Below are 115,343 nucleotides of genomic sequence, written 5' to 3'. Positions count from 1 at the left end.
CTCTTTATAAAGAAGCATTTTCTACTTTTAATTTTAATCCTTATTATTTTGGGTTTCTTTACTACCACACCTCAAATAATTTATAAAAAATAATCGGTATCCTGCTGTATTTTTGGAGAAACATGTTGCTCAACCCACTCCAGCCATGTCCGCGTTTTGACATCGACAAAATCCCGTGACGGCAGCAAGGTATACACCCCAATATCGGGAGAGCGCCACGCTGGTAAAATACGGCGTAATCGACCTGTGCGAATTGCATCGATAGAGGAAAAGGTAGGCAACAAGGCAATACCCATATCCTGCTGCACCACATCCAGTAGCAATTCAGGCGTATCGGCAATGAGTGGGCCATTGATATCAATCTGATACGAACAGCTATTTTCACTGGTCAGATGCCACTGCGGTGTAATCGAAGGATTGACCAGACGTAAACAGGCATGTTGCTGCAAATCATCCAGTGTGTGCGGTTCACCATGCTTTTCCAGATAGGCAGGTGAAGCGCATAACACCGAAAAAATCGTACCAATACGACGCGCTACAAATCTCGAATCCGCCAGAGACTCAGTCAAGTAGAGACTGACATCAATGCCCTTACCCAATAGATCGGGTACATTTTGTGAGGTTCGATATTCAACTGTCAGGTCGGGATAGGTTTGACAGAACTCCGCCATCATCGGTGCCAGATAATGATGACCGAAACTCGCCATACTCAGCACCCGTAATCGGCCCTGCGGCTTGGTGGCCATACCCATTGCCTGTGCTTCAGCCTCCTCCACTATGGCAAGCACCTGACGGCACTGCTCGGCATAGCTTTCACCAATCTCGGTCAAGGCGTGCTGGCGGGTGGATCGTTGTAGTAGTTTTGTACCTAAACGCCCTTCTAATTCGCTAATTAATCGCGAAACTTGCGCAGTTGTCAGTTCCATCTGTTCAGCGGCAGCCGTGAAACTCCCGCTATCAATCACTTTCAGGAAGGCATTCATAGCATGCAAGAGTCCACCATCAAGATTTTTGCGCATAACGTAAATATCTTTTTCTAAATTACGCATTGTTGCACCAGTTTGGATCAACCACAATGACATTAATGTACATACATTGATCAGCTCTTTTTTTAACCCGAACTGTTCAATCTTTTTTCTTATGATGTACTTACTCCAAATATTCAACCGGATGTTGAAAAAACAAGTAGTCAAAACTACGAAGAATTCTAAGGAGATATAAATGAATATAGCGACAAAAGTTACTCCAAAAATGATCGCTACTAAAGATGTATCACTGGACGATAAATATATCAGTGATCACGGTTCAGCCTATATGACAGGCATTCAGGCACTCGTTCGCTTACCTCTAGCACAGACTCGCCGTGATGAATTGAACGGATTGCACACTGCCGGCTTTATTTCAGGTTATCGCGGATCCCCGGTCGGTAACTATGACAATTTCCTTTGGCAAATTGGAGGCATACTTAAAGATCATCATGTCGTCTTTCAACCCGGTATCAATGAAGATTTAGCAGCAACCGCAATCTGGGGCACCCAGCAAGCCAATCTTGCAGGTCAGGGAAAATATGATGGCGTTACCTCCTGGTGGTATGGCAAAGGTCCCGGTGTAGACCGTTCCGGCGATGTACTACGTCATGCCAATCTGGCAGGAACGGCTGAACATGGCGGTGTGGTCGCTTTATTTGGTGATGACCATTCCTGTAAATCATCTACCGTCCCCCATCAATCTGAACATGTCATGATCGGTTGTGGCATTCCTATTTTCTATCCAACCTCGGTGCAACATATTCTTGATCTGGGTGTACATGCGGTTGCAATGTCACGTTTTGCTGGCCTATGGACTTCAATGAAACTGGTCAGTGAAATTGTAGAAACCTCTGCTTCCGTCAATGTGGATTTAGATCGGGTCACCCCCGTGATTCCAGAAGATGTGGACTTCCCTGCAGACGGCGTCAATATCCGCTGGCCAGATCATGGTATCCAGCAAGAACAGCGCCTGTATCAACATCGCTTACCCGCCGTGCTGGCCTATGCCCGCGCCAATCAGCTGAATCAGACCACCTGGCCGTGCGAAAATGCCCGTATCGGGATTGTTGCTAGCGGTAAGGGCTATCTCGACACCATTGAAGCCTTACGCATTCTAGGGATTGAAAACGAAACAGCACAACAGCTTGGGTTACGGGTTTATCAGGTTGGATTGATCTGGCCACTAGAGCCGCAAGGAATTCGTGAATTTGCCAAAGGCTTGCAAGAGCTGATTGTGGTGGAAGAGAAACGCCCTATTCTTGAATCACAAATCAAGGATGAACTGTATTCCCTGCCTGATCAGCAACGCCCACACGTCTTCGGCAAAGCAATTCATGGTAAAGGTGAATGGAGCACCTCAATTGAAGAAGCGCCGCTGATTGGTCATTATGAGTTCCAGCCTGAACCGATTGCCAAAATGCTGGCGGCACGTTTTCTACAACTTGATTTACCACATAATTTAAGACAACAAATTCAGAACCGCATCGATTTATTGCAAAAAGCAGAACAGGAGTCCCGCCGTGTACTGGATCTTGCAGACCGCAAACCGTATTTCTGTAGCGGTTGTCCGCATAACACCTCCACGGTGGTTCCAGAAGGCAGTCGCGCCTTAGGCGGTATCGGTTGTCATTATATTGCGGTGTCACTGGATCGTGGGACAGAAACCTTCTCGCAAATGGGCGGTGAAGGCGTCAGTTGGGCTGGTGCCTCACATTTCACCAATGAAAAGCATATTTTTGCCAATCTCGGTGACGGCACCTATTTCCATTCAGGCTATCTGGCAATTCGACAAGCCATTGCAGCCAATATCAATATCACCTATAAAATCCTCTATAACGATGCGGTTGCGATGACCGGTGGTCAGCATGTCGATGGACATTTGAGTGTCGCCCAACTTACGCGTCAACTGGATGCCGAAGGCATTAAAAAACAGGTCATCGTAACGGATGAGCCAGCGTTGATTCATGCAGAAGAACACCTTGCCCCAAATGTAGAAATCCGCCACCGCAATGATCTGGACGCGGTGCAACGTGAATTGCGCGATATTTCAGGTGTTACCGCTTTGGTCTATGTGCAAACCTGTGCCAGCGAAAAACGTCGTCGCCGTAAACGTGATATGTATCCGGACCCCGCTGAACGCCTCTATATCAATAGCGATATCTGCGAAGGCTGCGGTGATTGCTCGAAAAAATCAAATTGCCTGTCGATTGAACCGGTCGAAACCGCGTTGGGCACCAAGCGTCAAATTAACCAGAGCAGTTGTAATAAGGATTTCACCTGTGTAGAAGGCTTCTGTCCAAGTTTTGTGACTGTGCATACCCGTGATATGAAACGTCCCGACAAGTTTGAAGGTTTTGCCCCAGGCTGGCCTGAACGACCGGTTCTTCCTCAACTCGATCGTACACCAAGCCGGATCATGGTCGGTGGTGTGGGTGGTACCGGTGTAGTCACTGTCGGGGCTTTACTCGGTATGGCAGCACATCTGGAAGGTAAAGCAGCACGCGTCATGGACATGGCTGGCCTGGCACAAAAAGGCGGTACGGTTTATTCCTACGTACAGCTGGCCTCAGATGATGAACAAATTTCTGCAACCAAAATTCCAGCCGGTCAATGTGATCTTCTGATTGGTGCCGATGCGGTGGTGGCAGGCAGTAATGCCGCCCTATCACGTTTAAAACCGGATGCGATGGTGATCGTCAATGAAGATGGTTCCCCAACCTCTGACTTTATCAATAAACGTGACTGGTTTGCGCCGATTACGGATTTGATCAATCGTCTGCGTGGTCGTGTTGATCAGGGCAAACTGGTGTCTTTACCGGCTGCACGTATTGCGACACAGGTCTTGGGCGATGCCATCTTTACCAACCAGCTCTTGCTGGGAATGGCATGGCAATCGGGTCAGATTCCATTACTGCGTGAGAGCATTGAAAAAGCCATTCAACTGAACGGTACGGCAGTCGAGAAGAATCTGGAAGCTTTCCGTGTAGGTTGCCATCTCGCCAGCGATCCGGATCTGGCCAAGCGATTACTGGATAGCTTACCTAAACAGCATGTGCCACAAACACTGCCAGAACTGATTGATGATCGTTCGGTCCGTTTGCAAGACTACTGGAATGATGCGTACGCCAATATATACCGAAATCTTGCAGAACAGGCCGCGAAGGTATTGCCGGAAGAACTGGCCAGCACGATTGCCACACAGCTTTATCGGGTCATGGCCTATAAAGATGAATATGAAGTAGCGCGCCTGCTCACAGGAGCCAGCTTTAAAAAATCAATCGAATCACAATTCGGACGTGGGGTACGTTTATCCTATCACCTTGCCCCACCGACACTGGGTACCAACGTGCGCAAACGCATTTTTGGTTACTGGATGCGCTTCCCGATGATGTTACTTGCCCGCTTACAATGGCTGCGCGAAACCTTCCTTGATCCATTTGCACGTCAGGAAGAACGCCAACATGAGCATGCCTGGCGTGATCGCTACATTGACTTTGTGAAAGCACTGGTTGCAGCACCACAACAGTATGATTTGACGGTGGCTGCACAGATTGCCGAGCTTCCAGCGGAAGTACGTGGCTTTGGCCATGTTAAAATGCAGGCGATGCAATCTGCGAAACAACGCTGGGATGAGCTATCAACTCAGCTGAATAACAACACTTAAAAAAATAAATCACTGGCTGAGTCAGTCCCATCAAAAGGGAGTGGCTCCGCCAGCCGATTCAAAATCAATTGCAATAAATGATCATCCACACAAATAGCCGTTTCCCCGATTTAATAGCCTTTTAAGGTATCCACCTGATTGAACAAAGCTTGGCCCTGCATCACCCGTTGATCATTTTCCAAAATCTGATTCACCACAATTGACCAGGGTGCATGTGAAGCAACATGCGGCGTGATCACCACTTTTTCATGTTGCCAAAGTGGATGATCTTCAGCCAAGGGCTCTTTGCTAAAAACATCCAGAATCGCGCCACGTAAACGTCCAGAATCCAGATAACTTAATAAATCCTGCTCAACCAGATGCTGACCACGACCACAATTGATGATACAGGCCTGTTCAGGAAGCTGGTCAAATAAAGATTTTGATAAAATCCCCTGATTACTTTCCGTAAGTGGCAATAAGTTAATCAGAATTTCAGCCTGTGCTAAAAACTGATGAAAATCTTCAGCGCCGGCATAGCATGTGACCTGTGCGATCTGTTTAGGACTACGAGACCAGCCAGCAACCTGATAACCCAGTGCGGCAAACTGTTTCGCCATATAGGCACCCATTTGCCCGAGGCCCATAATTCCGATTTTCACATCAGCATGCGCTCGTTGCGGGTATTGTCGCCAGCGTTGTTGCTGCTTTTGTGCAAAGGCCTGATCAAAGAACCGTTGATAATATAAAACACCCCATTGCAGATAATCGAACATCCCTTGTTGATGGAGCTGATCGACCACCCGACATACTTTATATTGTGAACCAATTCTTTGTAGATTCAGGTGCTCAACGCCAGCGGCCATTGAATGAATCAGTTTTAATTCAGGTAACTTCTCCAGATGATCCAGATCGGGAAACCATGAAACTGCCGTGGTAGCAAATTGAGCCTGCTCACTGTCTGCCAGACAGTACGAACCTGATGGAGCATATTGTAAAAATGCATCTTCAAGCCATTTTTGTACCTTGGGCACCGTGGTTGCAATTACAATCATGTACAGTATTCCTCACGCTGCTGTTCAATCAATGACAAGGCGGCGTTCCAAGCATTTAGAATAATTTTTTCAACACCGTTAGATTCGAACTGCTGGGTTGTATGTTCACACACCGCTTCGGAAGGAAAATGCAATTCCGCCCCACCCGCAAGCGCCTTGATCTGAGCCTGACATGCCCGTTCTAAAAAATAAATTTCATGAAAAGCACGCTGCACACTATCTCCTGTTGCCAGCAAGCCATGATTTCTTAAAATCATGACACAATGATTGCCCAGATCCTGAACCAGACGTACTCTTTCCTCAGTCGATAGTGCGACACCTTCATACTGGTGATAACTGACTTTTTTATAAAATTTCAGTGCATGTTGTGAGATGGGCAACAAACCCTGCTGCTGTGCTGAAACTGCAATCCCATCGGCAGTGTGGGTATGAATGACACAGTGAATATCTTCACGCGCGGCATGCAATGCGGAATGAATGACAAAACCGGCGACATTGACTGTTTTACCTTGATCATAATCTTCTACGATATTGCCTGCACCATCAATTTTCACCAGATCCGAGGCTTTCATTTTTTCAAATGGAATGCCATAGTGATTAATCAGAAAATGCCCCTTCTCATCAGGTACACGCAGACTAATATGGGTATCGATCAGATCCGTCATCCGATAATAGGCAATCAATCGATATAAAGCCGCTAACTGACAACGCGCGTCCCATTCGGTTGTCGAAACCATTTCTTTTAAACTCATGTTATATCCCTATTTAAGTGCTTCCGATAGCAAATACTCTTTTTCATTTTTAGATGTAAAGGCCATGCATAGTCAATGCATCTAGTTAAAGTCAGGTTTCCTCTTTTGCATAAATGCGGCCACACCTTCTTTATAATTGTCTGATTGTCCTGCGATACGCTGAAATTCGCGCTCCAGTTGCAACTGCTCAGCAAGCGTGTTGTCTGCAGCATGATTTAACGCTTTTTTTATCAATGCAATTGAACTACCGGGACGTTCGGCCAACTGTTCAGCCAATGCGGTGACATTTGCTTCGAACAGCTCATCTTCATAGACCTCCCAGATTAACCCCCAATCCAGGGCTTGCTGGGCAGAAAGCTTTTCTCCCAGCATGGTCAGCCCTTTGGCACGGGCCAAACCGACCAGTTGCGGTAAATTCCATGTTCCCCCCGCATCAGGGATCAGGCCAACCTTGCAAAAAGACTGTATAAAGGCAGCAGACTGTTTAGCCACCACCAAATCACAGGCCAATGCCAGATTGGCACCTGCGCCGGCAGCGACACCATTCACCGCAGCAATGACGGGTTTGGTCATGTCTGTAATTTTAAGTACCAGCGGATTGTAGAATTTCTCTAAAGCCGCGCCTGCATCATAATCCGGCGCAGCAATAACATCCATCCCCCGTGATCTTAGATCCTGTCCAGCGCAAAACCCTTTGCCTGCGCCAGAGATGACGATCACTTTGATTTCCTTCGAAACTGCCCACAGATCTAAAGCTGCTGCAATTTCACGATGCATGTGTTCATTAAAACTATTCAGCACTTCTGGACGATTCAGCGTCAAATAACCGACCCGATTATGTTGACGAAGCAAAATATGTTCAAATTCCATTTCTGTTTAGACTCCTAAATAAATCCAGACCGTTCCGCGCAGACTTAGAATGCAAAAGCCGCTGCATCCAGCTCCATCACAGCCTCAGCTCCAGATGCAATAGCAGCGGCATGTGCTTGGGTACGATGTAATAATTTCTGAAAGAAGAACTTGGCTGTCGTGAGTTTGGCCTGATAGAACTTTTCTTCTGTCGTTCCTGCAAGCAACTGTTCTTGTGCAACCTGAGCCATCCGTGCCCAAAGATAGGCAAAAACCACATAGCTGGAAAAATAGAGATAATCGACCGAAGCCGCACCAATTTCTTCAGGATTTTGCTTGGCTTTTTGTGCAATATCGCGGGTCAGCGATAACCATTGCTGCTTCAGTTCAGTGAGTTTTTCCCCGTAAGCTGACAGGGCTGTATTGGACTGATGCTCAATAACCCACTGCTCAATTAAATCGGTCATGTTTTTTAACAGTTTGCCTTCAGACTTCAATACTTTCCGTGCCAGTAAATCTAAAGACTGAATTTCAGTGGTGCCTTCATACAAGGTGGAAATCCTTGCGTCACGCACAATCTGTTCCATGCCATGCTCAACAATAAATCCATGCCCGCCAAAGACCTGCATGCCATGCTTGGCAGACTCATTTCCCGATTCAGTCAGGAAAGCCTTGGCAATAGGCGTTAACAAGGCCAGTAATTCATCCGACATTTTCCGTTGTTCGGAATCATCTGAATTTTCCACAATATCGACATGCTGCGCCAGAAAATAAGCCAATGCCCTTCCTCCTTCAGAGAAAGCTTTTTGGGTCATCAACATGCTGCGAACAGCAGGATGGACAATAATTGGATCTGCATTCTGCTCGGGGCATTTTGCACCCGCTAAAGAACGCATCGCTAAACGATCTTTGGCATAGGCTAAAGCACCCTGAAATGAAATCTCGGAGGCAGCCAGTCCTTGCACAGCAGTGCCAATGCGGGCGGTATTCATAAAGGTAAACATACAGTTGAGCCCACGGTTTTCAGGGCCAATCAGATAACCTTTTGCAGCATCAAAATTTAAAACGCAGGTGGCATTGCCATGAATTCCCATCTTGTGCTCAATCGCGCTACACAGCACATTGTTTCGGCCTTGAAGATTGCCCTGATCATCAACATTCAATTTAGGCACAATAAACAGCGAAATTCCTTTGGTACCCGCAGGAGCATCGGGTAAACGCGCCAACACAATATGGATAATATTTTCAGAAAGATCATGTTCCCCTGCAGAAATAAAAATCTTTTCCCCCGTGATGGCATAACTTTCATCTGGATTGGGTAGCGCTTTGGTCCGGATCAGCCCCAGGTCAGACCCTGCATGCGACTCTGTTAAACACATGGTGCCGGTCCAGACACCTGTGATTAACTTGGTTAAAAATAGCTGTTTCTGCTGTTCAGTGCCGTGATGCTCAATGGTACGCATCGCGCCATGGGATAAACCCGGATACATCGCCCACGCCCAGTTCGAGCCACACAACATTTCTGAAATCGCGATACGCAGCAGTGTCGGTAAACCTTGACCGCCATATTCAGGATCGGCTGTGAGGGAAGTAAAACCGAGTTCCACATATTTATCATAAGCTTCTTTAAAGCCTTTCGGGGTGGTGACTACACCTTGGTTTAAATGACAACCTTCCTGATCGCCATTTTGATTGATTGGAGCCAGTTCATTTTCACAAAAATCTGCTGCAGCCTCTAAATATTGATCCACCAGTTCACGACTGACGACATCCTGATATTTAGATAATTTTTGGTAATTTTGTTCGGTTTGAAGCAATTCATGCAGCACAAATTGCATATCGCGCTGCGGGGCTTTGTATAAAGGCATGGTTTTTTCCTTATCTATCTTTCACCAAGATGCAATCAAGCGATGTGCCTGAATGAACTTTTCTTATTCCTGACTTTAAAAATATCAAATAAATTTCTTATTGCAAAATTTATTTTCATTTTAATGGCCTAAATTTTGTAAAACCACTTCCAGATTCACATTAAAAAAAACCGTAAGACACTGTATACATATAAAAATATAAATCTAAAATGCATTTCCATAAAAAATAAAGCGGAAAATAAAATTTTGTTTTACGAAATTATATTCCGTAAAAAATTAAATTATAGTATGTTGATGAGATTGCTTAGACTTGCAAGGATGATTTATGGATAACCCGAAATACACTGGTCTTGAATTCTTAACGGCTTTAAAAAATGGTGAGGTCTCTGCTTCTCCCATGGCTCACACCATTCCCATGGAACTGATCGAAGTCTCAAAAGGAAAAGCGACTTATAAAGTGACCCCTGGACAGCAACATCGAAATATACAGGGGGGTGTGCATGGCGGCTTTTGTGCAACAGCGCTGGATACTGTCACAGGGAGTGCAGCACATACCTTACTTGAACATGGCGTTGGCTATGGAACCATTGATTTAAATGTAAAAATGATTCGTCCTATGCAAGTTGATAGTATTTATTACGCGCAGGCCGAATTGATTAATGCCGGACGAAATATCATTACGACTGAAGGTAGAATCGTAGATGAGAATGGAAAAGTGTATGCATTTGCTGCTGCGACTTTAATGATTATTCGCAAGGCCTAGAAAGAAAGCGCCTCTTTATGAGGCTTGCTTCTCCAGCTCAGCATTCTTTACTGCACGAAAATCCAGACGATCAATCATAAAACTGATCACAGCCATGCTAAGCCCCAAAGCTACACAGGCCGGCCATCCCCAATGTTTCCATGCATACACAGCAATGAAGGAACCTAATGCTGCGCCACCAAAATACAGGGTCATATAAATCGAGTTAATACGGGAACGTGCTTCTGCGGAAATCCGGTACACCAGATTTTGATTTAAAACATGAAAGGCAGACAAACCAAAGTAAGCCAGAATAACCCCGATGGCATAGGCAAATAATGACTGCTGAGCAAAATACAGCGGTATCCAGGCGATTATCAGTAACCACATACAGATCAGCGCAACCCGATTTTCCCCACCTGCTGCAATCTGCTTTCCCGCCCACGGCGTTGCAAAAACCCCTGCCAGTCCAACGATACCAAATAGACCAATCTGGAAGTCATTAAAGTGGTATGGCGCATTGGCGAGAATAAAGGTCATGGTGGTAAAAATAAGTGCCAAAATACCGAAGCCAATCCCGCCCGCCAGACCACGACGGAGTAAATGGGGTTGATGTGTCGCCAAAGAAAATAAAGAACGATAAATTTGTAGAACCGTTAATTGATGAGATTTTCGGGCATCGGGTAACTTTAACCACATCACTGCTGCAAACGCTAAAATCAACAAACCACTTAATAAATAGACGGCATGCCACGACCAGATTGTAGATAATAACCCTGCAACTGATCTGGCCAGTAAAATTCCAAGAAATAAACCGCTCATTAAGGTCCCTACAATTTGCGGGCTTTTTTCAGGTCTCGCCAATCCTGAGGCAAATGGGACCAACACCTGTGTTGCGATCGAAAAGAAAGTCGCTAAAAAGGTGAACCCATACAGTACCGGCAAGGACTGGCTAAACGACAAGCCTACTTGGGCAAATCCGGTGCAGCACATCAACACACAGATATAGCGCCGCTTTTCAAAAAAATCCCCAAGCGGAACCAAAATAAAAAGACCAACTGCATAAGACAGTTGGCCAATGACGATGGTAAAAGCCACCTGCTCTGCATTCACCTGCAAGGCTTGAGCAATTGAATAAATCAGAGGCTGGTTATAATAGTTCGACCCTGCACAAAGGCCACATGTCACTGCCATGATGAAAATAAAACTTTTTGACAATAGCGTGTCTGTGTCGGGCCGAATCATTTTTTCCATTTAGCCTGTCCTATTTTTAAAACTTGTACATCGATACAAAGTTAAGACGAGATACATCCGCTGTTCTGCCATCAAATACTTCACGTTTGCCCTGATGATATTCGAGCCCGATATCAATTTGCTCAGCTGGTGAATAAAAGATATTGGCAGCATAATCGGTTAAACGTTTATTCGCATCCTGATTCAGCTTGGCATATTCAGTATTGTAATCATATTCAAATAAAGAAGCAGATAGATTGCTACGCCACTGATCATTGAATTTATATGAATAACCAATATTAAAGCTATGCAGTTTATTCATCAGCAAATCGGTTTTATCCTGATTTAAAGAGAAATCACCTGCCGCATTCAATGCAGTTGCATTTGCCAAACCACTTTGCGTGGTATAAGGCATGAACTTCTGATCCCCTACAATATATTGATAATTCGCCTGAACAGACTGTTGCGGATCAAATTGGTATTTTAATCCTGTTCCAGCGCCCCAACTGACTTTCTTGACCGTATCTTTGGCTACATCGACTGATTTTTCGTTCACGAAACCTTGCGCCAATGCAGTCAGAGGGCCTTGCTTAAAGGTATATCGACCCGTCAATGAAGGAAAAGCGGAAACCCGTGACCCGGTATGCTCCAAAGCAACTTTCAGGTCGTGATTCTGATCAATTTTCCAGTCATAACGCACTTGCGGCGTACGGGTATATGACGTCCCCATAAACTGAGTATAGTCCACAGATTCGGTTCGGGTTTCCATATTGGACATTAATGACCAGGTTTGACCAAAGGTCCAGTCTTTATAGGTAAAATAGGCATGGCGAATACGGAACTTGCCATCTCCCGTTCCCATATTGGAACTGTCAAAGAAATCAGCTTCGACATTGCCTGTGACCGCCTTGTCCGGACTATTGAAATATACTCCGAGTCGGCTGGCATTAATACTTGCATCGGAACGGGAATGATTCGCGCGTTTATCATTTTCAAATGGAGTCCGATAAATACTGCTGGTGGTTCTTCCGCCTGAATCGGGTGAGGATTTAAAATCAACTGCGGCATCCAGCCGGGCGATTCCATACACCTTTACATTATCGGTCCAGGTCACCCATGACGGTGCAATCGGCTTTGCCGTCTCGGCAGTAATATTTTTTTCTACATTTTCTTCAATTTTTGCCTGTTTAACCTGCAAATTATTTTGCGTCTGCTTTTGTGTTTGCAGCTCTGCCTTTAATTTTTGCAATTCGGTTTCTAACAGATTGATCCTTTGTTCTGTCGTGGTTGCCGTATTGGCAAAAATAGTCCCTGAAGCCACAGCACATGCTGTCGCTAAAATGAGTTTTTTCATCTTTTAATCCTTTAAGATACTTGTTTCCGTGTGCTTCAGTTAAGCCACTCGCGCATCAATCAATGGACAGGCTGTCAGCGCCTGTAATTGTTCAAAACTTAAACCTGATACCATTTCCTTGACATAGGCTTGCTGATCTTTGAGCTCAATAATGCATAAATCGGTGTAAATACGGTCGACACATTGCTCGCCAGTAATGGGATATGTGAGTGCTTCAACAATTTTTGCCTCACCTTTTTTAGTCACATGTTCCATATACACATAAATACTTTTAGCGCCCCCCGCCAGATCCATTGCCCCGCCTACAGCAGGTACATCATCAGCTTTGCCGGTGTGCCAGTTGGCTAAATCCCCATTGACCGCAACCTGAAAGGCACCCATGACACAAATATCCAGATGCCCGCCACGCATGATGTCGAACGAATCACCATGATGCATAAAACAGCCTCCCTGCAGTAAGGTCACCAACTCCTTGCCAGCATTAACCAGATCCTCATCTTCTTCTCCAGGTTGTGGAGGTGGCCCAAAAGCCAGAACACCATTTTCAGAATGCAGGAATATCTCCTTATCCTTAGGCAGATACTTGGCGACATTGGTGGGAAGGCCAATGCCCAGATTGACATATGCACCTTCAGGAATATCCTGTGCAATCAGCATGGCAATCTCTTCACGAGAGCGTTTTTGAACTGACATTAGATATCTCCTACTTTCACAACATGTTGTACAAAGATTCCCGGAGTAATAATGCACTCGGGATCGAGTGTTCCTATCTCAACCGTATCGTTAACCTGAACAATGGTGGTTTTTGCAGCCTTGGCCATAATCGGGCCAAAGTTTCGTGCCGCCTTGCGATAGGTTAAATTGCCCCAGCGATCGGCTTTATCGGCATAAATCAGGGCAAAATCAGCATCAATCGGATATTCAAGCACATAGTTTTTCCCATTAATGCTGCGGGTTTCTTTGCCTTCAGCAATTTTGGTTCCATAACCTGTCGGGGTAAAAACTGCCCCTAAACCCGCACCTGCGGCCTGGATACGGCATGCCAGATTGCCTTGGGGTACCAGTTCCAACTCGATTTTTCCTGCGCGATACAAGTCCTGGAATACTGTTGAACCTGCTGACTTTGGAAATGAGCTGATCATCTTCTTTACACATCCGGCGATGATCAATTTTGTTAATCCCCGATCACCGGAAGCGGCATTGTTATTGACAATGGTCAGCTCTTTTTTTCCCAGATCAATTAAGGCTTCGATGAGCTCTGCAGGTTGACCTGTAACCCCAAAGCCACTGGTCATGATGGTCGCTCCATCAGGAATTGCCTTTAAAATCGGTTCAATATTGCTAGTGATTTTATTTATCATCTCACTTATCCCTTTTCATCCTTAAATTGAATTAACAGATCAAATCGTTATTCGGCTTTTTGCGGGTTAAATAACCGGTCTTTAATAAATAACAATGGAATTACGCCGCAGATAAAGTAAGCACCCGCCATCACTAATAGACCTAAACCAATCGAGCCATTTTGAGATAGAAAACCAATTGTTAATGGAGAGAAAATAGAAAGTACTTTACCAATGTTATAAGCGCCACCCACTGCCGAGCCCCGAATAGAGGTCGGGAAACTTTCTGTCATATAGGTGGCATTAATTGCGTAAGGAATACCGTAAAGGAAACCGAAGAACAGCATCATCCATAAAATATTCGTTGGTGTATTTAAGTAGACAATGACTGGAATAAATAAGGCTGTACCAATGGTTCCGAAAGCGAATACAGCACGGCGCCCTAATTTGTCGGCAACGATTCCTGCAATCACTTTGGCAAACATCATAATCAGGAAAGTACCGACCATATACATGGCCATTTCTTTAAACTTGATACCAAGATCAGACTCTAAATACGCCGGTAACCAGTTACTTACCCCGTAATAACCGAACTGCAATGCACCTGTACTAATAATCCAAAGTACAAACATGGTGCCGTGTTTCTTATCTCTCAAAATTTCAAGATATGGGTTTTGACGTTTTTTAGGTTGGTTACTTTGAGCGACTTCTAGCGCTTTTAATTGACGTGCTTTTTTCCAAGACTCAGGTTCAGGTACACAAAAGTGCATTAAAATTGATAACACCACAGGCGTAATTGCAATCCAATAAAGGAAACGCCAGCCATGTTCAGGAATAATATGACCTGCTAATAAAGTCGCTAACAAAGAACCTAAGGTATAACCTGTCATAAGTGTAGCCAAAACAGTCGAGCGATGTTTGGTTGGCACCATTTCTGACATTAAAATATTACAGGCAATATAGAGCGCACCTAAGCCCATCGCCCCAAAAGTTCTTAAAACTGCAAATTGCATATAAGAATCAGTAAAACCCAGCGCACTAGTTAAAACTGAAGAATAAGCAATAAAGAATACAATGATGCGGACCCGACCAAAGCGGTCACAGGCCCAACCACCAATCAGGCCACCAATTGCTGAACCTAAAAGTGTTAAACTACCTAATGTTCCCGCCTGTACACCTGTTAAATGAAATTCTGTTTTAAGACTGGTCAGGCTCAATGCCAAAAAACCCAAATCTGCCCCGTCACATAACAATGTTAAAAAAGCGAATATAAATGCGGTAATCCAAATCTTTTTAGGTGTTTGAATCGCTTCCCCGCGATCAATTTTTTGTGTAGCTGTATCTGTTGTCATGTCCATATCCTCAGCAAGAATATGAGGCATCCCCTGCCTCATGGCACTTGATTTTTATTAGGTCGTCGCTTCCCGAATCATGTTTTTTGCAATAATTAATTGTTGAACCTGCGTCGTTCCTTCATATAAACGGAACAGGCGTACATCGCGGTAAAAACGCTCAATTGCATATTCACTGATATAACCCGCACCTCCATGAATCTGCACACAGCGATCAGCCACGCGCCCACACATTTCAGTGGCGAACATTTTTGCGCAAGACGCTTCTGTACTAATGTTTTCGCCATTATCTCGGCGGCGAGCTGCATCCAGCACCATACATTTGGCTGCATAAATCTCGGCTTTTGAGTCGGCCAACATGGCTTGGATTAACTGGAAGTTTGCAATAGGTTGACCGAACTGCTTACGTTCGATGGCATATCGTAGTGCATCGTCTAGCATACGTTCTGCCACACCCACACTGTACGCGCCAATATGTAGTCGACCTTTGTCCAGAACTTTCATGGCGGTCTTAAAACCAACGCCTTCGACGCCACCAATCAGTGCAGTCGCAGGTACACGACAATTTTCAAAAATCACATCACAGGTATGAGAACCTTTTTGCCCCATTTTCTGATCGATTTTGCCCAGACTAATGCCTGGTGTATTTGCTTCAACCAAAAAAGCAGAAATACCACTGGCACCTTTAATGTCAGGATTGGTGCGGGCCATAACGGTAAACGTCGCCGCATGGGGTGCATTGGTAATAAAACGTTTGGTGCCATTTAGAATATAAAAGTCACCGTCTTTAACTGCACTGGTTTTTAAAGAGGCAGCATCTGAACCGGCTTCAGGTTCAGTCAGACAAAATGAACCAATAATTTCACCGCTGGCATAGCGTGGCAGATACTTTTGCTTCTGTTCTTCTGTACCATCAATCAGAATCGCGCTAGAACCAATGCCATTATTGGTCCCAATCAAGGAACGAAATGCAGGTGAGGTTTGTCCAAGTTCAAATGCAACATTGACCTCCTCTTCCATGGTGATTCCCAAACCACCATATTCCTCCGGAATCGTGAGTCCGAATAAACCCAGCTCACGCATTTGCTGCACAATGTCATCAGGAATCTTGTCCTGCTCAGCAACTTCATGCTCACGCGGAATCAATTCATTTTTTACAAAGTCGCGAATTGTTGTAAGCAACTGCTGCAACATCCCTTCATCACGGATCATCTGTGATCTCCCTTTTTATGTACTTGCATCGTATTCCTCAGAGCTACTTCCCATCTGATTGCAGAGACGATGTTTTAAATCTTGTTTACTGTGGATGTGTTTCATAGTACGAGAATAAAAACCCAAATTTCAAGTTTTTTTGAAAATTAATTTCGTTAAACGAAATTTAAAAACCAACCAATACTAAATATCAAATACTTACCTAAATAAAACCCTAAAACCCCGAGGAGACAAATAAAAAATGCTTGAAATAAATTTCAAAATAAGCATGATTAAAACAATATAGTTTTGATGTGCGAAACAAGGAATTCAAAAATGAGCGAAATAACAGGGAATAATTTCATTGAGCTTGATTATTCCACTCCGCAAGTGGCGATTGTCAAAATTAACCGTCCCGATGCCAAAAATGCACTGAATACAGAAGTCCGCAAGCAACTGGCTCAGGCATTCACCGAGTTAAGTTTCAATGATGATATTCATGCCATTGTGCTGACAGGGGGTGAAGAAGTGTTTGCTGCGGGAGCAGATCTCAAAGAAATGGCAACAGCCACATCAACTGAAATGTTACTTCGCCATACCGAGCGCTACTGGAATGCAATTGCCCAATGTCCGAAACCTGTCATTGCTGCAGTAAATGGTTATGCGCTTGGTGGTGGCTGTGAACTGGCGATGCACGCCGATATTATTATCGCGGGTAAAGGCGCAACCTTTGGTCAACCTGAAATTAAAGTCGGCTTAATGCCAGGTGCAGGTGGTACCCAACGTTTATTTCGCGCTGTAGGGAAATTTCATGCCATGCGCATGATTATGACAGGTGCCATGGTCAAGGCAGAAGAAGCATATAGCATTGGACTGGTGTCTCAAGTTACGGAGGATGACCAGACCATTGCAACTGCGATCCAGATGGCACAAAGTCTGGCAAAAATGCCCCCAATTGCCTTACAACAACTCAAGGAAGTCGCCTTGATGAGTGAAGATATTCCGCTGAATGCCGGACTGGCACTCGAACGTAAATCATTCCAGCTCTTGTTTTCGACTGAAGATAAAAACGAGGGTATTCAAGCCTTTATTGAAAAACGAAAACCGTCTTATCAAGGTAAATAATTTAAAGAGATAATCACAAAGGAATGAAAATGAGCAGAAAAGTATTGATTAGTGCAGGTGGTTCCGGGATTGGACGATGCATTGCCGAAGCATTTTTAAATAATCATGATGAAGTTTTTGTTTGTGATATTAGCACTAAAAGCCTAGAACAGTTTCAACAAGACTATCCAAAACTGCATATACATAGCTGTGATTTGGCTGATCAAAAACAAATTAAACTGATGTTTAGCCAAGCAGTTCAAAAACTTGGCGGAATTGATATTTTAGTCAACAACACGGGCATCTCAGGCCCGACTGTTGCCGCAGATGAACTAAGTTTTGAAGACTGGAACGCGGTGATTAATTTAAACCTGAATAGCACTTTTTTAATTACCCAGTTAGCCATTCCTTATTTAAAAAAAGCACAGGCAGGCGTAATTATTAATATGTCGTCAATTGCCGGCCGCTTAGGCTATCCATACCGATTGGCCTATTCCACTTCAAAATGGGGCCTGATCGGTTTTACCAAAACGCTCTCTATGGAACTTGGTGCAGACAATATTCGCGTTAACGCCATTCTTCCGGGTGCGGTTGATGGTGATCGGGTTCAGCGTGTATTACAGGCCCGTGCCGATGTAGCCCATACCTCACTTGAGGAAGTGACTCAAAACGCACTGAAAAATCAGTCACTCAAATACTTTGTCGATCCAAAACATATTGCAGATTTGTGTCTGTTTCTGGCCTCAGATAGCGGACGTTCAATTTCAGGCCAGATTTTACCGATTGATGGTGACAAGCAATGCCTAAGCTAACTCACCCAACCCTATTTTTCCGTTTAATTTCAAATATAGATTAATCATCAGGATGATCGACATGACTTATGATATTAAAAGCATGGCTGTGATTGGTGTCGGGATTATGGGCAGCGGAATTGCCCAAATTGCTGCCCAGTCAGGCCATATCACTTATCTATACGACACCAAAGCAGGTGCAGCTGAACAGGCAAAAGATAAACTGGCAGCAACCTTCCAGAAGCTGGTGGATAAGAATAAAATTACAACTGAACAAGCGGCAGCAGCAAACAAGAACTTAGTTGTTGCGCATCAACTGGAAGATTTAAAAGACTGTGACCTGATTGTAGAAGCGATTATTGAACGTCTGGATATCAAACAAAGTTTGATGCAGCAGCTTGAAGCAGTGGTTTCTGAACACACCATTTTAGCATCCAACACCTCCTCTCTTTCGATTACTGCAATTGCCGCGAACTGTAATAAACCTGAACGTGTGGCCGGTTTTCATTTCTTTAATCCCGTTCCGCTCATGAAAGTGGTTGAAGTCATTCAAGGCTTGAAAACCGATCCGGCGATTATTAAAGCATTAATTGAACTGTCTCGCGCATTTGGTCATCGTGCTGTCGTGGCCAAGGATACGCCTGGATTTATTATTAACCATGCTGGTCGCGCTTATGGCACCGAAGCACTTAAAATTTTAAATGAAAATGTTTGTGACATCAGTGAAATTGACCGTATTTTACGCGATGGTGTCGGTTTTAGAATGGGACCATTCGAACTGATGGATCTCACAGGACTGGATGTTTCCCATCCGGTCATGGAGTCGATTTATCATCAATATTATGAAGAAGCCCGCTACAAACCCAATCCACTGACCAAACAAATGCTGGAAGCAAAACAGCTTGGACGTAAGGTCAAGCAAGGTTTTTATAATTATGCAACGGGTGAAAAAACAGGTGAACAACCTGCCCAGTTTGTAGAGCGTTTAGCACAATACCCTAAAATTTGGATTGCAGCCGATTTTCCTGAAGATAAAAAACAGCTCGAAGATTATTTAACTCAACAAAATATCGACATAGACACTAACCCCGAACCTCAAACAGATAGCTTATGTTTACTCGCTTGTTATGGGGAAGATACAACTCAAGCGGCGACTCGCCTAGGAGTTAATCCTGCGCAAGCTGTTGCTATAGACATGCTTTATGGCATTGGTAAACACCGCACCCTAATGCCTTCACTTATTACCAAACCTGAATATCGTCAAGCAGCTCACTCTATTTTCAATTTAGATGGAAATCTGGTCAGTGTGATTAATGAAAGTATTGGCTTTGTTGCACAACGTGTTTTAGCAATGGTCATTAATTTAGGCTGCGATATTGCCCAGCAAAATATTGCGAGTGTGGATGATATCAATGCCGCAGTACGTCTTGGCTTAGGCTATCCATTTGGTCCAATTGAATGGGGCGATCAAGTCGGCAGTGAAAAAATCTTACTCATTCTGAACCGTATAACAGCACTTACGTATGACCCGCGCTATCGCCCTAGTCCGTGGTTACAGCGTCGTGTCGCACTTCATTTACCTCTTACTTTTATTTACGAGTCTTGAAAAGGAATTTCTCCATGTTAAATGCCTATATCTATGAGGGTTTACGTAGTCCCTTTGGCCGTCATGCCGGTGAACTTGCCTCCATTCGTCCTGATGATTTAGCTGCAACCGTTATTCAAAAGTTGCTAGAAAAAACTGCTGTACCCGGTGCTGATATTGAAGATGTGATTTTAGGTGATACCAATCAGGCGGGTGAAGATAGCCGTAATGTGGCGAGGAATGCGTTATTACTTGCGGGATTACCTGTCACTGTGCCGGGCCAGACAGTCAACCGCTTATGTGCCAGTGGTCTGGGTGCCGTAATCGACTCGGCACGTGCCATTACCTGTGGTGAAGGCGATCTGTATATCGCAGGGGGTGTGGAAAGTATGTCACGCGCACCTTTTGTCATGGGTAAAGCGGAAAGTGCTTATAGCCGTGATGCTAAACTTTATGACACTACCATTGGCTCACGCTTTCCCAATAAAAAGATTATTGCCCAGTACGGCGGACATTCAATGCCGGAAACCGGTGATAACGTTGCAGCCGAGTTTGGTATCAGTCGTGAACAAGCCGATCTATTTGCGGCCCAATCACAAGCCAAATATCAAAAAGCCAAACAAGAAGGTTTCTTTGCCGATGAAATTACGCCGATTGAGGTATTTCAGGGTAAAAAATTACCGCCTAAACTGGTTTCAGAAGATGAACATCCTCGCCCAAGCTCTACGGTTGAAGCCCTCACCAAACTAAAACCGCTGTTTGAAGGTGGCGTAGTGACTGCGGGTAATGCATCAGGGATTAATGATGGTGCAGCAGCTCTGTTGATTGGTTCAGAGGCGGCTGGCAAACAATATGGTTTGAAGCCAATGGCAAAAATCTTGTCTGCAGCAGCGGCCGGGATTGAACCGCGCATTATGGGTGCAGGCCCGATCGAAGCCATTAAAAAAGCAGTTGCGCGTGCTGGCCTTACTTTAGATGACATGGATATTATTGAAATCAATGAAGCTTTTGCTTCACAGGTTTTATCCTGCCTAAAAGGCTTGAATGTTGATTTTAATGATCCACGTGTCAATCCGAACGGAGGTGCGATTGCTGTTGGTCATCCACTCGGTGCTTCTGGTGCCCGTCTTGCCTTAACAGTTTCACGTGAACTGATACGCCGTAACAAGAAATATGCTGTGGTCAGCCTATGTATAGGTGTCGGACAAGGTCTAGCGATGGTGATTGAAAACGTTTTATAATCATGTCATTGACACTCCATTCATCACAACGACACAGTGATGAATGGATTTATTTTGCAGAGCGAAATATAATGGCAAGCTATTGCTTTATTATATTTGAGTATCGAATGTCTCAGAAATCAGAAACTGAACAACCCATAAATTTTGATGAGATACGCCTAGATCCGATTTCACATATTCATCGGGAAAATAACCCACAATTTATTGCTTCTTTGGCACGCGGTTTAGAACTGCTACGCTGTTTTTCGGTCAACAATCAAGTGCTGGGTAACCAGGAACTGGCCAAGATGACCGGTTTACCCAAACCAACCATTGCCCGGATTACCAATACTTTGGTGTCCTTGGGTTATTTGAAACAATTGCCGGGCTCAACCAAATATACACTGGATATTGGGGTTTTATCTCTCGGTTATGCCGCCCTGTCCAATATCTCCATCCGTAATATTGCGCATCAATATATGGAAGAGATGAGCCAGTATGTTCAGGCGCCTGTGGCCATGGCCACACGTGACCGCCTGAATATGGTGTATATCGATGTGGTCCAGACCGAAACCGCATTAAATATGCGTCGCCCGATCGGATCAACCTTACCCCTGCACAGTAGTTCGATGGGACGGGCTTGTTTAGCCGCAACTCCTGAACGTGAACGTAATTTTTTACTTGATGCGCTTAAACAGAAAAATCCTGAAAACTGGCCTGCTATCAAACGTTCTCTGGAACGGGCATTCCGTGATTATCAGGATTATGGCTACTGCCTGTCTCTAGGCGAATGGCATAAAGAAGTGAACTCGGTCGCCGTGCCTCTGGTCAGCTCGAAACATGGTCTTTATGTGTTTAACTGCGGCGCCCCAAGTTTCCACTTAAATCCGGAAAAACTCGAAGGTGAAATTGGACCACGTTTAATCCATATGGTGCATAACATTCAAGATGCCTTGAGTGAAACGCATTAACACAGCCAGATTGAGCGATGCCTGATCATGGTTGAGGATTAACATGCCAATTTCATTGTGACAATAGACATGATGAAAAATGCACTCTATACCCCGACCATCATCCTGATGGCAATTGCAGCAGGTATCTGTACCGGCGGCAATTATTTTAGCCAGCCCTTAATTCATTCGATTGGCCTGAGCATGAATCTGGATGAAACCACCACGGCCTGGGTGCCCACGCTGGCGCAGATTACCTATGCCTGTGGTTTGCTGTTCCTGATGCCTTTAGGCGATATTCTGGAAAAACGTAAACTGCTGTTTAGCTTTATGTTACTGGCAGCATTCGGACTGATTCTCAGTGGTTTTGCCACTAATATTTATCTTTTAATCTTGGGAACCATCATTACCGGCCTGTTCTCCAGCTCGGCACAGCTGTTATTACCTCTTGCCGCCAGTCTGGTTCCGATCCAGCAGAGCGGACGCGTAGTGGGCTTCCTGCTCAGTGGCCTGATGATGGGGGTTTTACTGGCGCGTTCCCTTTCCGGGCTGATGTCTACCCTGTTTGACTGGCATGTAATTTACCTGCTGAGTGGATTTCTATTACTGGCCATTGCGATTATCCTGTACCGTAATATCGGATTGTTTCCCCCAACCAAATCCGAGAACTATCTTTCCAGCATACGTTCACTGCCACAGATTTTTCTCAATAATCCTCGCCTTAGAACACGCACCTATATCGGGGGGTATACTTTTGCCTGTGTCAGCCTGATTTTTACCACCATGTCGCTGCTGTTAGCGCCTGCGCCCTATTTTTTTAGTGATTTTAGTATTGGTTTATTTGGGTTCGTCGGTATTCTGGGAACCTTTATTGCCAATTTTTCAGGCAAGTTTATTGATCAGGGCTATGTCCATAAAATTTCGGTTTATTGTGGCCTTGGGCTGATTTTAAGCTGGCTGTTCTTCCTCCTGCTTCCCTATCATTTTCTCTTTTATATCCTTGGCTTACTTCTGCTCTACGCTGCATTATCGGCAGTCCATGTCACCAACCAGAGTATTGTATTTAAACTTAATCAGGAATTACGTTCACGCTTTAATGCGCTGTATATGACAGGGTATTTTGCAGGTGGAGCGCTCGGTACTACGGCAGGAAGCTATGCCTGGAAACATTTTGGCTGGACAGGCGTTTGTATTCTGGGACTTGTTTTTGCGGTTTTATGTTTATTTTTCTGTATTCGGGATGCCAAAAGCCAGCATATTGAATGATGTTGGCTTTTTTAAAGCGATAAGATTTAACTAATCTCGGTACGGATATTATTCACCATATGTAATAAACGTGGTGCAATATCTTCCTCAAGTTTTTCACGGTTCATGATAAAGCTTGGTCCACCACAGTTAAACACCAGCAAACCATGCTGTTCATGAACCAAGGGCACAGCGACCGAGTTGACATCCTTATGCCATTCACCTACGGAAAAACAATAGCCAAAGTCCTGATAATCCTTAAAGGCCTTATCCAGATCGCGGTTAATCTTGATCCAGTCCTCTTTATGCTTGCTACGAATCGCATCCAGCAAAAACTCCCGCTCATCTTCAGGCATGGCAGCCAGACAGGCACGTCCCATGGAGCTCAGATGAATGGGTAAATAGGTCCCCACCTGACGGCGCATGGTCATATTGCCTTTGCCCTGTACCACATCCAGATAGATCATATTCAGGCGATCACGTGTAGCCATGGCAACTGCGGCACCGGCATAGTCCGCCAGATTTTTCATATAAGGATGTGCTATTGAGCGGATCGACACATTGGACAGCATGGAATAACCAAAAGCTAAGACCCCAACCGAGAGCTGGAATTTACTTGAATTTGGCACCTGCTTGATATAGCCCAAACGCGATAAGGTATGGGTCAAACGGGTAATGGTTGGCTTGGGTAAACCCGTCATCTGCGCCAGTTCCTGATTGCCCAGATGTTGATGCTTTGGAGTAAAGCAACGTAGCAACTCTAAACCGCGGGCTAAAGCCGTGATAAATTGACGGTCATTTTCATCCTGCATGTCTTCAATCGGATGCAATAGTTCATGCCTTAAAGGCGCTAATAATTTTTCTGTCTGTTCTGCATCTACGGCATCATTCATGATTCTACCAATCTACTTCTTTATTTCGCACTGCGAAAATTATAATCTATTTTTTCTATAATAAACAGTTAAAAGCATTTTCTGCTTTATCCGGGCAGGCAAAATAATGGTCATCCACAGCCCATGCCAAAATACAGATGCATTTTGACATAGGTGCATGCTTTATCCAACAATCCCTTTCAGCTTGAGTTGCTGCAGTTTTTCCGGTGAAAGTATCCGGCTGAGAATCGTATCGGTATGTTGCCCCAATAAAGGCGGTGCAGTTTTATACTCGACTGGCGTTCTTGAAAGTTTAATCGGCGATCCAATCACGGTCAGCTTTTCGCGTTGAGGATGCTGCATTTCAACCAGCATTTCCCTTGCCTGCACCTGTGGCTCCTGAAAAGCCTGCTCCAGATTATTGATCACACCCACCGGAACTTTGGCGGCATGAATGAGAGCAACCCAATCATCGGCACTCTTGCTTAAAAAATGTTTGGATAAAATTCCGATGATTTCCTCACGATAGCGGATACGGTCGGCATTGCGTCGAAATCGGGGATCATTCGGTAAATCAGCTAAACCGATACTGCTACATAACTGAATAAACTGGGTATCATTGCCACAGGCAATAATAAACTCCCGATCAGCAGCTTTAAACACTTGATAAGGCACGATATTGGCGTGTGCATTACCATAACGCTTCGGGATATTTCCGGATGAAAGATAATTCATGCCCTGATTGGCCATGGTGGCAATTTGTACGTCAAGCAGCGCCATATCAATATACTGTCCCAAACCTGTCTCATGGCGGTTAAGCAACGCAGCTTGAATGGCAATGGTTGAATAAAGCCCGGTCGCCAGATCCGAAAACGCCACCCCGACTTTTTGCGGACCGCCACCCGGTAAATCATCCTTTTCACCAGTGATGGACATTAATCCGCCCATGCCTTGGATAATAAAATCATAACCGGGCTCTTCTGCACGTGGGCCATTTTGTCCAAAACCGGTAATTGAACAGTAGACCAGACCAGGGTTAATAGCAGCTAAAGACTCATAGTCCAGACCATATTTTTTTAACGAACCCGCCTTATAGTTTTCAATGACAACATCGCTATCCTGAATTAAAGCCTTGATCAGCTCCTGCCCTTCAGGACTGGCAATATCAATCGCCACCGAGAGCTTGTTCCGGTTGGTCGACTGATAATAAGCTGCCTCTTGCGTGTCTTGTCCTGAATTATCCTTCATCCAGGGTGGTCCCCAAGATCGGGTATCATCTCCAAGCCTTGGCCGTTCTACCTTGATCACTTCTGCACCCAGATCAGCAAGTATCTGGCCACACCACGGTCCAGCCAGCACCCGACTCAAATCAAGTACACGAATTCCATTTAAAGCACCCATGTTTATCCCTTCAATTTACAGCTTATTTCCCAGAAGAAAACTTATTTAATAAAAGTTTCGCATAGCGATATATATTTTTAATATACAAACAAGCTTTATAAAAATCAAACCCTAATTTTCCATTAAAAAATATGATTAATTTCCAATAAATATAGATGAATTAAATCAACAGATTAGAAAAAACAAAATATAAATAATATATCGCATTGCGAAATTTATTTTCAAAATATGTTGTTTTGCGGCTTTTCTTTGATTACTATCGCATCAATATTGATGATTTTACGAACACCGTATGGCTGTTTTTAGCTGTATGTACAAAGGATATGACTATGATTCGTGATCAGGAAACGCTGAACCAGCTGGTCGATATGATTCGGCAGTTTGTTGAAGGTGTTTTAATTCCTCATGAGAATGAAGTCGCTGAAACAGATGAGATTCCTGAAGATATCGTTGAGCAAATGAAAGCTCTCGGATTATTCGGTTTAACCATTCCAGAACAATACGACGGACTTGGGCTGACCATGGAAGAAGAAGTCTATATCGCCTTCGAACTTGGTCGTACCTCTCCTGCCTTTCGTTCTCTTATTGGAACGAATAATGGCATTGGTTCTAGTGGACTCATTATTGATGGGACTGAAGCACAAAAATCTTCTTTCTTACCCCGTTTAGCACGCGGTGAAGTGATCGGCTCTTTTTGCTTGACCGAACCGGAGGCCGGCTCGGATGCTGCCGCCCTAAAAACAACTGCAGTTAAAGACGGCGATTGCTATGTCTTAAATGGAACCAAACGCTTTATTACCAATGCACCACATGCAGGTGTATTTACAGTGATGGCGCGAACTAGTCCGGATATTAAAGGTGCAGGTGGTATTTCGGCCTTTATCGTGGACAGCAGCACGCCGGGGATTTCTCTCGGTAAACGCGATAAAAAGATGGGACAAAAAGGTGCACATACCTGTGATGTGATTTTTGAAAATTGTCGCGTACCCACTTCGGCATTGATTGGTGGCGTAGAAGGCGTTGGTTTTAAAACGGCGATGAAAGTTCTGGATAAAGGCCGACTGCATATTGCAGCGCTCAGTGTCGGAGCAGCAACACGGATGCTGGATGATGCATTGAATTACGCGATCGAGCGTAAACAGTTTGGTCAGCCGATTGCCGAATTTCAACTGATTCAAGCCATGCTGGCTGACTCTAAAGCCGAAATCTATGCAGCCCGATGTATGGTGCTGGATGCAGCACGCTTACGCGATCATGGGCAAAACGTTAGCACTGAAGCCTCATGCGCCAAAATGTTTGCCACTGAAATGTGCGGTCGCGTGGCGGATCGTTGTGTACAGATTCATGGCGGCGCCGGCTACATCAGTGAGTATGCCATCGAACGCTTTTACCGCGATGTCCGTCTGTTCCGTTTATATGAAGGTACTACGCAAATTCAACAAATGATTATTGCCCGAAACATGATCCGGGCGGCCTCTTAATCAATTCCCCAGCACTTTAAACGACTTAAGGTGCTTTAAAAATCAAATGTAGGTAATGGATTATGGCTACACACGACAACTCACCCGTTTCCGCTGTACAGGCCCGCACCTGGAAAATTGCTTTTATTTTTGCCTTTCTGGCTCTACTGGTCGATGGTGCCGATTTGATGCTGCTGTCTTATAGCTTAAACAGTATCAAGGCAGAGTTTGGCTTAAGTTCGGTTCAGGCTGGAATGCTGGGTAGTTTTACCTTGGCAGGTATGGCAATTGGCGGGATTTTTGGCGGCTGGGCATGCGATAAATTCGGACGCGTCCGCATCGTTGTGATTTCTATTCTCACCTTTTCGCTATTAACGTGTGGCTTGGGTTTTACCCAAAGCTTTATGCAATTCGGAATATTAAGATTCTTTGCTTCACTTGGTCTGGGTTCACTTTATATTGCCTGTAATACCCTCATGGCAGAATATGTTCCTACCCGCTATCGCACCACTGTACTCGGCACCTTACAGGCTGGCTGGACTGTGGGATATATTGTAGCAACGCTTCTGGCTGGCTGGATTATTCCTGATCATGGCTGGCGTATGCTGTTTTATGTCGCGATTGTTCCGGTCATGATTGCCGTATTGATGCATCTGCTTGTTCCAGAACCTGAAGCATGGCAGCAGTCCCGTTTAAAACAGTCAAATGCCCCAGCAAATACCGAAAAAACTTCTGCCTTCAAACTGATCTTTCAAGATAAACGCAATCGGAACATGTTTATTTTGTGGGCTTTAACCGCAGGTTTCCTACAGTTCGGTTATTACGGCGTAAATAACTGGATGCCGTCCTATCTGGAAAGTGAACTGGGCATGAAGTTTAAGGAAATGACCACGTATATGGTCGGCACTTATACTGCCATGATTCTGGGTAAAGTACTGGCAGGGATGATGGCAGATAAACTGGGTCGCCGTTTTACCTATGCCTTTGGGGCAATTGGCACTGCGATTTTTCTCCCGCTGATTGTGTTTTATAACTCTCCAGACAATATTCTGTTTTTACTGGTCACATTCGGCTTCTTATATGGCATCCCATACGGCGTAAATGCAACCTATATGACTGAGAGTTTCGCGACTGCTATCCGTGGTACCGCGATTGGCGGTGCGTACAATGTCGGTCGTTTAGGTGCCGCAATTGCGCCAGCCACCATCGGCTTTTTAGCCTCTGGCGGTTCGATCGGTTTGGGTTTTGTGGTCATGGGTGCAGCCTACCTGATCTGTGGTGTGATTCCGGCACTGTTTATCAAGGAAAAACAATATGATCCACAGAACTCTTAAAAGGATATTACTGAACATCATGGGGTAGCGTTACGCGATGATGGCTTGAATATACTGATCTGTTCAATGTATTCATGCAGGAGAATTCATCTTCTTCTTACCCAAAAGCTTAGGGTATTGATCACTCTAAGATTGAACTTTTTAGGTAAACCTAGTCCTCTCGAGGGCTAGGTTTAAAAAAAGCAAACCTATCAATGGCAAGCGTTAACGCATTAAATGGCTGATCTTTTCTACATCAATCACCGTACACTGATTAAATTCAGCGAAACGCTGTAACTCCAGCTCTAAAGCGTTGATAAAAGCCTCCCAATCCTGCATATTCGGATCTTCCAAATGCAGAGCAATGACTTCTAGTCGCTTTTCACGTCGATGCACTTTACAATCGATACGACCCACAAAGCGATCTGCATACAACAGCGGTAAACAAAAATAACCGTATTGTCTTTTGGCGGCGGGGACATAGCATTCGATGCGATAATTAAAGTCAAATAAGCAATCCAAGCGCTCCCGATGAATCACCAGATTATCAAAAGGAGACAATATTTTTAGTTCCGGCTGAATGATGGGCTGATGTTCCAATATTGCTTTGGCAGCATAAACCGTCTGTCCATTTTCGAGTTGCAAAACCTTCACCAAACCCGCATCAATATAGTCATCCAGAACAGTACGCATTACATGACGTAGCTCTTTTCCCTTTAAATGTAATAACTGTTTCCATGTAAATACGCCATGGGCCCGTATATTCATTTTTAACAAATAATCAGCATATTCATGCAAGGACGGTGTGCTGAGATCGATGCCCTGAGGTATACAACGCTCCGTCAGGTCATAGACTTTCTCCATCCCGTTACGCTCACAAATCATCAGGTCGCCTTGCATAAATAACTGTTCAAGCGCTTTTCGGCTTGGTCCGGCATTCCACCAGCCAGCAGAACCTTCCCGCGTTTGCTTTTCCATCTGTCGAAGCTGAATTTTACCTTCTGCCCTGACCCGTGCCAGAATTTCATTCATCAAACGCTGATCTGCTCTGAAATAGCGGCTTTCGCCATTTCGGATTGCATTCATCAACGGTATGGCATAACGATAATCCCGCATCGGCAGATAAGAAGCTGCATGCGCCCAGTGTTCAAAAATCAGTTGCTGTTGCACCAGCTGATTTAAATGATCCAGCTGATAATCAGGCACCCGATTCCACAAGACATGGTGATGGGCACGCTCAACCACTGAAATTGTATCAATTTGCACATAGCCCAGATGTTCAATCGCGTTCAGGGTTCCGGATAATCCCTCACCGAATATGTCATTTTTGTGCAGACCTTGATGAGACAAGGCCAAAGCTTTTAATAATGAAAGCATAGTTTTATCATTTATATTGTTTTCGTGAATTCAGAGGAAGGCTCATGCATTGAGTCAACCCAGCCCCTATACATTAACACATCCGGCCTGATCATTTGGCTTGTATATAAAAGCGTGGCGCCTGACCTAAAGAACGTTTAAATGCTGCTGTAAATGCACTGCTACTGCTATAACCAAGCGCAATTGCCACCTCGGTGATCGACTGTCCCAGCTCCATACGCGTCAGGGCATTGAGTAAACAAGCCTGTTGCCGCCAATGGCTAAAACTCATCCCCGTCTGTTGCCGAAAAATTCGGGTGAAATTACGACGGCTCATCCCGACCCGTTCGGCTATCTCATCTAGATCATGATCTAAGCTCGGTGCTTTTAATAGTTGCAGACATAATGCTGCCAGACGTGGCTCTTGTGGTAAAGGTGCATTCAACGGCAACTCAGGCATCAAGGCAATTTCTGCAATAATCAGTTGCATCAAATAATCATCCCGCCCGCCCAATTCATATTCAGCAGGCAAATCTACAGCGCTAGATAACAGTTCATGTAATAACGGCGATACATTGATCACCGCACAATCACAAGGTAAACCGGCCTTGCTTGCAATGTCTGGAAGTATATAGGCACTACGGGTTTTGGTGAGTCCCCCCATGTGTACCTCATGGTCAATTCCAGCGGGAATCCAGAGTGCCCGTTTTGGCGGCACCACCCAGCTGCCTTTACTGGTCGTGACGGTTAATACCCCTGTGATCGCATACAGGCATTGTCCCCGGGCATGACTATGGCTTGCCAGAATTTGGCCATCCACATAATCATTGCCCGTTGCCATCACATTACGGGCGACATCCTCAAAATCGTTGACCTGAATATTACGCATTGCCTTGGTCCTTCAAAATGGCCTGAACTCGATACTATATGTCCCAAATATGATTGTGGGCCGCTTTCAGTTCAGTTTAGGATATAAATACTGAAAAACAAACCTTCTTCAATATCACGATTTAAGCTAAAACAGCATGTTGGAGCACACATGGCAAATCATACAGGGACGCTTGAGAACACAGGTCCACAAGCGCAATGTCCACCACAGGATCAACCACAAAAATTCGTGTTAGGTATTGTCGGTGCAGTCGCATTTGCCCATCTCTTAAATGACTCGATTCAGGCGGTGGTGACTGCAAGTTATCCCCTGCTCAAAGCAGAGTTTTCATTGAGTTTTGCCCAGATTGGCTGGATTGCTTTGGTTTATCAAATCACGGCCTCATTATTACAACCGTGGATCGGCCTATATACCGATAAACATCCTAAACCGTATTTACTCCCTGCCGGGATGTTTGCCACGCTCATTGGCATTGGACTGATGGCAACAGCAGGCAGTTATTACAGCCTACTTTTTGCTGCAGCACTGATTGGGGTGGGTTCATCTACCTTTCACCCTGAAGCTTCCCGTATTGCGCGTACGGCTTCGGGTGGCCGTTTTGGTACGGCGCAATCCATGTTTCAGGTTGGCGGAAATACCGGTTCAGCCCTTGGCCCCTTAGTCGCCGCTGCCGTGATTATTCCTCACGGACAAGGTGCGATTGGCTTATTTGTATTAGTCGCTGCTTTAGCTATTTTTGTGTTGTTACGCGTAACCAAATGGCTGGTTAAACAAGCACCTGTACAACGCCTCGCCAGTCAACGTGCTATTTCGACCTTGACGCGTCAACAGGTGATTCAGGCCATGGCAGTGATCTGTATTTTACTATTTGCCAAGTTTATTTATATCGCAGCCATTACCAATTATTTTACCTTTTACCTCATTGAAAGATTTAATGTTTCAATTCAAACCTCTCAGCTCTACCTATTTATATTTTTAGGTGCTGTTGCACTCGGTACTTTTGCAGGTGGTCCAGTCGGTGACCGTATCGGACGTAAAGCCGTGGTTTGGGTGTCTTTCCTAGGGATTGCGCCATTTGCCCTGATGCTGCCTTATGTCGGCCTAACGGGAACTGCCATTCTGGTGATTATCATTGGTCTAGTGATGTCTTCTGCTTTCTCTGCGTTGGTGGTCTATGCTCAGGAAGCGGTACCCGGCCGGGTGGGCATGGTCGCAGGCTTAATGTTTGGACTGATGTTTGGCATTGGCGGAATTGGCGCAGCAGGTTTAGGCCATTTGGCGGATACACATGGCATTGTCTGGGTCTATAAACTTTGTTCTTTCTTACCTTTGTTAGGCTTTATGACTGCGTTATTACCCAACACTAAAAAGTAATTTTTATCTTCCCAATCAGACAACAGCCACTCTCGGCTGTTGTCTGACTTGTAAAACATTAAAGTGATTCAGACCTGATCTATTTTAATAAAATATACAGATTCACCAGACTGAATCGGCGGCTCTGCAAATGGAACAATAATAATGCAATTGGCAGCAGCAAAACCATCGATCTGAAAAGCTTGTTGTGGAATGACCTGTAGCGAATATTGACCATCTGCTTCAAACTGGTAGCGTCCCCATAGTAATGTTCTATATTTTGAATCAGGCTCAAGCTGCTGGTCGATCCTGCCTTGCAAATACAGATTCTCAAAAAAATCAGGATCATGCTTATTTAAAATATATTTCACAAATACGTGCATCAACAACGCAACGTCATGCATATTACCCGGTAGGCTGATAATTGTCGTTCGATCTTCAGTGATCTCGGTACGTATTTCCCTTAACTGCCCACGTTCACCATAACGATTTACGACCTGAGTGAGTCTAGGGCTTCGGTCATTACTCTGAAAAATCCGGAATTCACTGGCTGGCACAGAACAGGTCGTAACGGGACCATCACCATTGCCTTGATAAAAGTTAGCCAGCTTTGAAAGCCCTAATCCAGAACCATAATGATTTAAAGGTGACCAACATAAAATAATGTCAAACTCAGGAATTTGCTCGTCAAAAAACTGATGATATTCGTCCCAAGCGGAAGTCAAGCTTCCATCTAATGCGGGATGTCCAGCTTCTTGATGGTAATTAAATGCCCCGTCATAACGTGCCGGTTTATGCGGTTTAATTTCAACCTCGCCATACCCCCATGTTTTTAACAGATCTTTGAGGTATAAGCATTCTTCACTGATTTCCCCCGCTTGATCGAAAGGAAACATATTAACAATCAGGATTTTAGGGTGTCGATAAATAGAAAGCTCTGTAATACCCGCACGTCTGAGTGCGACTAAGCGTTCAGGTGTAATTTTCTGATTTTTTGCAAGGATTAAATCGCCTTGTTTAAACACACTGCCTTGTTGAATAACACCTTGCATCGGCGCAATTGTTTTTTTTATTTTTACACCGCTGCTCTTACCAGAGAAATCTAAGCGCTTATCCTGTTCTAAAATAATAGTATCTACCCCTTCAGGAAGTCTAGTAAATTTAGGGATTTTGATTATATATCTGTCCAGATCGAGTTTATAAGGATTAATAGAGTGATATAACTGCTGTGTCCAGAAATACAAATCTCTTTCTATCACCAGATTTTTTGAACTAACCTGCTGAGTGATATTCGAATCAATGCCCCAGCCTTCATAGGCAGAAAAATTATGCAGGGGAAAATCTTGTAATGCATAAAGATCATCGGTATTGATCTGATTAAGGGCATCATCCAGCTTAACCCGCTGTTTTACATTTCCTTTTGGCAAATATTGATGAATGCGGTAAAAGGCATCCGTTAATCTACAGGGAAGGTTTTCAGGTACAGGCAATCGATTGAACATCTATATTATTCCGCAGCGTACTGATAAAGTGAGTACGACTCTATTATTTATAATGATAAAAATATGGCAGCTTTTTAAAATATGATTATCCCTTCATACTGAAGAATAAAGATATTAAAGAAAAAGCCCCAGCAAAAAAGCCAGGGCATTTTAAATGATTTATTATAAAAATAGCGCTTAATATATAAGCAGTTAAAACCTATACTTTTATAGCATTGAAGGTAATTTAAATCATTCAATAATTAAATCTTTGGCTGGGATACCCTCACCATAAACAGGTTTTAAAGTTTTTTCATAAGCTTGATGAATAACCCCCTCTTTAGCCAACTTTTCTAAATCCTGGTTTAACCAATCCAGCAATTCTTTATTGCCTTTTTGTACAGCAGGTGCAATTAAATCTTGCTCACCCAGATTGGTAATGCCGACGGTGTAATTTGGATTTTCTTTCGCCCAGGCCAACACCAATAAATTGTCATGTGCCAAAGCAGCACCGCGACCATCTTTTAGCGCATCAAAGGTTTCGGTATTTTGCTCATATTTTTGCAGCTTAATTTCAGGATGTTGCTTGCTAAAAAAAGAGTCCGCTGTGGTGCCCTTATTCACCAATAAAGTCTGATCCTTTAATTGAGCAATATCCGTAATCGGTTTATTTTTTGGAGACACCACACCTAAGGCAACTTTTAAATAAGGCTTGGCAAAATCCACCACTTGCTTACGTTCAGGGGTCACGGTGAAATTGGCAAAAATAATATCGACTTTATTGGCTTTCAGATATTCGACACGATTGGCAGCTTCAGTCAGTACAAACTGAACCTTGTTTTCATCTCCCAATAAATCCTTGGCCACATGCTTGGCAATTTCCACATCAAAACCCTGGTTTTTACCTTGTGCATCCAGATAACCAAAAGGCGGCTTATCGCTAAATACGCCAATACGAACCACACCATTTTTCTTGATCTGCTCGATACTGGAAACCTGAGCTGAGCTATCCGCTGATTTTTCTGCTGACTGTGGGGTCTTGTTACATGCGGTGAGACCCAGACTGAATACAGAAGCCAGCAACAGTTTTTGAATATTTGAGAATGTTATTGTCTGCATATCGTTACCTCTATTTTTAACCTTTTCATTTATGTTATTGCTTCGCTAAATCGACATCTAAAAAGATATTAGGATTCACTTTTTCACCGTATATCGGCTTTAAGGTTTGGTCATAAATCTTTTGAACTTCGCCCGTGCTGCGTAGCTGTTTGATTTCATCATTGAGCCAGTGCAGCAATTGGGTATTGCCTTTTTTCACGCCTGCGGCGATAAAATCTTCATTGCCAATCTGTGGAATACCGACCACATAATCCGGATTCTTGGCAGCCCATGCCAAGGCATAGGTACTGTCTTGGGAAATCGCATCACCCCGACCATCGGTGAGTGCATTAAACGCATCGGTATTTTGTTCAAACTTCAACAAATGCACTTTCGGATAATTTTTAGTGAAATAGCTGTCCGAGCTTGAGCCTTTATTCACAATTAAAGTTTTGCCTTCCAGACTTTTCACATCGGTAATGGCTTTGGCTTTAGGTGAAACAATGCCTAGCGATGCCTTTAAATAGGGTTGGGAAAAATCCACCACCTGTTGACGTTCGGGTGTCACAGAGAAGCTGGCAAAGACCACATCAACTTTGTCTGACTTTAAAAATTCAACCCGATTGGCTGCTTCTGTGACGACAAACTGGATTTTATTTTCATCTCCGAGCAAATCTTTGGTCACACGCTTCGCCAAGGCGACATCAAAGCCCTGATTTTTGCCTGCACTGTCCACATAACCAAACGGTGGGTTATCTGCGAACACCCCAACCCGTAGCACGTCATTTTTCTTGATCCGCTCCAAGGAGCTGTCTGCTGTACTCGTTTTGGATTCTGTTGAAGCCGGTTGATTACATCCTGTTAATATGCCTGCCACCAGCACACAGCTCATGCCAAGCCTTACCGTTTTTATTTTCGATGTATTGCCAGATCGTCCGGCGACTAAATGTAATCTCATCACGTCCTCTGATTGCTTTTAATAATTCAAGATATTTAAAAAAGTTTTGGCCCGTTCCGTCTGCGGATGCTGAAAAAAATCCTCTGGGGTGCTTTGCTCAATAATCTGGCCTTTGTCCATAAAAATAATGCGATCTGCCACTTTGCGAGCAAAGCCCATTTCATGCGTAACAATCAGCATGGTCATGCCCTCTTGTGCCAGTTTCAGTACTACATCCAGCACTTCGCGTACCATTTCCGGGTCTAAGGCCGCAGTAATTTCATCCAGTAGAATGACTTTGGGCTGCATCACCAAGGCACGGACAATGGCAATCCGCTGTTTCTGCCCACCTGATAGATTAGATGGATAATCATATTTACGATCCAGTAGACCCACGCGCTGTAATAACTGATCTGCCAGTTGTTCCACTTCTGCGCGTTGGCGTTTTTGTGCTTTTAGCGGACCCAGCAGAATGTTATCAATCACATTCATATGCTTGAACAGTTCATAGTTCTGAAACACCATGCCAATCTGCTGACGTACGCGATCCCAAGGCAAGTCCTGCCCAAGCACGCCCACATCTTTGAGCTGAATTTCTCCCTGCTGAATCGGTTCCAGCCCATTGATACAGCGTAACAAGGTACTCTTTCCACAACCGGATGGTCCCAGAATCACCACCACTTCACCTTGTTGCACATTCAGATCAATGCCATGCAATACCTGACTTTGCTTATAAAATTTATGTAAATGCCGTATCGATAACAAAGTCATGCGTTTTCCCACACTTTTTCTAAATGCGCTGCTAAAAGCGATAATGGATAACAAATCAGGAAATAAAGAATAAAGATAAAACCGTAGATCCATAACGATGCGCTAGGGACCGTTAATAATGAATTTTCAATAATCTGCTGCCCTACCTTCAGCACTTCCACCATACCGATCAATACTGCCAAAGAGCTGGTTTTGATCATGCGGGTAAACAGATTCAGTGCGCCCGGGGTAACCCGTTTTAAGCTTTGCGGGAAAATTACATAAACCAGAGTTTGTACATGATTTAGTCCTACGGCATAAGCTGTATCACGTTGATGCTGATCGATCGAAGTGATGGAAGCACGAACCAGATCTCCCATTTCCGCGGTTCCCCATAAGGTAAAGACAAAAATACAGACCCAAAACGATGACAACTGCCAGTTAAACCATGTCGCCAGACCAAAATAGAACACAAATAACAGCACCAGAATCGGCACAATCCGAATGGTTTCCAGATAGAAACGGCACAGGATCTTGACCAGCAAATTTCTGGAGGTCATGATCACCCCAAAAATGGTGCCGAAAATGGCAGATAAGAATACCGATAAAAAGGCAATTTCAATGGTTTGCAACAAGCCATACAGTAAACGCTCGACATGGCTCGGTTGAAATAAATACTCAAGTCCCATGGCTCACCTTACGACTGCGATATTCCAGATAACTGGTCAGCGCTGAAACGGGTAGCAAGATCATTAGATAAGCCACGATTAACAGAAATAAAGCTTCGGTGGTTTTGTAATCCATCCCGATCAGATCTTTGGTCACAAACAGCAGTTCTACCACTGCTATTGCACTCAACACCGAGCTTTCTTTAATCAGGAATAAACAGTTTGCGCCAATGGCAGGAATGGACAGCGATAACGCTTGGGGAAATACCACATATTGAAAGACTTGCACGGCGTTTAATCCTACACTTCGGGCCGAATCAATTTGCCCTTGCGCAACGGACTGTAAACCCGCACGGAAAGCTTCTGCCATGTAGCTCCCCCCAAGAAAAGTCAGGCCAATCACACCACAGGCAAAACCATCCAGTTTGATGCCGATCTTGGGCAAACCGTAGTAGAGAAAAAATAGCTGAATGAGCAAAGGGGTATTGCGGGAAACCTCGATATAGACTTTGACAATTTTATTGAGTATCCGGACCTGATATGTGCTGATGATGCTACAGATCAGCCCAAGCAGAATAGAGAGTACAATACCGATAAAGGAGATTTTTAAGGTCATGAGGGTGGCCGCATAGAACTGCGGCAGCACACTCTGTATATACTGCCAATCCAAAGAAAACATCCGAATGAAAAATTGATTCTTTTGATAAATACATTGTTGTTATTTATCTTTGGATGAGTCTAATCTGGTTGAAAATTCACATAAAATATTATTATTTGCTAAGCTTTGCTGAAATTATAATGATGAATTTTTAGCTATGTAAAAAATAAAAAAGTGATGATATTTCAGATTAAATACCGCCATTTTCTCTCAAATCAGATTAATGAATCAAATCATAAAAAATGCAGATTCAACCTTTTTGCCTCAGCCTCATCGCCATACCACCATATTGCTTTGTCTTTAACTTTAGCGGACATTTCTTCATCAATACCATAATATTTCTCAGGAACTTTTGGATACGGACTACCATCTTCAAATCTAGTTAAAGTAACGTTATTAACAAAAAGGTCATAAGCCTGCTGATGGCAATGCGGACAAACAGGTAAGGATTTTAAAAAGCGTTTCAGTTTATTTCTTATATATTCACGATAAACTGGACCGCTATCAGAAATTTTTGAATCATCTTCATTCAAAATAGGATCACTACGCCCTGTTATCCATACAATCGTATGACAATTGCCACATTGTGCACCTAATGGTTCTGCCCTTGAATCACGCTGAGACTCATATTGCAGACCATGTTTTTGATAGTTTTTATAATAATAAGGTATTACCCCTATTTGGCTTGCTGCAACTCGATGTAATGCTCTCATGATCTAGTTCCTTATTTCTTTAGCATCGGCTTTTCTAATACTGGCTTAATTTGAGCTGGATCATAACGTCCACCAAATAAGACTACTGCACGGTTATTGCTTGCCTCAATATCCCCCATTTTTTAAAATGATAATTGAATCACACTTAGCACAGCTCAACCATTAATTAATATTATAGATATAAAAAATAGATTTAATAATTTTTATTAATGCATTAATTTTTTATCAAAAATTCCACATAAAATAGATTTTAACAATTTTTTTTATTATTATAATTTTTTAATTAATTTTTATTAAATATTCTAAACCTATGAGTATTAAAAATAAGTTATCAGCTTTATTTTCATCTCTACTCACTTTGGGTATAACCCAAGCTCAAATTCCTGCAGAACTTTTACACCATCCTCCTACTGATCTACCTAATAAAGAATTAGCATCAATTCAAGGTTTTCAAAAAACTAACACTGCTCTTCAATTTATTAAAGCCAGTATTTATATAACTTATATCAATAACAAAGCCACACTCAGTAAATCAAACGAGTGGGATAAAGTCTATGTCATAACTCCAACCACGACAGAAATTCGAATCATTTCAGACACACCAAACTATTTTACTCACGGCCATATCACTTTTGAGGCAAAAGCAGGACAACACTATCAAGTCAAAAACAATCAATCCGATATTAAGCTGAATAAAGAGCCTATTTTATTTTGGGTCGAAAATGTAGATACATGTGAAATGGTAACACCAAAACAAGTTTTAAACGGCTCCCCTTCTTCTACAAATATAAGCTTTATCCCATTGATAACAAGTAAATAATCTTAAGGAATAATTCGTGAAAAAACTTCTCTCATTCTTCAGTATAATCGGTATTGCTACTGGACTAGCAGGCTGTATCTCTACACAAGCACAAAAGCCTTTAGAACCTATTCAATACTTTACCCAACCGACAACGTCACAAAATGTAGCAACAATTGTTGGAAACCAAGAAAAAAGCCAATCTATAATGGCAGATAAAATTGCATACGTTTTCGCAATTGATCAACAAAAAATTAATCATGGTCGAGAACAATTACAATCCCCATTAGCTCTCACAGCTGGAGAGCATAATTTACAAATTTGGTGCCAACGGGGTGGGTATAAATATACCAATTTAGTTAAAGTCAATCTGGAAGCTGGTAGAAACTATCAAGTTGGCTTTGAAATGAATGTTAATCACCAAACCAATTGTTATTTTTGGATCTATGATTTAGAAAAAAAACAAGCTATTGGGGAACTTGTAGAAGGTATAGAAGTTGGAGAGTATGCTGATCCGAATAAACTTCGTCCCATCCTCCACAAACTGGAGCCACGACCAACAACCAGACAAAATTTATATGTCCCTATTCGCGTAATAAACAAAATGGGGCATAACTAAATTCCATATAAAGAGAATCTAGATAGACTCTCTTTTGCAATAATCAATTACCTTGTAGGGGTGACCAACTTGCATATTCCCCATCAAATTCGGTCCAAAGATCAAATTCTTTCATAAAGTCCCATGGTTCAGGATATTCATCCAATGGCTGTATAGGTAACCATTCTTTAGGTATCCATGGCGTATTTATATCCAGCTGATAACCATTTCTCCAAGCCAGCTTTGCATAAATTACCGCAAACGTGGAAATAAAATGCTCTGTAAAGGTAAATGCAAATTCATGATTACGGATCTTTGAAATTTTAGGGCTAGTTAGTTCTGTTAATACTTTTTCCATTTCTGTTTTATCTCCATTTGCCAGTGCAAGATAAAAACGATGGTCAATTAAATACTTACGATCTTTCTTTAGCTCTGTACTCAAAATTAATTCGCAACGCTCCCGTAAAAGTTCCCATTCTTGATTAAGGGCTAAAATCAATTGATATCCGTGGAAATCTGGTTTACGTGGATTATCACGATCTTTAATTGAGCTTTGTCGATCATAAGATACTCGGTGCTGACGATACCAAGAAATAATTTCTTCATTGTCTGATAATAAAGCATATAAATGCTCGTAGGCGGGGAACCAGTCAATAGGATCAAACTGAAACACCATACGTTTCAGTTTAGCTGCAATAAAACACCACTGTTTAAAGGCAATTAAGTCATCATCTCGAAACCAAGATACCATTGCGTTAGCTTCCGCATAGTTCCCTAACATTCTAGTACAAAATAGCACATCACCTTTATTATGAGTAATGTAGTCAATCAAACTCACTGTATTCTCATTAAATTCAGCATGTTGAATTACATGAGCTAATGCTTTTTGGAAGACTTCATTGTTTTTTAGATCAGACATAATTCTTTCCCAATTATTTTTTCGTCGTTGGATCAATACGCCCCGTTATCCATACTATCGTATGACAGTTACCACATTGTGCACCTATAGCTTCTGACTTTTCATACTCACTTGGCGGAGTAAACAGAATCCCTTTTTGTTCATATCCTTTTTGATACCAAACCCCAATGCCTAATTGACTCGCTGCAATCTGATGCAATTCTCTCATTGAATGACAACTTTACTACAAACCATACCGTGTATCTTTAACAACAAAAGGCTCAGCTATACCTACCCAAACCTCCTTTGCCATGCTTTGCCACTGTGACATATCTTTAATATAGTCTTTTGACGGCCAATCCACTGCTGTTAACTTACTAAGATGATTGCGAATAAGTTTAACCGCTAGATTAAAATCCTCTTGGTTTAAATCAATAAATGAATAAAACTTTAAATATTCACCTTCTTCCGATTTAATAACCTCATGTAATTGAGGATAGTTAGGTAAAAATACCGTATCTAATAAGTCGCCAAAGGCCTGCCAATATACGCTATTAACATAACCACCCGTATAAGAAAAATTTCCTTCTCGCTGGTTTTTATCATTTAAACCTACAAATAAGCTTGCACCCATTTTACTACCTCAAAATAATAATTTTAGCTTATTGAGCTTTTGGAAAAGTCTTGACATACGCTAAAAACACAATCTGATTTTCTGGTAACAGCACTCTAAAATCAACAGGTACAAAATCTGCTTTAACTAAGTGATCTTGAATAGTATTTCGGCCTGCACCAAATAAAACCACTGCGCGGTTATTGCTTGAATCTGTATTGCGACTACTGTTATAGATGATACCCATATAACCTTTAGCATACGCTTGATTGGCAATATTGTTTGTATAGGCATATATCGAAACCTTTTGAGCTTCATTCGCGTCATCAATTTTTTGAGTTAACCCCTTCTGATCAATGCCCATTTCTTTTAAATTCTTCGGATCGGTTAAATCCAACATATTTTTAACTTCGACTTGACCTACATATAATGATTTTCCATTGATAGCCTGTCTTACCTCAAAATATGAAGTGGTAATATTTTCCCTAAATATTAAAAAAATTATGAGAAAATTAGATTTTGACTGGTTGAATCTTTTCGAACTCGTTCCCTCCTAAAGGTTTTCAGTTAAATTGCCGTCACCTAAAGAAATGAGAGGAATTAGGCCTATATTCTTGTTTTCAAACTAGTCGATCCTGTCACGATCCATTACAATCACTTCTTTTTTGTTCAGCGCATCCTATTTTGAGTAACTCTTCCCCCCAATTAAAACGTGGACTAAAAAACCGTCATATCCACCTGATCGCTATGGGCGGTGCGGTGGGTACAGGTCTGTTTTTAGGTTCTGCTCAAGTGATCCAGTCTGCTGGCCCTTCGATTATTTTGGGCTATGCCATTGTTGGCCTGATCGCATTTCTGATCATGCGTCAAATGGGTGAAATGATTGTAGAAGAACCTGTCGCGGGCTCTTTTAGTTATTTTTCACAAAAATATTGGGGAAGATTTGCTGGTTTCTTATCGGGTTGGAATTATTGGGTCGTCTATATTCTGGTCGCAATGACTGAGCTGACAGCTATTGCCAAATATGTCCATTATTGGTGGCCACATATTCCAGCCTGGATCTCGACCTTATTTTTCTTCATTGTGGTGACCTGCTTAAATCTGGGCAATGTGAAGTTTTACGGTGAATCTGAATTCTGGTTAGCGATTATCAAAGTTGTTGCTGTCATTTCCATGATTGTGTTCGGTCTGTACCTGTTGCTGACCGCAGGAGCTGATTCGACGGCCAGTTTCACCAACTTATGGCAACACGGCGGATTTTTCCCGCATGGTTTCTCCGGTTTGTTCTATATGCTGGCCTTTTTAATGTTTGCGTTTGGTGGCATTGAACTGATCGGTATGACTGCAGCTGAAGCAGAAAATCCTGAAAAAAGTATTCCGCAAGCCATCAATCAGGTGATCTTCCGGATCTTGCTTTTCTATGTCGCTTCGCTTGCCATCATTATGTCACTCATTCCATGGAATCAACTGGATTTGGGTGGTCTGGATAAAAGTCCTTTCGTGATGATTTTCAGCCAGCTCGGGATTAATTGGGCAGCGCATTTACTTAATTTTATTATTTTAACCGCCGCACTTTCAGTCTATAACAGTGGCATGTATGCCAATAGCCGAATGTTGTATGGCTTGGCTGTCCAAGGCAATGCTCCCAAAGTGTTTGCAAAAGTCAGCCCACAAGGCGTACCAATGCCTGCGGTGATCTTTTCTTCTGTGCTGATTTTTGGCTGTGTATTATTGAATTATTTTGTGCCGGAACAAGCCTTAAGCCACTTAATGTATATGGCGGTTGCGGCGCTGGTCCTAAACTGGGCCATTATTAGCTTTACCCATTTAAAATTTAAACGTGCCATTCAGGAGCAAGGCAAAACCGTCAAATTCCCGGCCCTATTCTCACCCCTGAGTAATTATCTGGTTTTGGCATTTATCGTGATGATTTTATATATCATGTGGACGCAAGGCTTTAAGGAATCGGTGATTTTAATTCCGGTCTGGATCATGTTTATGTTTGGATTATTTAAATTCTTGAAATGGAATAAATCCCTCTAATATCTACCTCACAATACGCATCTACAGTAATCTTTAAAAATAGACTGTAGATGCGTTATGACTTATCAAAAATAAATAGAAACAAGATAGGTCTGATTTGTTATCAGGTTAATCCATTTGCTACTATAGCCCTATCCTATTCATTGTCCGACCTAATGTCTGAACCACAACTTTCTCTTAGCGACTATCTAGCAACCGTCCAGGAAATCATTCGCCTGACCTTTGACGAGCCAGTCTGGGTGAAAGCCGAGATTCGCAATCTCAGTATCAAAGGTGGACATTATTACCTTGAACTGGCTGAAAAAGAACAGGACACCGACAAAGTCATTGCCAGCTGTAAAGCCACGATCTGGAAATTTACTGCCGCAAAAATCGTGCTGAAGTTCGAGCGTGAAAGTGGTATTGAGCTATCCAGAGATTTGAATGTACTGATTAAAATCAAGGCTCGCTTCGATCCGCAATACGGCTTCTCTGTCAATATTGAAGATATCGACTCGAGTTTTACCCTCGGTGATATTGCCAAACGTTATCAGCAAATTTTGGCCAGACTCAGCAGTGAAGGTTTACTTGCTCTGAATAAAGCGCTTCCTACACCGTTTGATATTGAGCATGTATTGGTGATTGCACCTGAAAATGCAGCCGGCTTAGGTGACTTCAAGAAAGATGCCGACGCATTACAGCAAGCAGGTGTCTGCACTTTTGTCTATCACACCGCGACTTTTCAGGGGAATACAGCTGCGAATAGTATTATGGAGTCCTTAGGCACAGGACTCCGTCAATGGGCAGCAGATTACACCATCCCGCCCGACCTGATCGTGATCATTCGAGGTGGCGGTGCAGTCAACGATCTGGCCTATTTAAATGACTATGATTTGGCCGCCCTGCTATGTAAACGCAAAGTACCGATTTGGGTCGGGATTGGACATGAAAAAGATCGAACCATTTTAGATGAAATTGCGCATCGTTCCTTCGATACGCCAAGTAAGGTGATTGCCGGGATCCGCAATCTGATCTCGGAACGTTCTGTAGAGGTGATGGAATATTTTCAATCCATCAAATTGCTTTCCCAACATCAGATTACGGCTTATCAAAGCCAGAATGAGCAGTTGATTCATCGTATCAGGTCGCAGGCTGAGAATCAGATCAGTACCTGCCATTTGCAGCTTCAGGTTGCCAGATCAACGCTACAATATTTTGCCAAGCAGCAACTCAAAACGGCCTCGACTCAAATCGAAACCTTGATGCGGGAAACTTTATTGCAAAATCCCAGAAACGTACTGGCCAAGGGTTATGGCATTGTCCGTAGTGAAAACAAGGCGATTCGCTCTATCCATCAAGCGAGTTCATCCCTATCTATTGAAATGCAGGATGGCTATATCCATGCCCAGCTTACCGAGGTGATTGATCATGACGAAGAAAGAACTAAGCTTTAAAGACGGTTATGCATTATTAAAAAACAATGCCGAACTACTAGAAGCACAGGAACAACCGGATATTGATAATTTGATGAAAATTGTCGAAGAATCAATGACGGCTTATAAAGCCTGTAAATCCAGAGTCGATGCAGTGCAACAGGCCTTGAATGAAACCTTTAAGGACAGTGAGTCATAGAGAACCCCAAAGCCACTTGCTGTGATTAACAATCAGCTTTGACTCACGCCCTATTTTCTTATGTAACATTCAATTCAAGACTTAAATTAATAACCATAGGTGAATGGCAAACGGCCCGACCAATACCATCAGGATACCAGCAATCACCATGGTTAAACTGGCAATCACCCCTTCCTCATTATTACGTTGTTGGGCTCTCGCGGTACCAAAGCCGTGAGCGGCATTACCGAATGCAGCACCATTGGCCACAGCAGAGCGAATTTTGGTGAATGCTAGAATGGCATCGCCACAAATCATCCCGACCAAGCCGGTAATCACGGTAAATAGCGACACCAGTGCAGCCGAACCATGAATATCTTCAGCGAGAATCATCGCAAAAGGTGTTGAAATTGAACGGGCCATCAAACTGTTGGTGACTTCGGGACTGAAATGAAACAGTTGTGCCATCTCATAAGCCGACATTACCCCCACACTCATGCCGACAATGATCGCGATGGATAACACCCCCAGATTTTTACGGATGGTATCGCGATAACGGTAAATAGGCACAGCAAAGGCGACTGTTGCTGGTCCAAGCAAATTGACGATCCATTGGGTATCTTGGGCATAGGTCTGATAGGAAATGCCAAAAATCGCCATCAATACAATCGTGAGCACCGGCACACTAATCGCGGGAGAAAACCACAATTTAGGATGTTTCTGATAGAGACGTTTTGCAACCACATAGGCGACCAAGGTCCAGATCAGACAGAGGATTGACCAGATATTCATGTGAAATGCCTTTAGATATGCTTATGCTGGAAAGGTTTACGTGTTTGCAGATAGCTTTTGAGACGGTTGTAGTAATGAATGGTGAGACAGGTACTCAACATCACCAGAATTGTGCCTAAGGCAATACTCAGGACAATCTGCCAGCCTTCGGTCATAAATAAGGTTTTGTATTGGACTACGGCGACAACCACAGGCACAAAAAACAGCAATAACTCGCCTAAAACCACCGTAGCCCCCATGGCCACCTGCTCGATTTTAATCAGTTTTAGAAACAGACAGATCAGCAATAACAACATGCCCAGAATGCCTGCGGAGATCGGGACACCGAGTTGTTGATGCAGAATATAGCCTGCGCCCCAAAAAGCCGCCAGAATTAAAATCTGTTTGAGCAATGTGAACAAGTTATTGGGAGAAAACGTTGCAGAAGTGGATTCAGTACTCATGACAAGCAAATAAATTGGTGAACTACCTCATTATGCTAGCCCAGTGCTATTCGGATAATATGAATTATTCATGTTAATATTATGCCTAAATGGAATAATCTTATATTCATTATGCTTTCCTTCAAATCACTGCAATGCTTTATCACGCTGGTCAAAACCAAAAGTTTTACCCGTACCGCTGAACAGCTCTATCTGACCCAACCGACCATCAGTAAAATCTTGCAGCAGTTGGAAGAACAACTACAGGTACAGCTCTTGGTCAAACCTGAACATGGTAGAAAAAGACAGGTTGAACTGACGGAAATTGGCCAGCGCATCTATCAGCATGCACTCGAACTTCTTCAAGCAGAACAAAATATTTTTCTAGAAATCGAAAATTATCAGCAACTAAAAACAGGTACCTTAAAGTTAGGAGTTCCGCCTTTAGGCTCGCAACTGCTGACTACCGCCCTGTTTGATTATCATCAACAATGGCCAGAGATCGAGCTTGCCTTTCTTGAGGTCGGTTCCAAAGGAATTGAACAGGCGTTATTAAATAATGAACTGGACGTAGGCGTGTTGCTGCACCCTTTTGACCAGCACATTTTTAATAGCATTGAATTATGTAACTATCCTTTGATGGTATTATTACGGCGTGATGCGACCTGGGCAACACGCAAGAAAATATACCTGGAAGAATTACAACATCAGTCCTTTTTGATGTTTCCTGAAAACTTCTCGTTGAATCGTATTATTCTGGATGCCTGTGAACAGCATGGTTTCTCCCCAAGCATTGCCTGCCGTACCAGTCAATGGAACCTGCTCGCAGATATGGTGCTGCAACGTATGGGCATTGCCCTGTTACCGCAATATTATACCGACATGCTCGATCCCGATTTGTTTGCCGCCATTCCGCTCGAAAAGCCAAATATTCAGTGGCATCTGGCTATGGCATGGAAAAAGAATCTGCCCGTCTCTCCTGCGGTGCAGGCCTGGCTGCATGTGATTGATCAACACTTTCAGATCATGCAATCAAAATCTGATTAATCAGGCTTCAGTCTTGTTTATTCAAAAACGGTTAAAGTTTTGCCACAAAAAACCCACTCAATCCTGCGCTGGCTCACCTACACTGAATTCATCAATTCAGCATATGGCCAATAAAAATGAAGGATTCAGATTACATTCCGCCGCAAGTCTGGCAATGGACTGGAGACAAAACCGATCTAAACCAGCCCACCTCAGGGAGTCGCTATGAACACAAGCTTCCGATTGGAAAACACCCATTACAGTTATATTCACTTGCCACGCCGAACGGACAAAAAGTCACGATTCTGCTGGAAGAATTACTCGCGCTTGGACATGTCGGGGCTGAATACGACGCATGGTTAATCAAAATTGGTGAAGGCCAGCAATTCGGTAGCGGCTTTGTTGAAATTAACCCGAACTCTAAGATTCCCGCCTTGGTGGATCATAGTCAAAACCCACCGCTTCGGGTATTTGAATCAGGTTCAATCCTGCTCTATCTGGCTGAAAAATTTAAAGCCTTTATTCCCACTGAACTTGCTGCACGTACGGAATGTTTAAACTGGTTATTCTGGCAAATGGGCAGCGCACCTTATATTGGTGGCGGTTTAGGACATTTTTATGCCTATGCGCCAGTAAAAATTGAATATGCGATTAACCGTTTTGCGATGGAAACCAAACGTTTACTGGATGTATTAGACCAACATTTAGCAAAGCACGAATACCTCGCAGGTCAGGAATATAGCATTGCCGATATTGCCGCTTTTCCGTGGTACGGTAGCGTTGTCAAAGGCTGGGTTTATAATGCGGATGAGTTTTTAAGCGTCGATCAGTATCCACATGTGCAACGTTGGGCCGATGCCATACTGGCACGCCCTGCGGTACAGCGTGGTCGTATGGTGAATCGCACTTTTGGCGATTTAGCCAGTCAACTGCATGAGCGGCATAATGCCAGTGACTTTGAGACCAAAACCCAAGATAAGTCGCAATGAGAGTAAAAAAACCTCTTGGCTTAGACAAGAGGTTTTTCTGAATCGTTAAATAGTCGATCTCATTCAAATTGAATATGAAAAAACAACTCTATTTTCAATAAACTAAAAATATTTAAGCAACGGAATATGCTTATTACGATGTTTAAAGAAAGAGAATTTCAGCATCGCTGGATATAAAACAATGCTTAAAATCACAGCAATCCCCCACACTGTCGCCATGTGATCCACGCCATAATAATCGCCATAATTATGTCCCCAAATACTTACAGCAATGACATATAAGGCTTTAAGCACAAATAAATGCACGATGTAGAAAAACATTGGTACAGAGCCAAAGATGATTAAAGGCTTGACCCAGTTTTTGGTTTCAATCTTCTGTAATAAGACCAGAATAATAAGTCCGATACCTACATTCCATAAAATGAAAAATAATGAAGGTGGATATTTGGTCAAGTTCAGGAAACTCATTAATGTTTCACTCCACGTTGGCATCATTTCCCAAGCTTGGTCACCATAAATGTTAAGCCCCCTTAACACGAAAAATAAAGCAATGCCCATCAAACCAAAAGTGAAGAGCATACGATTCTTTTGCTGAGTCGTCTTCGGTTTGCCAAAAACAACATGGCCAAGACCATAACCTAAAGTAATCACGCCAATCCAGGGCAACACGGGATACGATGTTCTGACCCGTAGCACCTCTCCAAAGTTGATCCAGCCCCGTTCATGTAAGACCAACCATATCGCATTCATCACAGAACCCTGTGCGAATGAAATATGGTCCATTAAATTATGCCCAAAAATGATCAGCAAACTGATGCCCCACAGCAGTTTTTGTGGCAAGCCAATGAGTAATGCCAAGGCAATCATACTAAAACCAATAGCCCAAATGACTTGTAAATAAATCACGTCGGGCGGGAATTTACCTGTCCACGCGAAATTGACAATTAGTAGTTCAAGTCCAATTAAAAATAAACCGCGCTTCAACAAAAATTCGCGCGTCATCGCAATACTATTGTTCTTGGCCTGATAGAGATAAGCAGATAAACCGGTCAGCACCACAAAAACGGGGGCACAAAGATGGGCTAAAACTCGGCTAAAAAACAGTGATCCTTCTGTTTCAGAAATCTCCATCGGATCTGGGACTTGATGATGCAGGTAAAAGGTTTCACGTACATGATCAACCATCATGATCAGAATCACTAACCCTCTTAGTGCATCAATTGCTTGTAAACGTTGAGATAAATCAGACATAAAATCATAAATAAATTAAAGTTATGTTATATCATAACAACAATTAATGATTGAATGAAATAACGGCTGGCAAATGAAAGATAAAATTCATTGAATTAACACAACAACTCGCTGTGATTTTCGATGCATTGATTAATGTAATCTAGAGGTAATGACACATAAAAAAGGTAGATCATTGTGCCCAACAATCTACCTTATATATTTTAATGGATAGGAAGCAAAACCTAGGCAGTCTGCACCTCAACCACTTCACGGCGTTTTAATAACGCATAAATCACACCAGTAATACCGCTGCCAATCGCAATGGCTGCCAGATAGAGCCAGGCATGACTAATCGCATTTGGAATCAGTAACACAAAAATCCCACCATGCGGTGTCACCAGTTCACAATGAAATAATGCCACCAAGGCACCTGTGACTGCTCCACCTGCAATACAGGCTGGAATGACCCGAATCGGATCTTTGGCTGCAAAGGGAATCGCCCCTTCGGAAATAAAGCACAGGCCCAGTACAAATGCAGCCTTACCCGCATCTCGCTCACTCTGGTTAAACTTTTGCTTTGCCAATAGGGTTGCAATCGCCATCCCAATCGCAGGCACCATTCCGCCAGCCATGGTCGCGGCCATTGGCATATAGGTATTGGTGGTCAATAAACCCACGGTAAAGGCATAGGCGGCTTTATTAATCGGCCCGCCTAAATCAATACACATCATCGAAGCCAGTACGATACCCATCAGTACGGCGTTGGTGGTGCCCATATTGTTGAGAAAATCCTTCATCATCTCAAAAATTTGCGCAACCGGATGCCCCACCACATAAAACATGATCAGACCGACCGATAATGTTCCCAATAAGGGCACAATTAAAATCGGCTTTAAGGCTTCAAGACTGGTAGGCAGCTTGATTTTTTTGGCCAGGAATAAGGCAATATAGCCAGCTAAAAAGCCTGCGACGATCCCACCTAAAAATCCTGCATTTAATTGCGTTGCGATGAGGCCACCGACCAGACCTGGTGCCAGACCCGGACGATCCGCAATCGAATAAGCAATATATCCGGCAAGCATCGGCACCATCAGGCTAAAAGCAGCCGCACCAATCTGCTTTAACACAGCAGCCAGACTTCCCGCCTGCTCTGCGGCATTCAGTCCAAAACACAGAGATAGCGCGATAAGCAAACCGCCCGCTACCACCATCGGCAACATAAAGGATACGCCAGTTAACAGGTGTTTATAGACACCTGTTTTTTCCTTATTGGCCTCCTGACTGGTTTTTTGGCTGTTTTGTTTAGAGGATTCTAAAAGCTTGGCTTCCGTGATTGCTTCCGCAAATGCCTTATCGGTTTGCTTCAATGCAAAGCCTGTACCGCAACGATATACGCGTTTGCCGACAAAGCGGTCGGTATTGACTTCAATATCGGTAGCAAGAATCACAATATCCGCAGCAGCAATGGCTTCATCGGTCAGGATATTTTTAGCACCAACCGAACCTTGTGTTTCGACCTGAATGCGATAGCCCAATTTAGCTGCACCCTGTTGTAATGCCTCTGCCGCCATAAAGGTATGTGCCACACCTGTTGGACAGGCCGTCACTGCAACAAAATTCTGTGCCTGAGGCTGAGCATTTGGCTGTGTTGCCAATTGCGCAACTGTCGTGGTCTTGCTTAAAGCATCCTGTAAAGACTGCTCGGCATTATCCATCGCTTGCTGCAATGAAATGGTGGCAACCGCATAATCATTAAAAGCCTCAAGTTTTGAGGGTGCTTGGCCAATAAAAACAACCGTATCAAAATCTTGTTCAGGAAGTTGATCCTGCACAGCAATGATCGCGCTGTCATAGCCTTGCTGCTGTGCAAGCTGAGACAGTTTTTTTGCCAGAATCAACGCATTGACATACTGTTGCGAATTGATCACAAATAAAACAGATTTAATTGTTTGCATCAGAGTTATCCAAAGTGTTGATTATGGTTTGTTGTTTTAGCGCTTCCAGTCGCTGAGCTTCAGGCACACGAAAGCCGACTTGCGTCACTGCATGACTGGCAATGGCGGTAGCCGTTTTGAGGGTTTGCTCAGCTGTCATGTTACTCACCAGACCATGCACCATGCCTGCCAGTAATGAATCACCTGCACCGACGGTACTTTTTACGGTGACTGGAGGTGGACTGGCATGCAAGGCCAGTGCCGGATTGATCCAGTTAACACCGGCTTCTCCCATCGAAATGACAATATGTGCAATCTGACAATTTAAGCGTTGGAACAAGGCAAGCTGTTGGGAAAAATTTTCAACCACCTCACCAAAACTTTCCTGTAATTCATCGGTATTGGGTTTGATCATCCACGGATTCATTTCAATCGCAGCCACCAAGGCCTGCCCGCTGCTATCAATCGCAACATGCTTGTGCTGTTTGTGCAAGATCGAGATCAGGTACTTAAAATCATCTATGCTAAAACCCTGAGCCAGACTGCCAGCAATCACGACATAATCGACGTGTTGCGAGCAGGCCTGAATACGCGCAAACAAGGCCTGTTTATCCTGCTCAGACACCCGAAAGCCCTTGGCATTAATATCGGTCATTCGTCCAGACTGTTCTGCAATCTTAATATTCTGGCGGGTTTCACCCTCAACATAAACAAATTGATTATCAAACTGCATCGCCTGAAAATGCTGCTCAAACAAGGCCCGATTTTGTTTCCCCAAAAAGCCTGACACAATCAGCTTATGTCCAAGATCATGCAACACCTGTGCAACATTGAGGCCCTTACCTGCAGCATGGGATTGTACCTGTTGCTGGCGGTTGACCTCACCCACTCGCAACTCATCCAGTTCAAGGGTGACATCAATCGCAGGGTTTAAAGTAATGGTTAATATTTTAGCCATGCGTCAACTCCACCAAATCACGGACTGCTGTGGCACTTTCACACTGTAAAGCGCGTTGAGCAAGCTGCTGGCAATCTACATAATTCAAAGTCCGAATTTGTGCTTTGACCAAAGGAATGCTGGATGAAGACATACTCAGTTCATCCACCCCCAAGCCTAATAAAACCGGGACAGCCTTCGGATCGGCTGCCAGTTCACCACACACCCCGACCCACTTTTGATGGGCATGTGCTGCCCGGACTGCCTGATCAATCAATAATAAAATACTTGGATGTAATCCATCCGCCTCGGCAGACAATACCGGATGTCCACGGTCAATCGCCAAGGTATATTGGGTTAAATCATTGGTACCGATACTAAAGAAATCCACTTCTTTGGCCAGTAATGGCGCGAGCAAGGCAGCTGAAGGGACTTCAATCATGATTCCCACTTGCAGGTGTTCACATGGATATTCTGCCAGCACCTCATCCAGAATATGTCGAGCTGCACGCCATTCTTCAATTCGCCCCACCATCGGGAACATAATCCGTAAAGGACGTCCCTCTGCTGCTTTGACCAAGGCTATGAGCTGCTGTCGCAAGAGTTGCGGCTTTCTCAAGGTCAGGCGGATTCCGCGTAAACCGAGAAACGGATTTTCTTCGGTAGCAATCGGCAAATAAGGTAACGGCTTATCACCACCGACATCCAGAGTACGTACCACCAGTGGACGTCCTGCAAGGGTATCCAGCACATGACGATATTCTTTTTCCTGGGTAATTTCATTGGGCGCCTGACGATGTGCCATAAACACCAGCTCGGTCCGCAATAAACCAATCGCCTCCGCACCATGATCAACTGCCTTTGCGGTATCCAGAATCTTGCCAATATTGGCTGCAATCTCAACCTGATGCTGATCCACTGTCATGGCTGCTTCCTGACAATGGCGTTCCGCTTGCTGACGACGCTGTTTATGCTGCTCACGCTCACGAATCGCCTGCTCAATCTGCTCAGCTGCCGGATCAATATCAATTGCGCCCGTATCCCCGTTAATCAGCACGGTGGTTTGTGTCTCAATATTTAGAATCTGCTCACCAGCACCCACCACGGCAGGTATGCCTAATGCGCGTGCCACAATCGCACTATGTGCCGATGCACCACCCACCGCTGTTAAAATTCCTGCTACGCGGTCTTTGTCTAAACGCGCCACATCCCCAGGCCCAAGATCATGCATGACTAGAATATAAGCTTGCTCAGGTTCAAGTGGCATCACTTCATTACACAGCACACTTAAAACCTTGTCGCCAATATCGCGTAAATCCGCTGCGCGCTCTGCCAGCAGTGGATCATTCAGCGCTGCCTGGGTTTGTGCAGCCTGTTCAATATAGTCATGCCATGCTGCAGCTGCTGTTAAATTCTGATTTAAACCCTGATGCACCTGCTGAATCAGGTCGGGATCGTCCAGCATTTCCAGATGTGCCTGAAAGATTTGTTTAATCTCGTCAATCTCGGTTTTCAGGATGAGCTGGTGAATCGTATTTTTTACGCTATACAGTGCGATTTCCAGCTTTTCTTTTTCTGCTTTAAGGTTGCGCCCAAAACGTTCATATTGAAATTTTTTCGGTTTGATCACATGGGCTGGGCCAAAAGCAAGCCCTGAAGATGCAGCTGTTCCCTGAGCTGGTAAATCAGTATCAACAATTTCTTCCCACGCAGTTTCTGCTTGAACAATTGAAGCGGTTTCAGATTGGTCAAGTGGTTCAACCTCTTCACCCAAACCATTTTTAACCGCCTGAACAATTGCCGTGAGACCTTCTACAGCATCGGTATTGGGTTCAGCAATAAAGGTCAGGGTCTGCCCATATTGACAACCCAAAGCCAGTAATTTGGTCAGACTTTTCGCAGAAACATAGGGGCCGCCATCCACCGCAACTTGAATGTCGCCTTTAAATGTTTTACTGATATTGACCAGTTGCGTAGCAGGACGGGCATGTAAGCCATGCTTATTGGCAAGTACCACCGGCTGATAAGGCCAGTCCGGAATAATTTCTGCACCAATCAGTTTGGCGATTTCATGGCGACTTTGCTCGGACTGAAGTTGCTGTTGAATATTTGACTGAAATAGAAGATCAATTAAATGATTTAGCTGTACGGTATCAAGTTGCTCATGCTGGGCAATGCAGATTAAGGTTTTGATTTGTCCTTGCGCGAAATTCAGAACCTGCTCTGCTTGAACAATACTGACGGCGGCTTCTGCAACGTAATTTTTCCCTGAAATGGTCCAGATGGCATCCTGAATCTGAATCAGGTTTTTAGGATCTAACTGGCTCAGGAAACCCGCTTCCACCAGTTTTTGCTGTTTCAATAATTTTGCTGCGGCCCAGAAAAAATCATCAATATCTTCAACATGGGTCTGGGTCTGGATTAAATTTTCATGGATAACCAACGTATCCGGGCGTACCTGCAAAATATCGATAATTTGCTCAGCCGTGGTTGCCGTTTGTACCTGAACACTGACATCGTGATTTAAAGCGCGGGTCAGGATTTGCAGAACCTGTAAATGCTCATCTGATTTGGCAGCAATGACCACAGCCAGATAAATTTTATGCTCCCCGTCCCACACCACGCCTTCCGGGAAATGCGCAAGCCGGATCCCGGTCTGTTTGATAAATTCACGTGACTGAGGTGTACCATGTGGAATAGCGATGCCCTGTCCCAGATAAGTGGCACCCTGTGCTTCACGATCCTGTAAACCCGTCAAATACTCTGCTGTCGTTAACTGATCTTCAACCAGAATATTAACCAAACATTGCAGTGCTGTTGCCTTATCCTTGGCACGTAGATTCATATGTACATGCTTTGGCTCAAGTACAAACATAAAGTGTCCTTCAAAAAAGTTGAAACCGTTATTGTTCGTTAAGTATGAATGAAGGAAATATAAAAAAAGTTCATCCAATTTGACTCCATTCTACAATAAGGTGTCGAGTTCTCGTTTTAACAGTCACAAATCTTATGAAAAATAAAATCACTCACAGAATATTTTTTAGACCAGTCTTGATCTGGCGTCCAGTTTGTGACAAAGAGTCGAGCTTTTGAATCATACAGTTTCGCTCAAGCTTCATAGAATGGAAAAGCAAAGCGCTCGATCCACTGCCTTCACACATGCCTGTTCAGGCTTATATAGGTCAGTTCTTAATCTATACATTCACAAAGCCACAATCTGTATCCGACCACATAAAATTAAGTTTAAAAGATTAAAATTCCACACTGACCAACTGACCAAATTTTCATCCAACCCTGATGTTTTTTAGGCTTAAAACCGCCTTTCTGCAGTCCCCAATTCCCTACAAAAACTAGACCATTCGGTTATGAACAATTACCATAAAATGCCTTGAGACCTTTCAACATGTATTTTCTTTTATAGAAAATTAATTAACTTATTGAATAAATACGGATAATATTTTGGAAAAAATCTACGCACAATCTGCTTTAAGCTTTTTACTCTTCGCGATTTCTTTACCAGCCACTGCTGGCATCACATTTGGTGATGCGCAAAATCAATTGGGTGCCTTAACCGTTTCAGGAACCTTACGCGCCAACTACCAAGATAAACACTACGGCGAGCCAGCTTCCGATCAAAAGATTAAGTTCGATGCTGCCATTTTACGTTTAGATTATGAGCGCTCGGACTGGTTTGGAAAGCTGGAATATCGTTGTTATCAATATGATCGTTTATGTGACTTTTCAACCTTGGTGTATGGTTATGCGGGCTATCGTTTAAATGCCACGGATAACATTACATTGGGCCTGCAACCAATTCCTTTTGGTCCGGGAAGATTTTGGGATAGTAGTTTTTATGCAGGGCTTAACAATACCATGGGACTGCAGGATGCGACCAACTTAGGGATAAATTATCACACTGAACTGCCTTCCTTAACCAAAATCGATCTGGCTTATTTTGCCAGCGATGGAGGCAACTATCATGGCGCAAGTCAGGATTCAGCCCGTTACACAGCCAATGTAGTTCACTCTTCCGATCCATTAAAAACCAATTTAAACGAAAAAAATATGTGGATGGCGCGAGTGGATCAGACGCTTTTAAGCCGTGATGATCTCAATGTATCGGTAGGTGGAAGTTATTGGTACTCAGACATTGAAAATAACAAGAATGGGGCTGATGGTTCGAGAAATACCTGGGCATTGTTTAATCGCATTCATTATAAAAACCTGAATGTTGTGCTGACGGGCGGCAAACAGTCGATTCGCAATAAGGATGCCTTAAGCCCTGATCAGTCAACTTTTGGCTCATTTGATAGCGAATATGACATTGCCAACAAAGGTTATTTCTATACGCTAGACACCAGCTATGTATTTAAAGACGTGATGGAGTCGCTCAATGTAACTCCTTATCTGGTATTCAGTGGTTTTCATAAACAGGAACACAACTTTAATGACTCTCAAAGAAATATTCTAGGTGTCACTTGGGGATACAAGAATATGTCTTTAAATACAGAATATGTGATGAGTAAAAATGATCCCTTTGTCGGCGGAAACAGCAGTTCACTCGCACAGGGAGATGACGGTAAATGGAATAAACTCGTGAATGTCATGTTCCAGTACCATTTTTAATTTGTCGTAAACAGCATGGAATAAACGCAATCTGGTTTGATTGCGCTTGTTCCCCAAATACAGCGATGTATTTGTAACTAATCTTTACTCATATAAGCTCAACTTTTGAGGGTGTGATATTCATCAATAAGCACTCAGTGGGCTTAACTCGCCAAGTATTCAACTCCCCAAGCTTGCACCACCATCAATCACTAAATCATGCATCGTAATATGGGAAGATTGGTCACTGATGAAAAACATAACCGCATTGGCGATATCGTCTACTTTCGCAATTTTCTTTAGCGGTATTCCTACCTTAAACTGCTCGAGATTCCCTGTAATTGTATTTTGTTCACCATCTGGATTGGTCCATAACTGATATTGCATTGCCGTCGCTGTCGAACCTGGCGAGACAATATTGACGCGTATACCATATTGAGCCAGTTCCAGCGCCACTGTTTTACTAAAATAGGTGAGCGCAGATTTAGAGGCACCATATGCAGACATACCCATGCGGGGTACTTTGGTGGCATTAGAAGAAATCATCACAATATTTCCACTCATTTTCTTTTTAAAATATGGACTTAAAAGCTGAAAAAAATGAAAGGGAGAAAATAGATTGACCTCAAATGTTTCTCTCCATTGAGCAAATGACATTTCATCATGCTGCCCCAAATGTAAGACTCCCGCAACATGGATAAAATAATCAGGAGGACTGTTGATTAACAATCTACGACAGAGATTAGAAATTTGCTGTTCATCGCGTATGTCACAAATCTGGAACATCTCCTTAAACGGCTCAGGAACTTGATCGTTTGCTTTATCTATACCGACCACCTGTATATTTTCAGCACATAGACGCTGCATGACCTCCAGTCCAATCCCCTGGTTGACGCCAACAACCCATGCAATTTTTTTATTAGTCGTATTCACAATTCAATTCTCATTATAAATTCTATATCCAGCTTGGAATGATCAGCCCAGAGATGCACGCTGTCTGGCAAGGCCTGAGCAAAACTCTTCATCAAACAGCGCTGCTTGAATTAAAAATATTCAACATGGTCTGCATTTTGGCTTCCGTTTCCAGCCATTCAGATTCAGCATCTGATCCCGCTACAATGCCCGCACCCGCATACAAGCGCATCTTGTTTTCACTGAGTAAGCCACATCGAATGGTCACTACCCATTCCCCATTGCCTTCCGCATCCATCCAACCGACTAACCCCGTATAATACTGTCGGTCATAACCTTCATGATCTAAAATAAATTGCTTGGCAACATCAGTCGGTGCGCCGCAGACTGCTGGCGTTGGATGTAATTCTAATGCCAGATTCAATGCATCCGGTGCCCGCTGTTTGAGTACGCCCTGAAATTCTGAGGATAAATGCAGCATTGTTGATGTTTCTAAAATATCCGGAAATTCAGAGACTTTAAGCTCGACACAATGTGTGGCCAGATTTTTTATAATATTTTCGACTACAATCCGATGCTCGTTCTGATCTTTTTCCGAGTGATGGAGCTCTTGTTGGCTGACTCGATTTTTTTCAGAAATCCGGGATTTAGGTCGAGAACCTGCCAATGGATTACTCATTACAAGACGCCCCTGTTTTGATAAAAGCAGTTCAGGACTTGCGCCTAGAATATAATTATGATGTTCGACCGGAATCATAAAATTATAGGCATTTGGATTTTGTTTTAATAATGCAGCCAATAGGTTTTGTGGTTGTTGCCGATGATTAAATTCGTATTCAACCGCCTGGGAAAGTACAACTTTTTCTACCTGTTTTTTCTCAAAAGCATCTAGGGCTAACTGTACTGCCCCTTCAAATTTTTGACGTTGAATCAGTAATGATTTATGAATGACTTCAATATTATTCATATTTTTTAATGCATGATTCGTCAAAGATGGCTGCGTTATTTTTTTATAATCAGCATAAAAATTTAAGCTACTTTTCTTTGTAATATCAAAAGGTAGAGCACCAATTAAAACCGGATTTTGATGTCCTTGTGCTTTAATTTCTGCAAAACATTGCGCAATCTCTTCATTAAATAGTGCGGTATCTGCTGCAGGTGTATTGATCGTTTTAACGAATTCATTCACCTCAAGATGATAGTTCTTGGTTGAAAAACATGAAAATTTGTTTTGGCCGTCATGATCTAAATTTTGCGCTTCTGATACTTGAGTCTGCATCATCTGTATATCACCTCTCACATTGATTTTTTTCAAGTAAATGTTGTGGTACTTGTTTTTAAATATAGGCGTATAAAAATACTGATACACACATTAATGCAAATGATTATTATTATCAATAACAAATTTAATTTTCAAGGCTCGAAATTGTAATGATCTCGCCATCGGTATGGAAAAAATGAACCTTAACCTCCAGGTTTCTCTGCTTTAGAGGCTGTTGCATGACATCAAAATAAAGAAAATCACCCGCTAGCGCTTTAAATTTTATACTTTTAAAATCAACAATTTGTTTGTATTTTAGATAGAATGCTTTCAGGATACTTTCTTTCGCAGAGAATATTGTCACATCCAGATATGCCTGACTTTTCCGCAGTCTTTTCATTTCTTGCTGTTCAGTTCCATTTAAAAAAACATCATAAAATTCATCTTTTTGATTAAAAAAAGCATCGTGTTTTTGGGACTCTATATCGATTCCAAATATTTTTTCTTTAAAGGTATGATTTTTAGCATAGGCGATGGCATGACATTTTTTTTCCGATCGCACATGGCTAATCCCTCCAATGACTCCTTTTGGCCAGAGTGGTTCCCCTTGTTGGCCTTGATGGACAATAAAATCCTGTAAGTTGAGGCTTTGTAATGCATATTTGGCAGCTAAACGCCCTGCCAAGAATTCGAATTGACGAATGAAGCGTGAACGTTCAATCTTCGCTGGAAGAAATATATTCAGCTCCCGATATAAATGATCAAGTTTAGCTCTGTCTTTAAGGTGACGAAGCTGAACTTTGTGGATATCGAGCCCGAAAACTATTAACTTTTCATAGTGAATATTTAGGTCATCCAGACAAGCATTGAATGCGCTATTTAACGGATTATCGCTCTTCATCGCCTGTATTTATTCAATATGTATGTGCAATGTTTCAATGATCGTGGTTATTTTTTCAAGCATTTTGACTCGGATCTCGGCATTGAGAAAGTAGAAATGATCCCCTTCAAACTCGATACTACCCAACCAGTTTTCAGTGTGTTGTTGCCATGCATCCATCATTGTCTTGTCAGGGATATCCGGGTCCTGTTTACCATAGAATGCAACAACCGGAACCTCAGTCTTATGAATGCTCTCGCCGAGTAATCGGTCACTCAGATGAAAATCATTACGGATAATGTTGAGAAAAAACTTGAGTGCATCTGGATGATTTAAAATTTCGTCAGGGAAATTATTGTATCGCTTTAATTCATCAATAATTTTTTCATCAGTTAACTCATGTTTGTAGCGCATATGCTGAATATGGTGATGTTCAGGTCGGCTACTTATAACGATTAATTTCAACTGATCAAGCATACCTTTTTCACTCAAATGATTGAGTACCTTCCAAATCAAGCCCCCTCCCACACTATGTCCAAATAAAATAAACGGCGTGTCGGAGTAAGCTTGTATTTCATTGACAATTTGCATCGCCAATAGGTCAGGATCATCAATCAATGGTTCATTTATTTTTATACCATGACCCGAATATTCAATAGGAATAATAGCAATATGGTCAGAAATCTGCTTTTTCCATGGATGATAAATACTCGCGCTACTCCCTGCTGGCGGCAAGCAAAACATATGATATTGATGTTTATTCATTTTTAATGATCCTAGCGCCCCTAAGCATGACAAAATGCTCAGGGGCGCTGCATAAATGAAATAGCTTAGGCTAAAGTTAATATTTGAGTTGGCTGCCAAATGGCTGAATCACGATGGGTCACAAAAATAACCGTAGAAGAAAGAGTACGTATCGCTGTAACGATTTGCTGTTCAGTTCCTTCATCCAAGGCAGAAGTCGCTTCATCAAGTATTAAGATTGGCGCATTTTTGAGTAATGCTCGCGCAATTGCGACTCGCTGTCGTTCGCCTCCCGACAATACGGCGCCTTGCTTCCCCACAGATTGATGAATGCCCTCTGGACTACGGTCAAGAATTGCGCCTAATACCGCAGTCCTTGCAGCCATTTCGACTTCATCATCCGTTGCATCAGGTTTTCCTAAACGGATATTTTCAGCCAGTGTTCCCGTGAACAAAATCGGTTCTTGTGTGACATAAGCGATATTTGCAACCAGATCTTGATATTTCATTTGATCAAGAGCTATACCACCCAAGGTAATTTTTCCTCTTTGAGGATCATCAAAGCGGGTCAGCAATTCAAGTAAAGTACTCTTACCACTACCGCTTGGTCCGGTCACCCATACTCTGCTCCCCAATGCAATATCGAATGATATATTTTCAAGAACGGGTGCATAACTCATGTTTTGTACCGCAATATGATGACCCGTAGGAATTTGAGGATGTAATGGCTCAGGCAACTCCGGTGGATGTGTGATCTGATTAAAGTTTCGTAGTGCAGCAAACAAATCATTGATATTTAACCCTGCGGTAGCAAGTTCAGCTAAGGGCGCTGCTGCACGTCCAATTAAGACGAGTAAGGCCAACACTAAAGCAGCTTGATTGACACCGGTCATCAGTAGATAGGTTGCCATCCCGGCAATCGGTAAAACACTGGCTATGGTTGCCACAAAACTTGCAAATGCAGCAGCACGATTAATACCGATTAAAGTCGTTTCTTGTTCTTGCCAACGATGTTCCAGCCTTTGGACCGCACCTTCAGGACCGGCTGCGCTGCGTAATAGCTCAATATGGTCCACCAGTTCCAGCGTTGCTTGTGCAGCCATTAGATCGGCAGTATGACGCTTTTGATCACTATGCATGAGTGCACGTTGTGCCAGAAATTGAGCACATAAAGAGAATAAAACTAAGCCTAAAGCGACGAATGTTACCCCGACTCCGGCAAGCATGCCCATGCCTATGGTCAGAAACAAAGGCATAAAGGGCGCATGTAAAAAAGTTTGCAATTGATGAGCCGGAATACTCATAAACCCGGGAATTCCCTGTCCGGCAATTGTTTTGATCTGGGCACGCTGTTCATTGCTAAACCAAGACAGCTTGGCACGCGCTAAAGCTTTGCCTAACTCAGCAAATAGATCCCCTGCTAAGCGCACGCCCGTGAGAAAGCCAGCACGAGTGACCACCACTGTCACGAATATTGCGGCAATGGCACTGATCACCACCCAGCTTGGCGACCATTGATTAACAATTGCAAAGGCCAAGACGGTGTATGCGATTGCTTCAATTGCTGCCACAACGATCCATCCCAACCCAACAATCATTAATTTTTGTTTGGCTGTACGAGGAAGCATCGAGAAAATCGGATCTTTATTTAATTCAGCAGCAGTATTCATACAGATTTCCCTGAGTCAGTTGGACCGTTAAGCACTAAGCTGTTGTCGGCATGAGCAGCTAAGGCGAGATCATGAGTGACCATGACGATGGTTTTATGCTGGTTTTTAGCCAAGAGGCTTAATTCCAATATTATTTTTGTTGCATTGGTCTGATCGAGTGCGCTGGTGGGCTCATCTAATAAAACAATAGGCGCTGAGGATAAAAATGCCCGTGCTATTCCTATACGCTGTTTTTCACCACCTGAAAGTAAAGTTGCATCTGCATCTAAATCTACTTTCAGTTGGGCCTTAAGTAACGCCTGTTCAAGTTGCTCATCATCTGCATTCACGGCTGATAAGGACAAGTTTTCTCTTACTGTGGTCGGTAATACATCTCCGCCTTGTGGAATAAATAGCACCTTTTCATGTCTCAGCTTTTCATGTAATTGCAAAATATCTGTTTTTGCTAACTGAACGACACCTTGTTGCAATTCGGCTAATCCAGCAAGTGCGCGCAATAAGGTCGTTTTCCCAACGCCACTCGGTCCTGTAATGGCAGTTATTGAGTTTTTTGGAAATGAATAACTTAAGCGGTCCAATACTTTTTGATTTTCAATTGCAAAGCTTGCATGAATGATTTCGAGTGTTACATCTTGCTCAATCTGTTGTAGATTGCCAGATGAGAGTACTGGTTCTTCTAAGAATGCAGATAAACGCGTCGCTGCAGCTCGCCCAGCCGCCACATAGTCAAGACCATGCCCTAATCGTAATGAAGGTGTTACGATGGCCAGACTAAAGAAAAGGGTTGCAGCCAAGGTCATGCTGTCGTATTGATAGGCAATCAGATAGGCGATGGCAAAGGTTGCAACCGCTTGTAGCAATGCCGTGGCAACAGCAGCTAATGTGGCGACTTTGCTCACCCAGGACACCATATTTTGAGTGAAATTTTGTGCTGCTTGAGTATAGGCCGTTAAGGCACCTGATTGCTGCCCATATATTCGGTTATCACGAATGCCACGCGCATAATCATCAGCTGTACCAATAATATCCATCATGACCTGCATACGGGCAGCGCCATCCCGTTTAGATACATGGGGAACAACAATTAAATAATAGAGTGAAGCAATTGCACCCGGTAATAACACCCACAGCGCCATCGGGCCCACCAAGACCATTAATAACACAATAGAAACTAAAGGGATCACAGCAAAAATCGCAATTTCCGACGGTAAATGCGCCACCATATGATGTAAGGCTGCGATATCATCTGAAACCAGTCGTTTTAGGCTTTGGTCACCCTGCCTTGATAAGGTGGTCGTCGGTAACCGAATCAAATGATGAGCAATTTGACGACGTAATCGTGCCGAAAAACCCGCCTCTGCATCATGCACTAACCATGAAGCCAATGCAGCCAGCACTGCCCCGATCATCCAGAAAACCGTTGAAAAGATCACCCAGTACGCCGACAAATAACCGACCAACTGAATCATCCCCCACAGCGCCGTTAACATGGCTAGACCTGAACATACCGCAGCAAGCGTTCCGGCCAATAATTTGGGAAATGCTGGCTTGAGTGCAGGTGTCAAGGAAGAGTCAATCATGAGCTCAGATAACTTTAAATCAGACATGCTTAACTCTCTTTATATTCATAGAAAAAGCGGTACTTAAGATAAAGTTACGCTGCAATTGACCTGCAACAGGTGCCCTTGCTGGTATTGCAGCAGCATGAACAAGAAAAACTGACAAACAGTATTTTTTTAGAAAATTTAATTGCATCATCAATTCCCAATAATCCGGTTAAAATATTTTTAATTCTTTTTTAGACTGTAAAAATGAATATGGATTTGTCCAAAATATTTTGGTATATAAGACTAAAAACCGACTGTACGTTTAGAGGTACCTTGCAGATCAAAAATAACGTCGTCAATTAAATGATCAATCTGACGTGTATCTCGATGATGTGCCGTGGTAATTAGATGCGCCATATTTCCTGAAGTGGCCAGATAATGCTTTTTCCAGACATGCTCAGAAGGACACGGAAATACCACCGTGATTGAATTCGGATTGCGCCATGCAGGAATTCCCACGGCATGAAAGCGATCAACCGCATACTGGGCCATTTTGAGACAATGTTGGATTCTCTGTCGTCTTTGTAAATTGGTTTGGCTACGAAGAGCCGCCCACATCAACAGAACCGTATGCCCATTGCGAGAACCACTAATGGTTTGATCACGTGTAGAGATATAGTCCACATCTACCGATATACGCTCTACATTTTGACGTTTGGCCACAACAATGCCACACGGAATCGGTGAACCAATCATTTTATGGCCAGACACACAGATCGAGTCGATCCCATCCGCAAAAGAAAATGCCTGAGGTTGATCGACGAAAGGTAAAATCATGCCACTTAAGGCAGCGTCGGCATGAATATAATAATCTCGACGCAATATCCCGATTTGCTCCAGGCGCTGTTGAATCATTGTAATGTCATCAATTGCGCCGGTCATGGTGGTACCAATATTTGCAAAAATAATGGGATGCGTTTCTTTATTGGTTTTTATTTTATCAATTAAATCATCATAGTCGATTTCACCATTCGCCAATGATTCAACCACACAAGATTTCATCTGCAATAATTTGGCAATTTTTCCAACCGAATAATGCGTATCTTTTGAGTAATAAAGTGTCGAGTTCGGGAATAATTCACGTGCCAGATAACAGCCAAACATATTACCTTCTGTACCCCCATTGGTCACGTATCCCCAACTTTCCTCAAAAGCAATTTGAAAAATTTCAGCAAAATAGGCCATCACATCTTTTTCAAAATCAAAAGAATTCAATGCATAATTGCTAACGTCTTTCCAATCACCACAATTATTAATAGAGAATTTGAAAAAACAGAATAAAGCCGAATAATCAAAATCTGCAGATTCAGGATATCCAATATTGAAGTATTGATGTTTTAAGCAGTAATTCCAGAATTTCTCTATTTTCTCATGATCAGCAGGCGATAAATTCATTTCTTGCTCCGTTCATATGACGAACACGTCGTCTAAGGAGTCGCTATCAAAGATATCAATTTTATGTATAAATTTAGCGACCAGGAATTGTCGTATGCCTTATGGTGGCAACCCTTTACCCCGCAATCCTTTGCCGTGCATCAACCAACGACCACCAATTTGATAAAGTCGGTGTGCGTCCTAATTCTTCAAAACTAATATTGATTCCCTGCGCTTTCAGTTCCGAAGAAAACTGCATAATCCGTAAGGAGTCCAATCCATACATAATCAGATTTTCCTCTGGATCTAATTCTTCCTCTTCTATGAGCTGCTGGACTTTTTGCTCTAACCAAGGCCGGGTAATAGCACTTGTCGCTTGCCCCACGACAGATTCAGTGTCCACGACCTGCCCACAGCGTGAAGAGACATATTGCAACGCTAAACGATGTTCTTCTTCAGAAAAATCGGCGACTGCATCCCCAACAAGAAAAGCTTGTATATCATTCATAAAGGCTTCAACTGCCGTCACCATACAACCGATATGGGCATAGACACCGCCAATAATGAGCTGGTCACGATTCCAGTTTTGCATTCTTTCAAGCAAGTCCGAACGTTTAAATGCGCTATAACGCCATTTCGTGAGGACAATGTCATGTTCAGCAGGAGAAAGTTGATCAATAATGCTTTGCTGATCGATGGTTGAAGCGGGTAAACCCGGTCCCCACATCGCATTCAATAATGCACGATCTGATGCGGGCTGTTCATAAGGCTGTGCCGTATAGACCACAGGAACATTATTCTGATGCGCCCAACTTCTGAGTCGAACCAAATGATTAACAACCGTTTTAATTAATTCACTTTCAGCATCGTAAAAATTTAAAAAGTAACGTTGCATATCATGAATTAATAAAACTGCCCGCTTAGGCTCTAACTGCCAGTCTGTTTTGTTAATTGGATAACTTTGTGGTTCGGGCATCAGGTAAGTAGAAATTTTTGCAATAGCCATATTCTGCTCAATATTCATTCAAGATGTTATAGCGGTATTTAGAAGACTGCGAAGCTGTTTTTTATCCACCTTACCGACAGCGGTCAGGGGCAAGCTTGCAATTAATTTGATCTGGTCTGGCAGCTTATATTGTGCAATGCCCAACTCCATGAGATGGCGTCTCAGCGCCACAGCTTTAAGTTCAGGATGACGGGCAACAATAAAGGCACAACTCTTTTCACCGAATTTCTCGTCCATAATTGCAACCAGAGCAACGTGAATAACGTCCGGATGTAAAAGAATAAGTTTTTCTATTTCTTCCGAGGCAATCTTTTCACCACCGCGGTTAATCTGGTCTTTAATTCTGCCGACGACCCGTAAATTGCCATCCGCAGTACGCTGCACCAGATCGCCCGAATAGTAATAGTTGTCCTGATCAAAGACCTGTGAATTATGTTCAGGGCTGCGGTAATAACCACAAAAGGTATAAGGACCGCGAGTCGCAAGCATCCCGATTTCACCTTCCGGAACTTCCCTATACTGCTCATCAACAATTTTGATTTCATCATCCGGACTGATAGGACGCCCTTGTGTGCTAAAGATTTGCTCATCGGCGTCATCGAGTCTGGTGTAATTGACCAAGCCTTCTGCCATTCCAAAGACTTGTTGTAATTTACACTTGAGTACTTCAGGTACTTGACGGGCTAAAGATTCAGGGAAGCTGGCTCCCCCCACCTGAAGCAACCTTAAAGACTGAATTTGATCTTGATAGTGTGCTGCTTTTTCCAGCCACATAATGACGGCACTTGGCACTAAAGCGGCCATATTGACTTGATGTCTCTGAATAAGAGAAAAGCAATTGAGCGGTTCAGGATTGGGGGCCATCACAACACATCCACCAGCATGTAAAACCCCTAATGCACCCGGTGAACTCAACATAAAGTTATGCGGAGCTGGCAGCGCACACAATAAGCGGGTATTCGGGCTTAAACCGCAAATCTCGGCACTGGCCCGCACACTATAGTCATAGTCATTATGGGTGCGTGGAATAAGTTTTGGTGTTCCCGTACTTCCGCCTGACAACTGAAAGAAAGCAACTTCATCGGCAGGGGTAGATGAAAAATCGATACAGGTTTCTGCGGGGGTTTCAATCCAGTCTAATAGTCCGCAATCAGTTACTTGATGATTGAGCATCAAAATAATGTCAGGGCTTAAATTTACTTCATCAAGCGAATCAATGAATTGATTATTGCTAAATACGTCATGCTGACGCGAAGCGATTAAAAGCTTAGGTTGAATCTGTTGAATAAAGGCATTGAGTTCATATTGACGATGGCTATATAGCGCATTGAGCGCAACCACACCCGCCTTAAGCAAGGCAAAAAACACAATATAAAACTCTGCAATATTGGGAAGTTGTACTAAAGCAGTATCCCCCTTGCCCAAGCCTTTTTCAGCGAGTCGGGACGCTAAATTTGTTGATAACCGATCCAGCTCGATATAACTCAACTGTCGCTCACCACAAATAATGGCTGGCGAATGCGGATGCGATTGAACCCCTGCCGTTAAAATACGCGTCAAAGGCTGGTCAATCCAATACCCTTTATTTCGATAATGTTGCGCACGCTCTTTGGGCCAGCGAACAAACTCAATCAACTGATTTTTCATGGCATTCTAAATATTCGATTTAATTTAATGGTTATCAAGCTATTGATTATTCGTAAGTTTTCTTAAATATCGGTATAAATATTTAATTTAAATACCGACCAAAGAAATTTCTTAAGACGGACAAGCTATCTATTCACAGTAAAGTTGAAAATGATTAACAAATGCAACTGGTAATCATTTTCATTTGTTTGTATGATGCTGAAACAAGATTAATTTGTCAACCGAGTTATCGTTCAATGTGTGAATTAACTTCGATGCAGGCGGCTTGCTGGTTTGGTCGCTCTGGCAACGCAACCTTAGATGGGGTCGCTGCTCACCTCTATGCAGAATTTGACGGTCAGTTTATTGATTTACAAAAATTACATTCAGCACTTCAACGACTTTATCGAGCACACTCGATCTTGAGATTAAGTTTGAATGCCGACGGCATCCCGAACATCATGCCTGAGATACCGCAACAGATACTGGAAGTCGATGATTTTTCAAAGCTTAGTGATCATCAAATCGAACACATGCTCGTGCAAAAACGTGAGCAATGGACCCATCAAAAACTTGATTTAAGTCAGGGGCAAACTGCAAGATTTTCTGTCAGTGTTCTTAAACAAAATGCTTTCCGTTTTCATGTCGATACGGACATGATTGCGATTGATCCGTCCAGCTTCCTGAATTTAATGGAAGATCTTTCTTTGTTTTATGAAGACGCGGAAATATCATTTTCCCGTCCGCCTCACTTTTTTGACTGGTATCAAAAAATACGGACTGACCCTGAACTCAAAAAATTAAAGCAACGAGACCGCTTATGGTGGAAACAACGTCTGCCTCATATTCCCCCTGCACCCTCACTCCCTTTCATTGATCAAGAATTTAAAACAGCAAAAAGTGTTCGTTTAAGTACGTGGTTATCGCCGGAAGAACGAAAAGCCTTACAACAACTTGCTAGAGAACAACACATTACTGTGACTAACCTGATATTAGGTTTATTTGCCTATACGCTTGGTCATGCAACCCAAGATCACAGCTTCCGATTAAATATTCCTACTTTTTGGCGTGAGCCGGTTTTAAAAAATGTCGAAGGCACTATTGGTGATTTTGCTAATTTAGTCATCCTTGATGTCGATATGAAAGGGACAACTACCTTAGCCGCATTCTGCAAACAAATAGCAAATCAAATGCTTGAGTTATTAGAGCATTCACATTATCCGGGTGTGAATGTTCTACGTGACCTGTCGCGTTATCATGGTAGTGCACAGATTGCTCCCGTGGTATTTACAGCGGCACTTGATTTAGAAAATGATAATTTACTTTCCGAACGTGTCCGCCATGTTTTTGGCTCAATGAATTGGGTCATTTCACAAGGGCCACAAGTTGCACTTGATGCACAAGTTGCTCATGTAGATGACGGTATTTTAGTTAACTGGGACATCCGTTTAGATGCGCTTCCCAAAGAATGGATCACGAATTTATTTGAATCTTTCATTCATTTACTTAAAAATCTTGCAGCGCACCCTGAACAACTTAATACACAAATTATAAGCCCAGCACAAAATACCTCGTCAGATCGTACGTCCCAAAAACCATTAAATGCATTACAACAAGCCTACCTATTGGGTCGAACTCAAGCCCTTCCTTTAGGTGGTGTTGCCATGCAAGAGTTTAGGCAGTATCACGGCGAAATGGATCTTGTTTTATTAAAACAACGATTGACAGAAATGGTACGGCGGCATGACAGCTTACGAAGCTATATTGATAAAAATAGCTTAATACAATATGTAAGCGATCAAGTAAGTGTCAATTTAAAAGAAATAGACCTAAGCACATGGGAAGCTGAACCTGCTTCTCACCACATCCAGTCCTATAAAAATAGTTATACCCATGAGCTATTTGATTTAAATCAGTCGCCTTGGAATATCACCGTATTTTTATTAAAAAATAATCTATTAACGATTTTTGTGCGCTTTGATGCATTAATTTTAGATGGCCGATCTATCGCTGCACTGATGTTAGAGCTATTTGATGGACAACAACATGATATCCAGACACAAATAGAAGACAATGAAGCTGAAAATAGCTTGTCTGTTCATCAGGCAGATCGGGCTTACTGGGAAAGAAAATTTTCTAGATTATCGGCTATTCCTGCGCTTCCGTGGAAAATGCCTTTACAGCATTTAACGACTTCGCGTTATCAACGTAACACTCTAATTATAGAAAAAGATCAGTTTAAACAGTTGTCTAAAATTGGCGCAAAACATTCACTGTTTAAAAACTCAATCCTCATGGCGATTATTCTGGAGGTGTTGTCTCACTGGAGCACTGAAAAATCTTTGTGTGTGGCCGTTCCTACACTGCCCCTCTATGCCGGACCATTTTCCAATAGCTCTACATTTATTGCGGTTGAGTGGCAAACTGCAGATCAATTTGCTGAACAAGCCAACCGTTTGCAAACAGACGTTTTAGAGGGTTTACAGCATCTTTCATTTTCAGGCGTTGATCTGGCCCGGCTATTATTTGAAAAAGTGGGCGTCGCTCCGGTCTTGCCTATTGTCATTACAAATGGCTTGTCCTGGCCGGTATTACCTGAATCTCATCCTGTTCAGCAACACGATGGACTGACCCAAACCCCTCAAGTTGCCATTGATATTCGCTTTAGCACCAGAAATGATGGCGCTTTGATTTTCGATATTGATTATGCCCAAGAAGCATTTCCACCTCACATGATTGACGATTTCCTGGAGGCGCTGCAATTGGCAATCAAGCAAATTATTGGCTCAGAAATCTTCAGTTTTGATCTCAGCAATTTCTTCAGTGAGCTTCAAAATAACAGGCCCTATTTCAACCATAATGAGTCCGTTGCTACACCTGTACACTCGGAAAATAATGCTAAACCGCATAATCAGCTACTCGATATTTATTTAGACGTGATCGGCCAAGCGCCCAATCAGCACGTGGACAAATCAACGCATTTTACGCATCTCGGGCTACGTCCACACCATTTAAAGGTGGTTTCAAAACGTATTCATGAAACATACGCGATTCAGCTTTCACCTCTTCAACTTATCCAATGTCGCAATATTGCGGATGTAGAGAAACTCCTTACACCCCATTAATTCGTATTTTAAACATTCATCATTTTGGAATCAGATAAAGTATAAACATGAAAAAAATAGATATTACCGGAATTGGTATTGGGCCATTCAACTTAGGTTTAGCTGCGCTTTTGTCTCATCATCCCGAAATCAAAAGCGTATTTTTAGAACGCAAACCAGAATTTCGATGGCATGAGGGACTGTTATTGCAAGGCACGACATTACAAGTCCCTTTCTTTGCCGATTTAGTCACCATGGCCAATCCGTGCCATCCCTTAGGCTATATTAATTATTTACATCAACATGATCGCTTACATCAGTTTTATTATTACGACAGTTTTTTAATCCCACGCCGTGAATATGACCATTATTGCCGTTGGGCTTCAAAACAATTACCAGATTGTCGATTTGGAGAAAACGTCAATCATGTGGAATATGACGCCAAGCTGGATAAATTTATTATAGAAAGTGAATCAGTCTCAGGCGAAAAACAAAAATATATCAGCCAAAATCTGGCGATTGGTATTGGGACTAAACCGCGAATTCCCCAATGGCTGGCAACATGCAAGCACCCTTTGGTCAAGCATTCTGCGGAATTTGCAAAAATCCAGGCACAACTCCAACAATGTAAACAAGTCACAGTGATTGGTTCAGGGCAAAGCGCAGCAGAATGCGTGCTTGCTTTATTTAATTCCCTGACACCAGCACAAGTAAAAGCAGGTGCATCTATTCGCTGGATCACACGTTCAGCCGGCTTTCACCCGATGGAATATTCTAAACTTGGCCAAGAGTGCTTTACGCCGGCTTATATGCAATATTTCCAAAGCCTGCCCAGAGATAAACGTCGCGATATTGCGGCTAGTCAGGGCCTGATCTATAAAGGCATTAGCTTCTCAACCATTGGTGATATCTATGATGTACTTTATGAACGTTCCGTGGGTGGTGAGCCGTGCGGTTTAAGCCTATACACCAGCTGTGAAGTTGAATCGGTTGAACTACTTGCATCGGGCTCCCTGCGTTTGACCTGTTTACATACCCAACTTGATCAACGTTGCGACTTAGAAACCGATGCCCTTGTGGCAGCTACAGGCTATGTACATGATTGGCCAGAATGGTTCCAGAATATGAAAGGTTCGGTTTTAGCAGTTGATGATAAAAATGACTGTATTGTTCAGGAAGACTTTACCGTTTTACGTTGTGATCAGGGACAAGGCCGTATTTTCATTCAAAATGCCGAGATTTTTCAGCAAGGGGTCGGTTCTCCTGACCTGGGAATCGGTGCCACTCGAAACTCGGTGATTATTAATCAATTGCTGGGGCGTGATGCTTATCGAATTCCTAAACAGTCTTCTTTCCAGCACTATGGTTTACCCAAATAAATAACAACGATTCATAAAAAAACTGCCAAATCTGATTTGGCAGTTTTTTTATGTCTTCTGATTAAATTAAAAATCAATCGAGGCAGATAATAAATAAGTACGTGGCGCACCCAGCATTAAACTTGTAAATTGAGGCATTGCCCAATATGACTTGTTGGTGAGGTTATCGATATTCCCACGAATCGTGACAGGGAATTGCGCTATTTTGGTTTGGTAACGTGCGCCAATTCCGTACACTTCGCGTCCAGGTACTGAAGTTGAGTTATCCGTATAAATATATTGTTTGGACGCAGCTGTTGCATTGGCAGTCAAAGTTAAGCCCGGGATATATGGCACATCCCCTTCAACACCAAGTTTCGCTTGCATTTTTGGAACACCGGCAACAACATTGCCTAACTCGTTTTTAATTCCGGTTTTTGTGATTTTAGGATCAATATACGTAAATCCACCCATTACACGCAGACTATCCATAGGTGAACCGTAAAAGCCCCATTCAACTCCGCGATTACGTTGTTCGCCATCAGCGCCATAAATCGATTTGCTCTTGCCATCCGTACTTCTAATCACATACGAATTTCGAGACTTGATCTGAAAAACACTCAAGCTATTGGTGAATTTACCACTGTCAATTTTAATTCCGGCTTCCATCTGTTTGGTTTTGAAAGGAGAAAATATTTGTCCTTCATTTTCGTAGTTCTGTCCTGTGGGTACCGTTCCCCCTGAACTTAATCCTTCGATATAGTTGGTATACAATGAAACATGATCATTGGCTTTGAACAAAATTGCAGCTGCAGGCGTAACAGCATTTTTATCATAACGGCCGTTAACATTTCGGACGCCCTGCCCATTCAGACTTTCAGTAACAATATTCTGGTAGCGTAGCCCTAAGGTCAATTGCAACTGTTCTTGAAGCATCGACAGGGTATCGGCCAGGCCAACACTTGTTAAATTTTCTTTATTGCTAAAAATAGGTGCGACCGCAACACGATCCGGCTTACTGCCCCAGTTTGGGTTATAGATATTGGTTATACGATCTCCACCAGGAAATCCTTGTCTGATCCCCGATTCGTCATCCGTTTCGCGGTAATGTGTTGCATTTAATGCCAGCGCATGTTTTACCGCTCCTGTATCAAATTTACCCCGTAAACCGACTTCAGCAGATTTACGTTCATACTCAAAGCCTAAATGAGCAATATTGAACTTGATATCTCCTGCCTGATTTTGAATTTCAGTTTTAGCAGCTCCCAAAGTATCATATTCTGTTTTACTCATACCCGCCGTGGCATATGCCATCCACTGATCGTTTAAGTCATACTCACCGCGAATCATCCCGCCTTTATCACGGGTGTTATAGACTGTCCAGGTCGGGTTCAACAAGGTATCTGGGTTTGGCGCTTTAGGTAATTTAACGCCGGATAAAATGGTTAAACCACGATTAATACCGTCAGCATGGTCACGGCTGGTATATAAGTCGGCTGAAAGTCGTGCATTTTCGCCTTTCCAGTCCAAACCCAGTGAAAAGAGATGCGTGGTTTTTTCCTGCGATTTAATTGGTCCTTCGCCATCTCGATAGACACTATTGAACCGCACACCAAATTCTTTATTTTCACCAAAACGGCGTCCAACATCCAGATGCCCGCCGAATTGCGAATCCGACATATACGTGGTGGTAAAACGAGTTAAAGGATCATCGCCCGCGCGTTTCGGCACCAAGTTAACCGTTCCCCCTAAAGTTGCCCCTGGCGGCATGCCGTTGAGCATTGCCGAAGGACCTTTTAATACATCAATACGTTCAAACATTTCCGGTGAGGCGCGATATAACGGTGCAATACCATATAATCCACCCATAGACGTATCGCGACCCGCCGCTACAGAACTCGATCTAAACCCACGAATCGCATAACTTTCTGCAATGACACCATAAGCGCCCGTTGAAAAAATAGATGGATCCGTTTTTGCAATCACATCGGTGATATCTTTCGCTTGCTGATCTGCAATATATTTTTCTGTATAAGCAATGGTATTAAACGGGGTTTCCATCGCGGTTTTATTGCCTAAAAAGCCAACTGAGCTTTTCGTGGACACTTGTCCTCCTGCATAATGATCGTCTTGCTCAGCTTTGACTGTAATGAGCGGCAAAGCGGTTGCATTGACTTGCGCAGTCGGTTGCGGATCAAGGGCTTCTATTGAATGATCAATCACGGCAGCATGGCCATTTGATGCACATAGTACAAATACGGTACCTAATGCATAACCTAATCGAAGTGCCATTTGTGCCGAAGCAATTCCATTTAATATGAAAGAACGGCGATTGATTATTTTATCATTCCCGGTTTTTAAATTAAGGTTATAACTCACGTTGCTCATTAGAATACCTGCAATATTGTAATTCAGTTTTTATTAACTATCTGCCTAAAAAACATAGCAAAATAGTGAAAATTTATGCTTTAAGATTTGACTCGGTTATACGCCCCAGAATTTATTGATAGCCTTTTTTCACATCTTCCATCACAATTTTGAGAGAGGTTGGGCTTGCAGCCGTGGTGTACCACGCATCCGCATCAACAAAAATGACACGACCGTTTTTCCATGCTTTGGTTTGACGTAATAATGGATTTTCAACACTGGCAGCATTAATTTTTGCGCGATGCTCCATCACGGCAGTCCGGTCCACGATATAGAGAATATCCGGGTCTGCTTTTTTGATGAATTCACTCGAAATTGGTTGCCCATGTAGACTTGTATCCATGGCACTACTGGCCGGCTTTACCCCAAAAGCATTAAAAATAAAGCCATAGCGGGACTGAACACCAAAATTACTAAATGCCCCATTGTTATGAAGAACGACTAGCGCTGTTTCTGGGCGATTGGCTGTCACCGCTTGTACCTGCTTCACCTGTTGATCAAGTTCAGAAACTTTCTGGCGAGCCAAATCTTCTTTATTAAATATTTTCCCCAAGGTCATCATATGGTCTTTCACCAGATCAATATGATGACTCCCACTATTGTTGAAGTTAATATCGTAATGAATGGTCGGGGCAATTTTTGACAGTTCCTGATACTGATTAACGTGTAAGGGCGTCATCAAAATCAAGTCTGGCTTTAATGCATATATCCTTTCCATATTGGGCTGTACAATTGCACCCAGATCCTGAATTTGTGGATCTGTTTTATATTTTTCCAGAAAGTGTGGAATATAATCTTTGGGCATTCCCATAATCGGGACATTGAGCTGATCCAGAAAATCAGCCTCATTCATATCAAGTACGGCGACCCGTTGCGGTAGATGATCAATCACCGTGCTGCCAAGCGCATGTTTTACCGTAATCGGCTGGGCCAGCTTTTGAGAAGCTGGAGTGCGCTCTGCAACTTTTTGATCACATGCTTGGAGAGTGACGGCTGCCGCTATCATGAGGGCGATCCCCCCATATCTTTTCTTCCAGTTCATATCGATTCAAGCTCCGGATGAGTTGAAGTAATTACACATACAGCCACGCTCACTGTATGTAATTTCAAAATCAAGCTCGTACAGATCATTTAATTGCGTCTCTGTAATCACTTGTTCCGTTAACCCACTGAAATGAAGTTTGCCGTTCTTCAGCGCGACAATATGATCTGAATAATTCGTGGCAAAATTGATATCATGAATGACTAAAATCACAGTGCGCCCTTGTTCATCACATAAGCGTCTGAGTGCACGCATAATCTGAACGGCATGTTTCATATCAAGGTTATTTAAAGGTTCATCTAATAAAAGTAGGTCTGTCTGCTGCGCGATGGTCATTGCCAAAAAAGCCATTTGCCTTTGCCCACCACTAATTTCATCGATATAAGCTTTGCGCAGTGGCTCTAAAGAAAGAAACTCAATCGCTTCATCAATCAACTGATGGTCCTGTTCGCTTAAAACACCACGGCTATAAGGAAAGCGTCCAAATGAAACCAGTTCTTCTACGGTTAAACGCAAATTAAAGCCAGGCGCCTGACGCAAAGTCGCGACATGTTTGGCATAAGCAGCCGTTTTAATATCGGCAATATTTTGTTGATTCAAAAAAATCTCGCCCTGATCTGGCTCAATTAAACGGGCCATCATCATGAGCAAAGTTGATTTTCCTGCGCCATTTGGACCAATCAGTGACGTCACCTGACCTGTAGGAAATTCAATATTGATGTCCCTAAGTACGGGCTTATTCCCGTATGACTTATGGATATTTCTGACCTGAATCATGTAACACCTCGGGTACGAACCGCCAACGCAAGGAAATAAATGCCGCATACCAGATTGACCAGAATGCTGACCGTGGTTTTGTAATTAAAAACATGCTCAACGAGAATCTGAGCTGCAATAAATATGGCAATGGTGAGCGCACACCCCATGGGTAGCGTTAATTTATGCTGATAACTTTTGGCTAATGCATAGGTCATATTGGCAATGAAGACGCCCATGAATACAGTCGGGCCAATGAGACTGGTCGATACCGCAACAAGGACAGCGATCAGGGCTAAATAAAAACTGACATAACGGTGATGATGAATGCCTAATGAAATGGCTTGCTCACGCCCTAAAACCAGAACATCCAGAACAGGAAGTGCTTTTCTAGCGAGAAATAAAGTAATGACTACGGCTAAGCTGGCATACAATAAAGTATCTGTTTGAGCACGATTAAACGAAGCATAACTCAGGCCCTGGAACACAGAGAATTCGCCGGGACTGATTTTGAGTTGAATAAATTGGGTAACCGTCCCGATGACCATGGTCAGTACTAACCCCAAAAGTAGCAGTAAAAAGACATCTTTTTTGCCATAGGGCAATAACCAGGTATGGATGAACCATGAATACAGCAGCATTAAAACAATAGAGATAAAGAAATTACCATTTACCCCTAACTGACTTAATCCATATGTCCCCCAAACAAACAGCAATAACACTTGCCATAACAAATAAACCGCTTCATAGCCCATAATTGAAGGGGTTAAAATACGATTACCGACCAAGGTCTGAAAAACAATCGAAGACACCGCAATACACATCCCCGCTACAACAATGGTGGCAAGACGCAGCAGTCGGTGAGGAATGACGTATTCAACGTCGAGTCCTGAGTTTAAAAATAGAAAACATACGGCCAGACAGGCAACAATCAGATAAATCAGCCATAACTTTGTGATACGCATTATCTGAACTCCCTCAAAATGAGGATGAGGAAAATAAAGCCCCCTATCCCACCGGCGGTCAGTCCAATCGGTACTTCAAATGGATAAATGATTAAGCGACCGAAAATATCGCAAAAAAGTAAGAGCGATGCCCCGCCTAAAGCCACAATCGGCAAGGTTTTAGCTAAGTTTTCTCCGTATTTCAGTGCGACTAGATTGGGAACCACGAGCCCGACAAAAGGAATTGCACCTACGGTAATGACAGTTGTTGAAACGGTAATCGCAACCAGTATTAGACCGCTGGCTGCTATCGCTGCATAACGAACCCCCAAGCTCGCCGCCATCTCCTCGCCCATACCAATCACGGTAAAGCGATGGGCAAAAAGATAAGTCAGGACAACAATCGGAAAAATAAGGTAAATGACTTCATAGTGACCTTGGATAATTTTCGAAAAATCTCCCAAAAGCCACCCTTGCATACTTTGTAAAATATTAAAGCGATAGGCATAAAACTCAGCTAAGGCAGTGAGTACACTGCCATACATCAAGCCAATGACGGGGACTAAAACGGTATTTCTAAAATGAATACGGCGGATAATGGCGATATAAATCAAGCTGGCAATAAAACAAAAAAAGATCGCAAATATCATTTTACTCAGCGTGCTGGTTACCGGAACTAATGTTAATGACACTAAAATTCCCAGTTTGGCAGCATCCAGACCACCCGAAGTTTCCGGTTCAACAAACTTGTTACGCACAATATGCTGTAGGATGACGCCACACACCGCCAGTCCGATTCCGGTCAGCACAATGGTCATTAAACGGGGGATACGGCTGGCCGTGAGTGTAAGCCAACTCTCATGAGAAAAAGTAAGCAAAGCAGACCATTGTATTTGCTCAGCTCCGAGCAACAATGAACAAATGCATAAAATGATAAAAATACAGAATAAGCCCCATTGCATCAGTGGTATGCCCCACTCGAACCGAAAACAAACGATGCAATTTGCAAATTTGGCCCGTTCCAGCACAAGGTAGGCAAAATTTGTTCAACATTAGATAGGCTTATTGTCCTTTCATGATTGAATATGCTCATGAAAACACCTCAATTTTATCGAGACAACCAAATAGGTTCCTTTTGAATATGCACAATCACGGTCATATCCTCAGGATCGTTTTTTTCATCTTTAAATTATTTTTGCCCAGCCAATTCCGAATAAAATAAATATTAATCAACAACTTATTATTTATCTTATATTTTAAAAATTCGTCATTGCCAGTCACCCAAACTTAATGAAAATAATAATCTTGATGTAAATGAGAATCAATTATAGTATGTTTAAAGGTAAAATGTAACCCTACTGTTACATCAGTACAGTTCATGTGGACATCAACTCATTAGAAACAGATCAATTTTTTGCAAACAAGTAAATTTATAACATTATGAATTATATGAAATTTAATCTGATGTAAGAAATTTGCGAAATGAAAATTGATGAAAATAGCCATTTGATAAACCAGGATTCATTTATGTTGGAACAATTTTCCAAAGCCCCCTCTCTTATTCCAGTGACTGATCACGAAGCGCATATCTGGATGTTGCAATTCCAGCAGCCTGAACAAATTAATCGACGTTTTAACCTATGGAAGCTGGATCAAGGTCTGGATATGCAAGGGCTGATCAATGCACTTCAAGACATGATTAACACCACGCCTGACCTAAATGTCCGCTATATATTGAGTGAGGAAGGTGATTTATACAAAACTCCATATGATGACCCTTCATCTTGTCTAGAAGTAAGAAAGGACAATACAGAACACGTATTTGAGCAAGTGGCGACATTAAAAGCACAATCATGGAATGCAGAAACTCATCCACCTTTTTTTACACGTTTGGTCGAAACAGACCACGACTATTTTCTTATTTTAGTGCTCCACCCTATTCTTGACCAAAGCTATCAAACGACAGATTTCATTCAGGCTATACAACATCGTTATCAGCAATATTCAGCAAATCATTTGCCATTGCTGCTAAGGGAAATTGATATCCCGAATCATCTAAATGTAAGTCCTATCAAAGCATCGGAACAATCCAAGCAAATCGATATTTCAGAAATTATTTTAGAAGAGTTCCGAAATACGCTCGCTGAACCAGAAATGAGCCTCCATGATGACTTTTTTGATTTTGGCGGTCATTCACTATTAGCAACCCGAATTATTGGAAACTTACTCAATAAGCATGGCATTGAGATTCAATTTAATGATTTCTTTAAATCGCCCTCTGCCGCTGATTTAGCCCAATATGCTTTGGTTAAGTCTGCAAAAACTGAAAAATCCACCTTACAACGTGTCGAAAAAGCCCCGCTGACTTTAGCTCAAGATTTCCTATGGCAAGCTTATTCTGCTTTCGATTTTAGCCCAATTTATAACTTGCCATTTGCCGTAGAATTCCTTGAAGAAATTGATGAAGATATTTTCTTGCAAGCCTTTACAGATATTGTTGAGCGCCATGCCGGTTTACGCACAATATTTAATCGCGCCAGTGGTCAAACCGATCAACAGGTTGTTCCTATATCTGAACTTCAACAATTCAAATGGTTTTGGAACAGTGCCGAAAGTAAAGATGCAACGCTTGCCAGTGAAGCTGCATATCAATTTGATTTAACTCGCGAACTTCCACTCAGGATTCGTTTATTTCGAAATGCTCAAGGCCGCCAAACTCTATCATTTTTAGTTCATCACATGGTGATTGATGAATGGTCTTTAAATACCATTATGGCTGATCTTGCACATGCTTATCTTGCTCGCTCAAATGCTGAAGCGCCTCGCTGGAAGGCACCCGCTCAATCCATTCTTGATTTTTCTTTACTGCAGCAAAAACAAGGGATCAATCAAGACCATCTAAATTATTGGACTAAGCTGTTAAGAGGAGCAACCAAAGGTTTATATCTCCCTGTTTCGCAAAATGAATTAAATGCTGAACAGGAAAAACCGCCAGTCCAATGGCTCGAACTTAAATTTGCACCGGAAATGTATGAAAAGCTGCTCGCATTTTCGAGACAACACAGCTCTTCCATTTTCGCGGTTCTCTACACGGCAATCGCCAATGCCTTACAGCAACAAGGTGATTTAGAAGATATTGTGATCGGTACTTCTGCATCTGGACGAACTGATCCCGAGTTTTTTGATACGGTGGGTTACTTTACGACCATGGTGGCGCATCGCACACGGTTTAGCCCTTCAGATTCATTCCAATCATTGCTCCACAATATCAGCACAATGATCAATACCTCGATGGCCTATGCCGATATTCCAATCAACCATATTCAAAATGCATTAGGGATGAGCGCAACTGAAGGACTGTTATTTGATGTGTTTATTCATATCCATTCAAATAACGCTTTAAACGGCGCGCTCAAAACACCTCAGGGACAAGACCTTCCTTATCGCCAGATCTTGCCGGAACGTGATGAATCGATGTTCGGATTACATTTTGAAATAATGGAAAATGTGATTGATGAGCAACATCAGTTAAGCATGATCATTACGTATCAAGCCCACCGCTTCCCGACTGCAACAGTCAAAAGTATCTGTGAAAAAATTCAGGCGACCTTAACTCAAATCTAGTCGCCCTAGACGCCACCATGTGCTTAAAAGCGAACAACTCAACTTCCTTTTAAGCACATTTCAATTTCCCTATCTGATTTGCTGCTCTACTTTATTCACCACATCCTGAATTGTTTTGCAGCTCATCAATGTATAAAAATCAATTTCGGTACTGAGCTTCTGAGAAAGTTTCTGGGCAATCTTCATGAGCTGTTTCGGACGAATGCCTATATCCAATATTTCACTTCTATAAAAAATATCCATTTTTTCAGCTTGGCTATTCGCGATGCAGTCACGGAAAACTGATAAAACCGAATCTCCTACCTCAGCAATTGATGGCGGTGTTGTAGAGGAATTTGCAGACCACGTAGCAGATACGTAAAGTTTCCCCTGAGCGATTTCTTGCACAGCTTTACGATCAATTTTGCCATTTCGGGTCAAAGGTATGATGTCGATGCCCAAATATTTCGAAGGAATATGAGAACTTGGCAAATGTACTTTTAAAAAGTTCTTTAATTCGTGATGACTTAAGCCCGTAGTTTCAGATTTATTATCTAGGGTATAAACAGCGACTAACTCTTGAGTTTCAGTGGTTGGATGTACACAACTGATTACCACACAATTATGAATATACGGGTTCTTTGTCAAAGCATTTTCAACCTCAACCGCAGAGATTCTCACGCCTTTTATCTTTAAATAACCTTCCTCACGCCCCGCAAAAATAATATTTCCATCTTCCCGGACATAGCCTTGATCACTCATGCGGAAAGCCGTTTGCGTTTCATTGTCGCTTAGCGGAAGATCAACGAAATCCTTATAATAAATTTCTCCATTCAGTAAATAGCCATTTGATAAGTTAAGCCCAGTCATATACATCGTACCGACCTCACCCATTGGGCAAGGCTTCAGATTTTCATCCAAAATAAAATATCGGTTATTTTCTAAAGCTTTTCCATACGGAATAATGTCCTGATCTTGCTCATCAATTTCATGCCATATACTCCAAATCGTGGTCTCTGTAGGTCCACCTAATGAAAATAAACGCGCGTGAGGTAATTGTTGTCTTAACTTCGAGATGAGTGCAGGTTTGATATAGTCGCCGCCTTGGGCAATTAAACGCAAAGACCGTAACTGTTCTTTACGAGCCACACTGAATAGCATATCGACAATGGCAGGCACACTGCTCCAAAGCGTAACTTTGCAACGATCTACCAGATCGGCCCAGACAACAGCATTTTTATTCTGTTCAAAAGATGGTACCACCAACGTTGCACCAACGGCCATTGAAGCGAATACATCAAATACTGACATATCATGATGGAACGGTGTTACTGCCATAATGACGTCATCAGCAGTCATTTCCCATTTCGAAATCGTCTGCTGTAGCGTGTTTGCAGTGGCCTGATTATTTAAGACCACACATTTCGGAGTGCCTGTACTTCCCGAGGTATATAAATAATATGCCGGAAGCCGGTTAATTTCGGCATTAAAGCTCGGTTCATCCTCAGTGGTAGCCGATAAAATTTCATTAATATTTAGGTTTTGAACACCAGCAATGGGTGCGTCACTCACCACCACATCTGCCCGACTATTCGTCAATAAATAGTTCAGTCTCGACAGCGGTGAATCCATATCTACAGGTAGCCAGATAATGCCTGTTAACGCACATGCCAAAGCGGTATAGATATGCTCAGGACTTTTTCTCAGGCAAATTGCAACCACTGACCCTGCCGCCAAGTCTTGCTTTTTTAGCGCAGACATGACTTTGGCGACCTGGGCCCCGACCTCAGCATAGTTGATGCTACGGTCTTCAAAAATGATTGCTGTTCGATTGGACGTCCGATCAAAAATATTGTCATAAATTCGCTTTAAGAAATTTTCTATGTTGTTATTTTTATGATTCATTTGCTCTAAATTTTGATTAAAATCGTTTAGCATTTATCAATTTCCTCACCCGATTATTTATTCAGTACTGCCCCATCTAATCTTCAAAACAAGGCTATAAAATTTCGTCCTTTTTTGCTCTTGGTTTGAAGCATAGATATCTCTTCACAATAATATAAATGATAATCATTTTCAATTAATACCATAAGAGCACCGCCATTAATTGGTTTAAAATTCTTGATGAAAAATCATAGATATCAAAACTATCAATTAATCATTTACTTTTAGATTTAATGACTTAGAGAGTAGCCTTATTGACTAAAACCCACAATTGATAATAATTATTATTTACATTTATACAAGAATTGGTTATCGTAACCGATAAAGAGATTACATTTATAACCATTATCTCGCTCTATAGTCGTCATTAAGCTTAGGTGATATATATGACAAAAATTGCAGAAAAAACAAAACCAGAATATAGCGATATACTCAAACAGAAAGACCATTTACAAGATCTGGAACAGCTTGAGATGACCATTATCTCAATCCATTCCCCTTTTCCATCCATTGTAAGAATTCAAGGAAAAATCAACACATTACAACCAGAGCTTTGGCAAGCTCCCAATTTGGCCATTCGCTTAATTGTGAGCCATTCACCAGAGGGACATCCCATCTCACGTGTGTATACGGTACGTTCATTCGATCCTGTAAATGCTCAAATCGAAATTGATTTTGTTAAACATGAAGATTTAAGCCCAGCAATGCAATGGCTTAATTCGGCTCAAGTGGGTACAAAAATCGGGCTTATTGGTCCCCGCCCTCATTTTATACCCAATTTTATCCATCAAAAACATGTGGTCATGTTTGCCGATGATACGGCTGTACCCGCGTTATATTCGATACTGAACGAATGGGAAAATGGCGTAAGTGCTGATATTTTCATTGAAAGTTTTGAAAAAGATATTGCTCGCCAATTCCCCCACCATGACCATGTAAAAATCCATTCGTTCCATAAAGAACATCACACACCACAAAAAGGTCTTCTTTTAAAAGCGGCATTTGCACTAAAAATTTATGAAAATACGACGATTTGGGCGGCTTGCGAACGCAATGAAGCAAGGGCCTTACGTCAATTTTTTCTAGAAGACAAACACTTGCATAAAAACGACGTACGTATTGCAGGCTACTGGAAAGATGGTATGTCCGGTTCAGAACTCGATCTGCTACGTGCTAAACATTATCAGGAGCATATTCAACAAGGTAAGACCTTGAACGAATATGATGATCTGGATATGTCGAATTAGCATCCAGTTTGCCCCAATCTACGGTGAAGTTCGATTAACCTTGATAACAGGGCTATTCCTTTAATTGGCACACAATGATGTAAAAATAGATTAACTTGAATAAGAACAAAGAAGAAATTACTAAAATTTCAAAGCGTGCCAAAGTTGTGACAAAGAAAAAGGGAATCAAACTATATGTTTGATTCCCTTTAAGATATTTGGCGGAAGCGGTGAGATTCGAACTCACGGAGGACTCACACCCTCGTCGGTTTTCAAGACCGGTGCATTAAACCGCTCTGCCACGCTTCCATGTGCGTAAGAATACAAAGCTTGCCCTGTTTATACAAGAGAAATTTAACTGCAATGTATTCAAATGCATATTGTTTCATCAATTTTACAGTTTAGCGGCTAATTCAGCACCATCTCGAATCGCTCGCTTTGCATCGAGCTCCGCAGCAAGCTTGGCTCCGCCAATAATATGATAGTTTGCCAAAGTACTTTCACCTTCTTTAGGCATTAAATCCTTGACCGATTCTTGTCCGGCACAGACCACAATGGTATCTACGCGCAACAATTGATCGTGTCCATTATGTTCAACCCATAAGCCTTCATCAGTCACTGCTTTATACTGCACACCACGTAACATACGTACAGCATGTTTTTTCAGTTGCGCACGATGCACCCAACCCGAAGTTTTACCCAGACCAATTCCGAGTGGTGTCGTTTTACGTTGCAATAAATAAATCTGACGCACAGGAACGTCCACTTCTGGACGCTGCATGCCCCCTTCAGAAATATAATCCGGGTTTGGGTCAACCCCCCATTCACGTTGCCACTCTGCCAAAGGTTGCGGCTGGGGCTGATGAGGTGGCTTTAATAGAAACTCTGATACATCAAAGCCAATCCCGCCTGCACCAATCACTGCAACTTTATGTCCGACCTCAGCACCACGCAAAACCTCGGCATAAGACAAGACCTGCGGTGCGGTGCTGCCTTGTATTTTTAACGCACGTGGCACCACGCCTGTTGCTACCACAACCTCATCAAAGCCTTCTCGCTCTAATTGTTCGCGACTGATCCGCGTATTTAAACGCACATCGACACCGGTTTGCTTCAATTGCACTTTAAAATAACGAATGGTTTCATGGAACTCTTCTTTACCAGGCACTACTTTGGCCAGATTAAACTGCCCACCAACATCGTCATTGGCTTCAAATAAGGTCACGGCATGACCACGACTTGCAGCTACTGTTGCGGCAGACATTCCTGCAACACCACCACCGACCACGGCGATACGTTTTGGTTTTTTGGTTTTGATATAGACCAGTTCAGTTTCAAAACAGGCTTGTGGATTGACCAGACAAGTGACCCTTTGATTTTTAAAAGCATGATCTAAACAGGCTTGGTTACAGGCAATACAAGTATTAATTTCATCAACACGATTGGTGGCTGTTTTATTGACCCAATACGGATCTGCCAAAAATGGACGTGCCATCTGCACCATATCCGCCTTACCTGAAGCAATGATTTCTTCAGCAACATCCGGCATATTGATACGATTCGATGCAATTACCGGAACAGAAACATGCTGCTTCACGGCTGCGGTATAGTCCACAAATGCTGCACGCGGTACAGAGGTTACAATGGTCGGCACACGGGCTTCATGCCAGCCAATCCCGGTATTCAACAAAGTAATGCCTGCTTTTTCCAATGCTTTGGCGACCACAATCACTTCTTGCATGGTATTGCCATCATGCACCAAATCCAGCAAAGACAGGCGGAAAGCAATAATAAATTTTTCACCGACTTTGGCACGAATGGCCTTGACGATTTCGACCGGGAAACGCATACGGTTTTCAATATCACCGCCCCACCGATCGGTACGTTTATTCACATGGCTGCTCAGGAACTGGTTAATTAGATAACCTTCTGAACCCATGATTTCTACCCCATCATATCCGGCTTTTTTGGCCAGACTGGCACAACGGGCATAATCGTCAATGGTGGCCAAAATCTGTGAATCAGACATCTGACGCGGCTTAAACGGATTAATCGGCGCCTGGATGGGAGAAGAAGAAACTGAAAAAGGATGATAACCATAACGCCCGGAATGCAAAATCTGCATTAGAATCTTGGCACCATGTTTATGTACCGCATGCGTGACCAGACGATGATGCGGAATATCTGCAAGACTATTCATGGTTCCGCCCGCTGGTAATAACCAGCCTTGACGGTTTGGAGAAATCCCCCCCGTGATAATTAAGCCAACACCACCCTTTGCACGCTCACCGAAATAAGCCGCAAGTTTAGGATAATTAAAAAAACGATCTTCTAAACCTGAATGCATTGAGCCCATTACGACACGGTTTTTAATGGTAGTAAAACCCAAATGTAATGGTTTTAAGATATTTGCATAGCTAGTCATGGTATTCCTTCTTTAATTTTGGCTTTGCAACTTGTTGCATAGTACTTTAATACTTTTTTATTGATTTGGGATGACTATAGGGCGAATTTTAATGGTTGAAAGTGTCAATTTAACGTGATGACTAGAAACTATTCTTCATTATCGACCTATAAAAAAGCAGCCATTTCACTGACTGCTTTTTTACGCCAACATTTAAAAATGGCACATCGCTTAAGGCTGTTGATTGCATGAATAAGCCAGACGACTTTTGGTTTTTTTCACTTTGAGCGAACTCATCACAATGCCCAGACAAATAAAGACCGCACCGATTAAGATGTTCAGGGTTAAAGGTTCATGCCAGATCAGCGAACCAAAAACTAGACTCAGAATTGGAATACACATGATTGAGATCGAGGCAACAAAAGTATCCACCTGACTCACGATCCAGTTCCATAATGCAAATGCAAATCCTGTTCCAACCACTGCAATATAAAATAAGGCAGATTCATTTAAAGGGTTGAGCCAAACCTGGACATCTACAGGCTCAAAAGCTAAAGCACCAGCAAAAATAACAGCGCCACCTAATAACAGTTGCCAAATGGTCAGCTTGATTTTGTCATACGTCGCAAAATTCTTTTTAATAAACACCGTTGATAAGGCCCAAAAGAAGCCAGAACCAATTAACAAAATTTGTCCAAGCAATGAGGTATTCATATGGATATGCTGCAGTTGTGGCCAGAGAATGGCGATCAGCCCCAATGTACCTAAAACCAGCCCTATACCCTTTTGGCTATTCAAACGCTCGTTTAAGAAATAATGTGCCAGCACCCCAATAAAAATTGGCATGGTAAAGACCAGCACTGCCGATAATCCTGAATCCACAAATTGCATCGCAAAAGTTTGCGTTGCATAGAAACCTAGACAAATCAGCAAGCTTAAAATCATCAAGGGCTTCCACTCTGACGGTTTTGGCAGAATCGATTTCTTCAGCATTCGCTGTATGATCATTAAAGTCAGTGCAGCCAGAATCAAACGTGTAGAAATAAACAGGAATGGTGGAAAGACTTGCAAACTGTGTTTAACCAAGCCCCATAAAGAACCCCAGACTAGACATAACAACGCGATTGCGCTTACGACTCGAATATTCACGTGTTGTACTCAACCCTTGGAAAGTCATGTTAGTGTATAAAATAAATGACATCATGAATAATGCTATGTTTTAATAGATCCATCATTTTTTTTGATGCCCATTTAGCAGACTCTCCTTTTTGAATTTTATCTTTCGGAATGGATGAGCTGGCACGATTGAGGAATTGCCGTGAATATTGATATTAATGATATCCGTTCTTTTGTGACTGTGGCCGAGCTGAAAAGTATTACGGCGGCGGCACATAAGCTCAATCATTTACAATCCAATATGACTGCAAAAATCAAGAAGATTGAAAATCATTACAAACGCCAGTTATTTATCCGTAGACCCAAAGGCGTTGAACTGACTGAATCAGGCATGAATTTGTATACCCAATATAAAAAAATGATGTTCACCTGGGAGGAAACCGAAAATAAAATCTATCAACAAGAAAGCGTACTGCGTTTCGGGACCAATACCAGTCTCGGCGGCATGCGTTTTTATCCATCTTTTAGCAAATTATATGAGGCTTATCCTGACCTCTCGATTACCATGAAAACTGGTTCGACGGGCTATATTGAAGATGAAATCCTCGCGGGCAATCTGGATATGGCCTATGCACTAGGTCATCCAAAACAAAAGAACCTGCAATATATTCAAAAGGCGGATGATCAACTGGTGATTATTGGCAAAAATATGATTAACCACGACAGTCTTGAAGAGTGTCTGAATCATCAAAATATCTTGCTGGCCTCTGAACAATGCTGCTATGCCACAACTCTGGATAGCATCTATAGCGACTATAATCTCAAAAAGGGTGAACTCACCCATATTTATGATCATGAAGCTTTAATTCACTTTACCCAGTTGGGTATGGGCATTTCCATGATTGCCAAGTCATTGATTGAGAAATACAAGATTCAATACTATCGGGAAACGCCTGAACAGTATCGGGATATCGGTCTTTATCTGATTGCACGTCAGGACCATGTATTTACCCCGATTGAGAAGCAATTTATTGGCCTAAATGATGCGCTTTGAGCTCATTTTCAAGGACATCGTTAACTTTTTTGCAGTTCAGTTGGCAGTTTAAAAGTTGAATATTTTTCCCATCTGAATAGAGAGAAAAACAGCATGACAACAGCCACAACCGTTCCTAAAGGAAACATATTGAGCATAAAGACCGTCATTAAGATTGAACCAATACGACTACGAGTAGTTCCCGTCTGAACACTTTTCGCACATAGGAAATGAATAGCAATCAAGGCTATACGCCCGAAGAGACCACCGATAAAGTAATGGGGCATGTGCATAAATAAATTATAAATCACATAAACGAGATCTGATATCAAGATAAACGCGACAATGCGATGTAATGTAGAGAGCGTTTGATTGTGTGTTTCTAGCATTTTATTATTTCACCCTGTTTAGAATCTTCATAAAAACTTTATGTTTATCGTAAAACTTTATATTTTTCTGATGTTAATCTATTTTTCAAATGAAAAAAAAAGAATTCCTCTCCTAACAGAAAAAAAATCGATTTGAAAAGTGATATAGTACGGAACGTATAAATTCTCTTTGGTCACCGAAGTATTAGGGTGCCTATTTCGAAATAGTTAGGACTAGCAATGACTGATAATGCAACGATCTTGCAGCATGTACCAGTAGGTAAAAAAGTAGGGATTGCCTTCTCTGGTGGTTTAGACACTTCAGCAGCTTTATTATGGATGAAACAGAAAGGCGCAGAGCCTTATGCATACACTGCAAATCTGGGTCAACCTGATGAAGATGACTATGATGCTATTCCAAAGAAAGCTGAACAGTACGGTGCAGTCAAAGCTCGATTAATCGATTGTCGTTTACAACTTGCGCTTGAAGGTATTGCAGCGATTCAATGTGGCGCATTCCATATCAGCACAGGTGGTGTTCCTTATTTCAATACCACACCTTTAGGTCGTGCAGTTACCGGTACCATGCTGGTCACCGCAATGAAAGAAGATGACGTTAATATCTGGGGTGATGGCTCAACCTATAAAGGTAACGATATTGAACGTTTCTATCGTTACGGCTTATTGACCAACCCTGCCCTTAAAATCTATAAACCGTGGTTAGACCAACAGTTTATTGATGAGTTAGGTGGCCGTGCCGAAATGTCGCAATTCTTAATCGACAACGGCTTTGACTATAAAATGTCAAAAGAAAAAGCCTATTCAACTGACTCGAATATGTTGGGCGCAACACATGAAGCCAAAGATTTAGAATACCTCAATGCCGGTATTAAAATCGTAGATCCGATCATGGGCGTGGCATTCTGGAAAGACGAGGTTGAAATCCAGCCAGAACAAGTGAGCATTACTTTTGAAGAAGGTATGCCGGTTGCGCTCAATGGCCAACGCATCGAAGATCCGGTTGAATTTATTTTAGAAGCAAACCGTATCGGTGGCCGTCATGGTTTAGGTATGTCTGACCAGATCGAAAACCGTATTATCGAAGCAAAATCTCGCGGTATTTATGAAGCACCAGGCATGGCATTGTTACACATTGCTTATGAGCGTCTAGTCACCGGTATTCATAACGAAGATACCATTGAACAATACCGTATCAACGGTTTACGTTTAGGTCGTTTACTTTACCAAGGTCGCTGGTTCGATTCACAAGCATTGATGCTTCGTGAAACTGCACAACGTTGGGTTGCGAAAGCGATTACCGGTACTGTAACGCTCGAATTACGTCGTGGTAATGATTACACCATTATGAACACTGAATCTCCGAACCTTACTTATGAAGCTGAGCGTTTGACCATGGAGAAAGGTGATTCGATGTTTACACCGATGGATCGTATCGGTCAGTTAACCATGCGTAACCTTGATATCACAGATACACGTGCAAAATTGGGTATCTACACAGAAACTGGTCTGCTTTCTGTAGGTCAAGGCTCTGCAATTCCACAATTGGAAAACAAATCAAAATAAGCGTTTCATACCTCTGTATAAAACCTTAAAAGGCTGAATCTTGTATTCGGCCTTTTTTATACCCTTACAATAAGCAACCCCATCATCTCAATTATAGAACAACACGTCGCAATAAAAGACTGTTTATCCCTATTATGAATCGATAATATAAGCATCAAGCAGAACATAATAATTTGGGAGATGAAAGATGAATGCTTATCTACATCGCAGTGAAAATCGTGGTCATGTTAAAGCAGGCTGGTTAGACACCTATCATAGTTTTTCATTTGGTAGCTGGTACAACCCGAAATACATGGGTGTCAGTGCCCTGCGCGTCATTAATGATGATACCGTGGCTGCACACAATGGTTTTGGTACTCACCCGCACGACAATATGGAAATCCTGACTTGTGTACTGGATGGCACCATTTCCCATAAAGACAGCATGGGCAATGAAGGCCAGATCAATGCTGGTGAATGGCAATTGATGAGTGCGGGTACAGGTGTCACTCACAGTGAAATGAACAAGCATGATAAAGCGGTGCATCTATTACAGATCTGGATTCAACCGAATGTACAAGATGCAGAACCCACCTATCAGCAAATTCAGCTCAATCCGAAAGATCATCCAAACCAATGGCACTTGATCGCAGGTGATGAATCTGCACCAATGCTGATCCGTCAAAATGCTGAAGTAAAAACCGCGGTCATTGAAAAGGATCAACATCTAGACGTTACAGCACGGAAAAAAGTGAACTATGTGCATGTTATTTCAGGTGAAGTGATGATTGCAGATCATTTAGTCAAAGCTGGTGATGCCTTGCTATTTGATGAAACAGCAACCATTACTGCGCTGCAAGACAGTCAGATGATCTGGTTTGACCTACCTTAAGTCCCGTTTTAACTCGTACTCCTCCCTCGGGGGTACGAGCTTTTTAATCGCTACTTCCACCACCATCACAACTCCCCGAATCCGAGCTAGTACTGTCACTTATGCTACACTGATCGGTAGGTCTGGAAGCATGATGTTGAGATGAGTCATTGATATAAGGCGTTGGCGAATACGAATCACTAGAGTCAGATGAAACTTGGCTAGCGCTGGTTTTCTTTACCCAGAGTATGAATAAAACCAAGCCAATCACAACCAGTACAATAATAAATAACAGCATTAGAAATCTTGTGTGCCCTGCCAATCTTTAGAAACGACTATATCCTGAGTCTAGACTTTAAAAAAGATAGACATTAAAAAAGCCCGATTAACGGGCTTTTCTACAACCTTGAACATTTTTAAAAACAATCTAGATTGTTTCGTTCGTTGTTAGCTGTGTATTCAGGTCATCATATCTTTTTGCATTTAGGCAAGATTTCTCTTAAATCCCAAATAGTATATGACTTCCTTATTGTTTAAATTAGCACCAATTATGAATGGGGTCAAGCACCCTGTTAATGCTAAAAAGCTAAACCCAACACAGCATGGCCGTGACGAAGCAAACTGTCTAAACAATGTGTTGAACTCAAAATAATGTCCTCATAAAAAAACTAAACATTATTTGTTTTTACGTTCTTTATTCACCAGATAATCCACCACTTGCACAACCTTTTCATCACCGCCCTGAACAATATATTTACCATTTACCACGACCGCAGGAACGCCTGTAAGTTGGTATTTACGCGCCAATTGATTGGATTCGGCAATTTTTGCTGTGATTGCAAAAGAATCAAACATGCTATTAAACTTTTGCTCAGGTACGCCGTATTGGGTAAAAAATTTAGCAAAAGCTTCCTTTTGCAAAATTCTTTGATTGCCAGAAAAATTGGCATGGAATAATGGTAAATGTGTCCGCTTACGAATGCCTAATGCTTCACTGACATAATAGGCACGCGCACCCTGCTCCCACATGGGTGTCATTGCTGCCGGCGTGCGAAGAAAATACACATCTTTTGGAATCTGCTTTAACCAGCTTTGCATATGCGGTTCTAATTTAAAGCAATAGGTACAGCCATACCAAAAAAATTCCCGTACCTCGATTTTATCTGGAACAGACGTTTTTTCTGGATTTTGTACAACCGTATAATCTTTACCTGCAACAAAATCTGCTGCCATTGTCTGGGTAGAAAGTACTGCAACCATTGCAGTAAGGCCCGTTAAAATAAATTTTTTCATTAACTTCACTAAGCTCATAACGCCTTTATCGCGCCCGAGAATTTATAAGTAATACCATTCCAAAACCTCATCGTAAAACACTGTTTATGTCCTTAAACAGTCGATATCAGACTACGATGGGCATAGTTTACTCGAGAAATGCCCTACAAAAAGTAGGTCTTATAAATTATCGATTAAAATCAACAATTAAAAACAAAAATGCAACAGCTTAATAGACCTATTATTAATCTTCTTGTCGCTACGTCTTGTTTTATCAGTTAGTCCCACCTACCTTTTTGAAGCTATAAAAAAAGCCCTGAATCGTTCTGACTCAGGGCTTTGGAGTTCATGTAACTTCATAAAAAGTTATATGACTTTAATATCTTGGTAGGTATATCCAGACTCGAACTGGAGACCTCTACGATGTCAACGTAGTATTCATTCAATAAATTCAATTACTTAATTCTAATCGGCGCCCAATTTTAGCCGATTATTTCTGTTACATTAATTGTTCTTATTTTAACCACAGATTTTTGTCATGTAAGTAGTCGACGGCATTTTAATAAATTCCATCTCAAGGGAGAGTGAACATTTCTATAAAAAGCCCACCTTTCGATGAGCTTTTTATTGATTGACTGGTTGTGAACCCTATTCAATCATCTAACAATATACCTGCTATTTGCATCAATTAATATTAATTACATTCATGCATTCTGACTGATTGACTAACCTTGGCAAATAGAGGTTAAGAGCTAATAAAATTCTTAACTCTTATTTCGTCACTTTAACACCTGTGAATACATGTTTTTGTCCTTTGCTATCAGTCACTGTCAAAATTGCTTGATCATTTACGGTGCTGATTTCAAAAGGTACTTTTTTCTCGTTGAAGATTTCTACAGCTAGATCTTCTTGTTTCATTAAATCCTCATCGGCACAAGCCATCAAAGTTGATACTAGTCCTGAAGTTACAATTGTATTCCCTTCAATCTTCCAAGTACCACCAGGGTTATTACAACCTGTTTGAATTGAGAGTTTTTGCTCTGAATTAAATGATAAAATCAGGGGTTTAGAGTCTTTTGCACCTTGATATGTCCAGTTATATTCAGACAAATTCTTTGCAGCTGCAGTAGCAACTTCAGAGGCAGCACTATTAGTATCGTTTTGTACTTTTTGACAAGCCATTAAAGACAATGGGAGTAACGCAAAGATTAAGTATTTAATTTTCATATTTTAAACATCTGGAAATACACAAGAGACACAAGCTTAAAGTATTCTTGAAAAAAGATCAGATTATTCTTTTAGGGCTTAAGTTTAAGTAATGTCTTTATTTGTAATCCCCAATTAATACAATAACTTACATATTTTTAATTTTATAATTATTATTCAATTGGATATATAAGATACAATCTTATAAAATTTAATTAATAAAGTTTATATCTAAATTTTTGCATATCATGGGGCATGTTTAGTTTTACATACCATTTATCACCCTTTGGATTTCCAATGACGATTGCATCAACCTCAAAAGCGTCATGTTCAGATAAACTTTTTATTTTTATAAAATTACAAAATTCTTTGGCGCTACTCTCATTTAGATATCCGACCCTTAAAGTATCAATATATACCCCAACCTCTCCTGTAGCTTCTTGAGCAATAATTGCATCCTTTTTGACTTTAATAAACTCTTCACTTTCTATCCCTATCACTGTTTTTAATTCATTTTGATAAAGTATAACTATTACTTCATGTGCATACTCTTCTCCTGCTTCATTAAATATTTTTCCTAGAATATTTAGCGTGGTATTAGGCATTTCTTGTACCCTACCTTTTTTTCTTATCTTCTTTTCAAACTTAAAATATAGCACCCATAATAATACTGATATTATAAAAAAGGCCAAAATCATATTATTTCACTCTTATATATACAATCCACAATCACTCACTTTATCAACAAACTGGAAACGACAATTAGAGAGCTATTTGTAGCTCTCTAATGCCAACTTTTTTAACTATACTAAATAGTTAAAATTCTAAATCAATAATGATCATTTAGATTGTTCATTATTTTCTTTAGGCTGATTAATCACCGGCTGCTGTGAATCTGGCTGTACAGGGGGGTTCTGTTTAGGGTCAGATTGCTGTTGTTGTCCAGGTGGTTGATTTTGTTGATTAGACTGTTGTTTTGAATTATCTTGATTCTGAGACATTAGTGTCTCTCCTGTATAATGATGTGTAGATAACTATCTATCACTCATTCACAATAAGCCTTTAGTTGATATATAGATAGCATGAACTTGCATTAAGTTGTAATTAATTCCTACAAAATCTAGAAAACTATAATTAACTAATAAATATGAACATTACACCCCCAAAGTTTTACACCTATATTATTATCTCTAAATCCTTTCTCATCAAACCCTTAATTAAAATTAATGTGTTTGAACTTAAGCTTCAGATTAGTATTACTAACTTCTTTAAAAAAATATTTAACCAATAAACTCAATTAATTCTTTAAAATTCAAGCTATTGAAATTATTTTATTAAAAAAGCCTAAAATAGGCTTTCTAATTTAAGAAAAACTTTAAGCAATGAAAAAGCTAACTTTTTTTACCAATTAGTTTTGCTTGGACGAGTAAAGGTACAGTCTGTAAATTTTCAACATTTCCATGCAACATATAGCCTTGATTATCCTCTTGAAAAGTTAAATTAAGTTTTAGTGATCCAGAACCTCCAAAAAGAGAATGTACATTTATATTGTGCTTGCTGAGACTTAAGATTAGCCGATTCTCTTCAATATACCCATTGTAAGAATAGGTTGTATCTCCTCCATCAGCTATCTCATCATCAACAACAAGTATTCCATTTCCAAAATCTTTATCACTGCTTTTAAATGTTAGTAAGTAAATTCCATCTTTCATAGCTAGCTCACCAAACGATACTGAATATACAGTTATATTATTTTAACTCAGGATCATCACAAAAAGTCTATAAACCGCCATTGAATTGTAATACTTTATTTTTACAAGAATAATAAAATGTTTAAAAAGAAGACATTATACAAGCAGGATTAGTTTTATTTAATGGACTCTCATATATTTCAAGAGAAAGATCATATTATTCTTGAGTTCAGTGTTACCAAGTTAACCTTTATAAAAACTTTTTCTTAAGAAAACTGAATACAAGCCTGATTAACAATAAAAAAGATAATACCCAACCAAACTACGTAAAAAATAGATATGCTTGAGAATACATCCAAAAACTTATAGGAATAACAATCAAACCCAAAACTATTCTATGCTAGTTGAGATATGTAACTATAAAATCCCACTTTCAAGTAATTTAATATAATGCCAATTCTTATAAGCTGTTATTTTCATTTAGGTTAATTAGCACTACTCATCAATCTTACCAGTAGATTATCGTGTAATAATTAAATAACTGAATAAAAATTATCTATGTTACTCTATACAAGACTCTTCTTAAGAAACACTCTGCTATGAATTACACATATCCGTATATCGCAGGTACGTTTCTCTGGTCATTTTTGCTACCTAAATATTGGTTTATCTGGGTTTCTATTGGAATTTTATTAGTGTTGGCATTATTGCCCTGGGCGCTTCAATGGCGTCTTGCAGAAATTTTATCAAAAATAGCATGGAAGACTTTAGGATCTCGCCGAAAGACAACTCTTCGTAACTTACACTTATGTTTTCCTCAGAAATCGTCCTATCAAATTGAATTAGATGCTAAACAAATTTTTTTTAATGGAATGCTTGGTTATTTTGAGGCTATAAATTCTTGGTACTCACCTAAATGGTTTGCAAATAGAATTCATATAGATGGATTAGAACACCTTAAAAAGCATAAAGACAAAGGTATACTGCTCCTTGGGAGTCATACTACACTTTTAGATGCTGGAGGTTTCGTAAGTAGTTGCTTCTTTAATTTAGATGTTGTGTATAGACCGCAAAATAACCTTCTTTTAAATTTCTTGATCATTAGAGGGCGTTCTAGAGTTTATCAGAATCAAATTCCGAAAAATGATATGAAGGAGCTTATCAAAAATTTAAAGCAAGGTCATGCTATATGGTATAGCCCAGATCAAGACTTCGGTTTAAAACAAGGTGTAATGGCCCCTTTCTTCAATGTTCCTGCAGCTACCCTGACAGCTCATAGGCGTTTAATGAAAATTGCAGACGCAGTTGCCATTCCATTATTTTTCTATAGGACAGGTGATATAAAGAACCCTCAATATCATGTTCTCTTAGAGCCTGCATTAGACAATTTTCCAAGTACCGATGAAGTAGTTGATGCGACTAGAGTTAATCAAATACTTGAAAACCAAATTAGTATGTATCCTACACAATATATGTGGTTCCACCGTAGATTTAAGACCCGTCCCCCGGGGGAGGAAAGTCTATATTAAGTTACATAATTTTGTGTATGTAAGAAAATAAAAAGCCCACATATAGTGAGCTTTTTATTTTTCTATCAATTAAATAGCTTTAATATAAGTAGCTTGTGGACCTTTCTTACCCTGACCAGAAACGAAACTTACTCGTTGACCTTCATTCAGAACTTTAAAGCCACTGCTTTGAATCTCGCTGAAATGAGCAAATAAATCTTCACCAGAATCAGCTTGGATGAAACCAAAACCTTTAGCTTCATTGAACCACTTAACTGTACCAGTAGATGTATCAGACATATTTTAAACCTTATATACTTTATTTAGGGATTAAATCATAATTTTAAAAATGCTTTAATCCATTTCATCTTTATTAAAAAGATACTACAAATGTGTGAATTAGTTAGATTAATCGATAAAGTTGATTAACATCAGTATAGAAACTATTTCCATCTAAATTAAAGTCAATTTCTTGGCCACAATTTAGTAGTACTCTTTTTCCAACTTCTACCCATTTGAAACCTTGTAACGTACTCTGTTGACGTTTCAAAGGGATAATTTTCACACAAATTTCATTGCCATCGATGGCTTTGGCTACGCGCCAGTCATTAATAATTGTTAACACAAAATCACTCTACTTAAGAGCTCAAATGATTGATTTTATTTACTATACGCTAGACAGATAAGAGATGATAACTGAGTTTCTAGAATTTAATAATATATAGCTTTGTTTAGGATTATATAAGCTAATTTCAATTGCTATTTGTTCTTTCCAGAATAGCAACTTTAAATACATCAAAGAGCAAAATTAATTAAATCGGTTGGTAGCGGGAGCTGGATTTGAACCAACGACCTTCGGGTTATGAGCCCGACGAGCTACCAGACTGCTCCATCCCGCACCGACAGGTTAGGTTTATAGGCTCTTTACCATTCATAAGCAAGCTTAATCGTGATTAGCAGTGCTAGAAGGTCAATATACATACTATCATTCTATATTTGAGAGTTTAATCAAACTTCCTAAGGACAACTCATGTTTAACTGTATGGCGTTACCACTCTGTCTAAGACCTTGCTACAGCAACAGCTAGCTCTACGATACGACTAGGACATGGGAAATTACCCATAAATTTTTAAAATTGGAATTATCATGATTACATTACATCACTTAAACCAATCACGCTCTTTTCGAATTTTGTGGTTACTTGAAGAAATTAAAGAACCTTATCAGTTGAAGTGCTATTACCGGGACTTAACCACGCATTTGGCTCCTGAGTCATTAAAAAAGATCCATCCTTTAGGAAAATCTCCCGTGATTGAGTGGGAAGGTAAAGTCATTGCAGAATCGGGTGCTATAGTAGAGTTATTAATTCAAAAGCTTGCCCCTCACCTAGCACCAGATATAAATGATGCTGCATATGCAGATTACCTACAATGGATTCATTTCGCTGAAAGCTCAGCCATGGTCCCATTTCTACTAAAAACTTTTAATGCGATAGAAATGAAACAGGGAACCAAATTGGCATTTCTAGAAGACTATGCTCAAGTTGAATTTGATAAAGTCTTTGGTTTTTTAAATAATTATCTAGAGAATAAAGAATTTTTAGTAGGCGATCGTTTAACTGGAGCAGACTTTATGATGGGATTCGGACTTCATGGCTTAATCCATAATATGGCCCAAGGTGAAAATTATCCACATCTTCAAAGCTATGTTGAACGTTTGAGCCTTCTTCCGAGTTGGAAAGCAGCAGAAAAGATTGAAAAAGATAGCCTAATCTTAAAAAACAAAAATTAAGGATAATTAAGAAAATTTGCAAAGAAATTAGCCAATGATAAAAGCCCTCCTCAGAGGGCTCGCGTCTATATCAGATCATATATTTTTTTGATTTACTCTTTTAGACAGCTCTTCTGCGGATTCTTTTCTCTCTGAATAACGATCGGTTAGATACTGGCTTTGCCCACGGGTAAGCAAGGTAAATTTATAAAGCTCCTCCATCACATCCACAATACGGTCATAATAAGAAGAGGCTTTCATACGTCCATCCTCTTCAAATTCCAAAAATGCTTTAGGAATTGAAGATTGGTTTGGAATCGTAATCATCCTCATCCAGCGCCCCAAAATACGCATCTGATTCACGCTATTAAATGATTGCGATCCCCCACTGACTTGCATCAATGCCAATGTTTTACCTTGAGTCGCACGAATTGCCCCGCCAGCAAGCGGAATCCAGTCAATTTGCGATTTAAAGATTGAGCTCATGGAACCATGGCGTTCAGGTGAGCACCACACCATCCCTTCAGACCAGGCGAGTAAAGCATGCAACTCTTTCACCTTTGGATGCTCAGTGTCCGCATCTTCAGGTAAAGGCAGACCTTTCGGATGAAAGATTTTTACTTCTGCACCAAACTTCTCCAAGATACGCCCGGCTTCCATCACTGCCAATCGGCTATATGAACGCTCGCGGTTAGAGCCATACAGCAGCAAAATACGTGCTGGATGATCCAGCTCTTTAGCTTGTACTTTTTCTAAAGTAGGTTGATCAAGAAGATTCATATCTACATTTGGGAGAGTCATAAAAATTACACCTCTTCTTTAAAAAACTTTTTTCTCAGCCACAAAGACACACTGACTAAAGCAATCAGCACAGGCACTTCAACCAATGGCCCAATTACCGTGGTAAAAGCGACTGGTGAAGCTAAACCAAAAGTTGCAATGGCGACAGCCAATGCTAATTCGAAGTTATTACCTGCAGCTGTAAAAGAAATTGCTGTTGTTTTAGCATAGTCATTCCCCATCCACCGGCTCATAAAGAAGCTAATAAAGAACATCACGATAAAGTAAATCGTCAATGGAATGGCAATACGCAGAACATCCATAGGTAAGCTCACCACATCGTTACCTTTTAAGCTAAACATCGCCACAATCGTGAACAATAAAGCTAACAAACTCAGTGGACTGATCTTAGGTAAGAAGACTTGTTGATACCAATCAAGACCTTTAGCTTTCACTAGAGTGAATCGCGTAATAAAGCCAAGGAAAAATGGAATGCCCAGATACACCAATACCGCATGGGTAATGGTCCAGAAATCGACATTGATCACTTGCCCCGCAACACCAAAATAAGGTGGTAGGAAGGTCAAGAACAACCATGCATACGTACTAAAAAATAAAATTTGGAAGATACTATTAAATGCTACTAATGCAGCTACATATTGGTTATCACCGCAGGCTAAACCATTCCACACCAAGACCATTGCAATACAGCGAGCTAACCCAATCAGGATTAGGCCCGTCATATATTCTGGATAGCTATGCAAAAAAATAATGGCTAATGCAAACATTAGTACTGGTGCTATCATCCAGTTCTGTACCAAAGACAAAGTTACGGTTTTTTTGTCTTTAAACACTTGTGGTAGGGCTGCATAATCTACTTTGGCTAACGGTGGATACATCATCAAAATCAAGCCAATCGCAATTGGAATATTGACTGAATCAACACTCATTTTATCCAAAGCGACGGAGGCTTGCGGAAAAAACACACCTATCGCAATCCCCAATGCCATGGCGATAAAAATCCATAGCGTGAGGTTACGATCTAGAAAGGACAATCTTTGCTGAGCCATGATGTTCTCATTCAATATCTGAGATGTGATTGATTGCAGAAATCAATTCAGGGCGTGTCATATTTGCTGTGTCCAGTGCGAAAAGAGCATCTAAGCGGCGGTTGATATGATCAACAGTAACTTGGAATGCTTTTAATTTTTCTTCTTTCGGCAAATCTAAATGTGAAGGATCAGCCAAGCCCCAATGTGCTTTGATCGCTCCGCCCAAATAAAGGGGACACGCTTCCTGAGCTGCTGAATCGCAAACAGTAATCACCACGTCAGGTTGATATTGTTCACAGTCATCAATTGTTTTGCTCCATAAACCATCTGTTGAAAGACCAAGATTTTCTAAAGTTTCTATGGTTAATGGATGTACTTGTCCTGATGGCTTACTTCCTGCACTGTATGCTTTCCACCCTTCAGGTGCACGACTGTTAAAAAGAACTTCTGACAGGATGCTACGGCAGCTGTTGCCTGTACATAGAAATAAAAATTTCATTGATATTACTCACATTGAATTGATATTGACGAAATAACATTTTGACTGTTAATAGCTTCATCATTTTGATTTGCAATAATATTTAAAACAGATTTAGCCCATTCAGGGAGATCTGGATTTAAACTGTAATACACCCATTGCCCTTTTCTTTCGTCTAGCAATACGGAAAGATTTCTTAATAGTGCCAAGTGCCGAGAAATTTTAGGTTGATTCAGTTCAAGTTGTTCTGTGAGCTCACAGACACAAATACTGTTTTTAGCAAGAACCAACCTCAAGATATCCAAACGAGTTTGATCTGAAAGACATTTGAAGAAATCGGTTTGATCCATTTTCTAGCTCAACTTAGTATTATTATTTAAATATACGCATATCCGCATATACATACAAGAAGTTTATATTGATAATTGTTTTTTTATAAAAATGCCAATCCGTTAAAATTGGCATTTTTTTGGTTTATATGTTTTTCAACAACTTATGTTGTCGATCGTTAACCAGTATCTCAGATGCAGACAAGTTGGCCACAAATTAAAAATGGAACATAATGCCAATCAAAGCGCTTTCACACAAATACCAACGTGTATGTTGTTATTGATCGTATGCGCCGTGCATCCTGACAAAAGTATCAATACCGCAAGGCTCAGAACCAAGGAAACTGGCGAACGCTTGCAGCGATAAATTACTTTTTTAAGAAGAGCTCTCGCTCTGCAGCACGTCGACGGACCAAGCCCTTCATTACCTGCCCACCACCTTTATTCCAACGTGGGAACTGGTCAGTTGCACCAAAATAATCGCCCTTGTTCAGTTTGGCCAACAAAGTTGAATCTTTAAATGCCTGCTCACCAATGTTGTAAGTTAGGCTGACCAATGCATCAAACTGGTTTTGATTAATGGATACCTTCACACTTTGATTTACTGCTTTCTCAAAACGGTTTAAGTCATGCGCAAAATATTCCTTGGCTTGGCCTAAGGTACAGGTATCTCCTTGCTTTACCTTTACGCCGTTTGGATACACCGTGGTACCATAGCCGATCGTCCAGACACCAACACCATCATCATAAGCATCAAGTTTCAAATCTTCAAAACTAACAATCAAATTAATACCAACCTGACTTGTGGTCTTTCCTTTTGAAGAAGCAAGACCATCAACCACTTTGTTTAAGTCATCCACCTGAACCTGTGTTAGTTTACCGCCAGCCAATTTACGTGCTTCATCAAAAAAAGGTTTTCTATTCATTTCACTTTCCTATAGGTGTAAAAAAACCGCCCTTAGGCGGTCACGTTGATTCAAAACTAAATTACTGATTTGGCCTGTCTTTATCTTTCGGCAAGGTAAGTAATCCATTAGGTGTAGGTAATGGTTCTACAGTTTCAACTTCTTTCCTCTGCTTATCACTTGAACCGAAGTAGAAAGCGACAACAGTTCCAGACCATCCCAAAATCGCACCCAGAGCGACGTTAATGAGGTCACGGTTCTTATCCGGTACCTCTATAAAGAAAAGCCCCACAACACAAAGCAGTGACATTGCTATCGCAGCAAAGGCCAAATAAGTTCGGGTGTTTTCACTTTTCATCAAAATCCCCTTTTATCCGTTCTTTCGTTTGTTCATATTGCTTCATACGCAACTGGTGAATTTCATCGGCACGCTGATTCTCTTTACGTTTGTAATAAAGATTTAAAATGAATGTTGCCACGGCCACTACAACACCAAGTACCGCCATCCAGTCAATTGAAGCCCACCAAGACACCACGCTCACCCCTGCACTTGTGTATGTTGTATAACTAAATTTGGTTGCGGTCGCGGCTGCATTTGCTGCAGCCTCAACAGCCCCCTGTTTTTCTGTCATGTCGTTCTCCAGAAATTTTGACAATAAAAAAGCACCCGTTTGGGTGCTTATAAAAGATTTAAGACTGTTAGAGTGTTTGTAGGATTTGTCCTCCATTGATTATCTGCAGGGTCAGCAACGGTGCACCAATAATGGCCGGTCCACCTGGTCCAGGTAACCCAGCAAAAGTCCCGTGATATCTCCATCCATATGTATCACTACTTACCGCTGCGGTACCAACTCCCCCCCATACTCCACCATAGCCAGATAGAGGTGTGCCTTCATCCTTATCCTGCTTGCGATACCCTTGACCAGGTACTGTCAGCGTGGCGTCACTAACTCTATTGACAATATAATTGTTCTCAAAAAATGCCCTGAATTGAGGTACTTCTTGAGCAACTGGAACATAACTCAGGACCCTTCCAAATGGGGCACCACCACCGCCAGGAACACCTTGAATCGCGTAGTTGTATTTGGTACTAATTCCACTTGGCGTAGCTCCACCACCAGAACCACCACGCGCAACAATGCCGCCATCGATGATCAGGTTCACTTTGCTGTGACGCACCAATAACCCTGGTGCACCAGCATGTCCATCACGACGAGTTTTAGTAAATGCATTCTCGTAATCACTCTCACCAAAATATGCCGCATGAGCAATACCACCATCACCACCACGGCCGATAGCAGTTCCTTTAATAGTTAGATTCACAACCAGATCAGGTGGAAATTCACCTGTATCAATAGCAGGAATTTCTGGCATTTCGCCTGCAACGTATTTAATTGAAGGTCGATTACTCCAATGTCTAAAGATAAGCTCGGTTAATGGTCGAAACGAACTTGAGCTTAAAATCAATACACCAGGCTCAACCACAAAATTGATTTCTCCAAATGCTGGCAGTTCTCCTCTTTGCATCTGATATAGACGAGCCAGATTGATATCAAGCTGGTCATAACGGATATAAATTGGAGTTGTATCTGGAGGCAATTCGTTGAAATCCTTGTCGTTCATGTAATAGCGTTCATCGTAGTTGATGGCGGTGATTTTATTGCTTGTCTTGCCTACAGGTTCTTTCTTGGCCACCAGATAAGGCAACGAGCCTTTAGTATCATCACTCACCACGATATAAGTCGTGTTGATGTAATCCTCTGGATTGAGCTTGAGTGGACTATTCGGCAGACGCCCTAACACGACTTTGTTTGAAGCAGCACCTGCAGTCACAGGAATCAGGTCCACGCTGCCATCACTCATCTGCAGATAAATCACATAGCTTTTGTCTGCAATGAATTCCACATCATGACTGAGAGTGAGGATTAAACCCTCTTGCTGCAGCACATCCCCGCTGCGGTGAATACCATTGCGATAATCCGCCACTGCAATCCGGTCACGTAGAACCAGCAATTCAGACTCGGATGCCGCATCAAAAGTGATGGATCGACGCTGGAAGCGCATCTTGTTCCACAGTCGGTATGCATTAAAGTGTGCTTGCCACTTGTTACGTACACCGACCGATTTCACCACTTTAGGATTCTTGGCGCTCTTGTCTGGCAAATAGATATTGATACGGCTATCGTCAGCAGGATCCGTATATTCATAGATCAGGCCGTCGTAGTCATCCATCACACCAAAGCTCAGATCCCTTTGATAAGTTTCTGGATAAATATTCCTGAAGTTAAACAACAGTACCGAGTTATCCGTAGGTCGCTCAAAATACAGCTTGAGCTTGTTGTTCTGGCGATAGGCCGTACACCCTACTGCGTCACAAACGTTGGTGACCAGTTCTTCAAAGGAAAGGTTGGTATCATCAATGGTTGCACAGAACTCTGCGGCCAGCGGTGTACCGAAGTAATCCACGATCTCAAAGTAAGTTCGATAGATATTTTCCAGATCCAGCTCGTCAACCGTACGGCGACCAATCTTGTCATCCAATGCCATCGATACCAGGGCATCTGCAAAGCTTGAAGTTGGAAAGACCTCCTTGGTCATTTCGCCATTCTGGTAAAAAGGTAGCATCCGTTGCAGATCAAAGTTGATCTTGCGGGTCTTGACCGAGAGTGCACCAGTAGTGGCATAGGTTCGAGCACGAAAAACAGTTTCACTGTGGTACCGCGTGCTTTGTAATGGAAACGCTCCGTAAAGAGCTTGCCACTTCACCTCATCCACGACACTTGGTGCATTGATTGCGCCAGTCACCCGACGTGCACGGACACTGCAACGCCCTTGGAAAGTGGTCATATCCAGCGTGACACCCACAGTCTGACGCGACTTTGAAGATCCTTTCATGGTAATGCGCTGGAACATTGGATTACCCAATGGCTCACCATTCACATTAATCGGTGTCACTTCCACTTCAAGTTCAACATCCAATGCACCTTGAATGTTGCCGTTGAAAATAGCGTAAAGCCCATTGGTCGCCACAAAGTTACACAGCACCCGGTTACGCTCAACATTGTCCAGAACAAATGGCCCGATCCATTTCTCACCTATCGATGCAAGTCGTGGTGATAACTCAGCTGTTTTCTGGGTTTCCAGCTCTTTCAGGATCCACCAGCCTGGATTGACTGCGGCTGGATTGGATAAGGTCATCCGGTCATTTGCAACAGACAAAACACTGTAGACACCATCCAAATGATAAAACTGGTTATTGAACCAGAAACCGCTATTGGTGATTTCTACCCGATCATTACTAACAAACTTGGTAGTTAAATCCGTAAGATTAGATGCAGATCTTAAGATTTCATTCGGATAACCAAATCTTAGATGGTTGGTACCTTCTAGTACTTGTGTATCTGCAGAGCGCAGGATCTGGCCATTGACCGAGTTTTGTTGCTGTACAGATAAAGGTAGTGTTGTAATCTCACTGCCTAAAAAGAAATACGGATTGCCAGTTACAATATCGACATCTGGGCTATACACCTCGATCGATGCGCCGGCAATATCAACAATATTGGTTTCACCGTCATACGCCCCATTGATGTGATAGTGTCCACGGCCAATACATCCGACTATGTGCTCAACTTCGACGTTGTTCTCGTACACTTTGTAAGGCACAGCGATCAGGTCAGGTGTGTCGTTTGCAGCACCGTATAGATCCACAATACGGCCATTTACCCGCATCTTGTTCTCACGGCTTGAAAGCTCATTGTTGGCCGATGAGGACTGATTGTTATTCTGGTTGGTCTGAGCGATCGACGGCGTTGGCATCAGCAATGCAACGGCAAGGCCAACGACTAATGAAACGACTGCAGCAACCAATGCGGGGATCCCTTTCGGATTCTCGATCACAATGAATGTGCCAGGAAGAAAATCGAGCTGCTTCAAGTCATGGGCATTTTTCGGTGTGACCTCATTGGCCATTGAAATTTCCGCATGCTCCATATCACTCGGATTGTGAAAGATACGCAGGTGCTCAGGCATATACTCATATTTTGCTGTGAGCCATTGGCCAATTGTGGACGCATGCTCAATCACTTTCTTTTCAGATAAAGGATCCTGTTTATAAATAATCTTAATCATAGTAACTGACTCGATTAAACCCCATTGCCATAACAACTTGTTCAGATAAATAAGACACTCCACTTTCCATCAGGTGCAAAACCTTACCCCCACGAAAAAGCCCCACATGCGGGGGCTTGTTTCTTAGTCTTGGGTGGAAGGCGACGATGCAGCCTTCCTTGGGCATGGGCAGCGGATTTAGTAGCTTTATTCTGGATGGCTTGAATTCAATACTGCCCTTGGGTTGCATGAACAGCTCCAATGCTTCCCCTCGATCTATGCCGTACAGATCCATTGCAGCTTCATGCGCAAAGTGGACACAGTTATAACGTTCCTGATTATATTGCCGATCAAGTAAATGATCATGACCTTTCATAACGCCCCCTTCAGACCGGTGAAGCGATCCAGTGAGAAGATGTCGCCAGTTTTGGCGGTATTCAGTCGCGGTGACTCAGCTTTAAATGTTACCGCCTTGTGGTCCATGGCCACGCCTGACAGTTGCAGACCAAGCAGGTAGTACATCGGTGTATTGAGATTGTCCGAGCTGTACAGCCGGTAATTAACGGTTGGCTTAATATCTGGATACTGCCCTTCCATCACCCGCTCAAACTCATCCGGCAGCACATCACCCAAGCCTGATATTGAAATCGTTAAGGACTGGTCCAGATCCCCCAGCATGCCTGAGCGCTGGATCTCGGCAGGCAAATACTCATAGAATAGCTGGCTGTCATTCTCCTTGTGCCGGACATAAACACCCTGATCATCATTACGTACAACTCGATAAGTATTGATGAATGACGGATGTGTCAGCTCGATACACTCCAGCTGATAAATATCGACTGTACGATTAAGAAAGAACTTTGCATATTCCTGATCCATCACACCACCCAGTCTTTAATTAAGGCCTGATCAGCAGCCAAGTCCTTCTGATTCTGTACAACCTCAAGCTGGGCATTTACCCGGTATAGATTGCCGTTGACCTCACTGGTTTTGAAAGTACCTGGCATGAAGTTGCACAGGTATTGCTGACGTGTACCCTGATCGATCACCAGATCCACATAGAATGATGCAGGCTGACTTTGGTAAACACGCCAGAAAGCCATCATTTTATTGAAGTCTGATTTGCTTAAGCTCCAGTTCACATCGACTAAGTGGCTATTACGCTTTACATCGATGTAATAGCGGCCACGTCCACCATCAAACTGCTGGCGCTTCACATCATCACCTGGTGTCACGCCATAGCCACTCTTTTGAGGATTAAGTTTTAACTTGTACATAACTTTCCTTCAGGCAATAAAAAACCGACCATTTTTAGGTCGGTTTAAGTTTTAAATTGAACTTTTATTTTAACAACCATATTACATATCCTGCTGCTGCGACTAATACAGCAAGTGCTAAAATGATTAACGCTATACTTTGCAATTTACCAACAAAATCTGCACCAGATTCGCTCATTTTACCATCTACCTTTAACTGTGAATTTGTTGTATGCTTATTCATAGAAATACTTCTCCTTATCTTTGCTCGATTGAGATGTATTAAAAAACCTCAGTGCACCACCACTGGGGTTTTTGCTTTTGTGATGATTCTAAATTGCTATGGAATCTGATACATCCGTCGGTTTTTCCGCATAAAAAAAGAGCCACCCGTAGGCAGCTCGTTCATTGTATGGTTGGTTGGCTAGTGATAGAAGGTGGCAGCGTGATGTGCTGTCAACAGGTGCTGCCACTTATACGTATGTATCTAATTAACGATTGCGCCGTGCTGTTGTGTTGGTTGAAATGGCCCTACTAATTGATGAGTTAGGTTCCTTGATTTGATCACTCACAAGTTTTGGCACCTCGCGTGGAAGCGTCCTATCCAATTCATCTTTTACAATCAATCGAACAGTATTCTCATCCAGTTGCTCTGCTTCGACCGTTGCACCTTTCACCTGATTCACCACTTCAATTTTAAAGTTGATCGTGGGTGCAGTTGGTTGAACTGAAGCTAGCGCCTCAGCCTGTGGCCGTGCAGATCTGCCCAGAGTGAAGTCATAGACATCCTCAAGATTAGATCGATCCTGAACTAAACCATTCGGTGAGAAATACACTTTTCCGTCATGGTACAGATCCGAACCGGTAGTGATCTTAGAAGACTCTTTAGCTTGGTTAGCCTTATAGATAATCTGGCCATCTCCAAATTGATTGAAGATGTTTGATTTCGTCTGGCTTTCCATAAAGGCATTAGAGCTCATCAGTGCACGGCGCATAATATTGTCTGCTGAGACGTTGTTATTGAGGAATGCTTCAGGGTTCGCACTCTTACGCATACTCTCAACTAAATTGACACCACCCCAGCGTTTAATATCATCCTTTGACCATACGATCTCATCCCTGTGAACGATACCAGCAGGTTCGTATTTACCACCTTTGCCCGTGTAACCGCCGTTAGCGAAGCCTTGGTCCTTGATTGCACGGATATTACCGATAATGCTTGCACCTTGAGCAATCGCCCCTGCAATTAATGGCAAGTTTTGAGGAAAACCAACCTTGGCAGCTTGAGCAATGTTCTGTTGAATCGCAATACCGGCTGCTGCGATCGCATAGGCTTTATCTGCAGCAAACATGATCTTGTAGGCCTTGGATTGCTCACCGAACATAGAACCAAACATCGATGTTTCTGAACCAATCATTTGCCCACCGAGAGCAATTTGAGCATTCAATCTATCTTGTTGGTACTTATCTTCAATCTCTTGGGCATTTTGAGCATATTCATCATAGATGATATTGCGTTGCTCAAGAGCGGCTTGCATGATCGCTGTTTTCTGATCCTCAAAATCTTGCTGTGTTAAAAGACCGGCCTGGAGTTTGGAGTTGATATCCTCAATACCGCTCTGCTCGCTATAGTCCACCGCTGCTGACTTGCTATCAAACAGATCCTGAGCTGCACCAAGGCGGCTAAACCGGTCTTGATCCTGTCTATAGAAATCACCATAGCCATTCATATCAGCCTGGATACTCCCCCAGTTCTGAACAGCACCGGTAATCTTGTCATGCACCTCCTTTTCCTGATTGGCTTTGGAGAACGTAATCAGTTTTTGGCGCTCTTCAATACTCAGCTTGGTATTTTTTAAAATTTCCTCCCGTTCTAATCGATATCGTTCCTGCATAGCTTCAGTTTCAGACAACAAGGCTAATTTAGCCTGAAACATGCGCTGTTCTTGTGCCAGTTTCATCAACCCCAGTTCTTGCTGATATTGTTGCTCCAGCAATTCAACAGCCTGTTTCTGTCCTGCCTTGCTTAACTCAATGTCATGAGCGGCATTGAACTTTTTACGGGCAAAACTTTCTTCAAGCAACTCAGCTTCAGTTTTTTGGAACTCCTTATAGTCATCCAGTTTGGTACGTAAAGCCTGTTGAGCGATCGCAATATCATTGTCTGCACGAGCTTTAAGTTCGGCAACAATCTCCGCTTTACGTTCAGGACTAAAGTTGGCTTTATCAACCTCCTCTAATTTTTGAGTCAGATCATTGCGGATCTTAGTTTGTTGATCTGCAACTTCATTCTCCAGTTGAATCCGTAAACGTGCCTGCTCTTCAGCCATTTTGGCGTCATCTTGAAGCATTTTTGAAAAATCTGTTGATGAAATATCACCAGCAGAATATCCATTGATTCCTGCCATATAGCCCTGAAAGTCTTTCCAGTATTGATTGTTATATTTACCAATACCTTTACCCTTCTGAACGTTGCCTTCACCAGCATGATAAGCACGTACAGCCTTTTCCAGATCACCTTTAAACAGTTTGAGTAGGTAAGACATATACTTACCCGCACCCTCAGCAGACTGAGCCAGATCAGTTCGATCTTTAACGCCGTATTGTTTGGCGGTACCGGATAAGAACTGGAAACCTCCCGTTGCGCCGGTATCTTTGTTATATGCTTTGGCGTTACCTCTGGATTCGATCATGTGAATCGCAGATAGTGTTCCTGCAGGTAGTCTGTATTTAGACTCAATGTTGGAAAAACCAAACTTTGCTGCATTGGCCTGAACCTTGGCATTTACAGAGAGAATTTTCTGTTGTTTAGACAACTCATCTGTTGTTTCCTTTAATGCCTTATTTTTAGCCTCTATAACCTGGTTATTTTTCTCCTCAATGGCTTGAACTCTCAACGCTGCCTGATACATCTCAGTGGTAATCTGAACTCCATTTTTTCGAGCCCAGTTTGCCAAATCTAACAATGCCTTTACTTGCGCTGGAGTGTAGTTCTTGGCAAGTAATCTCTGTGATAGTTGGGCATCAAAATCACGATCAAACAATGAATCGGCATATTTCTTTTGAGCATCTTTTGCAGCCAAAGCAGCCTTTTCATTTTCAGTTAATGACTTGGTATTTTTATCAAGACCAACGATCGCATTTTCAGCTTTATTACCTGCAAGTGTTACTTCAATCCCAAACAAACTATAGGTTTTTTTGGTTTTGTTGGCAGTTTCAGCTGCTACATCATAGGCGCTTACTTGTTTAAGCAATGCATCCCTGAGATCTGAAGGGATTCTCTGATCCTTCAGTTGCTCTATCGCTTCAGTATATGAAATGGTTCCAAGACGGGCCTTATTTGAAATATCGGTAACTTTTACATTACCCAGTGCATAGTTTTGAATGGCAATTAATGCTGATGCGACCGCCTGCTCTTGTTGCTTCAGCTTCTTGTTTTGATCATCCAGCGTTGCAGCCAGATCAGCAAGCTTCTCTTTACGCTGCTCCTCACCCAGTGCCTTGATTTCATCTTTAGTTAACTTTGCAGCCTCAGCTTGCTCTTTTAACCTTGCCGTCGCTTCCTCTGCCTTACCATTGAAATAAGAGTAAGCTGCAGTCAAACCGGCTACGCCTAAAGTAATTGCACCTATTGGTCCACCAATTAAGGCAAAAGCCCTACTCGCCAATCTTCCCGCATTGATGGATGCAGCCGTAAGACGTCCTTGCGCTGCTGTTTGCGCATTCGTAGCCGCAGTGACGGCAGCTTGAGCCTGAGCATAACGTGCTGCCGCTGCCGTAGCGCCGTATTTAGCCTGTGCTTCAGCATTGGTCGCTTGAACATTTGCAAGATGCGCTTTTGCCGCGTTAAGCGTAGCAGTTGCTTCCGTAACCTCTGCCTGAGCATTTGCAACAGATGCCTGACGACTGCGGATCGTTGAGATAATCCCAGTATCAGTAGCAACAGTTTTAGCAATAATTGTCTTGGTTAAATAAGCAAGACCGCCCGCCATTGCAGCGTTCATCACAATATCAATATTATCGGCGAGCAATCCTAAACCTGCTGCTGCAGTATTGGTTGCACCCGTACTCTGATTGATTTCACCAAGTAGCTTTGTCACGGCGTTTGACAATGTGGTCAGTCCATCAGCCAGACTATTCTCCATCGCATCCGCTAATTCCTGATTTGAGTCTCTGGTGGCTTTTAATGTCTTGATCAGATCTTCTAAAGAGATTTTGCCAGTCGCGCCTAGCTCACGAATTTGTACTTCTGTCTTGCCTGTGGTTTTGGCCATATCGGCAATAATATTGTCTGCAGCGGTAACAATCGAGATCCATGCATCAGCATCAATTTTGCCTTTGGCCATAGATTTTGAAAATGCATCAATTGCAGATTGCGCCTGATCCGCACGTGCTGCATTTGCCGTAAATGAAAAGGAAAGTGAGTCAGACACATCCAAGGTATCATTGGTTGCGTAACCTAAGGCTTTCATCCCACCAGCCAAGCCTAAATAAACCTCCTGCGCTTCACCTAAGGCACGGTAAGTGCTTTTTGTAGACGTATATAGACGCTCCTGAACAAGATCAAACTCAGCAGCACTATCTGTTGCATTACGAATACGTGCGGCCATCTGAGTCGCACCATCAGCTCTGGCAATTGCCTCATTTACAGTAACCAACCCCACCATAAAACCAGCCAAGGCTTTAATCGATGCTCCATAGGAATGAATCGACTTTTCCTGTTTATCCAGTTCCTGCGATGTATTTTTAATTTCCTGTGAAAACTTTTGGTTCTGCTGAGTTGCCTGCTTGGTGACTTCAACCGTTTTTTGTACGGATGAGTTTGCATTGTTTACCGTGGTATTAAAGTTCTGGACAATGTTATTGGTAACAGAAAACTGTTTACCCATATCCTTAGTTGACTGTGATGCTGAATCGCCACGCTCAGTAATTCTAGACATTTCATCAGCCAAGGCTTTGGCATTGCGTTCAGCATTTTGTGAGTCAATTACGATAACTAAGCGGGATTCTTGCGTCATGTTTACTTTCCTTTAGGCAATAAAAAACCGCCTATTAAGGCGGTAATGTGTGAGAGAACTTTGAAATCTTTCTTTTAATTAATAAGATTTAACCTCAGCTAAATATGAAAAACCTAACTTTGATCTATAAACCTTTACTTTCATTCCTTTCTGAATTTTTCGTTCAACCACTTGCAATTGTTTAGTACTCTCATTTATTTCCTCTAGAGTAGGAATAAATATATCTAAATATTTTTCGCTATTCGTTATTTGTAATTTCAACCTAAAATCAGCTGTAAGATCTGCATCATCACAATTTGATAAATATCCATTAGATTCAATTTTAACTATTCCCCCATCAAATTCTGAGATATAAGATGGCTGAACTTCTGAATCCACAGTAATTCTAATTTCAGTTCTAGTTTCAATTTCCGTATCTAATTCTTGCAACCACAGTGTGAAACTCATAGGCCCACCAGTTTAAGTTTATTTTTTCAGTATAATTAATCTACCAAGCTAACATACAACCACATAAAACACCCTACATCCCTTCTACAACTTCATATCTTATACAATTACGCGGAGTGTTTTCTCTAAATATCTTCCACATTTCCAATTTTTTGAGGATTCAGATCGGATGAAATGAAAACATTACAAATCCAAATAAAGTAGAGTTATGATTTCAATCCATTTTTAAAATAAAATACGTTAGTTTTCTGTCATTTCTTTTATAAATCGTGCAGCCTCTTCTTCATTAATCGTGATCACGTGATATGGACCATGGCTACTTGCAGAAGGAACTGTATCAATTGTGATTTTCACCCTTCCATCAGGTGATGTAAAAGTAGAGATGGCAACGATGTGTGCCGGGTTTATAAAGTTTTCGGAATCTATTTTTATTAACATGAGTATATCATCCTATTTATTATTAATTTTTATATCAAATTAACTGTAATCCTTTTTAATTTAGTTGTAATTCGATTGTTTCAATGATGATAGGAATGTAGCTAAGCTTAAATACTATGTTTAATAGAACCACCCGTAGGTGGTAATTATTTTATAACATCATTTTGCCCGACCACTGTCGCTTTGGGCCTTCACCTTTTTATAGGAGTCTTCCAGGAACAGATCATCCAGCGCAAAGATGCAGTCATTAAAGATATGTGCACCAACAGGCAGATCATTATGCTCGGCATAAACGTTAATGGCCTGCTGGTCTATTGATAATGGCATACCCTGCTCATATCGTCTGGATCTGCAAATCGTGCTGAAGGCTAAGAGAATCGATTCAGCCGCATAGGATGATTCAGGTGGTTCAGGAATATGCCCACCTAAGAACTTGATTTGTTCGATTTCGTGCGGCGATTTCGATGCGTACGTTTTCTGGTATTTGTAGAGCTCAATGACTTTCCCAGGATAACGGCCTTGTCCTTATCGGCATTTTCCTGAATCTTCTGAGCTTCCGTTTTAATGAACAACCAGATGGCCACACCGATGTCACCAAGATTGAATAGCTTGGAAGCATTCTCGGCTGTGTATGGCATGTCAGTCTCTACTGTCTTACCACCAACCACTTCTGCAAACACTACACCCTTCCAGTCTTCAATAAGGTGGGCTGCACAGGCATCCATCAACAACTCATGATAAAGCTTGTCAGCAGGATCTGTGGCCATCACGTCATAGCCTTTGGATGTAATCTGATTGCCGGCCCGTTCGATCGCCACCTGAAACGGTTTATAGGCAATTCCACGGATCTTGAATTCGGCCTGAACCTCACCTTTATCGTTCTTGAACTGGCACCACTTAGATGCTTCTGAACTTTGTACAATACCAACTTTTAACGCCATAACGACCTCTAAAATTTAAGCAATAAAAAAGCCCATGGCACTACATAGGCTTGATTTTAATTAAATGAATACTTGTGTACGCGCTTATTACACCAGCGCACGTACAATGGTTGGGCTGGTACGTACCTGGGCAAAGTTGATGTCTACTGTGATGATGTCATCACCACCGCCGTCAGGATGATTAGCTTCCATCACTTCAAGCTGCGGAAAGTTTAGTGAGTACTTGCTGCCTTTGTTGTCTGTGATATCAAAACCCAGCGTGAACACATCACGGGTTTTGATTGCATCAATCCAGGCAGCTGATGTCGCCGAGAACATGAAATTACCGTTTACACCGATATCCATCATCTTCTCTAAGTAAAACTCTGGTGTGTATTTGCCAGATCCAATACAGCGGATCGCTTCCAGGTTGTTATTAAAGTTAATGGTGAGTGACTGCAGACAAGCTTTGCCCTGAATCGACTGGCCATTAATCAGTAATTTTTCAACATTTGGCATGCTGACTACTGGGCGACTTGAAGCCGGTACCGGATTGGTTACTGGATTCACTTGCTGACGGGTAAATGAGCTACCAAC

General features: G+C 42.1%; 101 protein-coding genes, 2 tRNA genes and 3 pseudogenes (1 of these 106 running past the window's edge). 28 read left to right on the top strand and 78 right to left on the bottom strand.

Annotated features, from left to right (window positions below; translation table 11 throughout):
• Positions 1-80: 80 nt before the first annotated feature.
• The gene (locus J699_RS13075) at positions 81-1,019 is read right to left on the bottom strand and encodes a LysR family transcriptional regulator (protein ID WP_032868217.1); all 939 of its coding nucleotides are present in this window, start codon (positions 1,017-1,019) and stop codon (positions 81-83) included.
• A 202-nt stretch (positions 1,020-1,221) separates the two neighbouring features.
• On the opposite strand from J699_RS13075, the gene J699_RS13080 reads away from it, so the two are divergent.
• Positions 1,222-4,692 (top strand): indolepyruvate ferredoxin oxidoreductase family protein, encoded by a 3,471-nt coding sequence (locus J699_RS13080; RefSeq protein ID WP_032882762.1) that lies wholly within the window; start codon positions 1,222-1,224, stop codon positions 4,690-4,692.
• A 110-nt stretch (positions 4,693-4,802) separates the two neighbouring features.
• Here the strand turns inward: J699_RS13080 and J699_RS13085 are convergent, their stop codons facing one another.
• From J699_RS13085 to J699_RS13100, 4 genes are all read right to left on the bottom strand, one after another.
• Positions 4,803-5,726: a 2-hydroxyacid dehydrogenase gene (locus tag J699_RS13085; RefSeq protein WP_032882761.1), complete on the bottom strand. Its 924-nt coding sequence runs from the start codon at positions 5,724-5,726 to the stop codon at positions 4,803-4,805.
• A complete protein-coding gene (locus tag J699_RS13090; RefSeq protein WP_032866878.1) occupies positions 5,723-6,478 on the bottom strand; it encodes a class II aldolase/adducin family protein in 756 nt (251 codons plus the stop codon). Before J699_RS13090 ends, J699_RS13085 begins: the two co-directional genes overlap by 4 nt.
• 81 nt (positions 6,479-6,559) lie before the next feature.
• Complete coding sequence (gene paaG, locus J699_RS13095) at positions 6,560-7,348, bottom strand: 2-(1,2-epoxy-1,2-dihydrophenyl)acetyl-CoA isomerase PaaG (RefSeq protein ID WP_032866876.1); 789 nt, start codon at positions 7,346-7,348, stop codon at positions 6,560-6,562.
• Between the two features lie 44 nt (positions 7,349-7,392).
• Positions 7,393-9,195: an acyl-CoA dehydrogenase C-terminal domain-containing protein gene (locus J699_RS13100; RefSeq protein WP_032866874.1), complete on the bottom strand. Its 1,803-nt coding sequence runs from the start codon at positions 9,193-9,195 to the stop codon at positions 7,393-7,395.
• Between the two features lie 325 nt (positions 9,196-9,520).
• Here J699_RS13100 and J699_RS13105 point away from each other — a divergent pair, with 325 nt between their 5' ends.
• Positions 9,521-9,958 (top strand): PaaI family thioesterase, encoded by a 438-nt coding sequence (locus J699_RS13105; protein ID WP_032866872.1) that lies wholly within the window; start codon positions 9,521-9,523, stop codon positions 9,956-9,958.
• 15 nt (positions 9,959-9,973) lie between these two features.
• Here the strand turns inward: J699_RS13105 and J699_RS13110 are convergent, their stop codons facing one another.
• The 6 genes from J699_RS13110 to J699_RS13135 are packed head-to-tail and all read right to left on the bottom strand — an operon-like array spanning position 9,974 to position 16,428.
• Complete coding sequence (locus J699_RS13110) at positions 9,974-11,191, bottom strand: MFS transporter (RefSeq protein WP_005287064.1); 1,218 nt, start codon at positions 11,189-11,191, stop codon at positions 9,974-9,976.
• A gap of 16 nt (positions 11,192-11,207) precedes the next feature.
• Positions 11,208-12,524, bottom strand: coding sequence for an outer membrane trimeric porin-like protein DcaP (dcaP, locus tag J699_RS13115; RefSeq protein WP_032866870.1), 1,317 nt, complete (start codon positions 12,522-12,524; stop codon positions 11,208-11,210).
• Between the two features lie 39 nt (positions 12,525-12,563).
• On the bottom strand, positions 12,564-13,217 hold the full coding sequence (locus J699_RS13120; RefSeq protein ID WP_032882759.1) for a 3-oxoacid CoA-transferase subunit B: 654 nt from the start codon (positions 13,215-13,217) through the stop codon (positions 12,564-12,566).
• Entirely contained in the window at positions 13,217-13,885 is a 669-nt protein-coding gene (locus tag J699_RS13125; protein WP_032866865.1) for a 3-oxoacid CoA-transferase subunit A, read from the bottom strand. Before J699_RS13125 ends, J699_RS13120 begins: the two co-directional genes overlap by 1 nt.
• A 47-nt stretch (positions 13,886-13,932) precedes the next feature.
• Positions 13,933-15,216, bottom strand: coding sequence for an MFS transporter (locus tag J699_RS13130; RefSeq protein ID WP_199948790.1), 1,284 nt, complete (start codon positions 15,214-15,216; stop codon positions 13,933-13,935).
• A gap of 57 nt (positions 15,217-15,273) precedes the next feature.
• Complete coding sequence (locus tag J699_RS13135) at positions 15,274-16,428, bottom strand: acyl-CoA dehydrogenase family protein (protein ID WP_032866843.1); 1,155 nt, start codon at positions 16,426-16,428, stop codon at positions 15,274-15,276.
• Between the two features lie 315 nt (positions 16,429-16,743).
• Here J699_RS13135 and J699_RS13140 point away from each other — a divergent pair, with 315 nt between their 5' ends.
• The 6 genes from J699_RS13140 to J699_RS13165 all read left to right on the top strand — a co-directional run bounded on the left by J699_RS13140 (position 16,744) and on the right by J699_RS13165 (position 23,323).
• Complete coding sequence (locus J699_RS13140) at positions 16,744-17,532, top strand: enoyl-CoA hydratase (protein WP_032866841.1); 789 nt, start codon at positions 16,744-16,746, stop codon at positions 17,530-17,532.
• A 29-nt stretch (positions 17,533-17,561) separates the two neighbouring features.
• Positions 17,562-18,323, top strand: a complete 762-nt coding sequence (locus tag J699_RS13145; protein WP_032866839.1) for an SDR family oxidoreductase — start codon at positions 17,562-17,564, stop codon at positions 18,321-18,323.
• A 61-nt stretch (positions 18,324-18,384) separates the two neighbouring features.
• Positions 18,385-19,908 (top strand): 3-hydroxyacyl-CoA dehydrogenase, encoded by a 1,524-nt coding sequence (locus J699_RS13150; RefSeq protein WP_032866837.1) that lies wholly within the window; start codon positions 18,385-18,387, stop codon positions 19,906-19,908.
• Positions 19,909-19,922: 14 nt separating this feature from the next.
• Positions 19,923-21,128 (top strand): 3-oxoadipyl-CoA thiolase, encoded by a 1,206-nt coding sequence (locus tag J699_RS13155; RefSeq protein ID WP_032866836.1) that lies wholly within the window; start codon positions 19,923-19,925, stop codon positions 21,126-21,128.
• 107 nt (positions 21,129-21,235) lie between these two features.
• Positions 21,236-22,078 carry an IclR family transcriptional regulator gene (locus J699_RS13160; protein WP_009515938.1) on the top strand — a complete coding sequence of 281 codons (843 nt, stop codon included), beginning with the start codon at positions 21,236-21,238 and terminating at the stop codon, positions 22,076-22,078.
• Positions 22,079-22,147: 69 nt separating this feature from the next.
• Positions 22,148-23,323 carry an MFS transporter gene (locus J699_RS13165; protein WP_032866835.1) on the top strand — a complete coding sequence of 392 codons (1,176 nt, stop codon included), beginning with the start codon at positions 22,148-22,150 and terminating at the stop codon, positions 23,321-23,323.
• A 26-nt stretch (positions 23,324-23,349) separates the two neighbouring features.
• Here the strand turns inward: J699_RS13165 and J699_RS13170 are convergent, their stop codons facing one another.
• Positions 23,350-24,195 (bottom strand): IclR family transcriptional regulator, encoded by an 846-nt coding sequence (locus J699_RS13170; protein ID WP_005231232.1) that lies wholly within the window; start codon positions 24,193-24,195, stop codon positions 23,350-23,352.
• A gap of 162 nt (positions 24,196-24,357) precedes the next feature.
• A complete protein-coding gene (locus tag J699_RS13175; RefSeq protein WP_032866834.1) occupies positions 24,358-25,575 on the bottom strand; it encodes a CaiB/BaiF CoA transferase family protein in 1,218 nt (405 codons plus the stop codon).
• A 329-nt stretch (positions 25,576-25,904) separates the two neighbouring features.
• Between J699_RS13175 and J699_RS13180 the strand changes: the two genes are divergently transcribed.
• Together J699_RS13180 and J699_RS13185 are read left to right on the top strand one after the other, a co-directional pair.
• Positions 25,905-27,056 (top strand): acyl-CoA dehydrogenase family protein, encoded by a 1,152-nt coding sequence (locus J699_RS13180; RefSeq protein WP_032866833.1) that lies wholly within the window; start codon positions 25,905-25,907, stop codon positions 27,054-27,056.
• A 62-nt stretch (positions 27,057-27,118) separates the two neighbouring features.
• A complete protein-coding gene (locus J699_RS13185; protein WP_005287105.1) occupies positions 27,119-28,369 on the top strand; it encodes an MFS transporter in 1,251 nt (416 codons plus the stop codon).
• Between the two features lie 204 nt (positions 28,370-28,573).
• Here the strand turns inward: J699_RS13185 and J699_RS13190 are convergent, their stop codons facing one another.
• Positions 28,574-29,725, bottom strand: a complete 1,152-nt coding sequence (locus tag J699_RS13190; protein ID WP_032866830.1) for a winged helix-turn-helix domain-containing protein — start codon at positions 29,723-29,725, stop codon at positions 28,574-28,576.
• A 91-nt stretch (positions 29,726-29,816) separates the two neighbouring features.
• Complete coding sequence (locus tag J699_RS13195; protein ID WP_032866827.1) at positions 29,817-30,593, bottom strand: AraC family transcriptional regulator; 777 nt, start codon at positions 30,591-30,593, stop codon at positions 29,817-29,819.
• Between the two features lie 150 nt (positions 30,594-30,743).
• On the opposite strand from J699_RS13195, the gene J699_RS13200 reads away from it, so the two are divergent.
• Positions 30,744-31,967 carry an MFS transporter gene (locus J699_RS13200; protein ID WP_032866824.1) on the top strand — a complete coding sequence of 408 codons (1,224 nt, stop codon included), beginning with the start codon at positions 30,744-30,746 and terminating at the stop codon, positions 31,965-31,967.
• A 68-nt stretch (positions 31,968-32,035) separates the two neighbouring features.
• On the opposite strand, the gene J699_RS13205 is transcribed toward J699_RS13200, so the two are convergent.
• The 7 genes from J699_RS13205 to J699_RS13235 all read right to left on the bottom strand — a co-directional run bounded on the left by J699_RS13205 (position 32,036) and on the right by J699_RS13235 (position 38,251).
• Positions 32,036-33,448: a molybdenum cofactor biosysnthesis protein MoeA gene (locus J699_RS13205; RefSeq protein ID WP_032866819.1), complete on the bottom strand. Its 1,413-nt coding sequence runs from the start codon at positions 33,446-33,448 to the stop codon at positions 32,036-32,038.
• A gap of 231 nt (positions 33,449-33,679) precedes the next feature.
• Positions 33,680-34,546 (bottom strand): cysteine ABC transporter substrate-binding protein, encoded by an 867-nt coding sequence (locus tag J699_RS13210; protein ID WP_009515876.1) that lies wholly within the window; start codon positions 34,544-34,546, stop codon positions 33,680-33,682.
• 34 nt (positions 34,547-34,580) lie between these two features.
• Complete coding sequence (locus J699_RS13215) at positions 34,581-35,417, bottom strand: transporter substrate-binding domain-containing protein (RefSeq protein ID WP_416202131.1); 837 nt, start codon at positions 35,415-35,417, stop codon at positions 34,581-34,583.
• 84 nt (positions 35,418-35,501) lie between these two features.
• Entirely contained in the window at positions 35,502-36,233 is a 732-nt protein-coding gene (locus J699_RS13220; RefSeq protein WP_032866814.1) for an amino acid ABC transporter ATP-binding protein, read from the bottom strand.
• Positions 36,230-36,901 carry an amino acid ABC transporter permease gene (locus tag J699_RS13225; RefSeq protein ID WP_032866812.1) on the bottom strand — a complete coding sequence of 224 codons (672 nt, stop codon included), beginning with the start codon at positions 36,899-36,901 and terminating at the stop codon, positions 36,230-36,232. Before J699_RS13225 ends, J699_RS13220 begins: the two co-directional genes overlap by 4 nt.
• Positions 36,891-37,550, bottom strand: a complete 660-nt coding sequence (locus J699_RS13230; RefSeq protein ID WP_032868215.1) for an amino acid ABC transporter permease — start codon at positions 37,548-37,550, stop codon at positions 36,891-36,893. Before J699_RS13230 ends, J699_RS13225 begins: the two co-directional genes overlap by 11 nt.
• Positions 37,551-37,771: 221 nt before the next feature.
• Positions 37,772-38,251 carry a hypothetical protein gene (locus J699_RS13235; protein WP_032866810.1) on the bottom strand — a complete coding sequence of 160 codons (480 nt, stop codon included), beginning with the start codon at positions 38,249-38,251 and terminating at the stop codon, positions 37,772-37,774.
• A 310-nt stretch (positions 38,252-38,561) separates the two neighbouring features.
• Between J699_RS13235 and J699_RS13240 the strand changes: the two genes are divergently transcribed.
• A complete protein-coding gene (locus tag J699_RS13240; RefSeq protein WP_032866808.1) occupies positions 38,562-39,071 on the top strand; it encodes a hypothetical protein in 510 nt (169 codons plus the stop codon).
• Between the two features lie 16 nt (positions 39,072-39,087).
• Positions 39,088-39,669, top strand: coding sequence for a hypothetical protein (locus tag J699_RS13245; protein WP_032866806.1), 582 nt, complete (start codon positions 39,088-39,090; stop codon positions 39,667-39,669).
• Between the two features lie 43 nt (positions 39,670-39,712).
• Here the strand turns inward: J699_RS13245 and J699_RS0218585 are convergent, their stop codons facing one another.
• The 4 genes and pseudogenes from J699_RS0218585 to J699_RS13260 form a co-directional block, all read right to left on the bottom strand.
• Positions 39,713-40,567: an Imm49 family immunity protein gene (locus J699_RS0218585; RefSeq protein ID WP_032866804.1), complete on the bottom strand. Its 855-nt coding sequence runs from the start codon at positions 40,565-40,567 to the stop codon at positions 39,713-39,715.
• Between the two features lie 28 nt (positions 40,568-40,595).
• Positions 40,596-40,775: pseudogene (locus J699_RS13250) on the bottom strand (hypothetical protein); the annotation flags it as partial.
• Between the two features lie 15 nt (positions 40,776-40,790).
• Positions 40,791-41,180, bottom strand: a complete 390-nt coding sequence (locus J699_RS13255) for a hypothetical protein (RefSeq protein WP_032866802.1) — start codon at positions 41,178-41,180, stop codon at positions 40,791-40,793.
• A 28-nt stretch (positions 41,181-41,208) separates the two neighbouring features.
• A complete protein-coding gene (locus J699_RS13260) occupies positions 41,209-41,559 on the bottom strand; it encodes a hypothetical protein (RefSeq protein ID WP_032866800.1) in 351 nt (116 codons plus the stop codon).
• Positions 41,560-41,843: 284 nt separating this feature from the next.
• Between J699_RS13260 and J699_RS13265 the strand changes: the two genes are divergently transcribed.
• From J699_RS13265 to xseB, 3 genes are all read left to right on the top strand, one after another.
• The gene (locus tag J699_RS13265) at positions 41,844-43,202 is read left to right on the top strand and encodes an amino acid permease (protein WP_079281777.1); all 1,359 of its coding nucleotides are present in this window, start codon (positions 41,844-41,846) and stop codon (positions 43,200-43,202) included.
• A gap of 155 nt (positions 43,203-43,357) precedes the next feature.
• A complete protein-coding gene (gene xseA / locus J699_RS13270) occupies positions 43,358-44,635 on the top strand; it encodes an exodeoxyribonuclease VII large subunit (protein ID WP_032866797.1) in 1,278 nt (425 codons plus the stop codon).
• The gene (gene xseB / locus J699_RS13275) at positions 44,610-44,813 is read left to right on the top strand and encodes an exodeoxyribonuclease VII small subunit (RefSeq protein WP_005231258.1); all 204 of its coding nucleotides are present in this window, start codon (positions 44,610-44,612) and stop codon (positions 44,811-44,813) included. The genes xseA and xseB overlap by 26 nt, the downstream gene beginning before the upstream one ends.
• Before the next feature lie 81 nt (positions 44,814-44,894).
• Here the strand turns inward: xseB and J699_RS13280 are convergent, their stop codons facing one another.
• On the bottom strand, positions 44,895-45,584 hold the full coding sequence (locus J699_RS13280; RefSeq protein ID WP_005231259.1) for an LrgB family protein: 690 nt from the start codon (positions 45,582-45,584) through the stop codon (positions 44,895-44,897).
• A gap of 11 nt (positions 45,585-45,595) precedes the next feature.
• On the bottom strand, positions 45,596-46,027 hold the full coding sequence (locus tag J699_RS13285; protein WP_005231260.1) for a CidA/LrgA family protein: 432 nt from the start codon (positions 46,025-46,027) through the stop codon (positions 45,596-45,598).
• A 111-nt stretch (positions 46,028-46,138) separates the two neighbouring features.
• On the opposite strand from J699_RS13285, the gene J699_RS13290 reads away from it, so the two are divergent.
• Complete coding sequence (locus tag J699_RS13290; protein ID WP_032882758.1) at positions 46,139-47,053, top strand: LysR family transcriptional regulator; 915 nt, start codon at positions 46,139-46,141, stop codon at positions 47,051-47,053.
• Between the two features lie 116 nt (positions 47,054-47,169).
• Positions 47,170-48,021, top strand: a complete 852-nt coding sequence (gene yghU, locus J699_RS13295; RefSeq protein ID WP_032866791.1) for a glutathione-dependent disulfide-bond oxidoreductase — start codon at positions 47,170-47,172, stop codon at positions 48,019-48,021.
• 102 nt (positions 48,022-48,123) lie between these two features.
• Here the strand turns inward: yghU and J699_RS13300 are convergent, their stop codons facing one another.
• From J699_RS13300 to ptsP, 4 genes are all read right to left on the bottom strand, one after another.
• Positions 48,124-49,272 (bottom strand): DUF1624 domain-containing protein, encoded by a 1,149-nt coding sequence (locus tag J699_RS13300; protein ID WP_032866789.1) that lies wholly within the window; start codon positions 49,270-49,272, stop codon positions 48,124-48,126.
• Positions 49,273-49,496: 224 nt separating this feature from the next.
• A complete protein-coding gene (locus J699_RS13305; RefSeq protein WP_032866787.1) occupies positions 49,497-51,209 on the bottom strand; it encodes a fructose-specific PTS transporter subunit EIIC in 1,713 nt (570 codons plus the stop codon).
• Positions 51,196-52,146: a 1-phosphofructokinase gene (pfkB, locus tag J699_RS13310; protein WP_032866785.1), complete on the bottom strand. Its 951-nt coding sequence runs from the start codon at positions 52,144-52,146 to the stop codon at positions 51,196-51,198. Before pfkB ends, J699_RS13305 begins: the two co-directional genes overlap by 14 nt.
• On the bottom strand, positions 52,139-55,000 hold the full coding sequence (gene ptsP / locus J699_RS13315; protein WP_032866782.1) for a phosphoenolpyruvate--protein phosphotransferase: 2,862 nt from the start codon (positions 54,998-55,000) through the stop codon (positions 52,139-52,141). Before ptsP ends, pfkB begins: the two co-directional genes overlap by 8 nt.
• A gap of 584 nt (positions 55,001-55,584) precedes the next feature.
• Here ptsP and J699_RS13320 point away from each other — a divergent pair.
• Positions 55,585-56,751 (top strand): hypothetical protein, encoded by a 1,167-nt coding sequence (locus J699_RS13320; protein WP_032866779.1) that lies wholly within the window; start codon positions 55,585-55,587, stop codon positions 56,749-56,751.
• A gap of 159 nt (positions 56,752-56,910) precedes the next feature.
• Here the strand turns inward: J699_RS13320 and dhbA are convergent, their stop codons facing one another.
• The 9 genes from dhbA to basE form a co-directional block, all read right to left on the bottom strand.
• Positions 56,911-57,663 (bottom strand): 2,3-dihydro-2,3-dihydroxybenzoate dehydrogenase, encoded by a 753-nt coding sequence (gene dhbA, locus J699_RS13325; protein ID WP_050441670.1) that lies wholly within the window; start codon positions 57,661-57,663, stop codon positions 56,911-56,913.
• A 91-nt stretch (positions 57,664-57,754) separates the two neighbouring features.
• Positions 57,755-58,924, bottom strand: coding sequence for an isochorismate synthase (locus J699_RS13330; RefSeq protein ID WP_032866773.1), 1,170 nt, complete (start codon positions 58,922-58,924; stop codon positions 57,755-57,757).
• A 124-nt stretch (positions 58,925-59,048) separates the two neighbouring features.
• Entirely contained in the window at positions 59,049-59,804 is a 756-nt protein-coding gene (locus J699_RS13335; protein ID WP_032866770.1) for a 4'-phosphopantetheinyl transferase family protein, read from the bottom strand.
• Positions 59,805-59,813: 9 nt separating this feature from the next.
• Entirely contained in the window at positions 59,814-60,548 is a 735-nt protein-coding gene (locus J699_RS13340; protein WP_032866768.1) for a thioesterase II family protein, read from the bottom strand.
• Positions 60,549-60,613: 65 nt separating this feature from the next.
• A complete protein-coding gene (locus J699_RS13345) occupies positions 60,614-62,197 on the bottom strand; it encodes an ABC transporter ATP-binding protein (RefSeq protein WP_032866765.1) in 1,584 nt (527 codons plus the stop codon).
• On the bottom strand, positions 62,194-63,804 hold the full coding sequence (locus tag J699_RS13350) for an ATP-binding cassette domain-containing protein (protein WP_032866762.1): 1,611 nt from the start codon (positions 63,802-63,804) through the stop codon (positions 62,194-62,196). Before J699_RS13350 ends, J699_RS13345 begins: the two co-directional genes overlap by 4 nt.
• Before the next feature lie 243 nt (positions 63,805-64,047).
• Positions 64,048-65,199 (bottom strand): histidine decarboxylase, encoded by a 1,152-nt coding sequence (locus J699_RS13355; RefSeq protein ID WP_032866759.1) that lies wholly within the window; start codon positions 65,197-65,199, stop codon positions 64,048-64,050.
• 115 nt (positions 65,200-65,314) lie between these two features.
• On the bottom strand, positions 65,315-66,184 hold the full coding sequence (locus tag J699_RS13360) for an isochorismatase family protein (protein WP_032868208.1): 870 nt from the start codon (positions 66,182-66,184) through the stop codon (positions 65,315-65,317).
• Between the two features lie 18 nt (positions 66,185-66,202).
• On the bottom strand, positions 66,203-67,831 hold the full coding sequence (gene basE, locus J699_RS13365; RefSeq protein WP_032882757.1) for a (2,3-dihydroxybenzoyl)adenylate synthase BasE: 1,629 nt from the start codon (positions 67,829-67,831) through the stop codon (positions 66,203-66,205).
• A 161-nt stretch (positions 67,832-67,992) separates the two neighbouring features.
• Between basE and J699_RS13370 the strand changes: the two genes are divergently transcribed.
• Complete coding sequence (locus J699_RS13370) at positions 67,993-70,935, top strand: condensation domain-containing protein (protein WP_032866754.1); 2,943 nt, start codon at positions 67,993-67,995, stop codon at positions 70,933-70,935.
• 47 nt (positions 70,936-70,982) lie between these two features.
• A complete protein-coding gene (gene basC, locus J699_RS13375; protein ID WP_032866752.1) occupies positions 70,983-72,293 on the top strand; it encodes a putative histamine N-monooxygenase in 1,311 nt (436 codons plus the stop codon).
• A gap of 66 nt (positions 72,294-72,359) precedes the next feature.
• On the opposite strand, the gene J699_RS13380 is transcribed toward basC, so the two are convergent.
• The 5 genes from J699_RS13380 to J699_RS13400 all read right to left on the bottom strand — a co-directional run bounded on the left by J699_RS13380 (position 72,360) and on the right by J699_RS13400 (position 78,403).
• On the bottom strand, positions 72,360-74,687 hold the full coding sequence (locus J699_RS13380; RefSeq protein WP_032866749.1) for a TonB-dependent receptor: 2,328 nt from the start codon (positions 74,685-74,687) through the stop codon (positions 72,360-72,362).
• Positions 74,688-74,772: 85 nt separating this feature from the next.
• A complete protein-coding gene (locus J699_RS13385; protein WP_032866746.1) occupies positions 74,773-75,741 on the bottom strand; it encodes a siderophore ABC transporter substrate-binding protein in 969 nt (322 codons plus the stop codon).
• Between the two features lie 6 nt (positions 75,742-75,747).
• A complete protein-coding gene (locus J699_RS13390; protein ID WP_032866744.1) occupies positions 75,748-76,518 on the bottom strand; it encodes an ABC transporter ATP-binding protein in 771 nt (256 codons plus the stop codon).
• A complete protein-coding gene (locus J699_RS13395) occupies positions 76,515-77,462 on the bottom strand; it encodes an iron chelate uptake ABC transporter family permease subunit (protein WP_032866741.1) in 948 nt (315 codons plus the stop codon). The genes J699_RS13390 and J699_RS13395 overlap by 4 nt, the downstream gene beginning before the upstream one ends.
• Positions 77,462-78,403 (bottom strand): ABC transporter permease, encoded by a 942-nt coding sequence (locus J699_RS13400; protein WP_032866739.1) that lies wholly within the window; start codon positions 78,401-78,403, stop codon positions 77,462-77,464. The genes J699_RS13395 and J699_RS13400 overlap by 1 nt, the downstream gene beginning before the upstream one ends.
• A gap of 631 nt (positions 78,404-79,034) precedes the next feature.
• Here J699_RS13400 and J699_RS13405 point away from each other — a divergent pair.
• Complete coding sequence (locus J699_RS13405; RefSeq protein ID WP_104021881.1) at positions 79,035-81,065, top strand: condensation domain-containing protein; 2,031 nt, start codon at positions 79,035-79,037, stop codon at positions 81,063-81,065.
• Positions 81,066-81,134: 69 nt separating this feature from the next.
• On the opposite strand, the gene J699_RS13410 is transcribed toward J699_RS13405, so the two are convergent.
• Positions 81,135-82,982 (bottom strand): AMP-binding protein, encoded by a 1,848-nt coding sequence (locus J699_RS13410; RefSeq protein WP_032866737.1) that lies wholly within the window; start codon positions 82,980-82,982, stop codon positions 81,135-81,137.
• A 392-nt stretch (positions 82,983-83,374) separates the two neighbouring features.
• Here J699_RS13410 and J699_RS13415 point away from each other — a divergent pair, with 392 nt between their 5' ends.
• On the top strand, positions 83,375-84,235 hold the full coding sequence (locus tag J699_RS13415) for a siderophore-interacting protein (RefSeq protein WP_032866735.1): 861 nt from the start codon (positions 83,375-83,377) through the stop codon (positions 84,233-84,235).
• Positions 84,236-84,433: 198 nt separating this feature from the next.
• Here J699_RS13415 and J699_RS13420 read toward each other — a convergent pair.
• The 3 genes from J699_RS13420 to J699_RS13430 form a co-directional block, all read right to left on the bottom strand.
• Positions 84,434-84,523, bottom strand: a tRNA-Ser gene (locus J699_RS13420).
• A gap of 85 nt (positions 84,524-84,608) precedes the next feature.
• A complete protein-coding gene (locus J699_RS13425; protein ID WP_032866733.1) occupies positions 84,609-86,639 on the bottom strand; it encodes an NADPH-dependent 2,4-dienoyl-CoA reductase in 2,031 nt (676 codons plus the stop codon).
• Positions 86,640-86,849: 210 nt separating this feature from the next.
• On the bottom strand, positions 86,850-87,767 hold the full coding sequence (locus J699_RS13430; RefSeq protein ID WP_032866731.1) for a DMT family transporter: 918 nt from the start codon (positions 87,765-87,767) through the stop codon (positions 86,850-86,852).
• A gap of 169 nt (positions 87,768-87,936) precedes the next feature.
• Here J699_RS13430 and J699_RS13435 point away from each other — a divergent pair, with 169 nt between their 5' ends.
• Entirely contained in the window at positions 87,937-88,788 is an 852-nt protein-coding gene (locus tag J699_RS13435; protein WP_032866730.1) for a LysR family transcriptional regulator, read from the top strand.
• A gap of 20 nt (positions 88,789-88,808) precedes the next feature.
• Here the strand turns inward: J699_RS13435 and J699_RS0218580 are convergent, their stop codons facing one another.
• Positions 88,809-89,156, bottom strand: a complete 348-nt coding sequence (locus J699_RS0218580) for a hypothetical protein (protein ID WP_032866729.1) — start codon at positions 89,154-89,156, stop codon at positions 88,809-88,811.
• A 219-nt stretch (positions 89,157-89,375) separates the two neighbouring features.
• Between J699_RS0218580 and argG the strand changes: the two genes are divergently transcribed.
• Together argG and J699_RS13445 are read left to right on the top strand one after the other, a co-directional pair.
• A complete protein-coding gene (gene argG, locus J699_RS13440; protein ID WP_005231277.1) occupies positions 89,376-90,719 on the top strand; it encodes an argininosuccinate synthase in 1,344 nt (447 codons plus the stop codon).
• A 187-nt stretch (positions 90,720-90,906) separates the two neighbouring features.
• Entirely contained in the window at positions 90,907-91,590 is a 684-nt protein-coding gene (locus J699_RS13445; RefSeq protein WP_032866728.1) for a pirin family protein, read from the top strand.
• Positions 91,591-91,633: 43 nt separating this feature from the next.
• Here the strand turns inward: J699_RS13445 and J699_RS19405 are convergent, their stop codons facing one another.
• The 6 genes and pseudogenes from J699_RS19405 to J699_RS0218575 all read right to left on the bottom strand — a co-directional run bounded on the left by J699_RS19405 (position 91,634) and on the right by J699_RS0218575 (position 95,759).
• Positions 91,634-91,867: a hypothetical protein gene (locus J699_RS19405; protein ID WP_131224140.1), complete on the bottom strand. Its 234-nt coding sequence runs from the start codon at positions 91,865-91,867 to the stop codon at positions 91,634-91,636.
• Positions 91,868-92,244: 377 nt separating this feature from the next.
• On the bottom strand, positions 92,245-92,862 hold the full coding sequence (locus tag J699_RS13450) for a thiol:disulfide interchange protein DsbA/DsbL (protein WP_032866727.1): 618 nt from the start codon (positions 92,860-92,862) through the stop codon (positions 92,245-92,247).
• Positions 92,863-93,618: 756 nt separating this feature from the next.
• Positions 93,619-94,068, bottom strand: a pseudogene (locus tag J699_RS13455) (META domain-containing protein); the annotation flags it as partial.
• Positions 94,069-94,262: 194 nt separating this feature from the next.
• Positions 94,263-94,745, bottom strand: coding sequence for a hypothetical protein (locus tag J699_RS13460; RefSeq protein ID WP_032866726.1), 483 nt, complete (start codon positions 94,743-94,745; stop codon positions 94,263-94,265).
• A 141-nt stretch (positions 94,746-94,886) separates the two neighbouring features.
• On the bottom strand, positions 94,887-95,048 hold the full coding sequence (locus J699_RS19490; RefSeq protein WP_165569288.1) for a hypothetical protein: 162 nt from the start codon (positions 95,046-95,048) through the stop codon (positions 94,887-94,889).
• A 390-nt stretch (positions 95,049-95,438) separates the two neighbouring features.
• Positions 95,439-95,759, bottom strand: a complete 321-nt coding sequence (locus tag J699_RS0218575; RefSeq protein WP_032866724.1) for a GrlR family regulatory protein — start codon at positions 95,757-95,759, stop codon at positions 95,439-95,441.
• A 578-nt stretch (positions 95,760-96,337) separates the two neighbouring features.
• On the opposite strand from J699_RS0218575, the gene J699_RS13465 reads away from it, so the two are divergent.
• Positions 96,338-97,267 carry a lauroyl acyltransferase gene (locus tag J699_RS13465; RefSeq protein WP_032866723.1) on the top strand — a complete coding sequence of 310 codons (930 nt, stop codon included), beginning with the start codon at positions 96,338-96,340 and terminating at the stop codon, positions 97,265-97,267.
• Positions 97,268-97,336: 69 nt separating this feature from the next.
• Here the strand turns inward: J699_RS13465 and J699_RS13470 are convergent, their stop codons facing one another.
• The 3 genes from J699_RS13470 to J699_RS13480 form a co-directional block, all read right to left on the bottom strand.
• A complete protein-coding gene (locus J699_RS13470; protein WP_032866722.1) occupies positions 97,337-97,546 on the bottom strand; it encodes a cold-shock protein in 210 nt (69 codons plus the stop codon).
• Positions 97,547-97,649: 103 nt separating this feature from the next.
• Positions 97,650-97,871: a hypothetical protein gene (locus J699_RS13475; protein ID WP_032866721.1), complete on the bottom strand. Its 222-nt coding sequence runs from the start codon at positions 97,869-97,871 to the stop codon at positions 97,650-97,652.
• A gap of 197 nt (positions 97,872-98,068) precedes the next feature.
• Positions 98,069-98,145, bottom strand: a tRNA-Met gene (locus tag J699_RS13480).
• A gap of 247 nt (positions 98,146-98,392) precedes the next feature.
• Here J699_RS13480 and J699_RS13485 point away from each other — a divergent pair.
• Positions 98,393-99,037, top strand: coding sequence for a glutathione S-transferase family protein (locus tag J699_RS13485; protein ID WP_032866719.1), 645 nt, complete (start codon positions 98,393-98,395; stop codon positions 99,035-99,037).
• A 75-nt stretch (positions 99,038-99,112) separates the two neighbouring features.
• On the opposite strand, the gene arsH is transcribed toward J699_RS13485, so the two are convergent.
• The 18 genes and pseudogenes from arsH to J699_RS13550 form a co-directional block, all read right to left on the bottom strand.
• Entirely contained in the window at positions 99,113-99,817 is a 705-nt protein-coding gene (gene arsH / locus J699_RS13490; protein ID WP_032866717.1) for an arsenical resistance protein ArsH, read from the bottom strand.
• 5 nt (positions 99,818-99,822) lie between these two features.
• Positions 99,823-100,866, bottom strand: a complete 1,044-nt coding sequence (arsB, locus tag J699_RS13495) for an ACR3 family arsenite efflux transporter (RefSeq protein ID WP_032866715.1) — start codon at positions 100,864-100,866, stop codon at positions 99,823-99,825.
• A 7-nt stretch (positions 100,867-100,873) separates the two neighbouring features.
• A complete protein-coding gene (locus J699_RS13500; protein WP_032866713.1) occupies positions 100,874-101,347 on the bottom strand; it encodes an arsenate reductase ArsC in 474 nt (157 codons plus the stop codon).
• A gap of 5 nt (positions 101,348-101,352) precedes the next feature.
• Positions 101,353-101,676: an ArsR/SmtB family transcription factor gene (locus J699_RS13505; protein ID WP_032866711.1), complete on the bottom strand. Its 324-nt coding sequence runs from the start codon at positions 101,674-101,676 to the stop codon at positions 101,353-101,355.
• Positions 101,677-102,023: 347 nt separating this feature from the next.
• Positions 102,024-102,581, bottom strand: a complete 558-nt coding sequence (locus J699_RS13510) for a lysozyme (protein WP_032866709.1) — start codon at positions 102,579-102,581, stop codon at positions 102,024-102,026.
• Between the two features lie 61 nt (positions 102,582-102,642).
• Positions 102,643-102,918, bottom strand: coding sequence for a hypothetical protein (locus J699_RS0218570; protein WP_227556472.1), 276 nt, complete (start codon positions 102,916-102,918; stop codon positions 102,643-102,645).
• Positions 102,908-103,192, bottom strand: coding sequence for a holin (locus J699_RS13515; protein WP_032866707.1), 285 nt, complete (start codon positions 103,190-103,192; stop codon positions 102,908-102,910). The genes J699_RS0218570 and J699_RS13515 overlap by 11 nt, the downstream gene beginning before the upstream one ends.
• A gap of 387 nt (positions 103,193-103,579) precedes the next feature.
• A pseudogene (locus tag J699_RS13520) lies at positions 103,580-106,688 on the bottom strand (host specificity factor TipJ family phage tail protein); the annotation flags it as partial.
• The gene (locus J699_RS0218565; protein WP_032866701.1) at positions 106,681-107,043 is read right to left on the bottom strand and encodes a hypothetical protein; all 363 of its coding nucleotides are present in this window, start codon (positions 107,041-107,043) and stop codon (positions 106,681-106,683) included. The pseudogene J699_RS13520 and the gene J699_RS0218565, both read right to left, overlap by 8 nt.
• Positions 107,040-107,546 (bottom strand): DUF1833 family protein, encoded by a 507-nt coding sequence (locus J699_RS13525; RefSeq protein ID WP_005231296.1) that lies wholly within the window; start codon positions 107,544-107,546, stop codon positions 107,040-107,042. The genes J699_RS0218565 and J699_RS13525 overlap by 4 nt, the downstream gene beginning before the upstream one ends.
• Complete coding sequence (locus J699_RS13530) at positions 107,546-107,944, bottom strand: hypothetical protein (protein ID WP_032866697.1); 399 nt, start codon at positions 107,942-107,944, stop codon at positions 107,546-107,548. The genes J699_RS13525 and J699_RS13530 overlap by 1 nt, the downstream gene beginning before the upstream one ends.
• A 64-nt stretch (positions 107,945-108,008) precedes the next feature.
• A complete protein-coding gene (locus J699_RS19485; protein ID WP_165569287.1) occupies positions 108,009-108,167 on the bottom strand; it encodes a hypothetical protein in 159 nt (52 codons plus the stop codon).
• 247 nt (positions 108,168-108,414) lie between these two features.
• On the bottom strand, positions 108,415-112,941 hold the full coding sequence (locus J699_RS13535) for a tape measure protein (protein ID WP_032882756.1): 4,527 nt from the start codon (positions 112,939-112,941) through the stop codon (positions 108,415-108,417).
• A gap of 78 nt (positions 112,942-113,019) precedes the next feature.
• Positions 113,020-113,388, bottom strand: coding sequence for a hypothetical protein (locus J699_RS13540; protein ID WP_227556471.1), 369 nt, complete (start codon positions 113,386-113,388; stop codon positions 113,020-113,022).
• 240 nt (positions 113,389-113,628) lie between these two features.
• The gene (locus J699_RS0218560) at positions 113,629-113,826 is read right to left on the bottom strand and encodes a hypothetical protein (RefSeq protein WP_032866691.1); all 198 of its coding nucleotides are present in this window, start codon (positions 113,824-113,826) and stop codon (positions 113,629-113,631) included.
• Between the two features lie 159 nt (positions 113,827-113,985).
• Positions 113,986-114,153: a hypothetical protein gene (locus J699_RS19480; RefSeq protein WP_165569286.1), complete on the bottom strand. Its 168-nt coding sequence runs from the start codon at positions 114,151-114,153 to the stop codon at positions 113,986-113,988.
• A gap of 98 nt (positions 114,154-114,251) precedes the next feature.
• Positions 114,252-114,767: a hypothetical protein gene (locus J699_RS13545; protein WP_032866688.1), complete on the bottom strand. Its 516-nt coding sequence runs from the start codon at positions 114,765-114,767 to the stop codon at positions 114,252-114,254.
• An 87-nt stretch (positions 114,768-114,854) separates the two neighbouring features.
• A protein-coding gene (locus J699_RS13550; protein WP_032866686.1) for a phage tail tube protein crosses the window boundary here: on the bottom strand, positions 114,855-115,343 show its 3' portion. Its footprint extends 429 nt past the window's final position; the window shows 489 of its 918 coding nt (coding positions 430-918); its start codon lies beyond the right edge, outside the window; its stop codon occupies positions 114,855-114,857.

It is taken from the genome of Acinetobacter sp. 1000160 (genome assembly GCF_000588715.1).
Taxonomy (GTDB): Bacteria; Pseudomonadota; Gammaproteobacteria; order Pseudomonadales; family Moraxellaceae; genus Acinetobacter; species Acinetobacter courvalinii.
The sequence above is the reverse complement of the archived record's forward strand: the minus strand, read 5'-3'. Positions and strand labels throughout refer to the sequence as shown.

Bases quoted from the DNA above. Each gene is read 5' to 3' on its own strand.
- J699_RS13075 (WP_032868217.1), bottom strand. From the start codon at position 1,019: ATGCGCAAAAATCTTGATGGTGGACTCTTGCATGCTATGAATGCCTTC.
- J699_RS13080 (WP_032882762.1), top strand. From the start codon at position 1,222: ATGAATATAGCGACAAAAGTTACTCCAAAAATGATCGCTACTAAAGAT.
- J699_RS13085 (WP_032882761.1), bottom strand. From the start codon at position 5,726: ATGATTGTAATTGCAACCACGGTGCCCAAGGTACAAAAATGGCTTGAA.
- J699_RS13090 (WP_032866878.1), bottom strand. From the start codon at position 6,478: ATGAGTTTAAAAGAAATGGTTTCGACAACCGAATGGGACGCGCGTTGT.
- paaG (WP_032866876.1), bottom strand. From the start codon at position 7,348: ATGGAATTTGAACATATTTTGCTTCGTCAACATAATCGGGTCGGTTAT.
- J699_RS13100 (WP_032866874.1), bottom strand. From the start codon at position 9,195: ATGCCTTTATACAAAGCCCCGCAGCGCGATATGCAATTTGTGCTGCAT.
- J699_RS13105 (WP_032866872.1), top strand. From the start codon at position 9,521: ATGGATAACCCGAAATACACTGGTCTTGAATTCTTAACGGCTTTAAAA.
- J699_RS13110 (WP_005287064.1), bottom strand. From the start codon at position 11,191: ATGGAAAAAATGATTCGGCCCGACACAGACACGCTATTGTCAAAAAGT.
- dcaP (WP_032866870.1), bottom strand. From the start codon at position 12,524: ATGAAAAAACTCATTTTAGCGACAGCATGTGCTGTGGCTTCAGGGACT.
- J699_RS13120 (WP_032882759.1), bottom strand. From the start codon at position 13,217: ATGTCAGTTCAAAAACGCTCTCGTGAAGAGATTGCCATGCTGATTGCA.
- J699_RS13125 (WP_032866865.1), bottom strand. From the start codon at position 13,885: ATGATAAATAAAATCACTAGCAATATTGAACCGATTTTAAAGGCAATT.
- J699_RS13130 (WP_199948790.1), bottom strand. From the start codon at position 15,216: ATGACAACAGATACAGCTACACAAAAAATTGATCGCGGGGAAGCGATT.
- J699_RS13135 (WP_032866843.1), bottom strand. From the start codon at position 16,428: ATGATCCGTGATGAAGGGATGTTGCAGCAGTTGCTTACAACAATTCGC.
- J699_RS13140 (WP_032866841.1), top strand. From the start codon at position 16,744: ATGAGCGAAATAACAGGGAATAATTTCATTGAGCTTGATTATTCCACT.
- J699_RS13145 (WP_032866839.1), top strand. From the start codon at position 17,562: ATGAGCAGAAAAGTATTGATTAGTGCAGGTGGTTCCGGGATTGGACGA.
- J699_RS13150 (WP_032866837.1), top strand. From the start codon at position 18,385: ATGACTTATGATATTAAAAGCATGGCTGTGATTGGTGTCGGGATTATG.
- J699_RS13155 (WP_032866836.1), top strand. From the start codon at position 19,923: ATGTTAAATGCCTATATCTATGAGGGTTTACGTAGTCCCTTTGGCCGT.
- J699_RS13160 (WP_009515938.1), top strand. From the start codon at position 21,236: ATGTCTCAGAAATCAGAAACTGAACAACCCATAAATTTTGATGAGATA.
- J699_RS13165 (WP_032866835.1), top strand. From the start codon at position 22,148: ATGATGAAAAATGCACTCTATACCCCGACCATCATCCTGATGGCAATT.
- J699_RS13170 (WP_005231232.1), bottom strand. From the start codon at position 24,195: ATGAATGATGCCGTAGATGCAGAACAGACAGAAAAATTATTAGCGCCT.
- J699_RS13175 (WP_032866834.1), bottom strand. From the start codon at position 25,575: ATGGGTGCTTTAAATGGAATTCGTGTACTTGATTTGAGTCGGGTGCTG.
- J699_RS13180 (WP_032866833.1), top strand. From the start codon at position 25,905: ATGATTCGTGATCAGGAAACGCTGAACCAGCTGGTCGATATGATTCGG.
- J699_RS13185 (WP_005287105.1), top strand. From the start codon at position 27,119: ATGGCTACACACGACAACTCACCCGTTTCCGCTGTACAGGCCCGCACC.
- J699_RS13190 (WP_032866830.1), bottom strand. From the start codon at position 29,725: ATGCTTTCATTATTAAAAGCTTTGGCCTTGTCTCATCAAGGTCTGCAC.
- J699_RS13195 (WP_032866827.1), bottom strand. From the start codon at position 30,593: ATGCGTAATATTCAGGTCAACGATTTTGAGGATGTCGCCCGTAATGTG.
- J699_RS13200 (WP_032866824.1), top strand. From the start codon at position 30,744: ATGGCAAATCATACAGGGACGCTTGAGAACACAGGTCCACAAGCGCAA.
- J699_RS13205 (WP_032866819.1), bottom strand. From the start codon at position 33,448: ATGTTCAATCGATTGCCTGTACCTGAAAACCTTCCCTGTAGATTAACG.
- J699_RS13210 (WP_009515876.1), bottom strand. From the start codon at position 34,546: ATGCAGACAATAACATTCTCAAATATTCAAAAACTGTTGCTGGCTTCT.
- J699_RS13215 (WP_416202131.1), bottom strand. From the start codon at position 35,417: ATGAGCTGTGTGCTGGTGGCAGGCATATTAACAGGATGTAATCAACCG.
- J699_RS13220 (WP_032866814.1), bottom strand. From the start codon at position 36,233: ATGACTTTGTTATCGATACGGCATTTACATAAATTTTATAAGCAAAGT.
- J699_RS13225 (WP_032866812.1), bottom strand. From the start codon at position 36,901: ATGGGACTTGAGTATTTATTTCAACCGAGCCATGTCGAGCGTTTACTG.
- J699_RS13235 (WP_032866810.1), bottom strand. From the start codon at position 38,251: ATGAGAGCATTACATCGAGTTGCAGCAAGCCAAATAGGGGTAATACCT.
- J699_RS13240 (WP_032866808.1), top strand. From the start codon at position 38,562: ATGAGTATTAAAAATAAGTTATCAGCTTTATTTTCATCTCTACTCACT.
- J699_RS0218585 (WP_032866804.1), bottom strand. From the start codon at position 40,567: ATGTCTGATCTAAAAAACAATGAAGTCTTCCAAAAAGCATTAGCTCAT.
- J699_RS13255 (WP_032866802.1), bottom strand. From the start codon at position 41,180: ATGGGTGCAAGCTTATTTGTAGGTTTAAATGATAAAAACCAGCGAGAA.
- J699_RS13260 (WP_032866800.1), bottom strand. From the start codon at position 41,559: ATGTTGGATTTAACCGATCCGAAGAATTTAAAAGAAATGGGCATTGAT.
- xseA (WP_032866797.1), top strand. From the start codon at position 43,358: ATGTCTGAACCACAACTTTCTCTTAGCGACTATCTAGCAACCGTCCAG.
- xseB (WP_005231258.1), top strand. From the start codon at position 44,610: ATGACGAAGAAAGAACTAAGCTTTAAAGACGGTTATGCATTATTAAAA.
- J699_RS13280 (WP_005231259.1), bottom strand. From the start codon at position 45,584: ATGAATATCTGGTCAATCCTCTGTCTGATCTGGACCTTGGTCGCCTAT.
- J699_RS13285 (WP_005231260.1), bottom strand. From the start codon at position 46,027: ATGAGTACTGAATCCACTTCTGCAACGTTTTCTCCCAATAACTTGTTC.
- J699_RS13290 (WP_032882758.1), top strand. From the start codon at position 46,139: ATGCTTTCCTTCAAATCACTGCAATGCTTTATCACGCTGGTCAAAACC.
- yghU (WP_032866791.1), top strand. From the start codon at position 47,170: ATGAAGGATTCAGATTACATTCCGCCGCAAGTCTGGCAATGGACTGGA.
- J699_RS13300 (WP_032866789.1), bottom strand. From the start codon at position 49,272: ATGTCTGATTTATCTCAACGTTTACAAGCAATTGATGCACTAAGAGGG.
- J699_RS13305 (WP_032866787.1), bottom strand. From the start codon at position 51,209: ATGCAAACAATTAAATCTGTTTTATTTGTGATCAATTCGCAACAGTAT.
- pfkB (WP_032866785.1), bottom strand. From the start codon at position 52,146: ATGGCTAAAATATTAACCATTACTTTAAACCCTGCGATTGATGTCACC.
- ptsP (WP_032866782.1), bottom strand. From the start codon at position 55,000: ATGTTTGTACTTGAGCCAAAGCATGTACATATGAATCTACGTGCCAAG.
- J699_RS13330 (WP_032866773.1), bottom strand. From the start codon at position 58,924: ATGATGCAGACTCAAGTATCAGAAGCGCAAAATTTAGATCATGACGGC.
- J699_RS13335 (WP_032866770.1), bottom strand. From the start codon at position 59,804: ATGAAGAGCGATAATCCGTTAAATAGCGCATTCAATGCTTGTCTGGAT.
- J699_RS13340 (WP_032866768.1), bottom strand. From the start codon at position 60,548: ATGAATAAACATCAATATCATATGTTTTGCTTGCCGCCAGCAGGGAGT.
- J699_RS13345 (WP_032866765.1), bottom strand. From the start codon at position 62,197: ATGAATACTGCTGCTGAATTAAATAAAGATCCGATTTTCTCGATGCTT.
- J699_RS13350 (WP_032866762.1), bottom strand. From the start codon at position 63,804: ATGTCTGATTTAAAGTTATCTGAGCTCATGATTGACTCTTCCTTGACA.
- J699_RS13355 (WP_032866759.1), bottom strand. From the start codon at position 65,199: ATGAATTTATCGCCTGCTGATCATGAGAAAATAGAGAAATTCTGGAAT.
- J699_RS13360 (WP_032868208.1), bottom strand. From the start codon at position 66,184: ATGGCTATTGCAAAAATTTCTACTTACCTGATGCCCGAACCACAAAGT.
- basE (WP_032882757.1), bottom strand. From the start codon at position 67,831: ATGAAAAATCAGTTGATTGAGTTTGTTCGCTGGCCCAAAGAGCGTGCG.
- J699_RS13370 (WP_032866754.1), top strand. From the start codon at position 67,993: ATGCAACTGGTAATCATTTTCATTTGTTTGTATGATGCTGAAACAAGA.
- basC (WP_032866752.1), top strand. From the start codon at position 70,983: ATGAAAAAAATAGATATTACCGGAATTGGTATTGGGCCATTCAACTTA.
- J699_RS13385 (WP_032866746.1), bottom strand. From the start codon at position 75,741: ATGAACTGGAAGAAAAGATATGGGGGGATCGCCCTCATGATAGCGGCA.
- J699_RS13390 (WP_032866744.1), bottom strand. From the start codon at position 76,518: ATGATTCAGGTCAGAAATATCCATAAGTCATACGGGAATAAGCCCGTA.
- J699_RS13395 (WP_032866741.1), bottom strand. From the start codon at position 77,462: ATGCGTATCACAAAGTTATGGCTGATTTATCTGATTGTTGCCTGTCTG.
- J699_RS13400 (WP_032866739.1), bottom strand. From the start codon at position 78,403: ATGCAATGGGGCTTATTCTGTATTTTTATCATTTTATGCATTTGTTCA.
- J699_RS13405 (WP_104021881.1), top strand. From the start codon at position 79,035: ATGTTGCAATTCCAGCAGCCTGAACAAATTAATCGACGTTTTAACCTA.
- J699_RS13410 (WP_032866737.1), bottom strand. From the start codon at position 82,982: ATGCTAAACGATTTTAATCAAAATTTAGAGCAAATGAATCATAAAAAT.
- J699_RS13415 (WP_032866735.1), top strand. From the start codon at position 83,375: ATGACAAAAATTGCAGAAAAAACAAAACCAGAATATAGCGATATACTC.
- J699_RS13425 (WP_032866733.1), bottom strand. From the start codon at position 86,639: ATGACTAGCTATGCAAATATCTTAAAACCATTACATTTGGGTTTTACT.
- J699_RS0218580 (WP_032866729.1), bottom strand. From the start codon at position 89,156: ATGCTAGAAACACACAATCAAACGCTCTCTACATTACATCGCATTGTC.
- argG (WP_005231277.1), top strand. From the start codon at position 89,376: ATGACTGATAATGCAACGATCTTGCAGCATGTACCAGTAGGTAAAAAA.
- J699_RS13445 (WP_032866728.1), top strand. From the start codon at position 90,907: ATGAATGCTTATCTACATCGCAGTGAAAATCGTGGTCATGTTAAAGCA.
- J699_RS19405 (WP_131224140.1), bottom strand. From the start codon at position 91,867: ATGCTGTTATTTATTATTGTACTGGTTGTGATTGGCTTGGTTTTATTC.
- J699_RS13450 (WP_032866727.1), bottom strand. From the start codon at position 92,862: ATGAAAAAATTTATTTTAACGGGCCTTACTGCAATGGTTGCAGTACTT.
- J699_RS13460 (WP_032866726.1), bottom strand. From the start codon at position 94,745: ATGATTTTGGCCTTTTTTATAATATCAGTATTATTATGGGTGCTATAT.
- J699_RS19490 (WP_165569288.1), bottom strand. From the start codon at position 95,048: ATGTCTCAGAATCAAGATAATTCAAAACAACAGTCTAATCAACAAAAT.
- J699_RS0218575 (WP_032866724.1), bottom strand. From the start codon at position 95,759: ATGAAAGATGGAATTTACTTACTAACATTTAAAAGCAGTGATAAAGAT.
- J699_RS13465 (WP_032866723.1), top strand. From the start codon at position 96,338: ATGAATTACACATATCCGTATATCGCAGGTACGTTTCTCTGGTCATTT.
- J699_RS13470 (WP_032866722.1), bottom strand. From the start codon at position 97,546: ATGTCTGATACATCTACTGGTACAGTTAAGTGGTTCAATGAAGCTAAA.
- J699_RS13485 (WP_032866719.1), top strand. From the start codon at position 98,393: ATGATTACATTACATCACTTAAACCAATCACGCTCTTTTCGAATTTTG.
- arsH (WP_032866717.1), bottom strand. From the start codon at position 99,817: ATGACTCTCCCAAATGTAGATATGAATCTTCTTGATCAACCTACTTTA.
- arsB (WP_032866715.1), bottom strand. From the start codon at position 100,866: ATGGCTCAGCAAAGATTGTCCTTTCTAGATCGTAACCTCACGCTATGG.
- J699_RS13500 (WP_032866713.1), bottom strand. From the start codon at position 101,347: ATGAAATTTTTATTTCTATGTACAGGCAACAGCTGCCGTAGCATCCTG.
- J699_RS13505 (WP_032866711.1), bottom strand. From the start codon at position 101,676: ATGGATCAAACCGATTTCTTCAAATGTCTTTCAGATCAAACTCGTTTG.
- J699_RS13510 (WP_032866709.1), bottom strand. From the start codon at position 102,581: ATGAATAGAAAACCTTTTTTTGATGAAGCACGTAAATTGGCTGGCGGT.
- J699_RS0218570 (WP_227556472.1), bottom strand. From the start codon at position 102,918: ATGAAAAGTGAAAACACCCGAACTTATTTGGCCTTTGCTGCGATAGCA.
- J699_RS13515 (WP_032866707.1), bottom strand. From the start codon at position 103,192: ATGACAGAAAAACAGGGGGCTGTTGAGGCTGCAGCAAATGCAGCCGCG.
- J699_RS0218565 (WP_032866701.1), bottom strand. From the start codon at position 107,043: ATGAAAGGTCATGATCATTTACTTGATCGGCAATATAATCAGGAACGT.
- J699_RS13525 (WP_005231296.1), bottom strand. From the start codon at position 107,546: ATGGATCAGGAATATGCAAAGTTCTTTCTTAATCGTACAGTCGATATT.
- J699_RS13530 (WP_032866697.1), bottom strand. From the start codon at position 107,944: ATGTACAAGTTAAAACTTAATCCTCAAAAGAGTGGCTATGGCGTGACA.
- J699_RS19485 (WP_165569287.1), bottom strand. From the start codon at position 108,167: ATGAATAAGCATACAACAAATTCACAGTTAAAGGTAGATGGTAAAATG.
- J699_RS13535 (WP_032882756.1), bottom strand. From the start codon at position 112,941: ATGACGCAAGAATCCCGCTTAGTTATCGTAATTGACTCACAAAATGCT.
- J699_RS13540 (WP_227556471.1), bottom strand. From the start codon at position 113,388: ATGAGTTTCACACTGTGGTTGCAAGAATTAGATACGGAAATTGAAACT.
- J699_RS0218560 (WP_032866691.1), bottom strand. From the start codon at position 113,826: ATGTTAATAAAAATAGATTCCGAAAACTTTATAAACCCGGCACACATC.
- J699_RS19480 (WP_165569286.1), bottom strand. From the start codon at position 114,153: ATGCCATTATCAATAGACCAGCAGGCCATTAACGTTTATGCCGAGCAT.
- J699_RS13545 (WP_032866688.1), bottom strand. From the start codon at position 114,767: ATGGCGTTAAAAGTTGGTATTGTACAAAGTTCAGAAGCATCTAAGTGG.